Source organism: Rhodobacter sp. P2_H5 (assembly GCF_056403335.1).
Genome location: NZ_JBFUFS010000006.1, coordinates 226,969 through 339,853, shown reverse-complemented (window position 1 = coordinate 339,853; position 112,885 = coordinate 226,969). Strand labels below are relative to the sequence as shown.

The following is a 112,885-nucleotide window of genomic DNA, read 5'->3' as shown; positions in this document are numbered from 1 at the left end:
GAAGGTTTCCCCCTCGCCCAGCCGCAGATCCTGCACTTCCGCCGCAAATGACCGCTCCGCCACCCTCGCCCCCTTCCGTCAATTGCCAAAGTCCTGCGGGGTCCGGGGGGCGCACAGCCCCCCGGGTCTTAGCGCGGCACCAAAGCCAGGGCCCGGATCGGCGACCCCGTGCCGTTCTTGATCTTCAACGGCGCCGCAATCAGGATCGCCCCCTTCGGCGGCAACCGGTCCAGATTGGCGAGGCTCGCCAGACCGAAGCAGTTGTTCTTGTGCAGAAGGTTATGCGCCGGGAACGGCGGCGTCATCCCGCCCGCCTGCCCCGCATCGGTGCCGATGCACTGGCTGCCCCAGCCGGCGATGCCCTTGCCCACCAGATATTCGATCACCTCCGCCGTCGGCCCCGGCGTGTGGGGACCGGTCGCATCGGCGTTGAGAAACAGCGCCTCGTCATGCGCCCGCTTGTCCCAATCGCTGCGCAGGACCACCCATTCCCCGGCATTGATCGCACCATATTTCGCCTCCCAGGCCTTCACATGGTCGATCGTCAGCAGGAAATCCGGGTTGGCCGCGCATTCGGCGGCGAAATCCAGCACGTTGACCGGGGCCACCAGTCGCTGCACCGACAGCGTGTCAGTATAGCCGTCAGCGTAATCCTTGCCGGTGATCCAGTGGTGCGGCGCGTCGAAATGGGTGCCGGAATGCTCGCCCACCTTCAGCCAGTTCCAGGCCCAGAACGGCCCGTTCTGATCATAGTTCGAAATGGCGTGGATCTCGATCTTCGGCGTGTCCTTGGCGAATTCCGGCGGCAGCTTCAGAAGCGGCGTCTCCGGCCCCAGAACCCCGGTGCAATCGACCACCTCGACCCCACCCGAGGCCAGAAACCCGGCGAGTTCCGCCAATATTTTTGCCGATGGCATTGTTTTCTCCCCATGGCTTCAGCCTGTTTCGGGGGGATGCTAATCAGATTGAAATGGCTTTACAAATCCTGTCTGAGCCTAGGCGCCGAAAGCTGCGGCCCCCGCCGCCGCCGCGCCGATCAGGCCGGCATCGCTGCCCGCCTCGGCCACCACGACCAAAGGCTGTTCCACCCGCCGCAGCACCTTGGCCCGCACCGCCCGGTCCAGCGCCGCCACCAAGGCCCGGTCATTGGCCAGCCCGCCCCCCACCGGCACGACCGAGGCGCCGACCACGTTCAGCACCATGGCCAGTTGCCCGCTGACCAGATCCAACCACAGCTTGACGGCGGGCGAGGCCTGCCCCGACCGCCAGCGCCGGATCACCTCGACCGAGCCGATCACCTCGCCCGTCAGATGCTGGTGCAGCCTTTCGATGCCGCGCGCCGAACCGACCGTGTCCAGGCAGCCGATCTGGCCGCAGCCGCAGGCAAAGGCCGGCTCGCGGATCACCGGGCCATGGCCCCATTCGCCGGCAAAGCCGCCCGCGCCCTGCACCAGATGCCCGTCGATCACCAGACCGCCGCCGACCCCCGAGCCGAGGATCACCGCAAAGACATTGCGGTGCCCACGCGCCGCGCCCACCGAAATCTCCGCGAGGGCAAAGCAGTCGGCATCGTTCAGCACCAGAACCGGCAGACCGAAGGCCGCCTTCAGCTCTCCCGCCAGATCGCGCCCGTCGATGGCGGGGATATTCGCCACCTTGCCGCGCCCGGTGGCCGGATCGACCACCCCCGCAATCGAAATGGCAATCCCGCGCTCGTCCCCGCGCCGAAAGGCATTCAGCGCCGCGACAAAGGCCCGCAGATCCTGCACCGGGGTCGCCACTTCGCCGAGGAAAACCCCGCCCCGCGCCGCCTTGATCCGCGAACCGCCAATGTCGAATGCCAGGATCATGCCGATCTCCCTTTGCCTCTGGCTAGGATGGATCGGCGGGGAAGGGAAGTCTTGACAGCGCCCCCCCTGCCCTGCAACAGACCGCAACCCCAGGAGGCTGCCATGACAGACGCCGATATCACCAAAGATCGCCTGATCCTTGCGCTGGATGTGCCCAATATCATCCAGGGCCTCGCCATGGCCGACCAGTTGGGCGATGCGGTCAGCTTCTACAAGATCGGCCTTGGCATGCTGACCGGCGGCGGGCTGGCGCTCGCCAACGAGCTGAAGCAGGAACGCGGCAAGCGGATCTTTCTGGACATGAAGCTGTTCGACATCGGCGCCACGATCGAGGCCGCCGTGCGCGGCATCGCGCAATATGACCTCGACTTCCTCACCGTCCACGGCGACCCGCAAGTGGTGCGCGCCGCCAGTGAGGGCAAGGGCGACAGCGGGCTGAAGATCCTTGCCGTCACGGTGCTGACCTCGCTCGACCGCGCCGATCTCGATGCCAACATGATCCGCGCCGGCGATATCCATGAGATCACCATCGAACGCGCCGCCCGCGCCTTGGAGGCTGGGGCCGATGGCGTCATCGCCTCGCCGCAAGAGGCCGCGCTGATCCGCGCCCTGCCGCAGGCGGTAGGCAAGCTGATCGTCACCCCCGGCGTGCGGCCCCTGGGGTCTGAGTCCGGCGATCAGAAGCGCATCGCCACGCCCTATCAGGCGATTGCGGATGGTGCCGATCACGTCGTGGTCGGCCGCCCGATCTGGCAAGCCGCCGACCCGCGCCGCGCGGCGCTGGCCATCCAGGCCGAGCTTGCCACCGCCAAGCACCGCCCGAACCGCTAAAGCCAGCCCATTTCGCCGAAAGCCATCCGTGTGCGGTCCTGCAAGGCCGGCACCGCCTGCGGATGGGCCAGAAACTCCGCCACCGGCATCAATTGCCACAACTGGCCCTCATCGCCAAAGCGGATCGCCGCCACCTCGGACGGCGAAAGCCGCCCTGCAAAGAACCACGAGTCGCGGCGGGCATCCAGCATCCCCGGCAGGCAGCGCCGCCAGATCAGGCGGTCCGGCGGCAGCGCCAGCCCGAACTCCTCCTCCAGCTCGCGCAGGACGCAGGCTTCGGGGCTTTCCGCACCCTCGCGCCCGCCGCCGGGCAGATCCCACATCGCGGGCCAGGGGATATGGGCGAAATCGTCGCGCAGATAGGTCAGGATCATCCCGCCCGCCAGCAGGGCCAGTTTGGCGCCCAGGAAATCCCCCGCTTCCCCCTCAGCCAAAGTTGCGCCTGTAGGCATCGGCGACCTGCGGCAGGTCCCAGACCGTGCTGGCGGCGCGCCAGAGATTTGGGGTTTCCGTCTTGAACCACTCCTCCCGCGGGCGCCAATGCACCATGCAGGCCAGAAAGACATCAATCGCCGTCAACCGCGCCCCAAGGAAATGCGGCCCGCCGCGCCGGGCGCATTCATGCTCCATCACCTTCCACATGGATTTGCGGTGGTCGATGACCCTGATCTGATAGTCCGCACCGCCATTGCCCGGCACAAAGCGTTCCGGCGCATCGGAATAGGCAAAACTCGGGTAGATCGAGGCGACCAGAAAGATCAGCCAGCGCAGGAAAGCCGCCCGCTCCGCCGCACGCGGCCCGGGCACCAGCGCGTCACTGTCGGCCAGATCGGCCAGAAGCAGGGTCATGGCGGCACTTTCCGTCATCACCTCGCCATTCTCCAGCACCATGGTCGGCACCTGGATCAAGGGGTTGACCCGGCCCAGCGCCGCCCGCGCCACCGGGTCCTGATGCACATTGCCCGCCGTGATCAGCCGGTGCGGCAGGCCGTAGAAGGCCAGCTGCAACTCGACAATGGCGGAGCCCCAACCGGGGTTTTCGTAAAGCGTGATCATCGGCACCTCCTGCAAGGCCAAAGCCTAAGGGCGCAAGGTAAAGGCGAGGTTAAAGGCTAAAGGTCGTTGATGTCGTCCTTCCAGACCTTCACTTGTGTGCGCGTCACGCCCACCAGCCGGCGCAGGCCGATCCAGGCCGCCAGCGACAGGATGGCGAACAACAGCGCCAAGAGCGCCACATTGCCCGGCGCCGCTCCGACCAGAACCAGTACCCCGGTCAGCCCCGCGCCGATCGCGAAGCCAAGGAAGATGAACCCCGGCACCACGACCTCGAACACGGCGAGCACGATGCCCGCCACGACCCACACCCACCAGATCGTCCAGATCTCCATCTCAGCGCCCCTTCAACATCCCGAAGGCATTGGCGAAAGCGTCCAATGCACTGGCGGGCACGATGACCATCTGCTTGCCCTCGCCCTTGCCCACCGCGGTCAGGGCCTCGACCTGTTTCAAGGCCACCTGATACTGCGCCGCCTCGATCCCGTTCTCCTTGATCGCGACAGCAATCACCTGCGTGGCATAAGCCTCGGCATCGGCGAGGATGCGCCGCGCCTTGGCGCCCTGTTCCGCCGCATAAAGCTCGGCATCGGCGTTCAGCTCCACCGCGCGCTTGTTGCCCTCGGCCTCCATCACCTGCGCCCGCCGCGCCCGTTCGGCGTTCAGCTGCTGCATCATGGCATGGCGGGTCGCATCGTCCAGCGCCACATCCAGGATCTCGGTCCGCGTCACCTCGATCCCCCACTCATCCACCATCGCCCGCACATGGGTGCGGATCGAGGTGGTCAGCTCGTTGCGGTTGCTCTGCACATGGTCCAGCTCCATCTTGCCGATTTCCGAGCGCACGATCCCCGCCACCGTCGTCGCAATCGCCGCATCGACATCCTTGATCCGGTAGACGGTCTTCTCCGGCTCGGTGATCCGGTAGAACACGCTCGTCTCCACCTTCAAGAGCACGTTGTCCGTCGTGATCGCATCCTGATGCGCCAGGGGCAGCTGCCGCTCCAGAATGGAGATCTTGTGCGCCACCCGGTCGACAAAGGGCACCGTGAAGTTGATCCCCGGCCCCAGCACCGTGCGCAACCGGCCAAACCGCTCCACCACGAACTTCTGGCTCTGCGGCACCACCCGCACCGCCTTGAACAGCGCGATGACGATCAGCGCCGCCAGGCCAAGGAACACAATACTTCCGCCGGTCATGAAAACCTCCCTGAAATCTGCCCCCAAAATGCCCCCTTAACGCCCCGCACGCAACCGCCTCGCAGGGGCAACACCCCCGCACCCCGGTTTATCCTGCGCCAAACCCCCGGAGGACCCCATGACCATCACCCAACTCCCCCTCGAAACCATCGACGCCGAGGCCCTGCCCCGCGACCGCTTCACCCTCGACGAAGAGGCGCTCGCCACCCTGCAGCGCTCCATCCTGACCGAGGGTCTGCGCCAGCCGATCGAGGTCTTCCCCCTCGCCGGCCGCCCGCCCTGCGACTGGGGCCTGATCTCGGGCCTGCGCCGGCTCACCGTCTTCCGCAACCTGGCCCGGATCCGCGGCAACGGCGACTATGCCAGCATCCCCGTCGTCGTCCGCACCCCCGAGACCATCCCCGAGGCCATGGCCGCCATGGTCACCGAGAACGAGGTCCGCGCCGAAATCACCCCGTGGGAGAAGGCGACCCTGATCCTCGAATCCGTCCGCCTCGACTATTTCCCCACCCCCGACGCCGCCCTCCTCACCCTCTACCCCTATATCAGCCCCACCGCCCGCTCCCGCCTGCGCGCCGTGGCTGGCGTGGTGGAGGCTTTGGGCGACATCATGCTCGGCGGCCCGACCTATTCGCTGCGCCAGCTTTTGCGGATCTCCGGCGCCCTCCGCCTCGGCTTCGGCCCCCTGATCGAGGTCGCCCTGCGCGAACACCACGAGAAGACCCCCGCCGCCCAGTGGGAGCTGATCCAGAACATCCTGATCGAGGCCGAAGAGTCCCTGACCGAGCCGCAAACCCCCCAGGCCCCCGGCCGCCCCCGCCGCCTGCTCTACCCCCGCTCGAACCTGATCATCCGCCGCGAGCGCATCCCCGGCGGCTACCGCCTGATCTTCACCGGCGAGGAGGCCCGGGGCATGCTGATGGACTCGGTGCTGGACCAGATCGAGAGGCTCTATGCGCCGGTGTGAGGGGGGGGGTGATAAAGTTAAGGAAACCCAAGATCATCTACTGATCTTGGGTCGCAACTAATTAGCTTGCACTTCTTATTAATCGAGCGATAGCTTTTCAACGAATTTCCATAGGAAAGCATAATCAACTTCTTGTCTTCCGCAACGGAAATAGCTTCAAAATCCTCAACCGGCGGATTTGAACCAAAAATACCCGCACCGTAGTCTTCCATAAGGACAGTGCTCATAACAATGTTCTCTATTCCCGGCGTGACGTAGGTTCTGGTCAGTACCCTGAACGTTTCATAAACGTCCGGATATGCCGCCTTCAACTCGTCGCTGACCGATCTAAGAACAATAATCTCACCGCTCTGAATACCATCTATAATTAATGCGCGCGTGCTATTTTTAGCGCTTGTTAGAGCGCGAACGATCCCAGACAGATCGATCAGATACTTTGCTGCTGCGGCGTTTTTCGCCCGGGCCATCTAAACTAGACCCCGAAGAGCTTGTTCTGATATTTTGGTTTCAGTCCACAAAGTCTGTAGACTGATATAGCATCTAGCTTACCGAGGCTCCGCGCCTCTCGCATGGTAGCGAGCAGGAGACTTCCATATTTCGTTCGCTTTGTTACCAATGGATCAGATCGTCCCCCTCCGCCATCGGAAAGATCGCCAGGAGGAGTGATGCCATCGAATGATCTACGCCACGCCTTATACTGCCCCACACTTAACATTCCAAGTTCGACAAGGCGCAAAACCAGCGCTTCTTGGCTGATTCCTAGGTTTTTCGCACAGTTACGCACGAACACAGGATCAATAGACGCCTTGTATTTATATCTCGTCATTACGGCAGATATTGCATCATCAGGCGCAATGAGATACGCAGCAAATTTATTGCAGTATTTTTCGATTTTGTTTAACAAAGACGATGGGTTTGACGCCCCCTCTTTTCCAAGCAGAACATGTCCAAATTCATGGGCAAGCGTAAAAAGTTTGCGCGCCTTGCTGCTCTGATAGGTGTTTATAGTTATAACATGAGGGCCGGAGTCAATGCGGCTATATATTCCCGCAGTCAGGCTTGTATTGAGGCCATAATGAATTACCATTACGCCAAGACCCTCAATAAACTCTCGAAGACTGCGATATATGACGTTACTGTCCGCAGCTTCAACCTGCTCTGCTGCCGTAAAACCCCAATTCTTGCGCCATTTCTTCGCTAGAACAGTCGCGCTCTCGCGAATAAAATCTGCATCAGCATCCTTCAGTCTCACGTCAAGTTCGGGGACAAGATTGAGCGCCACCAAGGTGGACGAAAGCCTTTCAACGAACCCCATTGCTTCGACAACACCTGACTCGAGAGTTGTCGCAGAGGGGGTCGCCCTCCTAAAGTCAACTACCGGCTCAATGTCAATTGGCAAACGCGCAAACAAAGCCTGCGGCGGCACTCCGCACGCCTTCGCAATTCTTTTCGCACTGTCGATATCAATGCTGGACTCTCCAGAAATAATACGAGACAATTCCATGACATCGATTTTGGTACGTTCACTAAGCTCCGATGCGCTCAAACCCCGCGATGCAAGGATTTCTGACACAGCATGTTTGGAGACTATCACTTTCCGTCTATCCTGTTCATTTCTGCTTGTAGTAGCTCGAACACCGCAACGCTTGAGGCGTTGGAGAACCTGCAATCTGTAGGTATCGGACTCTACTTAGCGTTAGTGATTGTGCAAGCGATTTCAGCGGGTGGCGTCGGTGGTCTTCAGCGTCGAACCGCAACCTTGAGCACAGCGGTCGCCGAACTTGATCTTCAAGATGAGAAATCAGCGGTTTCGCGCGTCAAGGGTGACTTAGGAAGACTTGAGATTTCGTTACAATCGATACACAGAACTGCATTTTGGACAGTCGGCGTTTTGCTGTTTCTCGCTATCGTATTCTTCGGGGCGTCCGCACTGTGGCCAGAAACGCCGGTCAGTGCTAGTTTGATCTTTTTTTTGGTAGGTTTCGAACTTGCACTTCCCTGCTTGATCTTTCTAGTGTTTGCAAGAACCATCAGGAAGCGATGTGTCAACGTCGAGACAAAGATCCGAGCAATCGAGGGTCGCATCAAGAAGGCTTACTTTAGTTGACCATGCTCACTTCCCACACCCCCAAATCCTAACAAAACCTTAACAAATTTCCAAAACCACCACAAAATCAACCCCTTACCCAACCTTGCACGCGTGCAATCCTCCGGATTGCACGGGGGGAGGCGCCAGACTCCGCTGGCGCCGCCCTCCTATTCGAAGGCGCAGCCCTTGCGGACCCCCAGCGCCTTGAACAGCTTCGCGGCGGGGCAGAAGCCGGTGAAGGCCGACTGGATCAGGTTGGCGCCGACAAAGACGGTCAGCCAGACAAACCAGGGCGAGACCAGCCAGGTCAGAAGCACGCTCGCAAGCACCATGATGCCGGCGAACAGAAGGACGGAACGGTCGAGGGTCATCGAAGTCTCCTTGGGTTGGAACGAAGGTCAGGTCTTGAAGACGCGGTAGATCGCCGGGATCACCAGCACCGTCAGCAGGGTCGAGGAGAGCAGCCCGAACAGAAGCGAGATGGCGAGGCCCTGGAAGATCGGGTCCGACAGGATCACCACCGCGCCGATCATCGCGGCAAGGGCGGTCAGAAGGATCGGCTTGAACCGGATCGCCCCGGCCTCCAGCAGGACCTCGACCGTGACCTGCGGCCCGGAATGCCGGATGAAATCCACCAGCAGGATCGAGTTCCGCACGATGATCCCGGCGAGGGCTATGAAGCCGATCATCGAAGTGGCCGAGAAGGGCGCGCGAAAGATCCAGTGCCCCACCATGATGCCAAGGAAGGTTAGCGGGATCGGCGTCAGGATCACCAGCGGCAGCCGGAACGAGCCGAACTGCGCCACCACCAGGATATAAATCCCCAGCAGCGCCACGCCAAAGGCCGCCCCCATGTCGCGGAAGGTGACATAGGTCACCTCCCACTCGCCATCCCAGAGCAGCGTGACCTTGCTTTCATCCAGCGGCTGGCCATGCAGGCGGATCACCGGCTTGCCGTTCGGCCAGTCCTGCGCGGCGATCCGGTCGGCCACGGCGAGCATCCCATACAAAGGCGCCTCGAAAGCGCCGGCCAGTTCGGCGCTGACCATCTCGGCATCGCGGCCATTGTGGCGGAAGATCGGGTAGGAGGCGGGCTCCTCGGCCACCGTCACCACGTCGCCCAGTTCGACCACGCCCTTGGCCCCCGGCAGGACATTGGCCGGGATCGGCGTGGTCAGGAAGCGTTCGTCCATCACCCGGTCGGATTTCGCCCGCGCCACCTGCAGGGGGATCGGCAGGCGACCGGCGCCGCGATGGGAATAGCCGACCGTCTGGCCGCCGTTCAGAAGGGCGATGGTGTCGAAGACATCCTGTTCCTGCACGCCAAAGAAGTCGAGGTTGTCGTTGGAAATCGTGGCCCGCAGCCGCCGCGCCTGGGTGCCGAAACTGTCGTCGACGTCGACGACGAAGGGCACCGCCTCAAACGCCTTGCGGATCTGGGTCGCGGCAGCGCGGCGGGTGGCGGCGTCGGGGCCATAGACCTCGGCCAGGAGGGTGGCGATCACCGGCGGGCCGGGCGGCGGTTCGACCACCTTCAGGCTGGTGCCGGGCGGCAGGGCGAGGCTGGCGAGGCTTTGGCGGATCGCCAGCGCAATCGCATGGCTGGCCCGGCTGCGCGCGCCCTTGGGCAGCAGGTTGACCGCGACCTCGCCCAGCTGCGGCTCGTCGCGCAGGTAGTAGTGCCGCACCAACCCGTTGAAGTTGAAGGGCGCCGCGGTGCCGGCATGGGTCTGGACCGAGGTCACCTCGGGCATCTGCAGCACGACCCGCGCCACATCCTGCGCCACGCGGTCGGTCGCCTCGACCGAGGCGCCCTCGGGCAGGTCGATCATCACCGAGAGTTCGGATTTGTTGTCGAAGGGCAGAAGCTTGACCGTGACATCGCGGGTATAAAGCAGCGCCAGAGAGCCGAAGGACAGGGCCGCCGTCACCAGCAGAAAACCGAGGCTGCGCGCCTTGCTCTGCATCAGGGGCCGCGCGACGCGGCGATAGGCGCGGTCAAGCCAGCCGGGGCCATGGCTGGCATGGCCCGCCCCCGCCCTGCGACCGGCGATCTTGACCATCAGCCAGGGCGTGATGATCACCGCGACGAAGAAGGAAAAGATCATCGCCGCCGAGGCATTGGCCGGGATCGGGCTCATATAGGGGCCCATCAGGCCGGAGACGAAGAGCATCGGCAACAGCGCCGCCACCACGGTCAGGGTCGCCACGATGGTCGGGTTACCCACCTCGGCCACGGCGTCGATGGCGGCGGCGGCGGGGCTGCGACCGTCGCGCATCGCCCAGTGGCGGGCGATGTTCTCGATCACCACGATGGCGTCATCGACCAGGATGCCGATCGAGAAGATCAGCGCAAACAGGCTGACCCGGTTGAGCGTATAGCCCATGATCCAGGCCGCGAAGAGCGTCAGCAGGATGGTCACCGGGATCACGATGGCGACCACCGCCGCCTCGCGCGCCCCGATGGCGAGCCAGACCAGAAGGATGATCGAGACGGTGGCAAGGCCAAGGTGGAACAGAAGCTCGTTGGCCTTCTCGTTCGCCGTCTCGCCATAGTTGCGCGTCACGGTGAGGGTGACACTGTCGGGCAGGACCGAACCTTTCAGCGCCTCGACCCGGGCGAGCACCTGTTCGGACACCACCACCGCATTGGCCCCGGCGCGCTTGGCCACGGCGAGGGTTACGGCGGGGCTGCGGGTCACGGTGCCATCGGCGGCGCGGATGACATTGGCCACGATATGGTCCGAAGTGTCGGCGACATAGGCAATCGTTGCGACATCGGCCACATAGACCGGCCGCCCGTCGCGCGTGGTCAGCAGAAGGCGGGCGACCTCGGCGGGGGCGATCAGAGTCTGCCCCGCCACCAATGCAATCTGTTGCCCGCCATCGCGCAGGGGGCCAGCGGCGAGCGTGCGGTTCGCCTGGCCCACCTTCTGCGCCAGTTGTTGCAGGGTCACGCCGTACAGCGCCAGCCGGTCGGGGTCGGGCTGGATCTGGATCGCGTCCTGCGCGTCGCCCACCAGATAGGTCAGGCCGACGTTGTCCGTCTTGGCCACCTCGGTCTGCAGGGTGCGGGCGATGCGGGTCAGGTCGCCCGCAGCCACCTGTTGTCCGGGGGCGGAGGAGAGGGTCAGCGACAGGATCGCCACATCGTCGATGCCGCGCCCGATGATCAGGGGCTCGGGCACGCCAAGCGGGATGCGGTCGAGATTGGCGCGCACCTTGTCGTGGACGCGGAGCAGCGCCTCGTCGGCATTGGTGCCGACGGCAAAGCGCGCGGTGACCATGGCGGCATCGTCGCGGGTGGAGGAATAGACATGCTCCACCCCGGCGATGCCCTTGACGATAACTTCCAGCGGTTCAGTGACCAGCTTGACCGCATCCTCGGCGCGCAGGCCCTGCGCCTGGACATGGATATCGACCATCGGGACCGAGATCTGCGGCTCCTCCTCGCGCGGCAGCGCGGTGACGGCGAGCAGCCCTGCCGCCAGCGCGGCCAGGATAAACAAGGGCGTCAGGGCCGAGCCGATGAAGGCCCGCGTCAGGCGCCCGGCGATGCCGAGCCTGGCCGTTTCGGGGGCGCGTGCCGGGTCACTCATGGGCGGCCTCCGCCGGAGCGGGGTCAAGCACATGGTCGCCGACCTCCAGACCGGAGAGGATCTCGACCATCTCCACCCCGTCGAGCGTCTGGTGCTCCCCCGGCACCACGGCGCGCATCAGGGTGGCGCCGCCCGCCTCCACCGCCGCGAAATCCAGCCCGGCGACATGGCGCAGTGCGGTGGCCGGCACCATCAACGCCGACCGCGTGCCCACCGGCAGCCGCACAAGGATGCGGGCGTCGATGAAGCTGTCGGGCAGACCCGCAATCTCGACATCGGCCTGAACGCGGCCGTTCTGGATCAGCGGGTAAATCCGCGAGAGCGTGCCGGGCTGGGTGCCCGCCGCCCCCGATATCTCGATCCTGTCGCCCGCGTGCAGGCTGGCGGCGTGCCGCTCCGGGATCGAAAGGCGCAGGAAGGTGCCACCGGCGGCAATCGTCGCAATCGTCTCGCCGGGCAGGACCACGCCGCCCTTGGCGGTGGGCACCTCCAGCACCCTTCCATCGGAGGGCGCCAGAACCGTCCCCTCCTTTTCCTGCTGTGTGATCACATCGGACTGTGCATCCAGCGCCGCAATCTGGCCGTTCAGCACATCGACCTGGGTGCGCAGCGCGTCCAGCCCCTGCGCTGTGATCACACCGCGCTGCAACAGATCCTGCCCGCGTTTCAGATCGGTCTGCGCGGTGCCAAGCTGCGCCGCCAGACCGCCGCGCTGCGCCGCCAGCGCCGACAGTTGAAAGGCCAGCTTCTCATCCACGATCCGCGCGATCGACTGGCCGGCTTTCACCGCATCGCCCTCCACCACGCTCAGATCGACCAGAGTGCCGCCCAGACGCGCCCGCGCCGGGATGCGGTCGCGCGGCTCGATCTGGCCATATACGCCCTTCCATTCGGCGATCTGCCGAGGCTGCAAACCGTTAGCCTCAGCCAGAACCGCATGCGCCATCAGGGTCGACAGCGCTGCAACCAGAACGACGCCGGGCCAGGTCCGCATGATTCACTCCTCAGTCTTTCGACAACTTCATATTTGAATATATGCATTTGTACACGAAATTACCACCGGTGCTTCAGCCTGTCGCAGGCTCACGGGCAAATCATCCGGCGAATGCTGCAGTCGCGCGCCATTTGCCGCATTGCAGAAACCCGGAAAATGCGGGCGGCGCTGACCCGGCGCGAATCAGCAGGCGGAACTGCAAGCGCAGGCTGTACCGCCCGGCCCAATCACAAGATCGTGCCCAAGCCGGAAAAAATTATCCAAAAATTACAAGGCCGTGCTCTGCGCCATGCGCCGGGCGATACCCCGGACACCCCGGCCTTTTTTTGGGCAAAACGCCCAGAAAACAAACCGTTTGCATATAGTATTACTTTTGCTAGGCTTCTCTCATCGTCGGCGCAGGAGACGTCCGCGACAACATCCGTGGGAGGAAAAATGTCCATTATCAAGAAGCTCGCGCTGGCCGCGGGCACCGTTGCCCTCATGTCTTCGACCGCCATGGCGGGCGGTCTGGTGGTTGGTTTCTCGCAGATCGGCTCGGAATCGGGCTGGCGCGCGGCTGAAACCTCGGTCACCAAGCAGCAGGCAGAAAAGCACGGCATCGACCTGAAATTCGCTGATGCCCAGCAAAAGCAGGAAAACCAGATCAAGGCGATCCGCGGCTTCATCGCTCAGGGCGTTGATGCGATCCTGGTCGCCCCCGTCGTCGCCACCGGCTGGGATGCCGTTCTGGGCGAAGCCAAGGACGCCAATATTCCGGTCATCCTTCTCGACCGCGGTGTGGATGCGAGCCAGGATCTTTACCTGACCTCGATCGCCTCGGATCAGGTGCATGAGGGCGCGGTGGCCGGTCAGTTCCTCGTCGACACCGTCAAGGACAAGCCCTGCAAGGTGGTCGAGATCGAAGGTACCGTGGGTTCGACCCCGGCGATCAACCGCAAGAAGGGGTTTGACGAGACCGTCACCAAGCAGGCCAACATCACCATCGTCCGCAGCCAGACCGGGGAATTCACCCGCTCGAAAGGCAAGGAAGTGATGGAAGGCTTCATCAAGGCCGAAAACGGCGGCAAGGATATCTGCGCCGTCTACGCCCATAACGACGACATGATGGTCGGCGCGATCCAGGCGATGAAGGATGCCGGCCTGAACCCCGGCAAGGACATCATCACCATCTCGATCGACGGCGTGCCGGATATCTTCCAGGCCATGATGAACGGCGAGGCCAATGCCACGGTCGAACTGACCCCGAACATGGCCGGCCCGGCCTTCGACGCGCTGGAGGCCTTCAAGAAAGACGGCACCATGCCGGCGAAGTTCATCATCACCGAAAGCAAGCTCTACACCCCGGCAGATGATCCGAAAGGGGAATACGAGGCACGCAAAGGCCTGGGCTACTAAGCCTCCCAGCCTGGGCTGACCCCGCCGGCCAGACCCTCTGGCCGGCGGATTTATATTGCCCCGCGCGCGGGAACGGGCAACTGATCATAAAGACAATGGGGGAGGAACGGCGGATGGCGCAAAGCGCACCACCGGTGTTGCAGGGGGTCGGTCTGGGCAAGGTCTTTGGCCAGCATCAGGCGCTGCAGGGCGTTGATATCGATCTTTGGGCGGGCGAGGTTCACGCGCTTCTGGGCGAGAACGGGGCCGGCAAATCCACCCTGATCAAGATCCTGACCGGCGCCTACAGCGTTGATCAGGGCGAGGTCCGGCTGGACGGCTATCCCGTCACCTTCCACGACCCCTTGCAGGCGCAGGGCCATGGCATCGGCACCGTTTACCAGGAAGTGAACCTGGTGCCGAACCTGACCGTCGCCGAGAATCTCTTCCTTGGCCATCAACCCACCACCTGGGGCTTTGTCCGCAAGGCCGCCATCGCCACCAAGGCGCGTGAGGTTCTGGCGACCTATGGCCTTGATATCGACGTGAAGGCCGAACTTGGCAGCTATTCCGTCGCCGTCCAGCAGATCGTCGCCATCGCCCGCGCGGTGGAGCTTTCGGGCAAGGTTCTTGTCCTCGATGAACCCACCGCCAGCCTTGACCGCAACGAGGTGGACCGACTGTTCGAGGTGATCCGCACCCTGAAAGCCCGCGGTCTGGCCATTCTGTTCATCACCCATTTCCTCGATCAGGTCTTCGCCATCTCTGACCGCGTGACCATCCTGCGCAACGGCAAGCTGGTGACGACCCAGCCGCTGACCGACCTCAGCCGCACCGATGTGGTGCGCCTGATGCTGGGCAAGGATGTCGTCTTCACCCATCCCGCCACCCTCTTGGAAGAGGCCGAGGCCGGCCCTGCGCTGGTATCCTTCAAGGGCGTTGGCAAGGCGGGCAAGGTCGCGCCCTTCACGCTGGACCTGCGGCGCGGCGAGGTGGTGGGTGTCGCGGGCCTTCTGGGCTCGGGAAGGACCGAGATGGCACGGCTGATGTTCGGCGTCGATGTGCCCGACGAAGGTTCGGTCACCATGAACGACCGCCCGCTGTCCCTGCGCAATCCGGCGCAGGCGGTGGCGGCGGGCTTCGGCTTCTGCCCCGAGGATCGCAAGCTGGACGGCATCTTCGGCGAGCTTTCGGTGCGCGAAAACATCATCATCGCCCTGCAGGCCAAGCTCGGCTGGCTGAAAGCCCTGTCGCGCGACGAACAGGACGAGATCGCCGGCCGCTTTGCCGAGGCTCTGGACATCCGCGCCGCCAACCATGACATGCCGGTGCGGCTGCTGTCGGGCGGCAATCAGCAGAAGGTGATCCTCGCCCGCTGGCTGGCGATTGACCCGAGCCTTCTGATCCTTGACGAACCGACCCGCGGCATCGACGTCGGCGCCCATGCCGAGATCGTCCGCACCATCAACCGCCTGCGTGAGGACGGGCTGGCTTTGCTGGTCATCTCCTCCGAGCTTGATGAGGTCGTGGCCTATTCCAGCCGCGTCGTCGTGATGCGCGACCGCGAGATGGTGGCCGAACTGACCGGCGCCGATATCTCCCCCGCCGTCATCGTGCAGGCGATTGCGGCGCAAGCCGATGCCTCAAAAGCCCATACCTCGCAGGAAGGTGCCGCATGAAGCTGCAAGCCTCGCGTCTTGTCACCCCGCAAACCGTGGCGCTGGTGGCGGTTCTGGCCTTCAACTGGCTGCTCTTCCCCGGGTTTTTCAATGTGATCTGGCAGGATGGCCGGTTTTTCGGCAGCCTGATCGACGTCTTGAACCGTGGCGCACCCGTGGCGATCCTTGCCGTCGGCATGACGGCGGTGATTGCGACCAAGGGCGTTGACCTGTCGGTCGGCGCCGTGATGGCAATTGCTGGTGCTGTCGCCGCCAGCACCGTCGTCGCGGGCTATTCGGTCTGGGTGGCTGTACCCGCCGCCCTTGCCACCGGCCTGATCTGCGGGTTGTGGAACGGCATTCTTGTGACGGTCTTGGAGATCCAGCCGATCATCGCCACCCTCGTCATAATGGTGGCCGGGCGCGGTGTGGCGCAGCTGATCACCAAGGGCTCTATCGTCACCTTCTCGGACCCACATCTCATCTTCCTCGGCACCGGCACCTTCCTCGGCTTCCCGATGCCGGTGGTGATTGCCCTCTGCCTGATGCTGCTGGCCACCTTGGCCGTGCGGCGCACCGCCCTTGGCCTTCTGATCGAGGCGGTCGGCGTTAACCGCTCTGCCGCGCGCTTTGCCGGCATCTCCTCCACCATCCTGCTGCTGATCGTCTATGCCTTCTCGGGCTTTTGTGCCGCGATCTCGGGCATCATCGTCGCCGCCGACATTCGCGGCGCCGATGCCAACAATGCCGGCCTCTGGCTGGAGCTGGACGCCATCCTCGCCGTCGTCATCGGCGGCACCTCCCTGCTGGGCGGGCGGTTCTCGATTGCCATGTCGGTGGTGGGGGCCCTGATCATTCAGGCGATGAACACCGGCATCCTCGTCTCGGGCTTCCGGCCCGAATTCAACCTGATCGTCAAGGCCGGGGTGATCATCATCATCCTGATCCTGCAATCCCCGCTTGCCGCCGGCATGTTCCTGAAGAAAGGCGCAAAATGAACCGCTCCCTGCGCCCCCTGGCGGCCACTGCCGTCATCTTCCTGCTGGCCTATTTCGCCGCGGCCTTTCAGTTTCATGGCATCCTGTCGACCCGCGTGCTCGGCAACTTCCTGACCGACAATGCCTTTCTGGGCATCACGGCGGTGGGGATGACCTTTGTCATCCTCTCCGGCGGGATCGACCTGTCGGTTGGCGCGGTGATCGGCTTTACCGGGGTCTTCGTCGCCGTCCTGATCTCCTGGTACGGCGTCCATCCGCTGGCGGCCTTCGCGCTGGCGCTGATCGTCTCGGCGCTGTTTGGCGCGGCGATGGGGGCAGCGATCCATTACCTTGCAGTGCCCAGTTTCATCGTCACCCTGGCGGGGATGTTCCTGGCACGCGGGGCGGCTTCGGTCATGTCGCCGGATTCCATCGCCATCACCCACGAATTCTACACCACCGTCGCCAATGCCTACTACAAACTGCCCGGCGGCGGCCGGATCAGCCTGATCGGCGGCATCATGGTGGCGGTTTTCGTGGTCGGCGCGCTGATCGCCCACCGCACGCGGTTCGGCTCTTATGTCTACGCTTTGGGCGGCAATGCCACTTCGGCGGCGCTGATGGGGGTGCCGGTGGCACGGACCACGATCCTGATCTACACGCTGTCCTCCACGCTGGCCGGCCTCGCCGGGATCATCTTCTCGCTTTACACCTCGGCCGGCTATTCGCTGGCGGCGGTCGGGGTCGAGCTTGATGCCATCGGCGCGGTCGTCATCGGCGGCACGCTTCTGACCGGGGGTTACGGCTTTGTCGCGGGCACTTTCATCGGCGTCATGCTGATGGGGCTGGTGCAGACCTACATCATCTTCGACGGCACCCTGTCCAGCTGGTGGACAAAAATCGTCATCGGGGTGCTTCTCTTTATGTTCATCCTGCTGCAACGTCTGGTATTCCGGGCCTCGTCCAAGCGCAAATAAGGCCGAAGAAACAACATGAGTGAGCCCGGCCTTCTGATCCGTTCGCTATCCGGGCGGCAATCGGCCAGGAATTTCCATTCCTTTGTCATCAACGAAATTGGCCTTGGCGTCGCCTCGGGCAGTTTCGCGCTCGGCTCCATCCTGCCCAACGATGCCGAGATGATGGACCGCTACGGCGTCTCGCGCACCGTGCTGCGCGAGGCCTTGAAAACGCTGGAGGCCAAGGGTCTGGTCGAGGCCCGCGCCAAGGTCGGCACCCGCGTCCAGCCGCGCAGCCGCTGGAACCTGTTCGACCGTCAGGTGCTGTTCTGGATCTTTCACGCAACACCCGAGCCCGGCTTTCTTGACGCGCTGATCGAACTGCGCGCCCCCTTGGAAACCCAGGCCGCCGAGCTTGCCGCCAAACGCCGCAATGCCGAACATGTCCGGATGATGCGCTACTGGCTGCAGCAATACGACATCTCCTCCACCATGCCGGAACCCAACGGCCTTGCGGCCTATGAAATCCACCGTCTCGTCTTCGAGGCCTCGCACAACCCGCTTCTGCGCAGTGCCACCGGCCTGGTCGAATTTGCCATCGCCAGCACCCTGCGCCGGATGATGGAGGCCGGGGCGACCGAGTTTGCCGCCCGCAACGCCGAACTTTATGCCGCCCTTGTCCATGCGATCGAGGACGGCAACCCGGCCGAGGCGGTCGCCGGCATGAACCGCCTGTTGCGGCTCGATGCGGAAACCCTGCGCGCGGTCTGAACCGCAGCACCTTGTGATCGGCCCCACCGCAAAACAATTTCTCTTTCGCAGCCCCGGCCTGTAACACTGCCCCCGATCAGGCGAAGTGCAGAGGGATATGCAGCAGACCGAGGACCCTTGGGCCACGCTGCTTATGGCGGCAAATGCGGGGGACGGGCAGGCCTATGCCCGGTTCCTGCACGCCGTCACACCCGTAATCCGGGGGATCGTCCGCGCCCGCGGGCGCGCCCTTCCGCCTGATCAGCATGAGGATATTGTGCAGGACGTGCTCTTGGGACTTCACCTCAAACGCCAGACCTGGCGGCCGGATGCGCCGGTGCGGCCCTGGGTCTATGCCATCGCCCGCTACAAGGTGATCGACGCCTTCCGCCGCCGTGGCGCCACCATTCACCTGCCGATCGAGGATTACGCCGATATCCTGCCCGCCGAGGCCGAGCCTGACCTGTCCAGCGCCGCCGACGACAAGCGCGAGGTCGAACGCCTGATCAGCCAGCTTGACCCCCGCTCGGCCGAGGTGGTCCGCGCCGTCTCGCTGCGCGAGGAAGACCAGTCGGCGGTCAGCGAAAGGCTGCACATGACCCCGGTGCATCTGCGCGTCACCCTGCACCGCGCCATGCGCAAACTGGCCGCTCTGGGGCGGAAGGACCAGCGATGAAGACCGATGACCTGATTGCCCGCCTCGCCACCGAGGCCCCGCCCGCACCCCTGCGCGACGGGCGTCTGGCGCTATGGATCGGCCTGTCGATTGCTGCCGCCGTTGTGGTTTTCCTGACCCTTCTGGGCACCCGGCCGAACCTCGGCCTCGCTTGGGAAAACCCCGTCGTGCCGGTCAAGACCTTCCTGCCGCTGGCGCTTTGCCTGCTGTCCGGCGCGCTTCTTCTGCACATGGCCCGGCCCGAGGCGCGGATCGGCCGGCTTCTGTGGCTTTACGCCATCCCGGGCGGCATCGCCCTGGTGATGTGGGTCACGACCTTCCTCATGCGTCCCCCCGCCGAGCGTTTTGCCGAACTTGGGATGTTCTCGCTGTCCGAATGCCTGGGCCTGATCCCGTTGATCTCGATCGTGCCGACCATCCTGGTGCTGCGCCTGATGCGGCAGGGGGCCAGCGCCTCGCCCCGGCTTTCGGCCACACTGGCCGGGCTTACGGCGGCATCGGGGTCGGCAGCGGGCTATTCCTTCTTCTGCACCCGCGACAACCCGTTGTTTTTCCTGACCTGGTACGGCGTGGCCATCCTCGTCGTCACCCTCGCCGCCACCTGGTTCGGCAGGCGCATCCTCGCCTGGTAGGCTAGCGCGCCGGGCTGATCTGGTCGAGGAAGGCGCTGATCCGGTCCGAAGCCCCCACAGGCTCGCTCCCCGCCATGACGCTGACCGCAAAGCCGATGGCCGAGGAGACGGCATTGTGGCTGCCCCCGGCCCGCAGGCTCATCACCAGCGTCGGGCAGCAGAACAGCGCGGCGCGCAGCGTTGCCCGCCAGTCGTCGGGCAAGAACCCCCGCTCGCGCAGCGTGGCGAGCATCGGGCGCCAGTATTCCTCGGCCTTCACCTGCAACAGCGCGTCGCGGATGCGGCTCGGCTGGTAATCGGTCGTGATCTCCAAGACCGCGCCATCATATAGCACCTCGGCGTGGAAATGCGCCGCCGCCAGCGCCGGGTCATAAAGCCAGAACGGATGGGCCAGGATGTTGTGAAACGTCGCCTTCACCTCGGCCAGAAGTGCGGGCACATTCTCGCCCGCAAAGGCCGGATCGAAGAAGACCAGCTCCGGCCCCGCCTGATACCAGACATTGGCGTTATGGGCATCGCCATGCGCCACCACGCCACCGAACCGAGCCAAAGCCTCTGGCCGCAGCAGATCGGCCGAACGGTCGAACAGGGCGCCGATGCTGTCGGCATAATCCACGCCATTGACCCGGACCCGCGCCGTGGAAACCTGGTCCCAATCGAGACTAACCCCGGGAAATTCGAAGCTTTGCCCGACGTAGAACGACTTCAACCGCCCGCCCGGATAGGTTCGCCCCGGCAAATCAACCAGACGTTCGGAAAACAGCCGGTGGATCGGCTCCGCCGCACTTTCCTCCGCCGTGATCGCATGCAGGCTCGCCCGGCTGACCTGCAACAGCTTGCGGTTCAGTCCCACCTCCGCCGCCACAGCCAAAGCCTCCGCCGCCGCATCGGGCGCCAGATCCAGGGCCCGCAGCACATCCGAAAAGCGCGGGTCGCTGCGGCGGCGATAGATCAGGATCTGCTCGCCCGGCTCACTCGACCGATACAAGGGCATGTCCACCGGCAGACCCGCTGCCTCCAGAATCTCGGCGCGGTAATATTCGCCGCTCATCGCCTCTTCGCCCTCTTCCTGATGGAATTTGAAGAAGAACGCGCCCTCATCCGTGGCGAAAAACCCGTTGAGCGAGTTGAGGCTGTACTGATCCCGGTTGATCGCTACCTCCCGCGCCTGCAGCCCGAAACTCGCCGCCAGAAGGTCCGCCAGCTTGGCCAGCGCCGCAGGCTCATCCCTCTGCGCCAAGGCGCGGATTTCGGCGGTGCGGCTCATGTCTTGGCCCCCAGGGCGGCGGGATGATAGCGGCTGCCCAGCGAATAGCGCCGCCCGGCATAGGTGAAGTTGTTGACCGTCGCCACCGCCTGCCCGCTCCACGTCCTGCGGTGGAGCAGAAGGCAAGGCTCGCCCAGATGCAGGTTCAGATGCTGCGCCATCTCCGGGTCGGCGGGGATGGCCGAGATGACATGCTCCACCTCCGACAGCGGCATCTGCGCCTGAAGATAGTCGAACGTCGTCATCTTCGTGAAATCCTGCTGGTCATAGGCGGGGACCAAAGCCGTGTTCACATAACGCTCCTCGACCTGCACCGGCACGTTGTTCTCGAAATGAAGGACGATGGAATGCCCCACCCGCTGCGGCCCGCGAAATTCAAAAGCGGCGGCAAGGTCGGGGGAGGCGGTCAGCATCTCCAGCCGGATCACCTCGGCCCGATGCACGCTGCCCCGCGCCCGGATCTCGACCGAGATATCGTTGATCTCGATCAGCGCCGACAATGGCTTGCGCGGGGCCACAAAGGTGCCAACCCCCTGGATACGGAGCAGATACCCGGCCGAGGTCAGCTCCCTCAGCGCCCGGTTCACCGTCATCCGCGAAATCCCCAGATGCGCCACCAGTTCATTTTCCGACGGCAGGCGATGGTCGGTCAACCACTCGCCACTGGCGATCCGCTCCAGCACATAGGCCTTGACCCTTTCATAAAGCGGCCCCGCCAGGCCCGGGTTGAGGTTCATCCCGCCACCCCGGGCAGGATGATGGTTTTCAGACCCTGTGCCTGCCCTTTCAGCAAGCGCTCGTAAGCCTCCGGCACCGCTGCAAGGCCAATGCGCCGGTCGATGAACCGTTCCAACTGCGGCGCCAGTGCGGTCAGCAACTCCACCGCCTCCGGCAATTCCGCCCCAAAGGCATGGCAGCCGATCAGCGCAATCTCGCGCTCCACCAGCCGGTTCGGGTCCAAGGCCAGCGTCCCATGCGAGATGCCGACCAAGGCAATCCCGCCGCCCGGGTCCAGCCGGTCCAGCAAAGCCTCTACCACGGCGACCTGCCCCGTCGCCTCGATGGCATGGCGCAGGTCCTTCGGCGCATCCTCCAGCGTCACCACACGCGCCCCCGTCACCTCGGCCACCTTTTCGGCCCGAGCCTGGTTGCGGTCGCTGACCAGAACCTCCCCCCGATGCAGATGTGACAAAAGCAAGGCCGCCAACCCGCCAATCGGTCCACACCCCATGACCAGCACCGGCGCCCCCTGCGGCGCGTTCAACCGCCGCACGGCGTGCAGCGCCACCGCCAAAGGCTCGGCAAAGGCGGCAATCGCGGGGTCAAGCCCGGGCGCATGGCGCAGCACCAAGCGCGCCGGAAGCATGGTTTCCTCGGCAAAGCCGCCGTCGCACACCTCGCCCACAAAGCCCAAAGTCTCACAAACCTGCGCCAACCCCCGCTGGCAAGCGGCACAGGTCCCGCACCAGAACCGGCTGTCGGCCACCACCCTGTCGCCCAGGGCCAGCCCTGTCACACCCTCGCCCAAGGCCACGACTTCAGCGGCAAATTCATGCCCCGCAACCGAAGGGCTGCGCGAGATCCACTGCCCAGTGCGGAAGTTGTGCAGATCCGACCCGCAGATCCCCGCTGCCGTCACCCTCAAGCCCACCCAGCCCGGCGGCGGCGGGCCGGGCCGGGTCACGGCGTCCACCCGCAGATCGCCCGCCGCGTAAAGCCGGACCGCGGTCATCGCCATGCTCACGCCTCCGGCAGATACTGGTCGCGCACCGGCCCCACCGCCAGCTCATGCGAGGAGAAGCCTTCATACCGCGCCAGAATCCCGGCGTTCCTGGCAAACTCCGGATAGGCGCTGGCGGTGACATAGCCGATCGAGGACCGCTTGACGAAATCATGCACCGACAAGGGCCCCCAGGTCCGCGCCCAACGGCTGGTCGGCAGCACGGCATTGGGGCCGAGGCCGAAGTTGCCGATGGACACCGGCGTATGCGGCCCCATCAGGATCTCCGCCGCCTCGGTGATCCGCCCCAGATGCGCGAAGGGATCGGTGGAGAGGATCTCCAGATGCTCCGGCGCGTAATCGTTCACGAAGTCGATGCTTTGCGCCAGGCTCTCGGTCAGGATCACCCCGCCATAAGGCCCGCTCAGCACCGCTTTCGAGAATTCCACCCGCTGCGCCGTCATCTGCGCCCAGTGCTGCGGCAAAGCCTCCAAAGCCTGTTCGGCGACCTTGGCCGAATGCGTCACCAGATAGGCCGAGGAATCCGGCCCATGCTCCGCCTCGATCAGCAGGTCCAGCGCCGCGAGCCCGCCATGCACCGTGCCATCGGCGAAAATCAGCGATTCCGACGGCCCCGCCGGCAGGCCGGGGTCGATCACGCCCGACAGAAACCTTTTGGCCGCCACGACCCACGGACTGCCGGGGCCGACGATCTTCAGCGCCTTCTTGACCGTCTCGGTCCCGTAAGCCACCGCCGCCACCGCCTGCGCGCCGCCGCATTTGTAAACCGTCTCTACACCAGCCAAACGGGCCGCAACCAGCGTCGCCGCATCGACGCTGCCATCCGGCGCGGGCGGCGTGATGATCGCCAGATCCGGCACCCCCGCCACCACGGCAGGCACCGCCGTCATCATGGTGACCGAGGGAAAAGCCCCCTTCCCCCGCGGCACATAAAGCGCCACCGAGCGGATCGGCGTATAGCGGTCGCCGGCAAAGGCGCCCGGCCGCATCTCCTTCAGCCACATCGCCTCGGGCTTCTGCTCCTCGTGAAAACGGCGGATATTGTCGATGCCGAAGCGGATGGCGCCGATCACCTCTTCATCGACCAGCTTGAAGGCGGCGTCGAACTCCGCCTCCGACACCTTCAGGCTCCCCAGCGTCACCGCCGCCTTGTCCAGCGTCTGGCCAAAGCGGACCAGCGCCGCGTCGCCCTCGACCCGCACCGCCTCGATGATCGGCGCGACCTTCTCGATGAAGCCCGACAGGTCCGCTTCCGAGCGTTTCAACAGCGCCGCGCGCCCCGGGGCATCCAGCGAACCGTAGCGGTGAAAAGAGACTGTCATGGCGTTTTCCTGTCGCGTCACTTGGATTTGAGAAAGATGTCGAGCCCGACCAGCCGGTCCAAAGCCAGGATCGCCACCGAGGCGCAGGCGATGAAGACGACCGAAATCGCGGCAAGGTCCGGCGTGATGATCGACCGGATTGAGTTGTAGATCTGCACCGGCAGCGTGACGATCCGGGCATCGACCAGCAGCAGGCTGACCAGAAACTCGTTCAGCGCCAGGATGAACATCAAAAGCGCCCCGGTGATGATGCCCGGCGTCACCGCAGGCAGCGTCACATAAAGGAAGGTCTGCACCGGCGGTGCCCCGCAATTGGCGGCGGCAAGCTCCAGATCAGGGTCAAGGCTCCCCGCCGAAGAGGTCACCGCCCAGATCATGAAGGGCAGGTTGATGACACAGCAGGCCAGCCCCACCGGCCAGAGCTGCCCCAATATCCCCACCTGCCCGAACAGCAGCATCAATCCGATGCCCGAGCCGATCAGCGGGATGGTGAACGGCAACAGAAGGTAGATCTGCACTGCGGTCGCAAACCTCAAGCGGTATTTCGACAGCGCAATCCCCGCCAGCGTGCCGACCGGAACCGCCACCAAAGTGCAGATCAGTGACACATAAAGCGATCTATAAAAGGCCCCGCGCAGGTCCGCCGCGGTGGAAATCTTGGCATACCATTTCAGCGAAAGCCCCTCCGGCGGGAAGGTGATGATGTTGCCCGCCGTGAAGGACGCCCCCAGCACCACCAGCGTCGGCGCCGAAAGGATCACCAGCGCGAACCCCACCAGCAGCCACAGCGTCACCGTCTTGGAGCGCGCCCCGATCATTCCCTGCGCCCCATCGCCAGCGTCCCCGCCCCGAACAGCGCGAAGACCACCCCCACCAGCACCGACCCCGCCGCCACCAAGAGCAAGGCCAGCGTCGCCCCCATCCCGGAGTCGGAGGTGCGGAAGAACTGGTCATAGATCGCATTGGCAATGAAATCCTGCGAGCCGCCGCCCAGCATCGCGGGAATGGCAAAATCGGTCAGCGACAGGGTCAGCACGACGATCCCCGCGCCCACGAAACCCGGCCGCGCCATCGGCAGCACCACATGCCAGAAGGTGCGCACCCAATTGGCCCCGAGCGAGCCCGCCGCGGCCTCGATCTCCTCCGGGATCGCGGTCAGCGCCGGGGCCAGCATCAGCACGGCAAAGGGCAGCATGTACTGCACCAGCCCGAAGATCACGGCGTAATAGTTGAACAAAAGCCGCACCGGCGCCACGCCCACCAGCCCCAAAGCCTCGTTCACCATGCCCTGATTGCCAAGGATGATCAGCCAGCCATAGGCCCGCACCACCTGCCCGATGAAGAAGGGCAGAAACAGCGCGATCAGCAGGAACTTCCGCAGGCCCGCGCGCGGCGTGCGCACCATCAGGTAAGCATAGGGAAAGGCCAGGATCAGCGTCAAAACAGTCACTATGACGGCGGCAATCAGGCTGCGGCTCGCCACAATGAAGAAAAGCTTCTCGGTCAGCGCCCGCTTGTAATTGGCCAGCGTATAAGTGTCCGACATCAGGAACGTGGTGGTGTCGAGCGTGCGCAGGCTGGTATCGCCCATCTGCACCATACCAATCACCAGAAGTCCGATCAGCAACACGGCGGGCAACAGCATCAGCCAAGGCAGGGCGGCGCTGGCCCGGCGCGGCCAGAGCGTCGCCGCTACAGCCTCCACCGCGTCCATCACCCGCCACGAGATCGGGTATTCCCGCCCTGCCTTGCGCATCACCTGCTCCTCATGCGGGCCTTAACCCTGCATGATTTCCTTGAACTTCGCGAACCACTCGCTTTCGTGCTCCGCCTGCGCCTTGGCCGAAACGCGGATCAGGTGTTTGAACTCCGCCTCCGTGGTCGGATAGGACGGATCGCCCACCAGATCGGCCGGCGGCTTGACCCCCGGCACCACGCCCGGCAGGCCCAGACCGTCCAGCCAGACCTGCTGCGCGTCCTTGGTGATCGCGAAGTTCACATATTGCTTGGCCCAATACAGCTCGTTTTCCGGCAGGCCCTTGGGCACCCAAAGCCCGTCGGTGTCATAGGTCGCCCCCTCCTCCGGGATCACCCAGGCGAGGTTGATGCCGTTCTTCTTGGCCTCCCGCGCGTTGGTGGAGATGGTGCAGGCCGCGTCGATCTCGCCCTTCTGGAACCAGCTGGTGAAATCCGGGTCCTCGCCCAGCAGCGGGGCCTGCGCCTTCAGCTTGGTCATGAAATCCCAGGCGGCGGCCATGTTGTCGGGGATATCTTCCAGCTTACCGCCGCCCGCAACCTGCGCCGGGAAGTGCAACCCGATCCCGTCATTATAGAGACCAATCCGGCCTTTCAGCTTCGGATCCAGCAGATCCTTCCACGATTTCGGCGCGCCATCCGGGAAGGCTTCGGGGCGGTAGGCCAGCACATAGACATAGCCATAGGTGTTGACGATCGGGAAGCCATCCAGACCCACCGGCTTGGCCAGTTCGTTGGCGCCGGCCAGGTTGGACAGATCCGACAGATCCTCGGTCACGCCGCGCAGGGCGGATTTGGTGGCATTGACCGTGGTGTCCCAGTTCACATGGATCGGCGGCACCCGCTTTTGCGCGACGGCGGCCCAAAGCTTGGGTTGGATCTCGTTATCCTCGGTCAGGTCATGGCGGATCGCGATGCCGGTGGCGGCGGTGAAAGGGTCGGACACCCCGGCCTTCAGCGCATCGACCCAGGAGCCGCCCCAGGCCCGCACGATCAGTTCGGCGGGTTTGGCGGGTTCATCGGCCAAAGCCATCCGCGGGAAAGCCGACAGCCCGGCGAGGGCCGCCGAGCCTTGCATGAAGCGACGACGATTGAAGGTGGTCATGAACTCTCTCCTGTTGGTTTTAGGGGTTTCAGACGAAAATCATCACATCCCGGGCATTCCAGCCCAGATGCACGTGTTGGCCGATTTCAAACTGCGTGTGGTGCAGCGGGTCGTGGTCAAAGACCCGCAGATGATGCCCTTCGGGCCGGATCAGAGCCACATCATAGACGATCCGCTCGCCCTCGAAGATCACATCCAGCACCCGGCCTTCCAGCCGGGTATCCAGCGCCGCCAGCGCCGCAGCCTCGCCCGCGATGCGCACCTGTTCGGCCCTGAGCGCGCCGTTGACGGTCTGGCCCACCTGCGGCGCCTCGCGCATCGCCACTCCCATGAGCGCCACGCCGTCGCAGTCATAACCGACAACCTCACCCACCGAAGTCACCTGACCGGGCAGGAAATTGGTCACGCCAATGAAGTTCGCCACGAACTGGTTGCCCGGGTTGCGATAGGTCTCTGCCGGCCGCGCCTTCTGCTGGATCGCGCCGCCGTCCATTACGATGATCTCGTCCGAGACCACCAAAGCCTCGCGCTGGTCATGAGTCACGTTGATCGTGGTCACGCCCAGCGCATGCTGAATCCGGCGAAACTCCAGCTGCATCTCCTCGCGCAGCTTGCGGTCAAGCGCGGCGAGGGGTTCGTCCAGCAGCAGCAAATCCGGCTCGAACACCAAGGCCCGCGCAATCGCCACGCGCTGCTGCTGGCCGCCAGAAAGCTCATGGATCCGCCGCTTGCCGTAGCCTCCCAATCGCACCAGATCCAGGAACTGATCCACCTTCGCCGGGATCGTCCGCGCATCGTGGCGGCGCATCCGCAGGGGAAAGGCCACGTTGTCTTCCGCACTCAAATGCGGGAACAGAGCCAGTTTCTGAAACACCATCCCGATCGAGCGCGCATGCGGCGGCACCGCGCCCACCGCTTTCCCGGCAATGAAGATCTCGCCGCTCGTCGGCTGCTGAAAGCCCGCGATCATCCGCAGAAGCGTGGTCTTGCCGGAGCCAGACGGCCCGAGGATCGTCAGAAACTTGCCCTTCTCCAGCGTGAAGGAGGCCGCCTTCACCGCAGGCTTGCCCTGATAGATCATCGAGACATCGCGGACGTCGACGGCGCTCGGCTCAGATGCTGGCAAGATAGCCTCCGTCGATCGGCAGGCACTGCCCGGTGATATAGGCCGCAGCGTCGGAGGCCAGAAACACCACCGCCCCGCCGACATCCTCTGCCCGGCCGAAGCGGCCCTGCGGGATTTTCGCCAGCATGGCCTGCTGCCAGTCCGCATCCTGATAGAACACCTCGGTCATCGCGGTGCGGAAATAGCCCGGCGCAATCGCATTGACCCGGATGCCGCGCCCGGCCCATTCCGCCGCCAGGGCCCGCGTCATCCCCAAAAGCCCGGATTTCGAGGCGCCATAGGCCACCGCCGTCGGCACCCCAACATAGCTCGTCAGCGAGCACAGGTTCACGATCGCCCCGCCCTTCATCTGCGAGGCCGCCGCCTGCGCGCAAAAGAAGGCGCCCTTCAGGTTGGTGTCAACAATCCGGTCCCACAACGCCGCATCCACCGCGGAGGACTCGCGCACTTCCTCATAGCCCGCGTTGTTGACCAGAATATCAAGGCCGCCCAAAGCAGCGGCAGCTTCGGCGAAAACCGGCTCTATACTGGCGGTTTCGGTCACATCCAGCGCCAACGTCACCACCTTGCGGCCAAACCCCCGCACCAAGGCGGCGGTTTCGGCCAGGCTCTCCACCTGCCGTGCCGTCAGGACCAGATCGCAACCCGCCTCGGCCAGATCCCGCGCAATCGCCTGGCCCAGACCACGGCTTGCCCCGGTCACCACAGCCCTTTTTCCCGAAAGATCGAACTTCCCCGCCAAACCCCGCCCCTTCGCTTTGGCCCAAGAGAAACACGGAAAAATCAGGTTGTCTATACCACCATATACAAACCCCGACTCCGCCCCTCCCGCTGCCCGATCTTCAGGCAAGCGCCTCCCCCTGTCACCAAACATTCACCGACCTGAGGCGGCAACGTCACAAAGCAGCGCTACGCCCCGCCGAGTGAAACCGGAGATATGCCCCGTGCTGCAATTCAAGGACGTCACCCGCAAATTCGGCGACAAGGCCGCCGTCGACCGGGCGAGCTTTGTGGTCGACAAGCCGGCCTTCGTCGGCGTCATCGGGCGTTCCGGTGCCGGGAAATCGACACTTTTGCGGATGATGAACCGCCTGACCGATGCCACTTCGGGCGAGATCATCTTTGAAGGGCGCGAGATCCTTACCCTGCAGGGCGCCGCCAAACGCGCCTGGCAAAGCCAATGCGCGATGATCTTCCAGCAGTTCAATCTGGTGCCGCGGATGGATGTGGCCTCCAACGTGCTGCACGGCATCCTGAACCGCCGTTCCACCCTTTCCACAATGTTCAACCTCTGGCCCGAGGCCGATATCCGCCGCGCCCTCGCGATCCTCGACCGTCTGGGCATTTCCGAACAGGCCCCGAAACGGGCCGAGGCCCTGTCGGGCGGCCAGCAACAGCGCGTCGCCATCGCCCGCGCCCTGATGCAGGACCCCCGCATCATCCTGGCCGATGAACCCATCGCCTCGCTCGACCCGATGAACGCCCAACTCGTCATGGACAGCCTGCGCCGCATCCATGAAGAGGATGGCCGCACCGTCATCGCCAACCTCCACACGCTCGACACCGCCCGGCGCTACTGCGACCGCGTGGTGGGGATGCGCGACGGCCGCATCGTGTTCGACGGCACGCCGCAACAGCTGACCCAAGGGGTCGCGCGCGACATCTACGGCGCCGATGACAGCTTCAACGAAAGCGCCACTTCCACCGCCATTTCGGCCCCCGACCGCGATTATGCCGCGGCGATGCTGGCCTGAAATTCCCCGATTTTCCCGCGACTTTTCCCGGCCCCAAGGGGCCAAATAACCGGAGACGACCATGAAAAAGCTGCTCGCCCTTCTTACCGCTTCGACCCTGCTGGCGGGCGCCGCACAGGCGCAAGAGATCAAGCAATTCAACCTCGGCATCCTCGGCGGCGAGAATGCCCAGGACCGTCTGGCCTCGAACGAATGCTACCGCGCCGCGCTGGAAAAAGAGCTGGGCGTGCCGGTCAAGGTCTTCACCCCCGCCGACTATGACGGCGTGATCCAGGGCCTGCTCGGCGGTACGCTCGACATGGCCTGGATGGGCGCTTCGGGTTTCGCCAAGATCTACCTGACCGACCCGAAAGCCGTGGAAGTCAAGCTGACCACCCAGCATCTCGACGGCACCACGGGTTATTACTCCATCGGCTTCACCCGGAAAGACACCGGCATCAAGTCGATGGACGAGGCCAAGGGCCATTCCTTCGCCTTCGGCGAGCCGAACTCGACCTCGGGCTATCTGGTCCCCGGTTCCGAGCTGATCGCGAAATACGGCAAGCTGGAGGATTACTTCTCTTCGGTGAAGTTCTCGGGCGGGCATGAGCAGACCATCGTCGGCGTCGCCAACGGCACCTTCGATGCCGGCGTGTCGTGGGCCGATGGCCAGGGCAACTGGGAAGACGGCTACAACTCCGGCGCCTTCCGCAAGGCGGTGGATTCGGGTCTGGTCGACATGAACAACCTGGTCGAGATCTGGCGGTCCAAGCTGATCCCGGAAGGCCCGATGGTGGTGCGTTCGGCCCTGCCGCAGGACGTGAAGGACAAGGTCACCGCCCTGACCGCCGCCCTGCCGCAGACCGACAAGACCTGCGCTTACGGTGTGGCTTCGGGCGAGGTCAAAGGCTTCGTTCCGGTGACGCTGGACGCCTATGCCGGCATCATCGAAGCCCGCAAGCTGCAAGACAAGAAGTAAGGCTTTCCCTCCTGTCGCCGGGTCCCGTCATCGGGGCCCGGCTCTTTCATTCGGGTTCCCCATGGTTGACCTCGCCTTCGGACCAGAGCAGGGCCCGCGCCCCGATCCTTTGGACAAAAGCCACGCCTATCTGCAGATGGTCCGGCGCAAGCGGCTCTATGGCACCATTTTGCTGGTGCTGATGGTGGCGCTGCTGGCTTCCGGTTTCCGCATGGCCGAAAGCCGCAATGCCGGCGGGTTCCTGAACGGGTTGCCGATGCTGGGCGCCTTTCCGTCCGAGGTGCTTTCCGAAGGCTGGCGCGACCGCGCCAATCTGCCGGGGTTGATGGCGCATTTCCTGCCCTCGCTGATCGAGACCTTGAACATCGCCGCCGTCTCCACCCTGATCGGCGGCCTCTGCGCCGCCATCCTCGCCTGCCTGTCCACCCGCGGCCTCGCCCCCTGGCCGCGCCTGACGCCCCTGTTCCGCCGCACCATGGACGCCCTGCGCGCCCTGCCCGATGTGGTGATCGCCCTCGTCCTGATCTTCGTCCTCGGCGGCGGGCCGATCCCCGCCGTGGTCGCCATCGCCCTGCACACCGCAGGCGCCTTGGGAAAACTCTTCTCTGAGGCTGCCGAAAACGCCGATCTGAAACCGGTGGAGGGGCTGACCTCGGTCGGCGCCACCTGGGGCCAGCGGATCTGGCTTGGCATCATCCCGCAGGTCGCCCCGAACTGGATGTCCTACGGCCTCATGCGGTTCGAAATCAACGTCCGCGCCTCGGCCATCCTCGGCTTCGTCGGCCAAGGCGGCATCGGCTATGACCTCAAACTGGCCATGCAATGGGGCCAGGGCCGCTACGATCAGGTCGTGGCGATCTTCATCATCCTCTTCCTGACCATCGTCGCCATCGACCGCTTTTCCGACGCCATGCGCCAGCGGCTGACCAAAGGAGCGCGCCATGGTTGACGCCAGCCTCTTCGCCTCGGTCGAACAGAGCTTCACCCGCCGCCGCCGCTTTGCCCTGGCGGTACCGGCGCTGATCCTCGCCTATCTCATCTATGCCGCCGTGGCCTTCGACCTGCCCGGCGTCGCCTCTCGGGCGCGGATGGACAATGCCGCGATCCTCCTGTCGGATTTTGTCAGCTACAAGGTCAACGTCACCCGCGACAACCGTACCGGGGCGGTCACCTCCTCGCTCGACGGCGACAACCGTTATGAGTTTTCCCCGGATTGGGTGAAAACCGCCGGAACAGTGACACAAATCGACCTCGGCCACGGCAATCTGATCACCTACGACGACAAGGGCGCGCGCTATGTCGTCCCCGGCTATGGCACGATCGAGATCACCCCCAAGGACGGCGCCTTGAGCCTGTCCGCCCCCCAGCCCCTGCCCAACTGGATCAACGCCTCCGACAACCGGATCGCCGTCACCACCCCCGCCGGCCGTTTCACCTACACCCGCTCCAAGGTGGAAACCTTCCGGTATTTCCCGGGGTGGGAGCTGTTCTTCTTCACCTTCGACAGCCCCTTTTACGGCAAATCCGCAGGCCAACTGATCGCCTCCGCCCTGTGGGAGCCGCGGGTGGACCCCGCCCAATCCAACCTGGCCCATATGGCCTCGGATTTCTGGACCAACCGGATGTGGCACCACGCAGACGTGTTTTACGCCATGTTCGAGACGATTCTGATGGCCTTCCTCGGCACCTTCACCGCCGCGCTGATCGCCCTCCCCCTCAGCTTCCTTGCCGCATCCGACATGATGCCGATCCGCCTGCTGCGCTTTGCCATGCGCCGGGTCTTCGACTTCGTCCGTGGCGTCGATGCCCTGATCTGGACCATCATCCTGGCCCGCGCTTTTGGCCCCGGCCCGATGACCGGCGCATTCGCCATCCTGATGACCGACACCGGCGCCTTCGGCAAAACCTTCTCGGAGGCTCTCGAAAACATCGACGAAAAACAGGTCGAGGGCATCCGCTCCACCGGCGCCAATGCCGTGCAACGCGCCCGCTTCGGCGTCCTCCCGCAGGTCATGCCGGTCCTGATGAGCCAGGTCCTTTATGCCTTCGAATCCAACACCCGCAGCGCCACCGTGATCGGCGCCATCGTCGGCGGCGGCATCGGGCTCCTCCTCACCCAAGCCATCCAGACCCAGAAGGATTGGGAGGATGTCGCCTATTACCTCGTCCTCATCGTCCTCATGGTGATGATCCTCGACGGGCTTTCGGGCCTGATCCGCCGCAAATTGATCAAGGGCTGATGATGCCAAAACTCTCCGCGACCGAACCGCTGATCCATCCCGGCTGCACCATAGTCGACAGCCATTTCGGCGCCTGGTGCGAGGTGGGCGAGGGCTCGCGCGTCCTCCATTCCACCTTCGAGGATTACGCCTATTGCGACCGCCTGTCGGATATCGCCAATACGACAGTGGGCAAATTCGCCAATATCGCCGCGATGACCCGGATCGGCCCGACCGACCATCCCTATCAGAACGCCTCTTTGCACCATTTCCTCTACCGTTCGGCGTCCTATTGGGACGACGTGGCCGATGACGAGGCCTTCTTCGCCCATCGCAAATCCCGCCGCACCGTGATCGGCCCGGATACTTGGCTCGGCCACGGCGTGATCGTGAAACCCGAGGTGACGATCGGCGCCGGCGCCATCCTGGCCTCCGGTGCCGTGGTGACCAAGGACGTGCCGCCCTACATGATCTACGCCGGCGTCCCCGCCATGCCGCTGCGCCCGCGCTTCACCCCGCAAGTGGCCGAGCGGATGCAAGCCCTCGCCTGGTGGGATTGGAGCCATGCGGCCCTGCGGAGCGCCCTGCCCGATTTCCGCACCCTGCCCGCCGAGGCCTTCCTGGAGAAATACGAGGGTCAGACCCTCTCGGCTTAGATCAGCTTAGCCAGCCGCACGATAAAGCCGCCGCGGAACGGCTCCGGCGGGTCAGCCACAAAGCCGAGCGACTGGTAAAAGCCGACATTCCCCGCCATCGCTGCATTGGTCAGCAGGCGCAGCTCCGCGAGGCCCGCGGTGCGCGCCTGATCCTCCGCCATGGCGAGCAGCCTTTGCCCAAGGCCGCGACCCTGCAGGTCGGGCCGGACCGCGATGTTCTCGACCCAAAGATAGCCCGGCTCCGCCGAGGTTTCGATCAGCCCGGCCAGACCCACGCCGTCAAAGGCGAGCAGGAAGTCATGGTTTTGCAGCGCCAGGCCGTAATCCACCGTCATCGGCAAAGGCTCCCGCCCCATCAGCGGCACCCATTTGGCGTAACAGCTGCGCACCAGGTCGCGGATCGGGTCGGCATCGGCGGGCAGGCCGGGGCGGAAGGTCAGGCTTTCCATGACGCGGCCTTTGCAGCTGTGCGGGGTGGGCGGTGTGAAAGCCCGGGTTAATCAAAGATTAAGATAGAAAATATAACCCCGTAAAGTCAATAGGTTATGGAGGATTGCACGCGTGCAATCCTACTCCGCCGCGGCCATTTCAGGCTCTGACAGCGCGGAAATCACCCGCGGCTGCGCCATGAACCGCCGCCCGGCCTCCCCGGCCAGATAGGTCAGGCGACCGTTGCAAATCGTCGCCTCGATCCGGCGCGAGGCGGCCTCGACCACCACCAGATCGGCCCGGCGACTCGGCTCCAGCCGGCCCCGGTCGGTCATCCGCAAGATCTCCGCCGGGGCGGAGGAAATCAGGGCCCAGGCCTTGGGCAGGCTCAGGATCCCCCGATCGACCAGCGCCCAAACCGCCAGAGGCAGCGCAGGCAGGTGATAGTCCGAAACCAGGGCATCACAAAGCCCCGCCGCAATCAGATCCGAGGCCGAGGCATTGCCAGCCTGGCTCTGCCCCCGCACCACATTGGGCGCCCCCATGATCACCGGGCTGAACATCGCATGGGCAGCGGCGGCGGCCCGGTGGGTCAAGGGAAACTCCGCCACCTGGGCGCCGATCATGCGGAACTTCTCCCGCGTCTCGCCATCGGGGTCGTCATGACTGCCATAGACGACACCCATCGCATCGAAAGCCTCGGCCAGGCGACACAGGCTGCGGGCGACCTCGCCCCGCGCATCACGGGCGATCTGGATCGCCTCGGCCAGCTCGTCGGGCGTCTTGCCGACCTTGCGCGCCCAATGGGCAAAGGCGGCGGGGGCGACGCGCGACATCTGGAAACCCTCCTCCAGATGATCGTTGAAGACGACGTAGCCGACCTCGTGCCGCCGGACGACCTCGATCAGGCGCTGGGTTTCGCCGACCAGATGCGTCTCGGCCCGGATCTGCAGGCGCAGATCGGTCAGGGCCTGCGGGCGGTAGGATTTCAGCGCCATCAGCACCGCCTCGGCATGGTCGGGGCTGCGCGGCCCACCCTCCCAGCTCCAGCTTTGGGCGAGATAGGCGGTCGTCACCCCATGACTCGCCGCCTCCCGGTCGAACGAGGCGAGGCCGGTTTCCAGCGGCAAGGGCGCCGAGGGGCGCGGCGCCATGTGATGTTCAAACCCGTCTCCATGCAGGTCGATGATGCCGGGCATGATGTAGAAGCCGGTCAGATCGACCTCGGGCAGCGGGCCGCGTTCCAGCCGCCCATCGGCAAGCCCAAGCGAACGTAACTGCATCTCGCCGTCCCGCAGGACATGGGCGCCGATCAGGCGCAAGGGGGGCAGGAAATCGGTCATGGCAGGATCCATCGGGCTGAATGGACTGGGAGATACCCCAGCCGCGCAACGGGATCGTGACAGTTACTCGGGAATCACCGTCAAAGTGACGCGGTCGCCGACAAACCAGGTGGTGCCAAACTCCAACGGCTGGCCCGCGGCATCGACGTTGACGGTGATCGAACGCATCAGCGGCGCGCCTTGCGCCACCTGAAGGTGCAGGGCCTGCACCGCATCGGCCTGCCGCGCCGTCAGCCTCGTCAGCGCGCGGGTGTAATCGACCACGCCCGCGCGGGCCAAAGAGGCCGTGATAGAGCCTGTTTCGGCCATCGCCGCCAGAAAATCCGGAAAGTTTTCCGCCGGCAGGACCGAGCGGAACAGAGCCATCGGCAACCCGTCGGCAAGCGAGATGCCCTCGATCAGATGCACGCTTTGCCCCGGCGCCAGAGCCAAAGCCTCGGCCTCGGGCGGGCTGGCGGGCCGCGTCTCCATCCGCAGGAACCGGCGCGAGGGGGTGCGGCCCGAGGCCAGCACATTCTGGTGGAACCGCACCCGCCGCCCCAGAGGGTAGTCGGTCGGCGTCGCGGTCACGAAAACCCCCGCCCCGCGGCGCGACTGCACCAGCCCCTCCTCGGCCAAAGCGGCCAGCGCGTGCCGCACCGTGTGCCGGTTGACCCCGAACCTTTGCGCCAGCTGCGCCTCGGTCGGCAGTTTCGCGCCGGGCCCATAGCTGCCCCCGGCGATTTCCGCCTTCAAAGCCGCAAGGATCGAGGACCAGACCGGGCTGCGCGCCATTGTTACAGAACTTTCACGTGCATTCCCTGCCCGACGCGGGTAAGAGTTGTCTAGTTGTATAGTAAACTAGACAACTTGGCAAGATGTCGGATGGGCGATGAGAGACACAACAGCAAACCCGAAAGAGCGTCAGGACTGGATGGGCCTTCTCGCCCGCGCCGCACCTGAGAAACTGTCTCTGTTATTGCCGGAATTGCCCCAGCATGACCTCCTGCGCGGGCCGGAGGTCGGCGCAGTGATGGTGCGGGGACGGATGGGCGGCAATGGTCAGCCCTTCAATCTGGGCGAGATGACGGTGACCCGCTGCTCGGTGCGCCTGGTGTCGGGCGAGGTCGGCCATGCCCATGTGCAAGGGCGCGACAAGACCCATGCCAGGCAGGCCGCCGTGCTGGACGCGATGCTGCAGACCGACAGGGCCGAGGCTCTGGCGACCCGCGTCCTGACCCCGCTGCGCCAAGCCGAGCGTGCCGCGCAAGAGCTTCGCGCCGCCAAGGCGGCGGCGACGCGGGTCGAATTCTTCACCCTGCAGCGCGGAGAGGACAAATGACCCCAGACACGCTTTCCGGCGGCTTTGGTGACGCATCCAGCCAATCCGCCCGCGCCTTTCGCGCCGCAATGGAGGCGATGGCCCGCCCCGGCACAAGGCACCACGTCGAGGGCGCCAGCCCGCCGCGCCCACTGTCCGTGGCGGCCGGCGTCCTGATCCTGACCTTGTGCGACGGAACCACCCCGGTCTACCTGGCCCCTGCGCTGGACCTGGCCGAGGTACGCGCCTGGATCACCTTCCACACCGGCGCCCCCTTCGTTGCCGCCGAGGACGCCGCCTTCGCGATCGGCGCCTGGGAGGACCTGATGCCGGTTACCCGTTTTGCCATCGGCACGCCGGAATACCCCGACCGCTCCGCCACGCTGATCGTCGAAACGGCGGCACTGACCCCGACAGCCTGCCGCCTGACCGGGCCGGGGATCGCGTCCCATGTGGCTCTATCCTTGCCTGAACTGGCCGCCTTCCGCGCCAACCGGGCGCTTTTCCCGCAGGGGTTCGACACCTACCTGACTTGTGGAACCCAGCTCGCCGGCCTGCCGCGCAGCACCATTGTGGAGGCGCTCTGATGTATGTCGCTGTCAAAGGCGGTGAGCGGGCGATCGACGCCGCGCATGACTGGCTCGCCGACGAAAGGCGCGGCGACCGCGATATCGCCGCACTTTCGGTGCCGCAGATCCGTGAGCAACTGGCGCTGGCGGTCAACCGGGTGATGGCCGAGGGGTCGCTTTACGATGCCGACCTCGCCGCGCTGGCGATCAAGCAGGCGCGCGGCGATCTGATCGAGGCGATCTTCCTGATCCGCGCTTACCGCACCACCTTGCCGCGCCTGGGCGCCTCTCTGCCGGTGGAAACCACGAATATGGCCGTGTCGAGACGTATTTCCGCGACCTTCAAGGACCTGCCCGGCGGGCAGATCCTCGGGCCGACCTTCGATTACACCCACCGTCTGCTCGATTTCAAACTGGCCGCCGAGGGCGAGGTGCCGGAGGCGCCGACCGCCTCCGCCTCCGCCGATGCGGTACCGCATGTGATGGAGCTTTTGAACCGCGACGGGCTGATCCAGACCGAGGCGCAGGGCGATGCCGCCCCGCCCGACCTGACCCGCGCACCGATGGAGCTTCCCGCCAGCCGGCCCTTGCGGCTGCAGGCCCTGACCCGGGCGGATGAGGGGTTTCTGCTGTCGCTCGCCTATTCGACCCAACGTGGCTATGGCCGCACCCATGCCTTTGTCGGCGAGCTTCGCATCGGCGCCGTGCCGGTCGAGGTCGAGATTCCGGAACTGGGCTTTGCCGTGCAAATCGGCACGGTCGAGCTGACCGAATGCGAGACGGTCAACCAGTTCAAAGGCTCCAAGACCGAGCCGCCGCAGTTCACCCGCGGCTATGGGCTGGTGTTTGGCCAGACCGAACGCAAGGCCATCGCGATGAGCCTGGTGGACCGCGCCCTGCGCTGGAAAGAACTCGGCGAGGACTTCACCGGCGCCCCGGCGCAGGATGAGGAATTTGTCCTGATGCACAGCGACAATATCCAGGCCACCGGCTTTCTGGAGCATATCAAACTGCCCCACTACGTTGATTTTCAAGCGGAACTTGAACTGGTGCGCCGCTTGCGGGCCGAGGCCGCGGCCCGGCAGGAGGCCGAGGAATGACCGATTACAACTTCGCCTATCTGGATGAGCAAACCAAGCGGATGATCCGCCGGGCCATCCTCAAGGCGCTCGCCATCCCCGGCTATCAGGTGCCCTTCGCCAGCCGCGAAATGCCGATGCCCTACGGCTGGGGCACCGGCGGCGTGCAGGTGACCGCGGCTTGCCTTGTGCCGGAAGACCGGCTGAAGGTCATCGACCAAGGGGCCGATGACACGACCAATGCCGTCTCGATCCGCCGGTTTTTCCAGCGCACGGCAGGGGTGGCGGTGACCGAGGCGACGGCCGAGGCGACCGTGATCCAGACCCGCCACCGCATCCCGGAAACCCCGCTGACCGAAGGCCAGATCCTAGTCTATCAGGTGCCGATCCCGGAACCCCTGCGCTTTCTGGAACCGCGTGAGACCGAGACGCGCAAGATGCACGAGCTGGAGGAATACGGCCTGATGCATGTGAAACTCTATGAGGATATCGCGCGCCACGGGCAGATCGCGACCTCCTATGACTATCCGGTCAAGGTCGAGGGGCGCTATGTCATGTCGCCCTCGCCGATCCCGAAGTTCGATAACCCCAAGCTCGGCGGCAACCCTGCGATCCAGCTGTTCGGCGCGGGACGCGAGCAGAGGATCTATGCGCTGCCACCCTATACACAGGCGGTCTCGCTGGACTTTGAAGACCACCCGTTTGAGGCCAGCAAGGCCGACCACGACTGCGATCTGTGCGGCGCCGGGGCGAGCTATCTGGACGAGGTGATCCTGGATGATGCGGGCGGGCGGATGTTTGTCTGTTCGGACACCGATTTTTGCCTAAGCCGGCGGAAGGCCGGGCATCTGGGGCGGCTCGGCGTCGCAGAGGGGGATTTGTGATGGACCTTGGCAATGTGACGCCGCTTCTGTCGGTGCGGGGAATATCGAAGTCCTACGGCGGCCGAATGGGCTGTAACAGAGTCGATTTCGACCTGTTTCCGGGCGAGGTTCTGGGCATTGTCGGCGAAAGCGGCTCGGGGAAATCGACGCTGCTGTCCTGCCTCGCCGGACATCTGGCGCCCGACCGGGGCGAGGTGATCTTTGCCACGGCAGAGGGCCCGCGCGACACCGTCCGGATGGACGAGGCGGCGCGGCGCAGGCTGGCGCGGACCGACTGGGCCTATGTCCACCAAAACCCGCGCGACGGGCTGCGGATGGGGGTTTCTGCTGGCGGCAATGTCGGCGAAAGGCTGATGGCGGTCGGCGCGCGCAATTATGGTCAGATCCGCGAGACGGCCTTGGACTGGCTTGGACGGGTCGAGATTGCGGAAGACCGGGTGGACGACCGACCCTCGGGCTTTTCGGGCGGCATGCAGCAAAGATTGCAGATCGCGCGCAATCTGGTGACCGGGCCGCGGCTGGTGTTCATGGACGAGCCGACCGGCGGGCTTGATGTCTCGGTCCAAGCGCGGCTGTTGGATTTGTTGCGCGGGCTGGTTCGGGAAATGGGGCTTTCGGCCATTATCGTGACGCATGATCTTGCAGTCGTCCGGCTTTTGGCGGATCGGTTGATGGTGATGAAGGGCGGGAATGTCGTCGAACAGGGTCTGACCGATCAGGTGCTGGATGACCCGCAACACGAATATACGCAGCTTTTGGTCTCTTCGGTCTTGCAGGTGTAGAATGATCAGCGTCAGCAATCTTTCCAAAAGCTTCACCCTGCACAACCAGGGCGCCGCCGTCATTCCGGTGATGGAGAGGGCGAACCTGCAGGTGAACCCGGGCGAATGTCTGGGTCTGGTGGGCGCCTCCGGCTCGGGAAAATCGACCCTGATGCGGATGATCTGGGGGAATTACCTCGCGGCCTCAGGCTCGATCATGGTCGGCGATGTCGATGTGGCGCATGCCGAACCGCGGCAGATCATCGCCCTGCGGCGGGCGACGTTGGGCTATGTCAGCCAGTTCCTCCGCGTGGTGCCGCGGGTGTCGACGCTGGATGTGGTGGCCGAACCCCTGCTGGTTCTGGGTGTGTCCAAGCAGGACGCACGGGCGCAGGCGGCACGCCTTCTGGCGCGGCTCAACATCCCCGCGCGGCTGTGGTCCCTGTCGCCCACCACCTTCTCGGGCGGCGAGCAGCAAAGGGTGAACATCGCGCGCGGCTTCATCCATCCCTATCCCGCGCTTCTGCTGGACGAGCCGACCGCGAGCCTTGATGCCACCAACCGCGAGGTGGTGCTGAGTCTGGTCGAGGCCGCCAAGGCGCGGGGAGCGGCGATCATCGGCATCTTTCACGACGAAGGCGCGCGGGAAAGGCTTTGCGACCGGCTGGTCGATGTGACGGGCTTCACCCCGGGGGCCGTGGCATGACGGGGCGGGTTTACGCGGTTGTGGGGCCGTCGGGCGCGGGCAAGGACACCTTGCTGGCCGGCGCGGTTGCGGCTTCGCCCCGGCTGCACTGGGCGCGCCGCACCATCACAAGGCCCGAAACCGCAGGCGGAGAGCCTTATGAGGGCGTGACCCCGGCCCAGTTTGACGCCCTGAGCGACGCGGGCGCCTTTTGCCTGCAATGGCCGGCGCATGGCTTGCGCTATGGCATCCGCAAGGGTGAGTTTGCCGGACTTGCGCAGGGGACCCATGTAATGTTCAACGGCTCACGCGCGGCGCTGCCACTGGCCCTGGCGCAGTTTCCCGACCTGATCGTGCTGCGGATCACCGCGCCGTCGAAGGTGCTGGCCGAACGCCTGGCCGCACGGGGCCGCGAGACGGCGACCGAGATCGAAGGCCGTCTCGCCCGCGCGTCCTATGAGGTGCCCGAGGGCCTGCCCGTCATCGATGTGGCCAATGACGCCAGCCGCGATCTGGGAATCTCTCGCCTTCTGTCCGCGCTTCAGGACAGAGGATAGCGATGAAGCAGGTGAAAGCTGCCGCCCTCAGCCTCGCCAAACAGGCACAGCGCCGCGATCCGGAAGGGGCGCGGCAGGTGCGGGGCGAAATATGTCTCTGCAAGGCCGGTCAGAGCCTGTTTTTGCGCGGCGTCCAGCGGACCGGAGAGGGTCAGGTGGAAGCGGAACTCCTCCATCACGAAGGGGTATCCGTAGCGGTCCAGCAGGTCCCGCTGGCGCGGGCTGAGGCGTTCGGGGCGGCGGCGGGCGATCTCGGCCTCGGTCAGGGGCGCGCGGAGCGGGTCGAGGTCTTCGACAACCCTTGCCGCCAGATCCTGCAGGGCGCGGGTGTCGCCCGCGGGGGTCAGGGCCAGAAAGCGTTCGAGGAAATGCAGATCAAGGCCGGGCATCTCGATCGGCCGCAGGCTGGCGGCGAGACGGGACACGGCGGCATCAAGCCTCGCGAAATCAACGCCTTGGGCCAGCCGGAAGGGCGGCTTGATCGTGCCGTGAAAGCCGTATTTGCGCGGCTCTTCGGTGACGGCGGCCAGATCAAGGCCAAGCTCGGGCTGGGCCACCGTCTGGCCCGTCACCGGGTCCCAACCGAGCCAGCTTGCCGCCGCATCGGCAAAGGCGCCAGCTTCGGGCGCGTAGTAGATCGCGTAACGTTTCATCTTTTCCATAGCGTCCTGCCTAGCCGCGTTCTGTCACGCCTCTGTGACGCTTTGGCAGCACGATCCCACCCAAACTTCAAGGCCCTCGCATGACCGATACCATCCTTGCCAATGCCATGCTTGTCCTGCCGGGCGAGATCATCACCGGCGCGCTGCACCTGTCCGATGGGGTGATCCGGTCGATCGACCCCGGCACTTCGGTTCCTAAAGGCGCCGTGGATTGCGGCGGCGATCTGGTGCTGCCCGGCCTGATCGAGCTGCACACCGACAACCTGGAACGCCATATCGAGCCGCGCCCCAAGGTGCCCTTCCCCCATGCCGGTGCCATCCTGGCCCATGATGGCGAGCTGGCCTCGACCGGGATCACCACGGTGTTCGATGCGCTGCGGGTGGGGTCCATCGTCTCGAAAGACAAGGCGGCTTACGGCGAATATGCGCGGCTGCTGGCGGATGAGATCATGGCCCTGCGCGACCAGAAGGCGCTCCGGATCAACCACCTCCTCCACCTGCGCGCCGAGGTCTGCTCCGAGACGCTGATCGCCGAATTGGCCAAGTTCGGGCCTGAAGACGGCATCGGCATCGTCTCTCTGATGGACCACACGCCGGGCCAGCGCCAGTTCCGCGACCTGACCCAGCTGCGCAATTATGTGCGCGGCAAACATGGGCTGAGCGAGGAAGATTTCCTGCTTCACGTCTCCAACCAGCAGGCCCTGTCGGAACGGCTGGGCGCCGCGCATGAGGCAGCCGCCGTGGCCGAGGCGCGGCGCTTTGGCGCGGCTTTGGCCAGCCATGATGACACCAGCGCCGAGCAGGTCGCGACCTCGGCCCGGCATGGTGTCCGCTTTGCCGAGTTTCCGACGACGATGGAAGCCGCCCGCGCCTGCCGGGCCCATGGCATCCATGTGATGATGGGGGCGCCCAATGTCATAAGGGGCGGCTCGCATTCCGGCAATATCGCGGCCCTGGCGCTGGCGGAGGCGGATCTGCTGGATATCCTGTCGTCGGATTATGTGCCTTCGGCCCTGCTGACGGCTGCCCTGATGCTGGGCGATGTCTGGGGCGACCTGCCGCGCGCCGTGGCCACGGTCACGGCGACCCCGGCGCGGGCCACCGGGCTGGCCGACCGGGGCCGGCTGGTTCCGGGTCTGCGGGCCGATGTGGTACGGATCGCACGGTTTGGCCGTGCGGCGGCGGTGCGGGGCGTCTGGGTCGGCGCAAGGCGGGTCGGCTAGGCCCGGTGCTCAGGCATCCTCGCCGAAATCGAGCGCGCCAGTCTCGGCCAGCCGCTCCGCCAGCATGTTGACCTTGCGGTAGCGCGCCTGACCGGTGACCTCCTCACCCAGCCAAACGGGCAGGGGAAGATCGGTGGCCTCGTCGGGCAGTTCGACCTCGGCCAGAATGATGCCGCTCAGCGGGGCGTCATAGACATCGACCTCCCACACGAAGCCCTGATGCGGGACTTCGTGGCGGGTCTTGGACAGAACCCGGCCCTCGCAATGCACGGCGATCAGATGGCGGGCATCCTCCAGCGGGATCGAATATTCGAACTCGTCCCGGGCCAGACCCTCGCGCGCGCCCTTGTAGGCGATGGTGGCCTGATCGTCGCGGATGCGGACGCGGACCTTGCGCTCCCCCGTGTTCAGAAGAAGCCCATCGGTGATCTGCCAACGGCGGATCTCACCCGCCTGCCAACCATCGGTCTGTACCAGAAACTTGCGTTCGATCTCTCGGGCCAAGCTGTCCTCGCTGCCTTCTCACACTTCTGATTTTCCCAAGGCCCCGCCCCTGTCAAGCCCTTCTCGCCCCCGGGATTTCCCAAAGGCCGGACGGTAGGATGGGCAATTTGCCCATCTTCGGGGGCCCGGGGTCAGATCTTCGCCAGAATGGTCAGGATCTGCGCCCGCTCGCGCTGGGTCATCGCCTTGGCGGTCTTGGCCGAAACCTCAAGCGCCAGCGGCAGGGTCGCGGCCACGAAAGCCTCGCCCTCCGGCGTCAGCGACACATCCAGCCGCCGCAGGTCCGAGGTCGAGGCTTCGGTCTTGACCAACCCCTTCTTGCGCAGCCGGTCCACCACGCCATTGGTCGTGGCCGCATCCATTGCAACCAGCCGGCCCAGATGGTTCTGCGACAACACGCCAAATTCCTTCAGCTTGACCAGAGTGGCGAACTGGGTCGGGGTCACATCGGGGATGGTGGCCGAGAAAATCTCCAGATGGCGCTGGTTGGCAAGGCGCAGCCGGAAGCCGATCTGATCCTCCAGCACATAGCCCTCAACTCCGGGTTGCTTTTCTGTCACCGTCCGCCTCCAAAACTTTGGCAATTCCTTTCACGGAATCGGGCCAAGGTCCATAACGCAGCAGCAGGTTCCTCAGGTCGGCGCGGGCCGGTCGAAGGCCGCCTGCATCTCGGCCTCGCTCAGGTTTTCCCCGATATACCAGCTGAGCGTGTCGTAAAGGCTCATGAACGAGCCCTTGCTGCGCGCAATCAGCGCGGCGCTTTCGACCGCTGACAGGCCAAGCTGGCGCTCCAGCAGGTCCTGCACCAGCGCCGCCGCCCGCGGATCGGCCAGCGCGAGGTTCGCGGCCGTCGTGGTGCGCAGGGCAAGCGGTGGCGGCGGCGTGTGATGGCCCGCCAGTTCCGCCGTAGCCCGGATATCCCGGCTGGAGGCTGCGGCCTCGACCACAAAGCCTGCGCCACGCAGCACGAAACGACCCTCCGCCGGGTCGAAATGGCTGAAGTCGCGTGGCGTCAGGCTGAAGGTCAGGCTTCCCGTCTCGCCCGGGTCGAGGGCGATCTTGCCGAAGGCCTTCAGCTCGCGCAGCGGGCGGGGCAGGTCCGGGGTAAGGGGGCGGATGTAGATCTGGACGATCTCCTGCCCCGCGCGGGGGCCGGTGTTGGTCAGGGTCACCGTCACTGCGATATTGCCCTCGGGCGTGACCACATCGGCGGAAAGCACCAGCGCGTCATAGCGAAAGGTCGTGTAGCTGAGGCCGTGACCGAAGGGGAACAGCGGCACCGCCCCGCGCCGGTCATAGCCGCGGTAGCCGACAAAGATCCCCTCGCCATAGACATGATGCCCGGCCTCGCCCGGATAGGTCAGATAGCCCGGAATATCGCCGATCTTTTCGGGAAAGGTCACCGTCAGCTTGCCCGAGGGGTTGGTGTCGCCGAACAGGACCTGTGCCAACGCCGCCCCGCCGCCCTGCCCCGGAAAGAAGCAGCAGAGGATCGCCGCGACCTCCTCCGCCCAGGGCATTTCCACGGCGTCGGGCGTGGTCAGGGTCACAATCACCGGTTTTCCCGCCCGCGCCAGGGCGCTGATCGCGGCGTCCTGCCCGGGGGCCAGGCGCAGGCTGTCACGGTCAGCCCCTTCACCCTCGCGGGCGCGGTGGTGGCTGGCGAAGATCAGCACCGCATCGGCATCTTGCGCAGCGACCGCAACCGCAGCCTCCGCCGCGGCATCCTGCGGGAAGGGCAGATACCGGGCGGTGGAGTTGGCGGCCAGCAGGCGGGCAATCTCATCCAGCGGCACATCGACCCGCGTCGGGTTGGTCGTGGCCGAGCCCGAACCTTGGATGACGGGCCGCACCGCGCCATCGCCCACCACCAAAAGCCGCAGCCCGGCCTTCGGCAGGGGCAAAGCCGCGCCCTCGTTCTTCAACAGCACGATGGAGGCGGCGGCGATCCTTTGGGCCAGGGCATGATGCGCCTCTGCATCCATCACCGGCGTGAGCGTGGCCGCCCCAGCCTCGGCCCGGCGCACCAGACGCAGCATCCGCAGGCAGGCCGCGTCCAGCGCCGCCTCGGGCACCTCTCCGGCTTCGACCGCCGCAGAAAGCTGCGCCCGGCGCCGCGCGCTGCCCGGCATGTCAAGGTCGGTCCCCGCCACAAGCGAGGCCGGCCGGTGCTTGACCGCGTGCCAATCCGACACCACCAACCCGTCATAGCCCCAGTCCTGCCGCAGCACCTGGGTCAAAAGCCACGGGTGTTCCGCCGCCTGGATGCCGTTGATCGGGTTATAGGCGCTCATCACCGTCCAGGGGTCAGACTTGGCAATCGCCCGTTCAAAGCCTGCAAGGTAGATCTCGCGCAAGGCCCGCTCGCTGACGTCGGAGCTGACATTGGTCCGGTCAATCTCGGAATTGTTGCAGGCGAAGTGCTTGAGCGAGGCGCCAACCCCTTGACCCTGCAATCCGTTGATCAGCCCCGCCGCCATCTCGCCGCTGATCACCGGGTCTTCCGCGTAGTACTCGAACGCCCGCCCGGCCAAGGGGGTGCGGCGGATGTTGATCCCCGGGCCCAGCAGAAGATGCACGCCAAAGGTTCGGCATTCGGCCCCCAAAGCCGCGCCCATCTGCCGGGCCAGATCGACGTCCCAGCTGCAGGCCGAAAGGTTGGCGTTGGGAAAGCAGGTCGCAGGCCGCGTGGTGCCGAACATCGTGGTGTCATCCTCGCGCGCATTGGCGACGGCGAGGAACTGTTGCAGGCTTTCCCCGGCATCCACCCCGGCGTCGATCTGCGTGGTGGAATAGCGCACGCCATAGGCGCCATCCGTCATCACGAGCGAGGGGATGCCCAGGCGCTCCACCGCCAAGCTGCGCCACAACCCATGACCGTTGAGAAAGCCGATCTTCTCCGCCGTGGTCATGGCGGCGATCAGGGCGGCATCGTCGCTCATTTGGTCCAGGCGCGGATGATCTGGTCGGTGGTGGCGAGTTCAACCTGATCGGGCAGGCGGCGGGCGAGGATCTCCAGCATGGCCTCATGCGCCTCAAGGTCGCCGCTGGTCACGGCGTCCCTGGCCACGATGACCCGCAGGCCCATGTCCACCGCGAAAATGAGGCTGGCATAGACGCAGGCATCGGTCTCGGCCCCCGAAAAGACCACGGTATCCGTCTGCCTCTGCGCCAGGTGGTCCAGAAAGGCCGGCACGGCGAAAAGGGAATAGGTGGTCTTGTCAAAGACCGTGGCCTCTGCCGCCAGCCCTTCCAGTTCCGGCACCAGATCCATCACGTCGGCCGGCAATCCCGTGACCTGCGGAAACCGCTGGTACAGAGCCTGCCAACGCCCGATGGCCGCTTCCGGCCGGTCGGGGGTCAGGAAGCGCGACAAGACCGTGCGCGCGCCGCTGGTCTGGCAAAGGCGCAGGACATTGGGCAGGATCGCCCCGACCTGATCGACCTGCCAGCCATGCGGCTCGGCAAAGAGACGCTGCATGTCGATGACAAGATGCAGGGTCTGCGGCGAAAGCGGCTGCAACAGCATGGCTCAGCCCGACACGGGGATGGTGTGCTCGGGCGCCCAACCGAGGGTGATCGTTGCACCTTCTTGCAAGACGGTGCCGTCGCGGTTGGCGACGAACAGCTTCAGCTTGGTGCCGTCGGCGGTCTCCAGAAGGTAGGACAGCACCGGCCCTGCATAGATCACCGTCATGATGCGCGCCGACAGGCGGTTGGTCGCGCCCTCGGTCCCCAGGGGCGACATCTTCTCGGGCCGCACGGCGAGCGTGACCGTGGTGCCCTCAGCGGGCAGCGCCATCGAGGTTTGCACCACTGTGCCATCGGCCAGACGCACCGCGCCATGCGTGACCGTACCGGTCAGGAAGTTGGAATCACCCAGGAATTCGGCGGCAAAGCGGGTCTGCGGGCGCTCGTAGATCTCGGCCGGGGCGCCGGTTTGCACGATACGGCCCTTGTCGAGGATGGCGATGCGGTCCGACAGGGTCAGCGCCTCTTCCTGGTCATGGGTCACGAAGATCGTCGTCAGGCCGGTCTCGCGCTGGATGCGCAGAAGTTCAACCTGCATTTCCTGCCGCAGACGCCGGTCGAGCGCGGACAGGGGTTCGTCCAGCAACAGGACCGAGGGCTTGATCACCATGGCCCGCGCCAGGGCCACCCGCTGTTGCTGGCCGCCCGACAGGTTCTTCGGCATCCGGTCGCCAAAGCCGGTCAGATGGACCATCTCCAGCGCCTCGGCGACGGCCTTGGCGGCCTCGGTCCCCTTGATGCCGCGGCGTTCCAGACCGAAGGCCACGTTGCGGGCGACGGTCATGTGCGGGAAGAGCGCATAGGACTGGAACATCATCCCGATGTTGCGATCCCAGACCGGGACGCTGGTCACATCGCGGTCGCCGATCATCACCACGCCCTCATCCGGTGCCACAAAACCTGCGACGATGCGCAGAAGCGTGGTCTTGCCGGACCCCGAGGGCCCCAGAAGGCTGGTGAAGGTGCCCTTTTCGAAGGTGGTGGAAATGTCGCTCAGCACCGGGACGGACCCGAACTTTTTGGCGACGGCTTGGACGGTGACTGTGGTCACTTGGGCGCTCCGGGTTTGGCGAAACGGGCGAAGATCAGGATGACGGTCATCGAGCCGAGCAGAAGCAGGGTCGAAATCGCGTTGATCTCGGGCGTGAAGCCCTTGCGGATCGCGGAATAGATCTGCACCGGCAGCGTGGTATAGCCGGGCGAGGAGAGGAAGTAGCTGACCACGAACTGGTCCAGCGACACGGCGAAGGCAAAAAGCGCGGCGCCCATGATGCTGGGAAACAGCAGCGGCAGCGTGATGGCGAAAAACGCGTGGATCGGGGTGGAGCCAAGGCTCATCGCCGCCTCTTCGAGGTCACTCCGAACGGTTTTGAGGCCGGTGCCGACGACCAGCACGACGTAAGGCACGGCAAGGGCGACGTGGCCGATGATCAGCGCATGCAAGCCGCGGCCGATCCCGGTCCAGAAGAAGAAGATCAGCATGGCGGTGCCAGTGATCAGCCACGGGATGGCGATCGGCGGCAGGAGCAGCAGCTGCAGCAGGCTGCGCCCGCGGAACTGCCGGCGCGACAGGGCCAGCGCGGCGATGGTGCCGATGGCGGTGGCGACGACCGCGGTGATCAGCGCGAGGACGAGCGAGTTGAAGGAGGAGGTCAAGAGCTCCTGATTGCCCATCAGCGCCTCGTACCAGCGGGTGGAGAAGCGGAAGGGCAGCTCGTACAGCGGGGATTCGTTGAACCCCATCGCCATCAGCACGAGGATCGGCGTGTAGAGGAAGATCAGGATCAGGGCGAGGAAGACATGGCCAAGACGTGTCATGCCGCACCTGCCGTGCCCCGGCGCAGGACACCGGAAAAGGTTGCAAAGATTGCCAGCACCACGGCGAGCAGCGTGAAGGACAGCGAAGCCCCGAGCGGCCAGTTGAAGGCCTGGGTGAACTGATCCTCGATCACCGTGCCCAGGGTCACGCCGACCTTGCCGCCCAGAACCCGCGGCTCCATGAACGACCCGATCACCGGCACGAAGGTCAGCACGGCGCCCGAGACAAGGCCGGGCGCGGCAAGCGGAATCAGGATCTTGGTCAGGACCACCCACCAGCGCGCGCCAAGGCTTTGGGCGGCTTCAATCACCGCGTCGTCGATGGTCACAAGCGCGATGTAGCAGGTCAGGATCATATAGGGCAGATAGCCGTGGACGAGGCCGAGCACGATGGCCTGGCGGGAGTAAAGGAAAGCGACAGATCCGGCCCCGGGGGCGATCATGTGCCAAAGATTGTCGAGGAATCCGTTCTCGCGCAGGACCATGGTCCAGGAGAACACCCGCACCAGACCGTTGGTCCAGAAGGGCAGAAGGATCAGCACCAGCAGGGTCTCCCGCGTGCGGCCGAAGGTGGTGCGCGACAGGGCGAGGGCGGCGAGGAAGCCAAGGACGGCGCAGGTGAGCGTGGTCCAGAAGCCCATGAGCAGCGTGTTGTAAGCGATGCGGACCAGATAGGGCTGGTCGATGAAGGCGCGGTAGTGGCGCATGGTGAAGATGACGGGCGCTTTGCCCAAGGGTGTCTTGTCCATGAAGCTGAAGACGAACATCGTCAGAAGCGGCAGGAACACCGCCAGCGTCAGCCAGCCGTAAGCCGGCAAAAGCAGGGCCGCCGTCGCCACCCAGGAGGGCAGGATGCGGCGTTTGCGCGGGCCCTCCGGCCCGCGCGGTGACCCGATGGTGTGGGTCTCATTCGGCATAGAAAGCCTTCACTTCTTCCCAGGCGTTGTTGAAGGCTTCGCGGCGGTCGTCCGGCAAGGCCGACATCACGTTGGCGCTCTTCATGTATTCGGGCTTGTGGACCAGAGCCGTCAGATCGTCAGCCGGAAGGGCCGCAAGCGCCTTGGTGTTGGACGAGGCGGGCGCGCCGACCTTGGTGGCCCATTCGACATAGAACTTGGGGTCGATCATCCAGTTGATGAAGGCGGCGGCGCCCTCGGGGTTCGGCGCGCCGGCGGCCACGGTCAGGCCATCGACCCAGACGATAGCGCCTTCCTTCGGCACCACGAATTCGACCGGCAGCTTGGAGTTGCGCTTGGAGCGCACGGCCCCGCCCGACCAGAAGATCGAGGCGTCGAACTCGTTGGCGGCAAAGGACTTGTTCCACTGATCTTCCGACGACCACATCATCTTGATATTGGGCTTCAGCGATTTCAGCGCGGTCTTGACCGCATCCATGTCCTTGGGATCGTTCATGTCCTGCCCGGTCATCAGGGCGCCCATGGCGATTGCCACCGTGGCATCGTCGTCCATCGCGAAGCGGCCCTTGTAGTCCGCCGCCGCCAGGTCGTTGTAGCTTTCCGGCTTCTTGGTGCCTTCCCGGATCGCGGCGGCGGTCATGCCCCAGACCCACGGAACGGCATAGCCCTTGCCGTCGATGGTGAAGTTCGGGTTGGCCAGAAGATCGGGGTTCACATCCGCCGAGTTGGCGATCTTGGACAGATCCGCCGGAACGATCAGCCCTTCGTTGGCCGCGGTCGAGACGCGGGCCGAGTTCAGGAGCACCACATCATAAGCGCCCGGATTGGTGCGCAGCTTGGTCAGTTCCTCGGCTTCGGAGGAGAAGTAGTCATGCACCACTTCGATGCCGGTGGCCTCCGTGAAGGCCTTCACTGCCCAGGCCTCGTCGGTGCCGTAGCCTTTCCAGTTCAGCACCGTGATCTTGCCGCCGGCGGCACGGGCCGGCAGCGCGAAACCGGCCGTGCTGGCCGCCAGCGCCGCCGTCAGCATCCGCAGTGTATCGCGTCTAGAGAAATTCGACATGTCAGACCTCCTGTGAAACTTTGTTTTCATGAGCCGTCGATGGCTTACGGCATAACATAGCGGTCCGAGAATGCCATGACGACATGCTCGGGCATGGGGGCGCCGGGCCGCAGGCGGCACCGGACTTTGCCGGTCTACCCAGCAAATCCTTTTATTATCAGGCTATTATCACCCTGAACCCTTGCGGGGGTCTTCCCCGTCACGCCCGTGCCGAAGCACATTTCCTTCTGCGGCACGCCGTTCTTACGACAGCATTATTTGTTGGTGTACATACTATTATTTTCGGTTTGATTTCTGTCAAACCCTTTTTTCACGGCCAGGCCCCCAGCCGTGAAAATTCACGAAAACCGCACGTCCAGACGGCTTCCAGGCGCGGAATCCGCAAGATCGAAGGCGAATCCGCCGGAAACCGGCAGGGCGCGAATCGCCTGACCATCCAGAGAGAGCAGAAGCGGTGCCTCCGAAGCCGGACGGTGCAAGGTCAGGCGGGCCGGTGCCGTGGCCAACCGGGCGCTGAAACGGTCAGGGCGGAGAATCACTTCCTCCAGCCGCCCGCCGCCCTCCAGCGTCAGGGCAGGTGCTGTGTCCAGTGTCAGATGCAGGGCGCCCCCCTTGACCGTGACGGCTAGCGCGCCATGGGGCGACAGCATCGGACCGACCTCTGCCGCGGCGCCAGTATTGGTCAGGGTCAGCCCGCGCCAGGGGTCGAAATCCACCACTTCGGACACCGCCATCAAGGGCAGAAGCCCGGCCCAGATGTAGAAAGGATCGGTGTCGCCCTGATCCATCGCCTCGCCCGTCACGGCGTTGTAATTCTCCGCCGCGATCCGGCTGCCGCGCCAGGATTTGAGGAACAAATTCAGGCTCTGTTCGGCCAGTTGGCTCGCTTCTTTCCCAAATCCTGCATGGCGCAGGCCCAACCAGACAAGGTAATTCACATTGGGCCATATCCGCCCGCGCCAATAAACATTGTCGGCAAAGGCCGGGTCGTCGCGGGTCGCGTTGGGCAGGACCCAATCTCCGGCGAAGCTTGCCGGATCGGCGAGATGGCGAAGCAGATGGGCAGATTGCTCGGGGCTCGCGGCACCGCAAAGCCAAGGATAAAAGCTGGTCGGCGAGAGCGAGCGGACAAAGCCGCCGCCGCGCTGGCGGTTCGCGAAGATCTTGCGCTCGTCATCCCAAAGCCGGGTCTGGATCAGCGCCCGGTGCCTTGCGGCATCGGCGGCAAAACCCGCAGCCTCATCGGTCAGCCCCAAGGCCCCGGCGATAAGCGCCAGCATCTCGGCATCCAAGGCCACGACGCAGTTCAGCCCCAGATCCCAGGTCGAAAGGCTGCGGGTTTCGGGATCGTAGACCGCCTCGTCATGGGTGGCGGAATTGTCCATCCCGGTCTCGTTCCGGGCGCCAAAGGCGGTGCCCTTGTACAAGGCCTCGCCCACGTCGGAGCTGCCGCAGGAGATGAGGCCAGAACCGTCAGGGTCGCGCATCTGCCGCCACCAGCGTTGGTTGCGGGCCATGGCGGGGTAGCATTGCTCCAGAATCGAACGCTCGCCGCTGCGCAGATAGATCTGCCAGGCGATCAGGCTGCCCAGAGGCGGCTGGCTGCGGTCCACCCAGGTATCGCGCGAGGTGGCGATACAGGCGAAATTGCCCTGCGGCGTGGCGGCGGACAAAGCCACGGCGAGGTTTTCGCGCGCCAGAGTGGCATCGAAGACCCCGGCGAGAAGGGCGGCATAGGTCTGGTCATTGTGCCAGACCGCCCAGGTGCCCAGGTTCCAGATCCGTGTCACGGCGGTATAGGGCCGGTGGTTGGTGGCATCCCAGATCGTGTTCCAGCCGACGATATCGCGGACGGCGGACAAAGCCTCTGCCGCAGCCCCCTCATTTTCGGCCGCGGGCGCGGGCGCCGCCAAAGCCGCCCTGGCCCCGGCCATCGCCAAGGCCGCGCTGTCGGCCACGGCAGCGGCATAAGCGCCCTGCCGCATCATCTCCAGATTGAAACGCAGGGCCAGAAGCGGCGCCTTGTCAGCCCGGCTGTCGCGGTAAAAGTAGCCATGCGTCTCGAAGTCGGCGCAAAGCGCATCAAGGTCAGCATGGCCGGTCACCTGCACCGGGGCTTCAGCCGTGGCCACTGCCACGAACCGATCCCCCAGCCTCAGCAGCGCCATGCCCGCGGCCGCGTCGTAAGTCACCTCGGTGCCGTCCTCGGCGGAGATCGCCAGCGTCACCCAGAACCTCAGACCCCATTCGGCGCTGGTCGTGGCGGCCCAGCTGCCGCGAAAGGCGAAGGGGTCGGGCTTGGTGGTGGCAAAGGCCAGCGTGGTGCCGGCCAGATCGGCCTCAAACTCGATCACAGACCCGTCCAGCGCGTGGCGCCCCAGCCGCATCACATCGCTCCGCGGCTCCATCCGCGCGCATTTGCGAGTGCGCGAGGAATACAGAACAGGCGTCACCCGCACGCCCAAAGGCAGGAAGACCATCTCTCCTGGCCGGTCGGACCAGGAGTTCCAGGCGCGGGTGAGGGGGACGGTCGTGTGTTTCAGCATGGATGGGCCTTTCGCGGACCGAATCAGGTTAGTGGCCGCCGCCTTCAACCGCCATGGGCTGCTTGAGGATCTTCGGGATCCGCCAGGCCGGCGGGGTGTTGCGGCTGCGCTGGCTGCGCACCACGCCGTCGATGATCGTCATGCCGACGCCGGGCAGGTTACCCTGCTGCACCGACTCCAGCATCGTCTTGCCGGGCGAGTTCTGCGCCTGATCCATCAGGACGAAATCGGCGCAAAGGCCCTTCTCGATCATCCCCGTATCCAGGTTGCGCTGCCGCGTGGTGTTGCCGGTGCCAAAGCAGAAGGCGAGTTCGGCGGGCATGTTGCCCAGGCTCGACAGCATCGCGATCATCCGCAGGATGCCCAGGGGCTGCACGCCCGAGCCTGCCGGACCATCGGTGCCGAGGATGATCTGGTCCATCTTCTTCAGCTCGCGCGCGGTGTTCAGCGTCAGCAGGGCGGCGCGTTCGTTGCCGTTATGGACGATCTCCAGCCCCTTGGTGCAGTTTTCGCAGATGCAGATGATCTGGTCATCGGGGAGCGCGGTATGACCGCCGTTGATATGCCCCACGACATCCGTGCCCGCCTCCAGCACCATGGCCGCATCAATCAGGCCGGAACCGGGGATCGAGGGGCCGCCGGTGTGGATCGTGCTCTGGATGCCGTATTTGCGCGCCCAGTCGACCATCTGCTTGGCGGTCTTGCCATCCTTGACCGAGCCGAGGCCCACTTCGCCCAGAAGCTTCACCCCGGCATCGGCCAGATCCTTAAAGTCCTGCTCGACCATGCCATGCTCGATCACCGGCGCCCCCGCCATGACCTTGACGCCCGAGGGGCGGAAGTTTTCGTACCAGCGCTGCGCCGCGATCGCCATCGCCTTGAGGCCGACGATATCCTTCGGACGGCCCGGCATATGGACCTCTCCGGCGGAGATCAGGGTTGTCACACCACCATGCAGCGTCGAATCGATCCAGTTCAGCTGGCTCTGGCGCGGGGTATAGTCGCCGACCACCGGATGGATATGGCTGTCGATCAGCCCGGGGGCGAGGGTGGAGCCATTGGCGTCGATCTCGGTCGTGGCGCCTTCGGTATCCATGTCGGCGGCGCGGCCCCAGGCGGTGATCTTGCCGTCGATGGCGATCAGGCAATCGGCATCGAGAATCGGCTCTTCCATCTTGCCCGACAGCATCAGGCCGATGTTGCGGATCACCAGTTTCTTCACATCTTCGGCCATGGGGCACCTCCGGTTATTATTAGTAGGCTAACATGTTTCGATCTTCGATCAAGCCGCTTCAAGGGGCAAGGTCCGCCAAAATTGCAGGCAGCAGTCTGCCTCCGATCCGGTCGGGTTGCCAGCGCAGACGCCGCCCGCCACGATTGCATTTGACAGAAGCCCCGGCGCGGTTTCTTATTTGCATGCTAACAAGTTTTGGAGGCGCTGACTCGCCATGGCCTATCATGCACCCACCTCGCTGGACGCGGCCTTTGCGGCGCTGGACGGCGGCAATGTCTCTGTGATTGCAGGGGGAACCGACTGGTTCCCGCAGGCGGGGGAGCGTTTGCCGACGGTCTCCCTCCTGGATGTGACCGGGTTGCCGGGCTTTCGCGGTATCACCCGGACGGCGGACGGCTGGCGAATCGGCGGGGCGACCCGCTGGGCCGATGTCACCGCCGCCGACCTGCCGCCGGCCTTCGACGGGCTGAAGGCTGCAGCACGCGAGGTCGGCTCGATCCAGATCCAGAACGCGGGCACGCTGGCGGGCAATATCTGCAACGCCTCGCCCGCCGCCGATGGCGTGCCGCCCCTGCTGACTTTGGGGGCGGGGGTGGAGCTGGTCTCAGCCTCCGGCACCCGTCTGGTGCCGCTGGAAGATTTCATCACCGGCGTCCGCCGCACCACGCGCCTGCCCGGGGAACTCGTCTCGGCGCTGCATATCCCGCAGATGGCTGACGGCACAGTCTCGGGCTTTTCCAAGCTTGGGGCACGGCGTTATCTCGTGATCAGCATTGCGATGGTGGCGGCCTCCCTGCGCGTCGTTGATGGCCGCATCGCCGGAGCGCGGGTGGCAGTGGGCGCCTGCTCGCCCGTCGCCCGGCGCTTGCCCGTGCTGGAATCGCGGCTGGAGGGGCTTTCGGTGACAAGCCCCCTGCCCGTCGATGCCGCGGCGCTGGAGGGTCTGGCGCCGATCAGCGACGTGCGCGCCTCGGGCGACTATCGCCACGAAGCGGTGGCCGAACTTGTCACCCGGCTTTTGACGGATCTTGTTGCCAAAGGGGCGCGGGCGGATGGATAACCTTGCGATGCAATCGGACGTGGGCTTTGTTCTGAACGGAACCGCGGTGCGCACCACCCCCGCGCCGGGCGAGCGCCTGTCGGTGACCCTGCGCGAAGGCCTGGGCGCGAAAGAGGTCAAGATCGGCTGCAACGCGGGCGATTGCGGCGCCTGTTCGGTGCTGGTCGATGGCGCGGTGGTCTGTGCCTGCCTCATGCCCACCCATCAGGCGGCGGGAAAGACCGTTGAGACGGTCCGGGGCCTCGTCGCCGCCGACCCCGCCGCCAGGGCACTGGTGCAAAGCTTTCAGGACCATCAGGCCGCACAATGCGGGATCTGCACGCCGGGGATGATGGTCTCTGCCGTGGCGCTCTTGCGCGAAGTGCCGCAGCCTGATGCGGGGCAGGTACAAGATGCCCTGGGTGGCGTTCTTTGCCGCTGCACGGGCTATCGCAAGATCATCGACGCGGTGGTCGCCGCGGGCACCAGGGCGGCGCCGCTTCTGGCGCAGGGCGGCGTCGGCACCGCGATGCGGCGGCTGGATGGGCTTGACCGGATCGAGGGGCGCACCGCTTTCGGCGATGACGTGGCCCCGGCAGATGCCCTGGTGGTCAAGGTGATCCGCTCCCCCCACCCCCGCGCCGCCTTCCACTTTGGCGATCTCGACGGCTGGCTTGCCGCCCGCCCCGACCTCGCCTGCGTGCTGACCGCCAGGGACGTGCCCGGCCGCAACGCCTTTGGCGTCATCCCGGCTTTCGTCGATCAACCCGTCTTCGCCGAGACCGAGGCCCGCTTCCGCGGCGAGGCCGTGGCCGCAGTCGTGGGCACAGCCGAGGCGATGACCGCCTTTGACGCGGCGAGCTTTCCGGTGACTTGGACCGCGCTACCCGGTGTCGAGACGGTTGCTGCCGCCTTGGCCGAGGGGGCGCCCCTGCTCCACGCCGATCGTGCCTGCAACATCATGTGCGGCGGGTTTGTGAAGCATGGCGATGCCGAGGCCGCGCTGGACCGCGCCGATGTGGTGGTCGAAGGCGATTTCGAATCCGGCTTCGTCGAACATGCCTATATCGAGCCGGAGGCGGGCTTTGCCCAGGTGGTGGACGGCAGGCTGGAGATCCACGCCTGCACCCAGGCCCCGGTGATGGATCTGGACTCGATGGCCGAGGTTCTGGCGATGGACCGCAGCCAGATCCGCATCGTGCCGACCGCCGTCGGTGGCGGGTTCGGCTCGAAACTCGATATTTCGCTGCAGCCCTATGTGGCTCTGGGCGCGCTGAAGACGGGCAAGCCGGTGCGGATGACCTATTCGCGCATGGAATCGATGCAATCGACCACCAAGCGCCACCCTTCCGCCATCCATCTGCGGATTGGAGCGACGAAGGACGGCAAGCTGTCGGGCATGCACTTCGCCGGCGATTTCAACACCGGGGCCTATGCCTCCTGGGGGCCGACCGTGGCGAACCGGGTGCCGGTCCATGCCTCGGGTCCCTACCGCGTGGCGGATTATCTGGCGCAGTCGCGGGCGATCCATACCAACTGCCCCTCCTCCGGCGCCTTCCGGGGCTTTGGCGTGCCGCAATCGGCGATTGCTCAGGAAAGCCTGTTTGACGAACTGGCGGGCAAGCTCGGGATGGATGCACTCGACTTCCGCCTGCTGAATGCTTTGGAGAATGGCCAGCCCACCGTCTGCGGGCAGGTCTTTGCCCAAGGCGTCGGGATCAAGACTTGCCTGACCGCGCTTCGCCCGGCTTGGGAGGCCGCCAAGGCGGAGATTGCCGCCTTCAACGCCTCGAACGCCATTCTGAAGCGGGGCGTGGGGCTGGCGGGCGGCTGGTACGGCTGCGGCAACACCTCCTTGCCCAACCCTTCCACCATCAAATCCGGCCTGCGCGCTGATGGCACCGTCGTGCTGCATCAGGGCGCCATGGATATCGGGCAGGGGGCGAATACCGTCATCGCCCAGATCTTCGCCACCGCCTTGGGCGCCCCTGTGGAGGCGCTGCACCTCGTCAGCCCCGATACCGATGTGACACCCGATGCCGGCAAGACCTCGGCCTCGCGCCAGACCTTCGTGTCGGGCAATGCGGCGCGGCTGAGCGGTCTTGCCCTGCGCCAGATGATCCTGCAGCGCTGCAATGCTGCCCCGGAGGCCACGCCGACCTTCACCAAGGGCGCGGTGCTGGTGACGGATGCTGCAGGCAGCCACAAGGTCGACCTGACCCAGCTTGCGCCCGATGCCGAAGGCTATGTCCTGCGCGCCGAGGAAAGCTATGACCCGCCGACAAGGCCGCTCGACGCCAATGGCCAGGGCGAGCCCTATGCCCAGTTCGGCTATGCCGCGCATCTGGTGGTGGTCGAGGTCGATCTGAAACTTGGCCTCGTCCGCCCGCTGCGCTTTACCGCCGCCCATGACGTGGGGAAGGCGATCAATCCCCTGCTCGTCGAAGGTCAGGTGCAGGGCGGCATCGCGCAAGGCCTCGGCATGGCGCTCTTGGAGGAATACCTGCCCGGACGGACCGAGAACCTGCACGATTACCTGATCCCCACCATCGGGGATATCCCGCCGATCGACACGTTGATCATCGAGGAAGCCGACGCCCATGGCCCCTATGGTGCGAAGGGCTTGGGCGAGCATGTGCTGATCCCCACCGCTCCCGCCATCCTGAACGCGATCCGCCATGCGACTGGCGTTGCCATGCACCGCGTTCCCGTCACCCCTGCCCGGCTGCGCGCCGCATTGAAGGAAGCTGGCCATGAATGAAGCCTCCACCCCCGAAATTGCCGCCGAAAAGATCCGCTGCGATGCCTGCCCGGTCATGTGCTATATCGCCGAGGGCCGCGCCGGGGCCTGTGACCGCTATGCCAATCACGAGGGCCTGCTGGTCCGGCTCGACCCCCTGACCGTGCTGCAATCGGGCGGTTCTGCGGTGCCCTTCCTCGAGGGCGAGCCCGAGGACTGGGACGGCGATCTGATCAAGGGCAACCGCACCTTCATCACCGCCGTGGGCGCCGGCACCACCTATCCCGATTACAAACCCGCCCCCTTCATCGTCAGCCAGAAGGTCGAGGGCGTGGATATGGTCACAGTCGTGACCGAGGGGATCTTCAGCTATTGCGGCGTCAAGGTGAAGATCGACACCGACCGCCACCTTGGCGCCGAGCGCGCGCTGGTTCGGGTCGATGGCGAGGCGATTGGCCATGTGATGACCGGCGAATATGGCTCTGCCATGCTGTCTTTGGGCGGCGTGTTGCACCTGACCGGCGGCTCCAAGAAAGAGGGTCGGGTGACCTGCGAGGCCTTGATGAAGCTTTGCAACCGCGAGGCTGTGGAGGTCACGATTGACGACGGCGCTACCGTTGTCATTCAGGCCGGGCAGCCTCCCATCGTCAACGGCGTGCCGGAAAAGCTGATGCGGGTCGGTTGCGGCTCGGCCACCATTGGCATGTTCGCCAAGCAATGGGTCGGCCATGTCGATGAGGTGGTGGTGGTCGATGACCATATCACCGGCGTCCTGTCCGAACATCAGGCGGGCAAACTTCTGGACGTGCCGCCGACCGGCATCAAGATGAACGGCCGCCGCTCCACCCCCGGGCGTTACTTTCAGGTGGCCCATCCCGGCACCGGCTGGGGCGGCACCGATGTCGAAGACCCGCTGACCATCCTCAAACCCTTTGACGCCAAGGTGGCCTGGCCGGGGCTGAAGATGCTCATGGTCTCGACCACGGGCGAGCAATGGGCCTATTACGAGCTGGACGCCGACCTGAAACCCGTGCCGGTGGAGGCCCCGCCCGAGGTTCGCGCCTCTGCCGAAAGGATCGCCGAGAATTGCGAACCTTCGGTCTGTTCGGTGATCTTCATGGGCGGCGCGGGGGGATCGCTGCGCGCCGGGGTCACCTCCAACCCGGTCCGCCTGACGCAATCGGTCAAGGCGGCGCTGACCAAAGTCTCCTGTGGCGGCGCCTCGGCCTATGTCTGGCCGGGCGGCGGGATCACGGTGATGGCGGATGTGATGCAGATGCCACTCAATTCCTTCGGCTATGTGCCGACGCCCGCACTGGTGGCGCCGATCGAGTTCACCCTGCGCCTGTCGGATTATGCCGATCTGGGCGGGCATATCGACCATGTGCAGCCGGTCGCCTCGGTCCTGACCCCCGCGATCCGCCGGGTAAGCCATGGCGAGGACGGCGACCCGCAGGACAAGCGCAACTTCCCCTGGGGCCGGTCGTGAACGGCGCCACGGCCCATCTTTTGCCCGATGGCGAAAGGCTGCATCTGCAGCACGGGCCGATTGACCTGATCATCGGGGCAGAGGGTGACCGCGAGGCTGCCTTCCGCGCCGCTTTCGCCCGGTTCAGGACGGTGCTGCAGGAACTGGTGGCCGAACTCCCCCTGCTGCGTCAGGAGGTGGGCGTGATGCCGCAAGGCACCACGGCCCGCCGCATGACCCGCGCCGCCCTGCCCCATGCGCCGGTGTTTGTGACACCGATGGCTGCCGTCGCAGGCTCGGTCGCCGAAGAGGTGCTGGCGGCGATGACCGGGGCCACCAAACTCCGCCGCGCTTACGTGAACAACGGCGGCGATATCGCCTTTCATCTGGCCGAGGGGGAGCGCTTCCGCATGGCCATCGCCGGGCTGGACGGTGCCGCCTTGGGCCGGGTCGATGTGGGCCACGCCGATGCCGCACGCGGCATCGCCACCAGTGGTCAGGGCGGGCGCAGCCTGTCCTTCGGAATCGCCGATGCGGTGACGGTTCTGGCCCGCTCGGCCGCCGAGGCGGATGTGGCGGCCACAATGATCGCCAATGCCGTGGACCTTCCCGACCATCCCGCCATCACCCGCGCCGCCGCCAACAGCCTGCAGCCCGACAGCGACCTGGGTGCGCGACTGGTCGTGACCCACGTCGCCCGGCTTTCTCCTGGAGAAGCCGCCTCAGCGCTGGACCGCGGCGAGGCCGCCGCCTGTTCCATCGTCACGCGCGGCCTTGCCCTCTCTGCCGCGCTTTTCCTTCACGGCCAGTCGCGCCTTTGCGGCCAGAGCCAGACCCTTTCCCTCGACAGGAGCCCTGCCCATGCCTGATGTCATCATCCGCAAGATCGCCACGGCGGTCGAGGAGATCTTTCACGAGGGCGGCCCCGTTGCCGCCACCCCGCTGCGGCGGGGCGCCATCATGGCCGTCATCGCCAACCCTTTCGCGGGCCGCTATGTCGAGGATATCCAGCCCTTCATGGAGGACCTCAAACCGCTCGGCCTGATGATGGCCAAGCGGCTGCTCGCCGTGCTCGGCGGCGATCCCGCGGCGATCGAGGGTTATGGCAAGGGCATCATCGTGGGCGCCAATGGCGAGCTGGAACATGGCGCGCTCTGGCACGCGCCGGGCGGCTATGCGATGCGCGAGATCCTTGGCGATGCCAAGGCCATCGTGCCCTCGGCCAAGAAGGTCGGCGGCGTGGGTGCACGGCTGGATGTGCCGGTGACCCATGTCAACGCCTCCTATGTCCGCGGCCATTTCGATTCGATGGAAGTGGGCATGAACGATTCCCCCCGCGCCGATGAAATGATGGTGGTGCTGGTGATGACCACGGGGCCGCGGGTGCATTCGCGCTCGGGCGGGCTGGAAGCGAAAGATGTCAAAGGGCTGGATGGATTGAGATGAGCGCCAATATCCGCAAGATCGCTGTCTGGGTTGAAGAGACCCTGCAAGAGGCCGGGCGCCCGGTGACCCCGCCGACCCGCAAGGCGGTGGCCGTGGCCGTCATAGCCAACCCCTTTGCCGGGAAATATGTCGAGGATCTGACGCCCCTGATGGACATCGGCGAGGAGCTCGGCGCGCTTCTGGGCCAGCACTGTGTCGCGGCCCTGGGGATCGAGCCGGCGCAGGCGCAAAGCTACGGCAAGGCCGCCATGGTCGGCGAGGCGGGCGAGCTGGAACATGCCGCCGCCATCCTGCACCCGAAGCTCGGCGCGCCCTTGCGGGCGGCGGTCGGCGGCGGGGCGGCGCTGGTCGCCTCGTCAAAGAAGATGGGCGGGCCGGGGCAGGTGCTGGACGTGCCCTTGGGCCACAAGGACGCGGCCTATGTCCGCAGCCATTTCGACGGGATCGAAGTGCGGCTGAACGATTCCCCCCGTGCGGGCGAGATCATGGTGGCGGTCGCCGTCACCGACAGCGGCCGCCCCCTGCCCCGCGTCGGCGGGCTGACCCATGAGGCGGCGATCGGCAAGGACGGCTTGCGGTAACGCACTCCCCCCTTGCCGCAAAGGCGCTCTGGCCCCATGCTGACCGGCGTCCGCCCGAAAGGGCGGCTGTCGTTCAGCCCGGGGGGGAGACCGGAGGGGAGGGGCAATGCAGGACCGCGACCATCTGGCGGAGATCGACAAGGTCCTGAACGGGGCCTCGACCGGGCGTGACGGGCTGGTCCAGCAATCCTGGCGGCGCTGTGTGGAGGCTTATGGCCTTGACCCCTCGCGCCCGAGCCCCGCCCATATCGTGCCCGACACCCAGCTGCGCGAACATCGCGAGCAATCCGAACGCCTGATCGCCATCGCCCGCAGCGGGCTGGAGGGGCTGTTCCGCCAAGTCGCCGGGCAGAACTATGTCCTGCTTCTGGCCGATGCCAAGGGCATCACGGTGGATTTCTTCGGTGACATGCGGTTCGAGGATGAACTGCGCCGGGCGGGCCTGCATCTGGGCTCGGACTGGTCGGAACATCTGGCCGGCACCTGCGGCGTGGGGTCGTGTCTGGTGACGCAGGAGCCGGTGACGATCCACCAGACCGACCATTTCGACCTGACCCATACGCCGCTCTCCTGCACCGCAGCGCCGATTTTCGACACGAGCGGCGTGCTGACCGCGGTGCTGGATATCTCGCTCCTGCGCTCGCCCACGCCGAAGCTGTCTCAGACGCTGGCCTTGAACCTCGTCCGCGCCTCGGCCCGGCGGATCGAGATGGCGAATTTGATGGCGCTCAGCCGGGGCGATTGGGTTTTGCGCTTCTCTCCCCTGCCGGAGTTTCTGGATGTCGACCCTGAAGCTGCCGTGGCTTTGGATGGCGCGGGGCGGCTGGTCGGCATGACCCATGCCGCTGAACGCACCCTGCGGCAGGTCGGCGGTCTGAAGGGCTCGCTTCTCGGCCAGCGGATCGACGCTTTCTTTGACCTGACCATCGACGACATGCCCGAACTGATGCGCGGCCGCCCGACCGAGGACCGCGTGATCCGCCTGCGCGATGGCCGCGCGCTTTATGGTCATGCGATTGCCCCCCATACCGGGCCGGTGTTGCGCCCGGCGCAGGCGCCCAGCCTGCCCGCCGTCCTGCAAAGCTTCAGCGGCAACGACCCGACGCTGCGCCGCCTGCTCAGCGATGCCGCCCGGCTGGCGCCGACCGGGGTGCCCCTGCTCATCCAGGGCGAGACGGGGACCGGCAAGGAAAGGCTGGCCCGTGCGATCCACACCGCCACGCCGGGCAACCGGCCCTTCGTGTCGCTCACCTGCGCCGCGCTCTCGGAAGCCGGGCTGGACGAGGCCCTGCTGGGCAAAAGAGCCGAGGCCCTGGCGGAGGGCGGCACGCTGTTCCTTGACGAGGTCGGCGATCTGTCCCCGCCGGTTCAGGGCCACCTTCTGCGCCTTTTGACCGAGGGTGAGGGCCTGCCCACCGGGGCCGGGCGCCTGCGGCTGCGGCTGATCGCCTCCAGCCAGCAGGATCTGGCCGAAAGGGTGCGGCAGGGCCTGTTCCGACGCGATCTGTTCTTCCGGCTGGCGGGGGCGACGCTGTCGCTGCCTCCGCTCCGGCTGCGGCAGGATTTCGACTGGCTTCTCGACCGGCTTTTGCGCCAGCGCACCCATGGCCGGGCCGAGAGCTACCGGATCAGCCCCGCCGCCAAGGCCGATCTGCAGGCCCGCAGCTGGCCCGGCAATATCCGCGAGCTGATGCATGTGCTGGATGTGACCGTGGCCCTGGCCGAATCCCCCGTCATCGACCTGCCCGACCTGCCGCCGCCCTCCCTGCCCGAAAAGGCAGCCCCGCAGGACGAGGGCGCCTCGCTTCAAGCGATCCTCGCGGCTTGCGGCTGGAACATGGCTTTGGCGGCGCGGCGGCTGGGGGTGGACCGTTCGACCATCCTGCGCCGTGTCCAGCGGCTGGGCCTGATGCGCCCCAACTGACCTGTTGCCGCCCGTTGCGCGCCGTTGCGCCGCGCAACACGCCCGCCGCCTTTCGCGGCCCTCCCGGCTAAATCCCGCATTTTCCCTGCAACCCTGTAACGAAACGTTGCAGTCTGTCTTTGGGAGAACTTGAGGGAGGAAACCCATGCTTGATGCAACGACGACCGATCAGGTCGCAGCGTTCCTGGAGGAATTCGGCGCAGCCCTGTCCGCTGGCGACATCGCCCGCGCCACGGATATGTTTCAGGACGACTGCTATTGGCGCGATCTGGTCACCTTCACCTGGAACCTGAAAACCGTCGAAGGCAAGGATCAGGTGGCCGACATGCTGCGCCACCAGCTTGCCACGACCAAACCGTCGAACTGGCGCGTGGCCGAGGGGGAGACGGCCAACGAGGACGGCGGCATCACCACCGCCTGGATCAGCTTTGAAACCGAAGTGGCGCGCGGCTATGGCCTGATCCGGCTGAAGGCTGGCAAGATCTGGACGCTGCTGACCACGATGGTGGAACTGAAGGGCTTCGAGGAACCGCTCGGCTATGACCGCCCGCTGGGGGCCAAGCACGGCGCCGGCAAGCACCGGATGTCCTGGGCCGAAGAGCGCGAGGCCGAGGCGCGCGAGCTTGGCTATACCAAGCAGCCCTATGTCCTGATCATCGGCGGCGGCCAGGGCGGCATCGCCCTTGGCGCACGGCTGCGGCAATTGGGCGTGCCCACGATCATCATCGAGAAGAACCCACGCGCCGGGGACAGCTGGCGCAACCGCTACAAGTCGCTCTGCCTGCACGACCCGGTCTGGTACGACCACCTGCCCTATCTGCCCTTCCCGCCCAACTGGCCGGTCTTTGCCCCCAAGGACAAGATCGGCGACTGGCTGGAGATGTACACCAAGATCATGGAGCTGAACTACTGGGCGAAAACCACCTGCAAATCCGCCCATTTCGACGAGGCGACCAAGGAATGGACCGTGGTGGTCGACCGCGATGGCGCCGAGGTCACGCTGAAGCCCAAGCAACTGGTGCTGGCCACCGGCATGTCGGGCAAGGCCAATTTGCCGAAATATCCCGGGATGGAGAAGTTCAAGGGCGACCAGCACCACTCCTCCAAACACCCGGGGCCGGATGCCTACCGGGGCAAGAAAGCCGTGGTGATCGGGTCCAACAACTCGGCCCACGATATCTGCGCGGCGCTGTGGGAAAATGACGTCGATGTCACCATGGTGCAGCGGTCCTCCACCCATATCGTCAAGTCCGACACGCTGATGGATATCGGCATGGGCGCGCTTTATTCGGAAAAGGCGGTGCAGGGCGGCATGACCACCAACAAGGCCGACATGATCTTCGCCAGCCTGCCCTACAAGATCCTGCATGAATTCCAGATCCCGCTTTATAACCAGATGCGGGAAAGGGATGCGGCCTTCTATGCCGGGCTGGAGAAGGCCGGCTTCTGGCTCGACTGGGGCGACGACGGCTCGGGTCTGTTCATGAAGTACCTGCGGCGCGGCTCGGGCTATTACATCGACGTCGGCGCCAGCCAGCTGATCATCGACGGCAAGGTGAAACTCGCCCATGGCAATGTGAAAGAGATCACCGAGGATGCGGTGATCCTGGACGACGGCACGCGCCTGCCGGCCGATGTGATCGTCTATGCTACGGGCTACGGCTCGATGAACGGCTGGGCGGCGGATCTGATCGGCAAGGATGTCGCCGACAAGGTGGGCAAGTGTTGGGGTCTTGGGTCGGGCACCACCAAGGACCCGGGCCCCTGGGTCGGCGAGCAGCGCAACATGTGGAAACCCACCCAGCAAGAGGCGCTGTGGTTCCAGGGCGGCAACCTGCACCAGTCGCGCCATTACTCGCAGTTCCTGTCGCTGCAGCTGAAAGCCCGGATGGAAGGGATCGACACCCCGGTCTACGGATTGCCGGAAACCGTGCTGCTCGGCTGAGCAAACCCCGCCCCGGCTTAAACCTGCCGGGGCGGATCGCCCATCATTTGCGCTTTCTATAGGGTATATGATTACTATTTAATCATTCTCCTGCCGCCCCACCGCCATTCCGCATCCGAATCTTGCCGCAGCGCAGCAATCGCGGTGCACAGGGATATGGCAAAGGGTCTCTCCATCGTTGTGGTCGAAAAAGACCGGGAACGCGCGCTGATGATCGTCGAGGGCCTGCGCGAAGCGGGTGAGCTTGACGTGTTTGTCATCTCCGAAGACATCGGCCTTGCCCGCCGGATTGCCGAGCGCAACCCCGACCTCGTGCTGATCGACGCCGGCAACCCCTCGCGCGATGTGCTGGAGGATCTGACCCTCGCCTCCGCCCCGATGGAACGCCCGGTCGCGATGTTCGTCGACAATTCCGACAGCACCCTGACCAAGGCCGCGATCGAGGCCGGGGTTTCGGCTTATGTCGTCGACGGCCTGCGCGGTGAACGGATCAAGCCGATCCTCGACGCCGCCATCGCCCGCTTTCATATGGTCCAAAAAATGCGGGTCGAGCTGGCCGAAACCCGTCGCGCCTTGGAGGAACGCAAGGTCATCGACCGCGCCAAGGGCATCCTGATGCGGGCGCGCGGCATCGGCGAGGAAGAGGCCTATGCGTTGCTCCGCAAGGGGGCGATGGATCAGGGCAAGAAGCTGGTGGACATGGCGCAGGCGCTGGTCATGGCGACGGAGCTTCTGAAATGAGCGTCACGCGCCTGTCCCTCGCCTATCTGCCGCTGGTCGATGCGGCCCCCCTGTTCGTGGCAGATGCCTTGGGCTTTGCCGCCGAAGAGGGGCTGGAACTTGACCTGAAGCCCGCCCCCAGCTGGGCCACCCTGCGCGACATGCTGGCCCTGGGTCAGGTCGATGCGGCGCACATGCTCTCGCCCCTGCCGGTGGCCAGCGCCATCGGCCTCGGCGGCAGTGCCGCCAAGTTCGAGGCGCTGATGGTGCTGAACATCAACGGCGACGCCATCGGGGTTTCGGCGGCACTGGCGGCGCGGATGCAGGCCTCGGGCTACACTTTCGACTTCACGGATGCACGGGCAGCGGGGCTGGCGCTGCTGGCTTCCGCCGGGGAGAGATTGCGGATCGGCGTGCCCTTCCCCTTCTCGATGCATGCCGAACTGATCCACTATTGGCTGGCCGGTCTGGGCCAACCCCTGCCCGAGGGCCTGCACATCAGCACCGTCGCCCCGCCCCGCATGGCCGAGGCGCTGGCGGCGGGCGAGATCGACGCCTTTTGTGTGGGCGAGCCGCGCGGTTCGGTCGCGGTGGACAGCGGCGCCGGGATGCTTCTGTTGCCCGGCTCGGCGATCTGGGCCTTTGCGCCGGAAAAGGTGCTGGCGGCGCGCGCCGGATGGGCCGAGGCCGAACCGGGTCTGGCTGGCGGTTTGATGCGGGCGATCTGGCGCGCCGGGCGCTGGCTGGGTCAGGCCGACAACTTCAGCGTGGCTTCTGACCTGCTGGCCGCACCGGGCCGTCTGGCCCTGCCCTCCGAGGTCATCGAACGCGTGCTGACGGGCCGCCTGCTGATCTCCGCCGACGGGCAGGAACGCCGAGTACCGGGCTTCATCGAATTTCACGCCGGAGCCGCCAATTTCCCCTGGCGCAGTCAGGCGAGCTGGATCGGCGCAAGGCTCGCCCTCCGTCACGGCCTTGACCCCGAACCCGCCATCGCGGCCGCCCGCGCCGTCTTCCGCAGCGACCTTTACCGCCAACACCTGCGCTTTGCCGGCGCCGCCCTGCCCAGCGCATCGGACAAGCTGGAGGGCGCCTTGGCCGTCCCAACCGCAGCCCCCTCGGCCCAGGGCAGACTGATTCTGCCCCCCGACCGTTTCTTTGATGCCAAGGTTTTCGACCCGACCGATCCACTCAGCTGAAGATTTGTGCAGGAGGGCCAAAGCATGAAGCTTTACGACCCCGGACCCCACACAATCGTTGACGCCGCACTGCGGCACATGTCATCTGAACCTAACGCAAGGGGCAACGATGTCCCACCGCGTTCCCCCAAAGCTGAGGGAAAGCCGAGCAACGCCGCTTGGAACCGTGCCTGTCAAGGCAGCGGATCCATGCGGCTTTTTCCATTTCATCGCCCCGCTTAGGGGCCATCCGGGAAGTTGATCCATGCGTCTCGCCCATATTCTGACCCTGACCACCTGCCTCGCCTCCCCCATCTTCGCATCGGCCGCCTTCGCCGAAACCGCCGGCATCGAGAAAGACCAGCTGACGCTCGGCTTCATCAAGCTGACCGACATGGCCCCCCTCGCCATCGCCAAGGAAAAGGGTTTCTTCGAGGATGAGGGCCTGACTGTCACGCTGGAAGCGCAATCCAACTGGAAGGTGCTTCTGGACCGCGTGCTGGATGGCGAACTGGACGGCGCGCATATGCTGGCGGGGCAACCCATCGCCTCGACCATCGGGTACGGCACCAAGGGCCATCTGGTCACCGCCTTTTCGATGGACATGAACGGCAACGCGATCACCGTGTCGAACGCGGTCTGGGACGCGATGAAGCCGGGCCTGAAGATGGGCGCCGATGGCAAGCCGGAACATCCGATCTCTGCCGCAGCGCTGAAGCCGGTGCTCGACGAATATGCCGCAGCCGGCAAGCCCTTCAACATGGGCATGGTTTTCCCGGTTTCGACCCACAATTACGAACTGCGCTACTGGCTGGCGGCCGGCGGCATCAACCCCGGCTACTACCAGCCCGGCGACGTGGCCGGCCAGACCGAGGCGCAGGTCCTGATCTCGGTCACCCCGCCGCCGCAGATGCCCGCCACGATGGAAGCCGGCACGATCGACGGTTACGCCGTGGGCGAGCCGTGGAACCAAGCTGCTGTGGCCAAGGGCATCGGCGTGCCGGTCGTCACCGACAACGACATCTGGAAGAACAACCCGGAAAAGGTCTTCGGCGTCACCGCCGAATTCGCCGAAGCCAACCCCCACACGATGATCGCCCTGACCAAGGCGCTGATCCGCGCCGGCATGTGGCTGGACGAGAACAACAACGCCAACCGCGCCGAAGCGGTCGAGATCCTCAGCCGCAAGGAATATGTCGGCGCCGACAAGGCCGTCATCGCCAATTCGATGACCGGCACCTTCGAATTCGAAAAGGGCGACAAGCGCGCCGAGCCCGATTTCAACGTCTTCTTCCGCTACAACGCGACCTTCCCCTATTACTCCGACGCGGTCTGGTACCTGACCCAGATGCGCCGCTGGGGCCAGATCGCCGAAGCGCATCCCGACAGCTGGTACGACGAGACCGCCAAGTCGGTCTACAAGCCCGCGATCTATGAAGAAGCCGCCAAGGAACTGATCGCCGAAGGCAAGGCCAAGGACAGCGACTTCGACTTCGACGCCGATGGCTACAAGGCCCCGAGCAGCGATTTCATCGACCATGTGACCTACGACGGCACCAAACCTAACGCCTACATCGACAGCCTGACCATCGGTCTGAAAGACGGCCAGACCGTCGCCGATGGCGCTGTGCAGAACTGAGGGGCATGACATGACCGCTCTGGACCCCGCAGAAATGCCGAAAGACGGCGCCGTGAAGACGGCAAGCAACCTCGACAAGCTGCGGCGGTTCATCAATCGCTGCGACCCCTGGTTCAAGATCCTTGGGCTGGCCTGGATCACGCCGATATGGCGGGTTCTGGCCGGCGACAACCCGCGCGGCCAGGTCAAGGAGATCTGGCGCCTGGCCGTGGTGCCGGTGCTGGCCATCGCCGGTTTCCTTCTGCTCTGGGGCGTGCTTGCCCCCACCGTGCAAACCTCGCTCGGCGCTATTCCCGGCCCGGTGCAGGTCTGGGAACAGGTCGGCGTGTTGCGCGCCGATGCCGTGGTCGAGGCGCAGAAAGAGGCCGATTTCTACGCCAAGCAGGCCGAAAAGAACGCCGCCCTGATCGCCGAGGGCAAGCCGGAGGAGGTCAAGAACCGCACCTACGCCGGCAAGCCGACCTTTCCGGGCCAGATCCTGACCTCGATCAAGACCGTCTTCCTGGGCTTCCTGATCGGCACGCTGATCGCGGTGCCGCTGGGTATCCTCTCGGGCCTTTCACCCACCGCCAATGCTGCGCTGAACCCGCTAGTACAGATCTTCAAGCCGGTCTCGCCGCTGGCCTGGCTGCCGATCGTCACCATGGTGATCTCGGCCACCTACGCGGGCACGATGCCGAAAAGCTTCCTGGTTTCCGCGGTCACAGTGACGCTTTGCTCGATGTGGCCGACGCTGATCAATACCGCGCTTGGCGTGGCTTCGATCGACAAGGACCTGGTCAACGTCGGCCGGGTGCTGAAGCTGAGCCTCTGGACCCGCATCACCAAGCTGGTCCTGCCCTCGGCCCTGCCGCTGATCTTCACCGGGCTGCGCCTGTCTTTGGGCGTGGGTTGGATGGTGCTGATCGCGGCGGAAATGCTGGCGCAGAACCCCGGCCTTGGCAAATTCGTCTGGGACGAGTTCCAGAACGGCTCTGCCGACAGCCTGGCCCGCATCATGGTCGCCGTGCTGACCATTGGCATCATCGGCTTTGCCCTCGACCGGGTGATGTTCGCGCTGCAATCGCTCTTCACCTTCACGAACAACCGGTGACATGATGGGCATTCTTGAATTCTCGCATGTCTCCAAGGGGTTCGGCGAAACGCCGGTCCTGAAGGACCTGACGCTTTCCATCGAGGATGGCGAGTTTCTGGTCATCCTCGGCTTTTCCGGTTCGGGCAAGACCACGCTGATGAACCTGATGGCCGGGCTGACCCTGCCGGATGCCGGGCAGATCCTGTTCAAGGGCGCCCCGGTGACTGGCCCGGGGCCCGAACGTGGGCTGGTCTTCCAGTCCTACGCGTTGATGCCCTGGCTGACCGTGGCCGGTAATATCCAGCTGGCGGTCGATGCCACCCACAAGGGCACCAAGGCCGAACGCGAGGCCGAGGTGAAGCGCTATATCCAGATGGTCGGCCTCTCCCACGCCGCTGAACGTCGCCCGGCGGAACTTTCTGGCGGGATGCGCCAGCGCGTCGCCGTGGCCCGCGCTTTGGCGATGAAACCCGAAGTTCTGCTGATGGACGAACCGCTTTCGGCGCTGGATGCCCTGACCCGGGCCAATGTGGCCTCCGAGATCGAGGCGATCTGGCGCGCCGACCGCCGCACCGCCGTGATGATCACCAATGACGTGGACGAGGCGTTGATCCTTGCCGACCGGATCATTTGTCTCAACCCCGATGGCACGCTGGGCGAAAGCTTTGCGGTCGATCTGCCGCGCCCCCGCGACCGCGCCGCGCTGGACCACGGGCTGTTTAAGGAACTGCGCTCTGCCGTGACCGCTTACCTCATGGATGTCGGCATCGCCTCCAAACTGCCCGAGACCCGGCTTTTGCCCGCCGTCACCCCGCGCCACGCGATCCCCGGCGCCTACAAACGCGCCGCCGCCTCGCCGCTTGAAGCGCGCTATCTGCATTATTCGCAACTCCACAAGGTCTACGAGACGCCGAAAGGCCCGCTGACCGTGGTCGAGGATTTCAACCTGACCCTGAAGCGCGGCGAGTTCGTCAGCCTGATCGGCCATTCCGGCTGCGGCAAGTCCACCGTTCTGTCGATGACGGCAGGGCTGAACCCGATCTCGCTTGGCGCCATCACGCTGGATGGTTTCCACGTCGAAGGGGCCGATCCCGAACGCGCCGTGGTCTTCCAGTCGCCGAACCTCTTCCCCTGGCTGACCGCCAAGCAGAACGTCGCGATCGGGGTGGACAAGGTCTATCCCAAGGCCACGCAAGCCGAGCGTCAGGAGGTGGTCGAATACTACCTTGAACGCGTGGGTCTGGCCGATTCCATGGACCGCGTGGCCTCCGATATGTCGAACGGCATGCGCCAGCGCGTCGGCATCGCCCGGGCCTTTGCCCTCAGCCCCAAGCTTCTGCTGCTGGATGAGCCCTTCGGCATGCTCGACAGCCTCACGAGGTGGGAGTTGCAGGAGGTGCTGATGGAGGTCTGGTCCCGCACCAAGGTCACCGCCGTTTGCGTCACGCATGACGTGGACGAGGCGATCCTGCTGGCCGACCGGGTGGTGATGATGACCAACGGCCCCCGCGCCACCATCGGCAAGATCACCGAGGTCAACCTGCCGCGCCCGCGCAGCCGCCGCGCCCTGCTCGATCACCCCGATTATTACACCTATCGCGCTGAAATCATGGGATTCCTTGAGGAATACGAACATGGCCGCGACAAGAAGAAGGACGCGGCATGATGGATGTGATGCTGGAAACCACCCCCACCTTCATCGAGGTGGCCGAGGTCTGGGTGCCGGAAAACGGCAAGCTGATCCTTCACGCCGGCAATTACGGCGCGCATGAGGGATTTGCCGAGGCCTCTGGCCGCGAAAGCTTCGCCAAGGGCGAAGGCCTGCCCGGCAAGGCCTGGGCCGAGGCGCGTCCTGTTGTTCTGAAAGGCTTCGACGGCACCTATTTCCGCCGGGCCGAGGCGGCCAAGGCCGCCGGCCTGACCGCCGCCGTCGCCATGCCGGTCTTTGCCGGTGACCTGCTGAAAGCCGTGCTGGTGATCTTCTGCGCCGATGGCGGCGACCGGATCGGCGCCTTGGAGGTCTGGGTCGAAAAGGCCGGCACCCTGACGCTGGACGACGGCTATTTCGGTATGGCCAAGGAGTTCGAGTTCGTCACCCAGCACACCGCCTTTGCGCGGGGTCAGGGCCTGCCGGGCGGCGTCTGGTCCGCCAACACGCCGATGCTGATGCGCGATCTGGGCGCGGGTTACGGCTTTGTCCGCGCCGAAAGCGCTGGCAAGGCGGGGCTTTCGACCGGGCTTGGCCTGCCGGTTCCGGTGCCAGGCGGGGCGACCTATGTGCTGGCTCTTCTGTCAGCCAAGGGCACGCCCATCGCCCGCCGGTTCGAGATCTGGGACGCCCGCGCCGCCAAGGTCGGCAAGACCGGCGACGCGGTGCTGATCGATGGCATCTGCGACCGTGAAGGCCCCCTGTGGGATGAAGACAACCCGCGCCGCGTCTCGTCCTGGAAGGGGCAGATCGGCATGGTCCTGGCCACCGGCCTTCCCGTCATCGAAAGCAATTCCTCGGGCCTGGCTGCGGGTTACACCGCAATGCTCGCCCTTCCCATTCACCGCGGCAGCGAACTTTCGTTCGTCGTCGCCTGGTATCTCTGAGAGGTCGCCGTGGAAAAGAAATCGACTGAAAAACTGGTCGTCATCGGCGCTGGCATGGCCTCGGGCCGCATGTTGGAAAACCTGCTGGTCCTGGCAAAGGGGGCTTACGAGATCACCCTCTTCGGCGCGGAACCGCGGGGCAATTACAACCGCATCATGCTGTCGCCCGTCCTGTCGGGCGAAAAGACCTATGAGGAGATCGTCACCCACGACGCCGCCTGGTACGAAGCCCACGGCATCACCTGCCGCTTTGGCGAGGCGGTCACCGGCATCGACCGTGCCGCCAAGACCATCCACACCGCCAAGGGCGAGACGCCCTATGACAAGCTGGTGATCGCCACCGGCTCGGCCCCCTTCATCGTGCCGGTGCAGGGCAAGGACCTGCCGCAGGTCACCGCCTACCGCGACCTCGACGACACCTACAAGATGATCGCAGCCTGCGGCAAAGCCGAGGCCAAGGCCGTGGTGATCGGTGGCGGCCTTCTGGGGCTGGAAGCCGCCGCCGGCCTGCGCCTGCGCGGGATGGAGGTCACCGTCATCCACCTCGCCGGCCATCTGATGGAACGCCAACTCGACCCGGCGGCGGGCTATCTTTTGCAAAAGGACCTCGAACGCCGCGGCATCAAGGTGCATTGCAAAGGCTCGACCAAGGCCATTCTCGGCCATGAGGCGGTCGAGGCGGTGCTCTTGGAAGACGGCACGATCTATCCCGCCGATCTGGTCTGCATGGCCGTGGGCATCCGCCCCGAGGTGCGTCTGGCCAATGACGCGCATCTGGAGGTGGGCCGTGGCATCGTGGTCGACGACCAGATGCGCACCTCTGACCCTGCGATCTTCGCCGTTGGCGAATGCGTCGAACACAACAAGCAGCTCTTCGGCCTCGTGGCCCCGCTGTACGACCAGGCCAAGGTGCTGGCCCAGACCCTGGCGGGCGAGGCTGCGACCTTCCGTCCGGTGCAGACCGCCACCAAGCTGAAGGTGACCGGCGTCGACCTCTTCTCTGCCGGCGATTTCGCCGAAGGGCCGGGGCGTGAGGATATCGTGTTCCGCGATCCCGGTCGCGGCATCTACAAGCGGCTGGTCATCGAGGGCGACAAACTCCTCGGCGCCGTCATGTATGGCGACACCGCGGATGGCAGCTGGTTCTTCGGCCTGATCAAGGATGGCACCGACATCTCGGCCATGCGCGACACGCTGATCTTTGGGCCGGCCTTCCAGGGGGGTGCCACATCGGACCCTCTGGCGGCCGTTGCAGCCTTGCCGCCTGAGGCGGAGATTTGCGGCTGCAACGGCGTCTGCAAGGGCAAGATTGTAACGGCCATCCAGGGCGGCGCCACCACGCTGGACCTCGTGCGGGCGCAGACCAAGGCAAGCTCCTCCTGCGGCACCTGCACTGGCCTCGTGGAACAGGTCATGGCGCTGACGCTCGGCGACAGCTTCAAAGCCAATGCCAATCCGCCGATGTGCAAATGCACCGACCACACGCATGAAGATGTGCGGCGCTATATCAAGTCGCAAAGCCTGAAATCCATTCCGGCGGTGATGCAGGAATTGGGCTGGAAGACGGTCGGCGGCTGCGCCTCCTGCAGGCCGGCGCTGAACTATTACCTTCTGTCGGACTGGCCGCTGGACTATCAGGACGACCGCCAGAGCCGCTTTGTCAACGAGCGCAACCACGCCAACATCCAGAAGGACGGCACCTATTCCGTCGTGCCGCGGATGTGGGGCGGGGTGACCACGCCGGACGAGTTGCGCGCGATTGCCGATGCCGCCGACAAGTACAAGGTGCCGATGGTCAAGGTCACCGGCGGTCAGCGCATCGACCTTCTGGGCGTGAAGAAAGAGGATCTTCCGGCGATCTGGGCTGATCTGAACGATGCAGGCATGGTCTCTGGCCACGCTTATTCCAAGGGTCTGCGGACGGTGAAAACCTGCGTCGGTTCCGACTTCTGCCGCTTTGGCACGCAGGACTCGACCGGCCTTGGCATCAAGCTGGAAAAGATGCTCTGGGGCTCCTGGACACCGGCCAAGGTGAAACTTGGCGTCTCGGGCTGCCCGAGGAACTGCGCCGAGGCGACCTGCAAGGATGTCGGCATCGTCTGTGTGGATAGCGGCTACGAGATCAGCGTTGCCGGTGCCGCCGGGATGGACGTGCGCGAGACCATCCCGCTTTGCAAGGCCACGACCGAGGCCGAGGTGATGGAGGTCGTCGCAGCCTTCGTCCAGCTCTACCGCGAAAACGCCCGCTACCTGCACCGCATCTACAAATGGGTCGACAAGGTCGGGCTGGAATGGTGCCAGGAACAGGTTGCCGACACGGAGAACCGCAAGGCCCTCTACGACCGCTTCATGGTCAGCCAGTCGATCTACCAAGTCGATCCCTGGGCCGAACATGCCAAACCTGCCGAGCGGGCCAAATGGGCCGCTCTCACCGACCTGTCACTGGAGGCTGCGGAATGAGCTGGCTGGATATTGGGGCGCTGGACGACATTCCACGCCAGGGCGCACGGGTGGTGAAGACGGCGGCGGGCTGCGTGGCGGTGTTCCGCACCGCCGCGGATGAGGTCTTTGCCATCGACGACACCTGCCCCCACAAGGGCGGGCCGCTGTCGGAGGGCATCGTGCATGGCACTTCCGTCACCTGCCCGCTGCATTCCTGGGTCTTCTCGCTGGAAACCGGGATGGCGCAGGGCGCCGACGAGGGCGAGGTTGCGACCTACCCGCTGAAGGTCGAGGCCGGGCGCCTGATGCTCGACACCGCCCGTCTGGCGAAACGGGTGGCCGCATGACGCCCGGCACCCCGATCAAGACGACCTGCCCCTATTGCGGCGTCGGCTGCGGGGTGCTGGCAACACCAGACGGCAAGGGCGGGCTCGCCATCAAGGGCGACCCCGACCATCCGGCCAACAAGGGGCGTCTCTGCTCCAAGGGCACGGCTTTGGGCGAGACGCTCGGCCTGGACGACCGCCTTCTGACCCCGCGCGTCTACGGCCGCGAGGCGGGCTGGGACGAGGCTTTGACCCTGGTGGCGAGCCAGTTTCAGAAGGTGATCGCGGACCATGGGCCGGAATCGGTGGCGCTTTACGTCTCGGGCCAGTTGCTGACCGAAGATTACTATGTCGCCAACAAGCTGATGAAGGGCTTCATCGGGACGGCCAATATCGACACCAACTCGCGGCTTTGCATGGCCTCTTCGGTGGCGGGGCACCGCCGCGCCTTCGGCACCGACACCGTGCCGGGGCTTTACGAAGATCTGGAACTGGCCGATCTGGTGGTGCTGACAGGCTCTAACCTCGCCTGGTGCCATCCGGTCCTGTATCAGCGCTTGGCCGCAGCCAAGGCGGCGCGGCCCCAAATGAAGGTCGTGGTGATCGACCCGCGCCGGACCGCGACCTGCGACATCGCAGACCTGCACCTGGCGATTGCCCCCGGCGCGGATGCCGCCCTTTTCAACGCCCTGCTGCTGGCGATTGCCGACGCCGGGGCGGTCAACCCCGATTTCTTGCCCCATGTCACCGGGCTGGAGGACGCGATCACGGCCGCCCTCGCCACCGACCCCACGATGACCGGCCTCGCCCCCGCCGACCTCGCCCTGTTCTGCCAGATGTGGGTGGAGACGGAGAAGGTCGTCACCGTCTATTCCCAGGGCATCAACCAGTCCGCCTCGGGCACCGACAAGGTCAATGCGATCCTGAACTGCCACCTCGCCACCGGGCGGATCGGGCGGCCCGGCATGGGGCCCTTCTCGGTCACCGGCCAGCCCAATGCGATGGGCGGGCGCGAGGTCGGCGGCATGGCCAACATGCTCGCCTGCCACCTGGAGATCGAGAATCCCGCCCACCGTGCTGCCGTGCAGGGCTTCTGGGCCAGCCCGGCGATGGCGGACAAGCCCGGGCTGAAGGCCGTGGACATGTTCCGCGCCGTGGCGCAGGGCAAGATCAAGGCGATCTGGATCATCCACACCAACCCCGTCGTCTCGATGCCCGATGCCGATGCGGTGGCCGCAGCCCTGCGCGCCTGTCCCTTCGTCGTGGTGCAGGATGTGACGGCGGCAACCGATACCGCGCGCCTGGCCCATGTGCTTTTGCCCGCCACCGCCTGGGGCGAGAAAGAGGGCACCGTCACCAATTCCGACCGCACGATCAGCCGCCAGCGCCGGACCCTGCCCGCCCCCGGTCAGACGCGTGACGACTGGCGCATCCTGGCCGAGGTCGGGCGCCGCATGGGCTGGAAAACGGCCTTCTCCTGGCCGGACGCCGCCGCGATCTTCGCCGAATATGCCGCCCTGTCGGGCGTGGCCGGTGGCCTTGGCAGCGACTTCGACATCTCGGATCTGAGCGGGCTGAATGCCTCCGGTTATGCGGTGTTAGAGCCTTTTACCTGGCCGCAAAACGCCCGGAAAAAGGGCGGGCGTTTCTTCGGTGCGGGCAAGTTCCACACCGCCGACGGCCGCGCCCGGATGCTGCCGATCACGCCGCGCCTGCCCGGGGCCCTGCCCGCCGCAGCACCCTTTCGGCTCAACACCGGGCGCATCCGCGACCAGTGGCACACGATGACCCGCACGGCGAAATCGCCGCGTCTGGGCCAGCACCTTGCCGAACCCTTTGTCGAGCTGCACCCCAGTGATGCCGCCCGCCTCGGCATCGCGCCGGCCGATCTGGTGCGGGTCTCGAATGCCCATGGCACGGCGATCCTGCGCGCGCTTGTCACCGACAAGGCCGCCCCGGGCGAAGTCTTCGCGCCCATGCATTGGACGGGAGAGTTGGCATCGCAGGCCCGGATTGACACGCTGGTGCCCGGTCTGGTCGACCCGATCTCTGGCCAGCCGGAAAGCAAGGCGGCGGCGGTCAACGTCAGCCGCTACGACGCCGCCTGGTATGGCTTTGCCGTCAGCGCCGGCGCGTTGGAGCCTGAAGCCGAATACTGGGCCAAAACCCGGATCGCCGGCGGCTGGCGGGTGGAACTGGCCGGACTGCAGACCCCTTCCAACTGGATCGCCCATGCCAAGGCTCTGTTCGGCCTGCCCGAGGTTGAACCTTCGATGGTCGAAGACCGCGCCAAGGGGCTGATCCGACTGGCCTTTCATGACGGCGACCGCCTGATTGCCGCGCTGTTCGCTGGGCCCGCCCCGGTGGCCTTGTCGCGCGACCATCTGGCCGCCCAGATTGCGGCCAAGGCGCCCAAGCAGGTGCTGGCCGGTGCGCCGGGCGCCGATCAGCCCGATCCGGGCCCGATCGTCTGCGCCTGCCTTTCTGTCGGGCGGAACACGATTTTGGCGGCGATAGGCTCTGGTGAGGCCCGCTCGGTCGCCGAAATCGGCACGCTGCTGGGGGCCGGCACCTCCTGCGGGTCGTGCCGCCCGGAACTGAGCGCCCTGCTCGTCCCATCCCGTCTTAAGGAGGCCGCCGAATGATCCGCACCGCTCCTGCTCCCGTCCTTGGCCTGCTGACCGCCTTTCGCCAGTGGTGCGAAGAGTTGATCCTGCCCGCCCTGCCGCAGCGCAAGGCGCGGGCGGACCGGGCGCAGGGCAAGGTCACCCTGCTCGGCGCCGGACCGGGCTCGGCTGATCTGATCACCCTGCGCGGGATGCGGGCGCTGTCTGCGGCGGATGTGATCTTTTACGACCGACTTGCCGATCGAGAACTGCTGAAACATGCCAAACATGGCGCAAAATGCGTCTCGGTCGGCAAGGCGCCGGGGCATCACAGCGTCCCGCAGGACAGGATCAACGCGGCCTTGGTCGAGGCCGCCTTGGCCGGGCAAAAGGTCGTGCGCCTGAAATGCGGCGATCCCGGGATCTTTGGCCGTGGCGCCGAAGAGGCCGAGGCGCTGACCGCAGCGGGCATTCCCTGGGATATCGTGCCCGGCGTCACCGCGGCCTGCGCCGCCGCCGCCGCTGCCGACAGTTTCCTGACCGAACGCGGCGTGACCGAGCGCGTGGTTTTCGCCACCGGCCACCGGCGTGAGGGCGATGTGACCGATTGGAGCGCCTGTGCCGCGCCGGGCACCACGCTCGCCTGTTACATGGGTGTGGCGGGGGCTGCCGCGATGCAGAAGGGCATGATGGAAGCGGGCTGGCCCGCCGATTGCCTGGTCGAGGTGATCTCGCACGCGCAGACACCGCAGCAGCGCGTGCTGCGCAGCCATTTGCAGGGTCTGGGTGCGCTGTGTGCCGGGCAGACCAACCTGAACCCGGCCATCCTGCTGATCCGCTGGCCGATGGAAACCGGCTCTGTCATGGCCGAAACCGAGGTTTACGCGCGCGCCTAGCGGCCCGCCAGCTTGGCCTTGACCGCGTCGCAGGCCTGCTCCCAGGCCTGCAGGGCGCCGGCCTCCCGCAGGGTGATCAGGCCGCGCTCTGTGATCCCGCCGGGGGTGACGAGTTCGGAAAGCAGCACCTCCATGCTCAAGGGGCTGTCGGCGACGTTGCGGCCCGCGGCGACCGTGGTCAGGGCGGCAAGCTGGCGGGCGGTTTCATGCGGCAAGCCCTGGGAGGCCGACCAATCGGCGGTCAGCTGCACCAGCTTTTGCACCCAGCCGTAGACGGCCGCCGAAACCGTAGCAGTCTCGAACTCGGCCTCAGACCGCAAGGGGAGAACCGGGCCGAAGGCCGCGAGCAGGCTTGCCACTTCAGCATCGGCGGGGAACAGCGTGGTGGGGCTGGCCGCTTGCGCGGCGGCGGTCAGGGGCATCACCCGGTGGACGGCCACCCCCGGCGGCAGGACGGCGGCAAGTTGCCCGACCAGAACCCCGGCGCAGACCGAGACCAGCTTTTGCCCGGCGCGCCACAGCAGACCAGTGATCGCGCCCACCGCATCCTTGGGCCGCACCGCCAAAATGACCAGATCCGCCTGCGCCACCACTGAAGCGTTGTCCTCGCCAAGCGTCAGCCCGTGGTGCTGGGCCAGATCAGCGGCCTTGCCACGCGGCGACAGAAGCAGGCTCTCCGGTGCATGTCCGGCGGCCAGAAGCGCCTCGACCATGATCTTGCCCAAGTGACCCACGCCGATGATGCCTGTGACCATGGTAACCTCCTGACATGCTTGCGCAGGAAAGCCGGGCGGAGCTAGGCTGTCCAGAGGCATTGCGAGCCTTGAAGGTGCAAGATGTACGACCTGCCAGATCTGCCCTCCCTCGTTCCTGCGCGCCTGCGCCCCGCTGCGGCGCTTCTGTCCGAGGGGCGGGCACTGGCCCGCGACTGGCCCCTGGGCCGCAGCGCCTTCATGGCGGCGAGCGGTTTCGCCTCGGAAACGGCGTACAAGGCCAGTGTCACGGGCCGCGTGATGCAGCACGCCCATATCGGCTTTCGCAGTGTGGACCGGACGCTGGAGGCGATCCGCGAGGTGCATGGCACCTGTGCGGCGCGCGGGGTCACGGTGGACCGGTTCGGCATCACGCTGGATTGGTCGATGGGCTATCCGCAGGCGATGCGCGCCGCGGCGTCACGCGCCACCGGGATTGTGCTGTCAGGGCCCGAGGATTTCGCACGCATCACCGGCGCCGTGCCCGCCGCGATGCATTTTGGCGACTTCATGCTGGGCCTGCCCGGTGCTTTGGATAACACCAAGGCCGCGATTGCCGCCGGGGCGACCGCGCTGGGCAACCTCGGGCAATATTTCACCTTCCGCTTGCCCGGCTGGGATGACGACGTGGCCACGACCGAGGCGACGGTGACGGCGCTTGGCCTGATCGCCGCACAGGGGGGCGCGGTTCTGGTGCATTCCAACCTGGATGACGGCTTTGCCGGGCTGTTTCAGGACATGTGCTGCAGCCTGGGCATGGTGCTGATCGAGAAACACATCGTCGAGGGGCTGATCGGTGCCCCCCTGGCGCATTGCTACGGCCACCACTTCTCGGACCCTTTGTCGCGGATGGCCTTTCATGCGGCGCTGGCCTCGGTCAGCACCACGCCGGGGACGATGATCTTCGGCAATACCGTCAGCTACCAGTCGAGCGAGGCGGGGAATTACGCGAGCCTCGCAAGCTATCTTCTGCCCGACATGATGGCCTTGGGGCGCTGGCCCACCGGGCATGCAGTCAACCCGGTGCCGGTGACCGAGAACCAGCGCATCCCCGATGTGGACGAAATCATCGACGCCCAGACCTTCGCCCATAGGCTGGGCCAGCACGCACCGATGCATGGCGCCCTGGTCGATTGGCCGGTGGTCGAGGCCATGGCGGCGCGAATGGTGGCCGGCGGGCGGCGCTTTGCGGAGACGGTTCTGGCGGGATTGGGCGGGCTTGGGGTCGATACGACGGACGCCGCGCAGCTGATGCTCGCGATCCGCCGGATGGGCCCGCGCCGACTGGAAGCGGCCTTTGGCCCCGGCCCGATGGTCGAGCTGCGGCGCAGCCCCGAGATCCTGGCCGAATGGGCGCGCGAGCTGGATCATATGGCCAAGGATTGGGTCGCGGCCCGGCCTACCGATACCGCCGGCATCGCGCCTGCGGGGCTGAAGGTCTGTGTCGGCACGTCTGATGTGCACGAGCATGGCAAATATCTGGTCGAACGCGCCCTGACCGGGCTCGGGGTCACGGTGCTGGACGGTGGCGTTTCGGTCGATGCCGAGGTTCTGGTGGACCGCGCCCTGGCGTCGGGGGCCGACGCGCTGGCGGTTTCGACCTACAATGGCGTCGCACGCCGCTATGCGCGGGCGGTGCTCGCGGCCTTGCAGGCGCGGGGTGTGGAGATGCCGGTGCTGATCGGCGGCAAGCTGAACGAGGTTCCGGCAGAATCCAACACCGGCCTGCCGGTCGATGTCTCGGCCGAGATCGCGGCGCTGGGGGCGCTGCCTTGCGCCGGGTTGGACGACATGCTGGCGACGCTGCAGGCGCTGGCGCAAAAGAGAGGGGCCGCCAGCAGAAGCTGACGGCCCTTTTGGTAGGCGGGGACAAAGATCCGCCTGATGGCTTACTTCAGACCGTCAACCACGGCCTTGGCGAAAGCCTGAATCATCGCCTTGTAATACACGTCGCTGGAAGCTTTCAGCGTCGTCATGTCGACGTCGGCGGGGAAGTAGGTCTTGGCCTGGTTGACGTCGACCTTCAGCCCGTAGGTTTCCAGGTTGGCGCTGTCATTGGCATTGGCCACGTTGACGGTGCCTTCCAGACGGGTGTCGGCTGCGCCAGTCGCCTCGGTGTAGGAATTGCTCAGCTGAGCCTCGTTCAGGTCGATCTTGATCTTTTCACCCTCTTTGTCGATCCGGCCAACCAGAAGGGCGGTGATCGCATTGGTCAGGTCGTCGGCGATATGGGTGTAGCGCAGGCCGGCTGCCGGGTTGGTGATCGCGGCCATGTCGATATTGACTTCGACAGTGGACACCTTGGCCTCTTCGGCGAAGGCGGGCGCGGCAAGCAGCATGCTGGCAAAAGCGGTGGTCAGAAGAAAACGGGACATGCAAAAATCCTCCAAATGGCCGTAGCCACAATGGCGCGGCGGTACTGACAAACGAATGCCACCCGAATTGGGTTCCTCCCGATTTTCAGCCGAATGAGGCGGGGCGGCGGATCCCCGCCATCGACCCGGCGGAAGCCCGCCGTGCCCGATAAAATCGTGATGCGGCCCCGTAGCCCTTTGGAATTCGCGCGCTAGCTGTTGACATGAGGCCCAAATGAGGGCCCTTCAGTTGGAGAACCAGCATGGACAAGGATCGCGTCGCCGGAGCGGCCAAAGTCGCCACCGGGAAGATCAAGGAAACCGTCGGGAAGGTCGTTGGCGATGCCAAGCTGACCACCGAGGGCAAGGCCCAGCAAATCGAAGGCAAGGTTCAGAACGCCATCGGCGGTCTGAAGGACTCGCTGAAGGAAAAGTGACAGGGCCGCGCTCTTCGCGCAGCCTTTTGCACAGCGCCGCACAGGCGCAATACCTGGCAGGGCGCGCAAGCCCTGCCAGGTGACGATCGGCCCGGGCATCGTTGCGGTGTCTGGTTTCATTAAGGAAATCAATACTATGTCCATCGGCACAATTCTGATTATCTTGCTTGTGATCTTTCTGGCGGGCGGCTTCAGCGGCCGTTTCGGCGGTTACGGCTATGGCTTTGGCCACAGCGGCATCGGTGTTCTGGGTGTCATCCTGATCATCATCGTCGTCTTGATGCTGACTGGCCGGATGTAACCAGCCTCAGGTCGCCGGAAACCCTGCGACAGCGGGGCCGCTTGGCCCCCGACAAGCCAGCTCTCCCGGGCTGGCTCCCTTTTCATTTCAGGAGATCCAACCAATGGACCACTCTAGCAACGTCGTGATTGATGCGATTGATTTTGTTCCCGAAACCCTGGTCGGCGCCGAGATCCACGACGCCGAGGACGCGACCATCGGCAAGGTCAGCCATGTGCATGGCATGGGTCCGGACAGCAAGATCGTCTTCGAGGTCGGCGGCTTTCTTGGCATCGGCGCGAAATCCGTCATGCTGCCGGTCACCGGCATGGTCTTCATGCGCGACGACGACGGCGCGGTCCATGGGCGGACGCGCCTGACCAAGGCCGAAGTCAAGGCCCTGCCCGAGCATGGCCACTAACTCTCCTCTTCTGCGGCAGGCGGTGGCGGTGAACCCGCCGCCGCCGCTGCCCTATCCAGGATAATTCCATGGCCAAATCGGCAAAGACCAAGCCCGCTCGCCCTTCGGGGACTGCGGGAAAGGCGGCGGGAACCAAACCCGCAGCACCCGCCGTCGGCGGTTTCCACCCGACCGGGACGAGACCTGTGGATGCGGGTTTCTCCTCGGCCAAGATGGGCGGGAAAAGCGCCAGCAACGGCAAGGGCCGCTGAGACCGGGCGATCGTCTCCGGCCCCGGCAGATCAATCGGCAGAGGGCCTGCCCCAGATTGCCTTCGCCCGTCTGGCGCGGGGCGCGAATTCGGCGTAAACCCCCGCTGCACCGCGAAAGCCGCGCTTTCGCCTGCCTTTGCAACGGACCGGGACCCTGACCATGCCGATCGTAACCCTACTGACCCATCCCGATCATCCGGTGCTGGAGCGTGTGACGGTGGAAAGCCTGCGCAACGCCTGGGGTGGCAGCGATGCGCGCTGGCTCGACCCCGGTGTGGCCGCCGAATTCGCCATCGAATCTATGCCGGAAAACCGCTGGGACGTCTGGCAGGCGATGCAGGACCTGGGCGTCGACCTGGTGATCCAGCCCGAAGAGGGCCGCAGGAAGCGGATGCTGATTGCCGACATGGATTCCACCATGATCGAGCAGGAATGCATCGACGAACTGGCCGACGAGGCCGGCGTGGGCGCCCATGTCGCCGCCATCACCGCCCGTGCGATGAACGGCGAACTGGATTTCGAGGCCGCGCTGAAAGAGCGGGTCGGCTTGCTGAAAGGTCTTTCCGCCAGCGTGATCGACCTCGTGATCCGCGACCGCATCACACTGATGTCGGGCGGCCCGGCGCTTCTGGCCACGATGAAAGCGCATGGCGCCTATTGCGCGCTCGTCTCGGGCGGCTTCACCGCCTTCACTGCCAAGATCGCCGCGGTTCTGGGCTTTGACGAAAGCCGCGCCAACACGCTGCTGATTGCCGATGGTCAGCTGACCGGTGCTGTCGCCATGCCGATCCTAGGCAAGCAGGCCAAGGTCGAGGCGCTGGAGCAGATCACCGCCCGCCTGGGTCTTTCCGTGTCCGAGGCGATTGCCGTGGGCGACGGGGCCAATGATCTGGGCATGCTCGGGCTGGCCGGCACCGGGGTGGCGCTGCATGCCAAGCCCTCTGTCGCGGCCCAATGCGAGGTGCGGATCAACCACGGCGATCTGACGGCGCTTTTGTATCTGCAAGGCTATGCCCGGGAAGACTTCGCCGCATGATCTTCCGCCCCGCGACGCCGGCAGATGCCACGGCGATGACCGATATCCTGAACGAGATCATCAGGATCGGCGGCACCACCGCGCATGAGACGCAAAAGACCGCCGCCACCGTGCAAGAGCATTACATCGACGGGCCCGATGTCATCACCTCGATCGTGGCCGAAGAGGCGGGTCAGGTCATCGGCTGGCAATCCATCGGCCTCTGGCAGGGCGAGGCGCATGTCGGCACCTTCGTCAAACCGGGCATTCAGGCCAAGGGCGTCGGCGGCGGCCTTTTCGATCTGACGCGCGAGATGGCGCGGCAGGCCGGTGTGACCGCCATCATCGCCAGCATCCGCGCCGACAACGTGCCGGGTCTGGCCTATTACGCCCGCATCGGCTTTGTCGAATACGGCCATGAGCCGGAGTTTGCCCTGCAGAACGGCCAGGTCGTGGGGCGTCGGCATCGGCGGTTTGACCTTGTTTGAGGTCGTGCCGCATCTGGCGCTGATCCTGATCGGCGTGGGCTTTCTGGCCGGCTTTGTCGATTCGATCGCCGGGGGCGGCGGTCTTCTCAGCGTACCGGCACTGCTTCTGGCGGGTGCTTCGCCGCTGCAGGCCCTGGCCACCAACAAGCTGCAAGGCATGGTCGGCGCGGGCACCGCGGTGTGGCATTACACAAGAGCCGGTCAGGTCCGCCCGCAAGAGCAGCTGGGCATGGCTCTGGTCAGCCTCGTCTTCGGTGCGGCGGGCGCGCTAATCGCGGGCCTGATGCCCGCCGGGGTCTTGCGGCTGATCATGCCGCCGATCCTGATTGCGATCGCGCTGTTCTTTGCCTTCAAGCCCGGCCTGACCGACCTGACCCGTCCGGCGCGGTTGACGGCCTTGGCCTTTGCCCTGACCGCGGTGCCGCTGATCGCGGCCTATGACGGGTTCTTCGGCCCCGGTACCGGGTCTTTCCTGATGCTGGCGCTGGTCTTGCTGCAAGGTTACGGCGTGTTGAAGGCGACGGCGCATACCAAGATGCTGAACCTCGCCTCCAATGTCGGGTCGTTTCTGGTGTTCTCGCTGTCGGGCGCCACCTGGTGGTGGATCGGCTTCGCGATGGCACTGGCGCAGATCGCCGGCGCCTCACTGGGCGCGCGGCTGGCCGTGCGGATCGGGGCGCGGCTGATCAAGCCGCTTCTGGTGCTGACCTCGGCGGGCATGGCGATCAAGCTGTTGTGGCAGGCCCTCGCGCCGAGCTGAGGGCCTGACCTGCTTTTAGGTCCGCATGAAGGCGCCAATCGCGGTCAGTTCTTCCTGCCGGACATCATGGCCCCCCTCGTGCAGCACCAGATCGACCTTGGCGCCCTGCGCTTTCAGAAAACGCGCCAGCGTTTCGGTCAGCGGCAAGGGGCAGATCGGGTCGCGCTTGCCCGCGGTGATCAGCACCTGCACATCCTTCAGGCCCGGGTTCGCCTCGGGCGACCACGGCACCAGCGGGTGCATCAGAACCGCGCGGTCAAACAGGCCCGGTTCGGACAACAGCACCGAGGCGAGGATATTCGCGCCGTTGGAATAGCCCAGCGCATAGACCGGTGCGCCGGGATGGGCCGCCTTGTGGGCGCGGATGAAGGTCGCCATCTTTTCGGTGCGGACGGCCAGATCCTTCATGTCGTAAACGCCTTCGCTGGTGCGGCGGAAGAAGCGGTTGGCGCCATGTTCGGACACGTCGCCGCGGGGCGACACGATGCCGGCCTCAGGCAGGATCTGTTCGATCAGGCCGAAGAACTGGTGTTCATCGCCACCGGTGCCGTGGAAGGCGAAAACCAGAGGTTCGCCCTTGCCGGGGTCTTTGGCGAGATGGGGATAAAGGGTCGAGGACATCGGAAATGCTCCTGTGCGGCGGCCTGCCGGTCGCTCCGGCAGGCCTTGAGGGAAGGATGGGTTCAGTCGACGATCGGCTGCAGGACGCTTTCCAGCTGACCGCGCAGATGGGCGTGCTGGGTCGGCAGTTTCAGCGCCTGGCCGAGGTGGGCGGTATCCTCGTCACGGTCAAAGCCGGGCTCGTTGGTCGCCACTTCGAACAGAACCCCGCCCGGCGTCCGGAAGTAGATCGCCCAGAAGTAATCGCGATCGATCACCGGGGTGACATGGTAGCCGGTATCCAGCAGGGCCTTGCGGACCTCCAGCTGGGCGGCGCGGTTTTCCACCGCAAAGGCGATGTGGTGGACCGAGCCAGCACCTTGCCGCGCCGGGGCGGCGCCGGGCAGCACCTCCAGATCAATGAAATCCGCGCCATTGCCCTTGATGCCATAGCGGGTCACGTCGCCCTGTTTGTCGATCTTGTCATAGCCCATGAACTGCAGCAGCTCGCCCGTGGCCCCGCCATCGCGCAGCCGCATCGTGGCCGAGTGGAAGCCGTGCACACCTTCGGCCGAGGGCACCGGGCCACCGGCATAGGCGGCACGCGTGTCATCGGCCACCTCGGTCAGCTCGAACCCGTCACCGTCCGGACCAAAGAAGCGCAGGCGCTTTTCACCAAAGCTCTCGCCCTCTTTCAGACCGGCGACGCCCTTGCCTTCAAGACGCTCTTTCCAATAGCCGAGCGAGCCCTTCGGCACTGAGAACACCGTCTCGGCCACTTCGCCAGCGCCACGGCGGCCTTTGACGATATGGGGGAAGGGGAAATAGGTCATCACCGAACCGGGGGTCCCAACCTCGTCGCCATAGTAAAGGTGGTAGACATCGGGCGCGTCAAAGTTCACCGTCTTTTTCACCCGGCGCAGGCCGAGGGTCTTGGTGAAGAAATCGTTGTTTTGTTGTGCATCAGCCGCCATCGAGGTGACATGGTGCAGGCCTTTGATCTGGGTCAGCATGGCTTGGTTCCTTTTGCTCTGTGGCGGGCCCTTGGCCCTGTCGCGTTCTCTGCATCCGAAAATGGGGCAAGCCGACCTAAAACAGAATGAGCATAATCTTGCATATATTATTGCACTGGAGGTAATGATTCAGAATGGGAGAGCTTGAATCGATCCGCACCTTTCTGGCCGTGGCCGAGCAGCGCAGCTTTTCCGGCGCGGCGCGGCTTTTGTCGATGACCCCGGCCGCCGTCACCCGCACCATCGCGGCGCTGGAGGATCGGCTGGGCGTGCAACTTCTGCTGCGGACCACGCGTCAGGTCTCGCTGACCTCGGCCGGGGCGGTCTATGCAGCGCGGGTGGCGCCGCTTGCGCGCGGGCTGGCCGATGCGGCGAGCGATACGCAGGAACAGCACGGCCTGACCTCCGGCCTCATCCGGATCTCGGCGCCGATGTCGCTGGGGATCAAGGTCCTGCCCGCCGTCCTGTCGCAGTTTGCCGCCCTGCATCCGCAGACGCGGGTGGCGCTGACCCTGTCGGACGGCTTTGTGGATATCGTGGAAGAGGATTACGACCTGGCGATCCGCATCTCAGGCCCGCCGTCGGACAAATCCACCGTCTGGCGCAAAATCTGCAAGGTGCCACGGGTGCTGGTCGCCTCACCGGCCTATCTGCTCCGCCACGGCACGCCGGCGAGCCCGGATGACCTGCCCGATTACCCCTGCCTGTCCTATGGCTCCGAAGCGCGGGAAGAGACATGGGAGCTGTCGAAGGGCGCCAGCCAACGCCGCCACACCGCGAAAGGTGGCTTCAGCGCCAACAACGGCGATCTTCTGGCCAAGCTGGCCGAGCAGGACGAGGGCATCACCCTGCTGCCGCGCTTCATCGTCGAGGAGGCGCTGAACGCGGGCCGGCTGGTGCAAATCTTGCCCGACTGGGCCGCGCCGGACATCTGGTTGACGCTTTATTATCCGCCCTATGACCATCTGCCCCTGCGGGTTGCAACATTCTCTGACTTTTTCGAGATTCATGTCAAAGATACGCATCCGTTGTGACTCCGGGCCAGTATTGGCTTCGGAATGGATGCTCAAGTCATATTGACAAAAGTGTCATTATGGCATCAAAGGCCGAAACTGCTGCTTCTCAGGTGTCGAAAAGGGACTCCCCATGCTTCAGCCCGTGCTTTCCTGTGCCGCAGGTCTTGCCCTGATCGCGACCGCCGCCCTGGCCGAACCGCTGCCGGTGCATATCGTCACCGCCGAGCTCTCTCCCGTGAAAGCCGAAGCCGTGCTGACCGGCACCCTGCAGGCGATCGAGGAATTTCCGGTCTCTTTCCCGCAAGGCGGCCGGGTCCTGTCGGTCGAGGTGCGCGAAGGTGACCACATCACCAAGGGGCAGGAACTGGCCCGCGTCGATCCGACCCAGACCGAGGCCGGTCTGCGCGCCGCGCTGGCCGGGCTCGACGGCGCCGAGGCCGCCCTGCGCGAGGCGCAACAGGCCAGCGACCGCGCCAACGGGCTTCTTCAAAGCGGGGTGGGGACGCGGGCCGATCTGGACAACGCGACCAATGCCCTGCTCGCCGCGCAGTCCAGCCGCGATCAGGCCCAGGCGCAGCTGAGCAAGGCGCGCACCGCGCAGGACAACACCGTGCTGCGCGCGCCGCAGGATGGCATCGTTACCGCGCGCGGGGCCGAGCCGGGTCAGGTCGTGAACCCCGGGCAAAAGGTGGTCTCGATGGCGACGGATGGCGGGCTGGAGGCGGTCTTCAACGCGCCCGATGGCGTCGATCTGGATCCTTTCCTGGGCGACCGGGTGGATCTGACGCCGATCGACCAGCCCGATCTCAGCTTTGCCGCGACGATCTCGGAAATCTCGCCCTTGGTCGATGCCGCTACCGGGTCTGTCACCGTCAAAGCCAGGCTCAATGCCTCAGCCCCCGCCAGCGTGGTCTTTGGCACGCCGGTCATTGGCCGGCTGAGCCTGCCCGAACCCGATGCGATCAGCCTGCCCTGGACGGCGCTGACCGCATTGGGCGGCAGTCCCGCGGTCTGGACCGTCGATCCCGCCACCATGGTCGTGCATCAGACGCCGGTCACCGTCTCGGCCTATGGCGCTGCGACCTTCCGGCTGGCGGAGGGCATTGCGCCCGGCACGCTGGTCGTGACCGATGGCGCGCAGCTTTTGTACCCCGACCGCACCGTGGTCGCCGTGAAGGAGGGTCAGTGATGCGCGGCGCTCTTCTGCTTGTGATGCTTCTCGCCCAACCGCTGCGGGCCGAGACCGCCGCAGCCCCCGAAATCGCCCGGCCGGTGGTGTCGGAAGTCGTCACCCCCGGCCCGATCCAGGCCCGCGCCTTCACCGGCACGATCGAGGCCGAGGTGACCGCCGACCTCGCCTTCCAGACGCTGGGCCGAGTGGCCACGCTGAATGTCGCGGCGGGCGACCGGGTCAAGGCGGGCGATGTGCTGGCCACGCTGGATCAGGTCACCCTGAACGAGGATCTGGCCGCAGCCCAGGCCGCGCTGCAGGGCGCCCAGGCCCGCGCCGCCTTTGCCCAGCAAAGCCTGGACCGGATGCAGCAGCTGGTGTCGCGCAATGTCGCCAGCAGCGCCCAGCTGGAAAGCGCGCAGGCGAGCCGCGACACCGCCGTTTCGGGCGTGACCGCCGCCGAGGCCGACTTGGCCCAGGCCCGCGACGCTGCGGGTTACAGCGAGCTTCACGCGCCGCGCGACGGCATCGTCACCAAGACCGCCGTTGAAACCGGCACCGTGGTGGCGGTGGGCACCCCGATCCTGACGCTGGCCGACCTCACCGGGCGTGAGGCGGTGCTGGATGTGCCGAGCGAGTTTCTGGCCCTGTTGAAGATCGGCGACGCCTTTATCGTCGAGGGGCGCGGCAGCCCGCCGGTGACCGGCACCTTGCGGATCATCGAACCGTCGGCCGGGACCGGCACCCGCAGCCGCCGGTTGAGGCTCACGCTGGTCGATGCGCCCTCCTCCTACCGGCTGGGCAGCCTGATCTCGGCCCGGCTGGCCGGCACCACCGCCCCGGTCGTCACCCTGCCGCACAGCGCCATCGCGGGCTCCCCCGAGGCGCCGCAGGTCTGGCGCGTTGGCGCCGGGCGCAAGGTGTCGCTGGTGCCGGTGACCCTGGGCCAGGACCTTGGCCCCCGCGTCGTGGTCAATGGCCTTCAGGCCGGAGACGAGATCGTCGTCAGGGGCGTCCATTCCCTGACCGCAGACCAGACCGTTGGCGAAGGAATCCAATGATGCGCTTCAACCTTTCTGACTGGGCGCTGCACCACCGCTCCTTTGTCTGGTATCTGATCCTCGTCTCGCTTCTGGCCGGCGCCATCGGCTATTCCTCGCTCGGGCGCGAGGAAGACCCGGCCTTCACCATCAAGACCATGATCATTCAGGCCGCCCTGCCCGGCGCCACGGCTGAGGAGACGCTGACCCAGGTCACCGAACGCATCGAGAAGAAGCTGCAAGAGCTGGAGAACCTCAAGGACACCCGTTCCGAAACAAGGCCCGGCCGTGCCACGGTCTATGTCGAGCTGACCGACAGCACCAAGGCCCCCGCCGTCGCCGCCACCTGGGCCCGCATCCGCAACATGATGGCGGATATCAGGGGCGAATTCCCCAAGGAATTCGCGGGCTTCGGCTTCAACGACAGCTTTGGCGACGTCTATGGCAATATCTATGCCTTCACCTATGACGGCTATACCCCCGCCGAGGCCAAGAAATGGGCCGAAACGGTCGAGAATGCCGTGCGCCAGATGCCCGATGCCGGCAAGGTCGATCTGATCGGCACGCAGGACCCGGTGGTCTATATCGAATTTTCGGCCCGCCGGCTGGCGGCGCTGGGGCTGGATGCGACAACGGTGCTGGACACGCTGGCCAAGCAGAATGCCATCGTCCCCTCGGGCGTGATCCGCACGGCGGAGGAGAAGGTGATGGTCCGCGTCTCGGGCTCTTTCACCGGGGCGGATGAGCTGGCCGCCACCACCCTGCGGGTGGGTGACACATTCTTTGTCCTGTCGGATGTGGCCACCGTGACGGCGGGCTACAGCGACCCGCCCTCCTCCTTGTTCCGCTATGACGGCAAGCCGGCCATCGGCCTGATCATCGGTTTGCGGACCGGCGCCAATATCCAGACCTTCGGCGCCGCCCTCGACAAGGAGATGGAGCGTCTGGCCCCGACCCTGCCCATCGGGATCGAGGTGCACCGCGTCGCCGATCAGCCCCATGTGGTGGAGGAATCGGTCAACCACTTCCTGCGCGCTTTGGTTGAGGCGGTGGTGATCGTGCTGGGCGTCAGCTTCGTCTCGCTCGGCATGCGGGCCGGGCTGGTGGTGACACTGGCGATTCCTCTGGTGCTGGCGCTGACCTTCGTCGTCCTCGACATCATGGGGATCACGCTGCAGCGCATCTCGCTCGGCGCCTTGATCATCGCGCTGGGGCTTCTGGTCGATGACGCGATGATCTCGATCGAGACGATGATCTCGCGGCTGGAGGTGGGGGAGAGCCTTGAAAAGGCGGCCTCGGCGGCCTGGTCCTCGATCGCCTTTCCGATGCTGACCGGCACGCTGATCACCATGGCGGGCTTCATCCCGATCGGGCTGAACTCCTCGGCGGCGGGGGAATATACCATCTCGCTGTTCTATGTGATCGTGATCTCGCTTTTGCTGTCCTGGATCGTGGCGGTGCTCTTCGCGCCGATCCTCGGCATGGCCTTCCTGCCCAAGGCGATGAAGCACCACTCGGCCGAGCCGGGGCGGCTGCGGCGGGCCTTTCATGGCGTGTTGCGGCTGGTCATGCGCGCCAAATGGCTGACCGTGGGTGTGACGGTCGTGATCTTTGCCGTCTCGCTTTACGGGATGAAGTTTGTCGAGCAGCAGTTCTTCCCGACCTCGGACCGGCCGGAGCTGGTGATCGACGTGAACCTGCGGCAGAACGCCTCCTTCAACGCGACGAACACGGCGATGGCCGATCTGGACGCCTGGCTGGCCAAGCGCGAGGAGCCGACCTTCTGGTCGACCTATGTCGGCCAGTCCGCCCCGCGGTTCATCCTGGCCTATGATGCGCTGACCCCTGCGGACAATCTGGGCCAGATCGTGGTGATGACCGCCGACCTTGCCGCGCGCGACGCGCTGCGCAAGGCGGTGCAGGACTATGCAGCGTCAGTGCCCGGCGTCGATATTTTCCCGAAATATCTGGAACTTGGGCCGCCGGTCGGCAAGCCGGTGCAATACCGGTTGTCCGGCCCCGATGCCGACAAGGTCTCGGATCTGGGGCGCGCGCTGGCCGCCGTTCTGGCCACCGACAAGCGGCTGCAGACCATCACCGAGAACTTCAACGAGCCGGCCCGCGTTGCCCGTGTCGTGCTGGACCAGAACAAGCTGCGCCAGCTGGGCCTGACGCAGACCGATGTGGCCAACGCGCTGTATAGCCTGTTTGACGGTGTGACGGTGACGGAACTCCGCGACGGCAAGACCCTGATCGACGTGGTGGCGCGCGGCAGCGATGCCGACCGGTCGAGCGTGCTGAGCCTGCAGAACCTTCAGCTGGGCAATTCGGCGGGCCAGCCCATTCCGCTGAACTCTTTCGCGACGCTGGAATGGACCCTGGAGCAGCCGATCATTCAGCAAAGGAACCGCGTGCCCACCGTGACCGTCAAGGCCGCTGTGGCGACCAAGGACCAGCCCGCCACCATCGTCAATGACCTGACCCCGGCGATTGCCGCCTTCTCCGACACGCTGCCCCCGGGCTACCACATCGAGATCGGTGGCTCGGTCGAAAGCAGCGGCGAAAGCCAGTCGCCGATTGCCGCCGTGGTGCCGGTGATGCTTCTGATCATGGTCACGCTGGTCATGGTGCAGATGCAAAGCTTCCGCCGCGCCTTTGTCGTGCTGGCGGTCGCGCCCCTCGGCCTGATCGGCGTGGTGGCGGCGCTGCTCGCCTCCGGCGCGCCGCTGGGCTTTGTCGCGATCCTGGGCGTGCTGGCGCTGGTCGGCATCCTGATCCGCAACTCGATCATCCTGGTGCATGAGATCGAGGAGCTGCAACATCGCGGCCTGGAACGCTGGCAGGCGGTGTTCGATGCCACCGACAGCCGCGCCCGCCCGATCCTTCTGACGGCGGCGGCGGCGAGCCTCGCGCTGATCCCGATCTCGCGGCAGGTGTTCTGGGGGCCGATGGCCTATGCGATGATGGGGGGCATCATCGTGGGCACCCTGCTGACGCTGTTGTTCGTGCCGGCGCTGTACTGTCTGGTCTTCCGGGTCCGGCCACCGGCCGCGGCATGACCGGGGCGAAGTCAGACCACCGCCCCGCCGTCGCCGCCCAGCGCCGCGAAAAGATGCGGGCGCGGCTGGTCGAGGCGGGGCTTCTGGTCATCGCCGCCAAAGGCCATGACCAGACGGTGATCGAGGATGTCATCGCAAAGGCCGGCGTGGCGCGCGGCACCTTCTACAACCACTTCGCCTCGGTCGAAGATCTGGCCGAGGCGGCGCGCGATGCCCTGGTGGACGAGCTGTTGCAGCTTTCGCTGGACGCCGTCCAGACGATCGAAGACCCGGCGGAGGCCTGCGCCAAAAGCCTGCGCCTCGCCTTGAGCCTGGCCGCGACCTACCCGCTTCTGGCGCGGTTTTCGGTGCAGTTGAGCATCAACATGGTGCAGTGCGACAATCTTCTGACCCATCTTCTGCCGCCCCTGCTGCTGAAAGGAATGGAGAAGCAGAGGTTTTGCCAGATGCCGGCGAATCTCGCGGTGGACAATATCTCGGCCCTGGCCATCGTAGCGCTGCAATGGCAGGCGGCCGGCATAACGCCCGACATCACGCAGGTGACCGCCTCGGCCCTGCGCATGCTGGGCATGAGCCCGGCAGAGGCGCTGTCCCTCGCGATGATGCAGGCCCCCGAGGTCACCCCCGATCCGCAGGGCCTGATCGTGCAATCCGATATCGCGATGCGCGGGCAGGCCTAAGCCGCCTCAACCCCGCGCAGGAATTCCGCCACCGTGGCCGCATAGGCCTCTGCCTCTTCGATATGGGCGACATGGGCGGAGTGTTCGAAGACCACCGTTCTGGCCCCCTTGATCGCGGCTTGCATCGGTGCGGCACAGGCGGTGCCCAATTCGTCATAGCGCCCGCAGGTGATCAGCACCGGCAAATCAAGGCTGGCAAGCTCCGCCGTCCGGTCCCAATAGCGCAGGTTGCCGATCACGGTGAACTCGTTCGGGCCATTGATCGTCTCGTAGACCTGATTGCCAGTCAGGTTCTGAACCGTGCGCATCATGCAATCGGGCCATTCCGGCAGGCGGCAGACGTGGCGGGCGTAGAACTCGTTGGCCGCCGCCTGATAATCCGGGTGGTCATAGGCGCCCTGCATCCCGTAGGTCGCGAGCGCCTGTTGATGCGCCGGACTCATCTCGCCGATCAGCCGGGCGCATTCGGCGCGGAACAAGGGGATCGAGGCCGAAGTAGAGGCGAGGGTCATGCTGACCAGTCCCGCCGGCCTTTTCAGCATGTATTCCACCCCCAGCCAGCCGCCCCAGCTTTGCCCGAGGATATGGCAGCGTGTCAGGCCCAAGGCCGCGCGCACTTCGTCCACTTCCTCGGCAAAACGCTCGATGGTCCAGAGGGCGGGCACATCGGGCTTGTCCGACCTGCCGCAACCCAGCTGGTCATAAAAGATCACCGGGCGGTCGGCGGAAAGCGCCGCCAAAGGCTCCAGATAATCGTGCCCCGCCCCCGGCCCGCCGTGCAGCAGAAGAAGGGGCAGGCCCGGCCCGCCTTCGACCCGGTTGGTCCAAAGCCTGTGGCCATTGGCCAGCTTCACCCAGCGTTCACCCATCCCCAGCCCTTTCGCGACTTTGGGCTGCAAAGCAGCACCTTTCCCGCGCCCCGGCAAGGTCTTATGCCGCCGAACGCGCCCGATCCTGCCGCATCATCCGCAAGGCTGCTGCAACGATATCATCCGCTCCCGGCATGGTTGCGGCATAGGCGGGTCCGGTGGCGATGAAACTGTCCTCAGCCGTCAGCCGCGTCACGGGCAGATCGGTCGCCTCATGGAACAGCGCCATCAACGCCTCGGCCACGCCCCCGCTGCGGCGGGTTTCATCGACGATCAGGATGCGTTTCGCGCCGGAGACCGCCTTGACCAAGGCCTCTGTCGGCAGGGGCGACAGCCAGCGCGTGTCGATCACCCGGGCGGCGATGCCCTGCTCGGCCAGTCGGCGCTGCGCCTGCAGGGACAGGTAGGTGCCATTGCCGAAGGTCACGATGGCCAGATCCTCACCCGCGCCATGCAGGCCGACCTCGCCCTGGGTAATCACCTCGGAAGGGTCAGGATAAAGCCCCATCCAGCCGCCATCCTTCTCTTCATGCAGATCGCGCATCGGGTAAAGTGCTATTGGCTCCAGGAAGACCACGACGCGCTGCTCTTCCCGCGCGAGGCGCACGCATTCCCGCAGCATTCGCACCGCGTCCGGCCCGTTCGACGGGCAGGCGAGGATCAGCCCCGGAATGTCGCGCAGCACCGCGACCGAATTATCATTGTGGAAATGCCCGCCAAAGCCCTTCTGATAGCCCAGACCCGCGATCCGCAGCACCATCGGGTTGGAAAACTGCCCGTTGGAGAAGAAGGGCAAAGTCGCAGCCTCACCCCTGATCTGGTCCTCGGCATTGTGCAGGTAGGCGAGGAACTGGATCTCGGGCATCGGCAGAAAGCCGTTCTGCCCCATTCCGATGGCAAGGCCAAGGATCGCCTGTTCATCCAGCAGCGTGTCGATCATCCGCTCGGCTCCGAAGCGGGCCTGCAGCTTTTGCGTCACGCCATAGACGCCCCCCTTGCGCCCGATATCCTCGCCCATCATCACGATTTCGCGGTGGGACAGCATCAGATCGGTCAGCGCCCAGTTGATCAGGCGCGACATGATCTGCGGTTCGGCCATCTGCTTGATGTCGCCGCCGAAAGCCTGCGCACGCGCCTCGGGCGAGGGGCCGTTGCCGGGGCGGCAGGCGCGTTTCGGCGGGATGATTGCGGCCATCACATCGGCTGCCGTTTGCAGACGCGGGCGGGTCACGGCAATGGCGGCAAGGCGGGCGACTTCGGCGGCGGTGTCGGTGTAGATTTGCAAGGCCTCGGTAGGGCGCACTACCCCGGCTTCGTCCAGCAGGCGAACGGTGTGGAGCAGCGGGTCCTGCGCCTCTTCCGCCTCCACCTCTTCGCGGGGCAGATAGGTGGTCGGCACATCGGCGCCGGCATGGCCGTAAAGCCTGATGGTGCGGATATGCAGGAAGGCGGGCTTGCGGCGGGTGCGGACGAAATGGGCGGCCTCCGCCGCGACGCGGTAGGTGTCGAAGATGTCGAGGCCGTCGCAGGCGAAATAGGTCATTCCGGGGCGGGCCGCGAAGCTGGCCGCGATCCAGCCCTTCGGGGTCTTGGTCGAAATCCCGATGCCGTTATCCTCGCAGACGAACAACAAGGGCAGCGGCAGGCCCTGATAGGCCGTCCATTGCGCGGTGTTGAAGGCCCCCTGCGCGGTGGAATGGTTGGCCGAGGCATCGCCAAAGCTGCAGCAGATCACCGCATCCTCGGGCAGGGTCGCATGTTCGGGCCGGTGGCGCTTGGCCGCGCCGATAGCATAGGCGGCGCCGACCGCCTTGGGCAGATGGCTCGCGATGGTCGAGGTTTGCGGCGGGATATTCAGCGCCTTCGATCCCAGAACCTTGTGGCGCCCGCCGGAAATCGGGTCTTCGGAGGAGGCGGCGAAGGACAAAAGCATGTCCCAGGCCGGGTCCTGCCCCGGCACCTGCATCGCCCTTGCGATCTGAAACGCCGCGTCGCGGTAGTGCAGGAAGGCCATGTCGGTCGGGCGCAGTGCCATCGAGACCGCCGCCATCCCCTCATGCCCCGAGGAGCCGATGGTGTAGAACCCCTGCCCCGCCCTCTGCATCTCGCGGCTTTGGCGGTCAAGCGCACGGGTCAGACAGGCAGCGCGGTAGATCGTGGCGGCTTGATCCGGTGTCAGGGGGCCGGCGGGCGCACGGCCCTGCGGCAGGTCGCCCGCGGCCACCCGGCGCAGGAAATTTTCGTGGACGATGACGGAACGGCCCATGTCTCAGCCCTCGATATCGAAGCTGACACCCTGGGCCAGCGGCAGGGCGGTGGAATAGTTGATCGTGTTGGTCGCCCGCCGCATATAGGCGCGCCAGGCGTCCGAACCGCTTTCGCGCCCGCCGCCGGTTTCCTTCTCGCCACCGAAAGCCCCGCCGATCTCGGCACCCGAGGTGCCGATGTTCACATTGGCAATCCCGCAATCCGACCCGGCGGAGGAGAGGAAGGTCTCCATCTCGCGCAGATCGGTGGTGAAGATGGCCGAGGACAGACCGGCGCCCACGGCATTATGTGCCTCTATCGCCGCGGAAAGATCGGTGTAGCGCATGATGTAGAGGATCGGTGCGAAGGTCTCCTCCATGACCGGGCCGGCCTGGGTCGGCATCTCCACCAAGGCGGGACGGACGTAATAGCCTTCAAAGCCAATCCGCTCGCCGCCCTGCACGGTGCCGCCTGCGGCATTGGCCGCCTCCAGCGCCCTGGTCATGCCGGCATAGGCGTCGGCGTCGATCAAGGGGCCGACGAGGGCCTGCGTCTCCAGCGGGTTGCCGACCGACACGCTGGCATAGGCCTTCTTCAGCCGCGGCACCAGCTGGTCATAGACCGAGGCATGCACGAACAGCCGCCGCAACGTGGTGCATCGCTGGCCCGCCGTGCCTATGGCGCCAAAGGCGATGGCGCGCAGGGTCATGTCCAGATCGGCCGAGGGGCAGACGATCCCCGCATTGTTGCCGCCGAGTTCAAGGATCGTCCGGCCAAAGCGCGCCGCGACCTTGGGCCCGACGATCCGCCCCATCCGCGTCGACCCGGTGGCCGAGATCAGGGCCACATCCGGGCTTTCCACCAAAGCCGCACCGATGTCGCCCTTGCCGATCACCAGCTGCGCCAGCCCCTCGGGCGCCTCGCCAAAGCGGGCGATGGCCTTCTCAAGGATCGCCTGCGCCGCCAGCCCGCAGAGCGGGGTCTTCTCCGACGGTTTCCAGATCACCGCATCGCCACAGACCAGCGCCAGCGCGGTGTTCCAGGCCCAGACCGCCACAGGGAAGTTGAAGGCGGAAATCACCCCGACCACACCCAGAGGATGCCAGGTTTCCATCATCCTATGGCCCGGGCGTTCAGTGGCGATGGTCAGACCGTACAACTGCCGCGACAGGCCAAGGGCAAAGTCGCAGATGTCGATCATCTCCTGCACCTCGCCCTGGCCTTCGGACAGGCTCTTGCCCGCCTCGATCGAGACGAGACGGCCCAAATCGGCCTTGTGGGTGCGCAATTCCTCGCCAAACAGCCGGACCAGCTCACCCCGGCGGGGGGCGGGGACGGAGCGCCACACCTTGAACGCTTCCCTGGCGCGGGCAATCGCGGCCGCGACCGTGGCCGCGTCGTCCATCACCACCTTGGCCGTCACCTCGCCGGTCAGAGGCGAATGGCAGGTCAGGCTGCCGCCGGTGTAGCGGGCAGGATCCACGCCGAGCGTTTCCAGAATGCGGGTGGCCTCTGCGGCATAGGATGTCATGGCTGTTCTCTCATGTCTTGGGGGAGCGGGCGTCGATCAGGTGACTGACCTGCGCGCCCATTTCGTAGAAAATCTCGCGCGGACCGCGCAGGGCGATGGGCTGCATCGGCGTGACGGGCAAGGGCATGTCGGCTTCGGCGGCCTCGCCCAGCACCAGGGCAGAGAGGCACTGGCCAAAGACCGTGCCGGGGGCGATGCCCCGGCCATTATAGCCCGAAAAGCTGTAGGCCTGCGGCCCCAGACGGTGCATGCGCGGCAGGCTGTCGGCGGTCATGCCGATGCGGCCATACCAGGCATGTTCAAAATCAAGCCCCTTCAGCTGCGGGAAAAGCCGGGTCATGGCGCGGCGTGCCCAGGCCTCGTGCACCGCCCGCCCGGTGCCGCGCAAAGCCCCGACCGAGCCGAAGACCAGCCGCCCCGCCGCATCGCGCCGGAAGGAGGTGAGGATCTGCCGCGTGTCCCAGGCCCCCTCCAGCCCCGGCAGGACGCTGGCCTGTTGGGCGGGGCTCATCGGCTGGGTGGCAAAGTTGAAATAGGGCAGCAGGATCTGTTCCTGCCGAATCTCGCGGTGGATATGGGCGGTGTAGGCATCGGTGGCGACGAATAGCCAGCCGGCCTTGACCTGCCCTTGCAGCGTCTGCGCCCGCCATTCGGCGGCGTGGCGCAGTGACAGGACCGGGCTTTGGGTATAGATCCTGACTCCCTGCGCGAGTGCCGCCTGCGCCAGCCCCCGCGCATAGGCCAGCGGCTGGATCGTGCCCGCCCGATGGTCCAGCAAAGACCCGGCATAGGCCGCGGTGCCAACCCGCTGCGCCGTCTCGCCCGCGCCCAGCAGTTCGACCGCCGCACCAAGCCGCTGCCACTGGCGGGCGCGCTCCTGCAACTCGGTCAGACCCTCGGGGCCAACGCCCAGATGCAGCGTGCCCAGAGGGACCGCCTCACAGGCGATGCCCAGACGCGCCACCAGATCGAAAACCTGGCGCGGCCCTTTGCCCAGAAGGTCAATCAGCCGATGCCCATGGTCGCCCAGCCGCGCCACCAGCGCCTCGGGTTGCACCCACATGCCGGCATTCACGAGACCAACATTGCGCCCCGCCCCGCCAAAGCCCACCTGATACGCCTCCAGCACCACGACCGAACGGCCCGCCTCGGCCAAGTGCAGGGCTGCCGAAAGGCCGGTGTAGCCGGCGCCGACAATCACCACATCGGCCAGAACCTCGCCCACCAGCGCGCCGGTGACAGGCGCAGGCCCCGCCGTCCGGCCCCAGAGGCCATGGGTCATGTCATTCATCTGCGGCATGGGCGGCTGCGGCATTGCGGACTCTCTTTCGGAGGTGAGGCATTATCACTTGCCAAATCCGCCACGGCTAACGAGGAATGGCAATGACTTCATTCCACAGGGTAATGACATGCGCACACCCCGACGCTTTTTGCCCGGCCTGCACTTTCTCGCGGCCTTCGAGACGGCAGCCCGTACCGAAAGCGTCACGGCAGCGGCGCAGGAACTGGACCTGACGCAGGGCGCAGTCTCGCGCCAGATCCGCGCGCTGGAGGATCTGCTGGGGGTCGAGCTGTTCAATCGCCAGCGCCAGACCATCAGGCTGAACCACGCCGGCAAGGCCTATGCGCGCGATATTCGAGACGCTTTGCAGAAGATCAGCACGGCGTCCCTGAACCTGCGCGCCAATCCCGCCGGTGGCTCGCTGACCCTCGCCATCCTGCCGACCTTCGGCACCCGCTGGCTCGCCCCGCGCCTGCCGGGCTTTCTGTCGGCCCATACCGGCATCACGCTGAACCTGGTGACCCAGCTGCGCCCCTTCGACTTCGCCAACGAGACGATCGACGCCGCGATCCACTTCGGCGATGCCGACTGGCCGGGCGGGCATTGCGCTTTTCTGATGGAGGAGGACGTGATCCCCGCCTGCGCCCCCGCCCTGCGGGACAGTCTGGCCCTGACCCGCCCTGAGGACATGCGCCGCGCGCCGCTGTTGCACCTGACCTCGCGCCCCGATGCCTGGGAACAATGGTTCGCCCATCAGAAGGTCGAGGCCTCCAACGTCCACGGCATGTTGTTCGACCAGTTCGCCACCCTGGCGCAAGCGGCGGTCGCGGGCCTTGGCGTGGCCCTTCTGCCGCGCTTTCTGTTCGAGGAGGAGCTGGCGCTTGGCAAGCTCGTTCCCGCGCTGGAGGCGCCGATGCGCAGCCCCTCCAGCTATTACCTCTGCTGGCCCGAGGAACGCGCCGATTACCCGCCGCTGCAGGCCTTTCGCGGCTGGCTGGAGGCCGAGGCAAAAGCCTGAAACGTCAGGCGATCTGACGCAGGAAGGCCGCCAGTTCCTCCGCCTTCATCTTCACCACATGGCGATCCTCGGGATAAGCGCCCGACGCGACATCGGCGATGAACTCGCGGTAGGCGGCGACACGTTCGCGTTGCAACCGGTCGAATTCGGCGGCGAAGTTGCGATAAACCTTGGCATGGCGCGGCATGTGGCCCCGGTTCATGCCGAGAATATCTTCGGAGAAAAGGTACTGCACGTCACAGCCCGGCCCCGCCCCCATCGACCAGAGCAGGATCTTGACCCGCTTGCTGATCTCGGTTGCGACCTCCACCGGCACCACCTCAATCTCGACCGCGAAGGCGCCAGCCGCTTCATAGGCGCGGACTTCCTCCAGCATCGCGGCGGCGGTGTCGGCAGTCTTGCCCACCGCCTTGAATCCGCCGGTAAACGTGTTGCGTGAGGGGACGAGGCCGACATGCCCCACCACCGGGATATGCTCGTCCGCGAGGAATTTCACCGTGGCGAGGCTGCCCGAGCAATACATCGCATCGGCCCCCGCCATCAGCATCTTGCCGGAAAAGCGCAGGTAATCGTCCCGCGTTCCGGTGCTGCGGTGGTCGTAGCCGGTCATCGAAAACAGGCCCGGCGCGACCTTGCGATATTCGGGATCTGTGACCAATTCCGGCGGAACAGAGACGATATCTATCCCTGCCTCCTCGGCCGCCGCGGCCTCCTCCAGGGTGAAGACGCGCAGCATCGTCAGTTGCCCCTGACCCTTCTTGCCCCTCAGATCGGCGACGGTGGGTTTTTGCCGCGCCATCACGCCACCTCGATTTCAACAGCGTCGCCAACAACACGGGCGGGATAGGTGGCAAGGTTCACGCAGACCGGGGCGCGAAGGGCGGCGCCGGTCTTGTAGTTGAAACGACCATTGTGCTTGGGGCATTCGATCTGATCGCCCATCACCAGCCCATCGCAGAGATGGACCTTCTCATGGCTGCACAAGCCATCGGTGGCGAAAAACGCGCCCTTGGGGTCGCGGTAGATCGCATAGGTTTTGGCCCCATGATCAAACCGCAGCACGTCTTCAGGGTCGATGTCATCCACATCGCAGGCTTTGATCCAGGGCATCTCAGGACTCCATTCCCGAACGGTCGGGCACTTCTTGGTGAAACTCTTCGCGGTAGGGGCGGGCCGTGGCGGGCAGCACCTTGCGCAGGTAATAGCCCTTCTGCCGACGCTGACGGATCACCGCAGGGACCATTTCCCGATAGGCCGCCCAGATCGAGGGGCAGGGTGCGGGCAGGTCGTGCTTGATGAGAGCATGCAGGCGCGGCAGGGCGTGATAGGGCACCATCGGGAACATGTGATGTTCGACATGGTAGTTCATGTTCCAGTAGATCCAGCGGCTTACCGGGTTCATGTAGCAGGTGCGCGAGTTCAGGCGGTGGTCGGTCACATCCTCGGCCAGGCCGCCATGCTGGATCAGGCCGGTCATGTACATATGCCAGCAGCCGTAAAGCCGGGGCAGACCGATCAGCATGAAGGGCAGGATCGACCGCATCCAAAGCGCGGTCACCAGCGTGGCCAGATAGATCGCCATATGCACCCGCGCCCAGAAGATCGCCTTCGGGATCTCGGAGGCCGGGATATAATCCCGCTCGTCCGCGCTCATGTTCCCCATTGCGTTGCGGGCGATGACCTTGAGCGACTGGTAGGCGTCAATCGGGCTGAGAAAAGCCTGAATCTTCATCCAGATATTGGTCGGGTGCATGAAGCCGATCTCGGCATCCCTTCCAACGATGATCGTGTCGGTGTGGTGCCGCGCATGGCTCCAGCGCCAGTTCACCGGGTTGCGCATCACCATGAAGCTGGCGATGTGATAGACCACATCGTTCATCCAGGAGGTCTTGAAGGCCGTGCCATGCCCCGCCTCGTGCCAGCGGCTGTCGCAGCAAGACCCGTACAGCACGCCATAGACAAAGAAAAACGGCACGCAGGCCCAGGTGCCCCAGTAATAGACCCCGCCAATCCCGGTCAGCACCAAAAGCCCCAGCCAGATGACCGTATCGCGCAGCGCCGGTTGATCCGACCGCGCCATCAGTTCCTTCATCACCTTGCGCGGGATTTCGGAGTGATACCATTCGGCCGAAGCCAGCCCAAGGTCGATGGCGCGCTGCGCATTCGGCCCGGTCAGCGAATAATCGCGTTGTTCCACAAGGGGTTGATCGTAGGGCATGGTCTTCCTCTATTTCTGCCCGCGCCCGGTCAAAGGCCGGAACTGGCCCGAGGGTGTGGGGTAATCTTCTTGCGGCTGGCGGGCGATGGCGGTGATCTTCGCCTCGGAGGCGGCGATCTCCTCCGCCCCGTCCAGAATGCGAAAACTGCTGTCATAGAGCCGGTTTTCTTGCGGCCCGAGCCAGATCATCTCCCCCCGCTCGCGCGCGGCCAGGTCGCCCAGAACGTGGTGGGTGGAGGGTTCGATGCCAAGGGCATAGCCCCCGGCCTGAAAGTGCTGCCATTCGTACAGGCAGGGCAGCTGGTCCTTGCGGGTCGTCACTTCGATCCCGAGCGCAAGCCGGTCGTTGATCAAGGCAACGGGGACCTCTTGGGCCGCATTAGAGCCACATTCGTGCTGCCAGACCTGTTCGGCGAAATTGTCCATCGGCGCGGGCAGGCGGCGGTAGCCCACGCCTTGAACCCTATAGCGCTCGGTGTGCGCGGCCCAGACTACATCGGTGATCGGGGCGACATAGCGTGCCCCTTCGGCCAGCAAGGGGGCGCCGATGTTGATGTGGTAGAAGAACATATGCGGCGTGGGCAGGAAGCCGGTGTTCTGCACGCGGTCGCTGAGGCGGATCTCGTTGGAACCCAGATCGACTTCGATCCGCCGGAACAGGGTCAGATTCTCGCCAAAGGTGGCGGCTTGGCGCACCCGGCCTTCGGCCCAGAGAATGCAGCGATCCCCCTCCCATCGCTCGCCATAGCCGGTCAGCTTAGCGGGGATGGTGGAGATGCGGCCGTGCAGGCCGTGCGTGTTGGTCTTGATGCCGGGGTAGTTGTAGTTTTCGGCCGGAACCTCGGCTGGCCCGAGGGTGTGATCCAGCCCGCAGGTCACCAGAAAGCCCGAGAAGCTGCGGCCCCAGGAAAACCCGCCCTCGCTGTCATATTCATGCAGGCCGGGGTGACGGACGCCGGAAGGCCCGTACCAGCCGATCGACTGGCCCTTGTATTCGACCTCGCACATGTCAAACGCCCGATCGACCAGCACGGTAAAGCGCAACCCGGTGCCGGTGCGGAACTCCAGCATCCGGATGCCGCGCTCCAGACCGTCCGACAATTCCATCAGCCGCACACCGCCATAGGCCCCGAGGCTGCCGGAGCGGCGGGCGATTTCAAGCGGGGTCAGGTCTTCTCCGAACAGTCTGGGCATGTCTCACCTTTGGTTGGGGCGGCGGATGTCGCCGCCCGTCTTGTCACACTCCGTTGGCGACGAACTTGCCGTCAAGGAAGGCTTTGGAGCGCGGCACATCGGCCTCGTCCAGGTGTTCGATAATCACCGGGATATTGGGGTTCTTCTCAGCCAGGCGCTGCAGATAGAGGTCATAGTTCAAGACCCCCATCCCCGGCGCATCCAGCGCAATCGCACCCACGCCGCGGAAGGTGTGGCTGGCCAAAGCGTCATCATCGCCAATGTCGGCATGCTTTTCGGACGTATCCTTGGCGCGGGCGACGTCCTTGGCATGGGCGATCTTCACCTTGTCGGCCAGCGTGTCGAAGACCTGGTTCAGAACCTTGTCCATCGAGTCGATATTGTGATCCTCGAAATAGTTGGTCGGGTCCATCAGCAGGCCAAGACCCGGGTGATCGACCTGCGCGAACATCTTGACGGTTTCCTCGACGCTGCCCACCACGTTGTTCACATAGGTTTCCAGCAGGAACTGGGCGCCGTGGTCATAGGCGACCTGAGACAGTTCCGCGATGACCTTGCGGCACATCTCGAAGCCCTCTTCGGACTTGTTCTTCGGGTCCGACATCCATTCGGACTCCGTGTTATAGGTCCCCGTTTCCGAGATGACATAGGGCGTGCCGAAGCTGCGGGCGTTGCGGAGCAGTTCCTTCAACCGGTCCACATTGGCTTTGCGATGCGCAAGGTCAGGATGGATGATGTTGGTATAGCCGGAAATGCAGCAGATCGGCAGGTCATGGGCGCGGAACGTGTCGCGCACCTGTTTGGCCTTGGCGCCGGTGATCTGGCCCGCCGACAGGTCGATGTCCTTGAAATGCAGGTCCAGCTGCACGGTGTTGAAGCCGTGGCTGCGGATGCGCTTGGCGGTCTCCTCCAGCCCGTAGGGGAAATAGCCGGTGAAAATCCCGGATTGCATCATGGTGAGTTCCTCCCTCAGTTCGTTGATATTTCGGACAGTTTGACCGTGCGGCCCTCGGCTATGGACTTGTAGCCCGCCTCGATCAGCGCCACGGTTTTGACGTTGTCGGCGACCGACAGGGCCGGGGCGGTCCCGGTCGTGACGGCATGTTGCAGCTGTTCCATCACGCCGATGAAGGCGTGCGGGAACCACATCGTGTCCCAAGTTGGCGTGACCCATTTGCCGCCGGTGGTTTTCTGTGAGGCATAGGTCAGCGTGCTCGCCGCTCCGGTCGGCCAGCCAATCGCGCCCTTGGCGACACCTTCGGTACCCTCCACCCGGAAGGTAATCGACTGGTCGTTGTCGTAACCCTCGGCACGCGGGCCAGACCAGACGTCTTCAAGGCTGACGGCAAGAACGCCGGACTCGAAGCGCAGGGTTGAAACGGTGATGCCATCCGAATGGTCAAAGGTGGTGCGGGGGTCCTTGCGGGTCAGGGTGGTGATCTCCACCGGCTCGCCAAACAGGAAGCGCAGCACGTCGAGGTGGTGGACGGACATGTTGGCCAGGGTCAGACGGTCGTAGCCTTCGAGGAAACCCTGCCAATGCGGGATGGCGTGCATGTCGATCTGGGCGAAAACAATGTCACCAAGCTCGCCTTTTTCAAGGATCTGCTTCAGGACCCGCATCGACTGGTCATAGCGCATGTTCTGATTGACGCTGAGCACCTTGCCCGCCTTGGCCGCCGCATCGCGCAGCGCAATCGCATCGGCGAGGGTCAGGGCGAGCGGCTTTTGCGCCAGGATCGCCTTGATATGCGGCTGCTTCAGTGCCGCATAGATCAGCGCGGGCTGCTGGTCCGGTGGATAGGCGATGTCGAGCACCTCGATCGACGGGTCGGCGATCAGCGCCTCGGGGGTGTCGTGCACCTTGGGGATGCCCCAGCGGGTGGCCACGGCCTCGGCCTTGGCTTTGGTGCGGCTGGCGATGGCGCCGACGGTGAAGCCGGCCTCTTTATAGGCGGCCAGATGGCATTCGGCCATGATCATGCCGGCACCGATGCAGCCAATGGTCAGGCCTTTGCTCCGCACCGGCGGATCGGGTTGAAAGCCCAAAGCGTCACTCATGTTCTCGCTCCTCCCAAGCGGGGGAGGGCCTGTCCGCCCGCCCCAAACCAGATCACCTTGGCCGCATCGCAGGACAAAGCCACCTGCGCGCCTACCCGCATGTCGGGCTGACCGCGCAGCATGGCGCGCAAAGGCTGCGCACCGGCCTGCAGCGTCACTACGGTATAGCCGCCCAAAGGCTCCACCTCGGCCACAGTGGCGGGTTGCCCGGCCCCGGCATAGGGCGAAACGCGCAGATCCTCCGGCCGCAGGCCAAGTTCGGCCACGCCGACCAGCGCATCCGGGGCTCCCACAAGGATCGCGCCCGAGGCCGCCTCGAACGCCGCCCCGATCCGCCGGGCGGGCAGGATGTTCATCACGGGAGAGCCCAGAAACCGCGCCACATAGGTCGTGGCCGGGTTGTCGTAAATCTCCACCGGCGAACCCACCTGCCGGATCGCGCCATGTTCCAGAATGGCCATGCGGTCGGCGACCGACATCGCCTCTTCCTGATCGTGGGTGACATAGATCAGCGTCCGCCCGGCCTCGCGCTGGATGCGCTTCAACTCCACCCGGGTCTCCTCGCGCAACCTTGCGTCGAGGGCGGAAATCGGGTCGTCCATCAGATAGGCCGCAGGATCACGCACCAAAGCGCGGGCAATGGCGACGCGCTGGCGTTCGCCACCGGAGAGCTGGCCCGGCATCTTGTGCAGGATATGCCCGATATGCAGCTTTTCCGCCGCATCTTTCAACCGCGCTTCGATCTTGGCCGGAGCTTCGTGCCGCTCGATCAAAGGGAAGCGGATGTTGTCGGCGGCCGTCATATGCGGGAACAGAGCCAGATTCTGGAACACCATCGCGATGTTGCGCGCGGCGGGAGAGACGGTGTTGACGACCTTGCCGTCGATCAGGATCTCGCCGGAGTCGGGTTTCTCCAGCCCGAGGATCAGCCGCAGGATCGTGCTTTTGCCCGACAGCGGCGGGCCGAAGAAGCAGAAGAACTCGTTGTCGGCGACGGTAAAGCTCGCCTCATCGACGGCGAGGATGTCCTTGTAGCGTTTGGTCACGTTGCGAAAGGCGATTTCAGCCATGTCAGAGACCTTTCAGGGCTGCGCCAGTGGCGGCATCAAACAACCGGACCGAAGCGGCGAGCGGGGCGAAATGCAACAGCTGGCCCACGGCAAATCCGGCGTCATTCTCCAGCACCACCTTGGCGGCAGAGGCGCCCTGCCCCAGATGCAGAATGGTCCGCGCGCCGATCCGTTCGACGAAGGTGATCGGCAAGGCCATGCCCTGACCCTCGGCCACGAGGGCCACCTGTTCGGGGCGAAAGCCATAAACCACATCGACCCGCGCCTGCCGCAAAGCTGCGGCCTGCGCCGGGGCCAGCGCGGGCGTCATGCCAATCGGCCCAAGGTCCAGGACCAGACCCGAAGGCGTTTCCACTGCCCTGCCCTGCAGCAGGTTCATCCCCGGCGACCCGATGAAGCGCGCGACGAACAGGTTGGCGGGGTTGTTGTAGATCTCCAGCGGGGTGCCGACCTGTTGCAGCACCCCATGGTCCATCACAGCGATGCGGTCGGCCATCGTCATCGCCTCCAGCTGGTCGTGGGTCACATAGACCATGGTTTGCCGGAAATTGCGCTGAAGCTGCTTGAGCTCGGTCCGCATCACGGCGCGGAAGGCGGCGTCCACGTTGGACAGGGGCTCGTCCAGCAGGAAAATAGCAGGCTCCATCACCGCACTTCGGCCAATCGCCACCCGTTGCAGGATGTTGACCGAGAGGCCCGCCGCCGGACGATCCAGCATCGGGGTCAGTTGCAACAGTTCGGCCATGGCCCCCACGCGGCGGGCGACCTCTTCGGCCGGGCGGTGGGTGGATTTCAGGCCATAGGCCAGGTTCTGCCGCACCGTCATATGCGTAAAGATCGCATAGTTCTGAAAGACGAAGCCCACGCCGCGCTGCCCCATCGGCACGCCGGCCATGTCACGGTCACCAAACAGGATGCGCCCTTCCGAGGGCCGTTCCATCCCCGCGATCATGTTCATCGTGGTGGACTTGCCGCAGCCGGAGGGCCCGAGCAGAGCCACAAACTCGCCATCCGCGATGGTCAGATCCATGGTCTTCAGCGCCGTGAAGGGGCCAAAGCGTTTGACGAGGCGATCAAGGTGAATAGCGCTCATTGGCGGCTCATCCGTTTGAGGGCCCAGACACAGGCGATGGAAAGGACGATCAGGATCGCCAGCGCGATGGCCGCGACATAGCCCCAGATCAGATCCTGGGTGGCGATCTTGTAGATGTAGACGCTGATGGTTTCGGTCGCCACACCAGGGCCACCGCCGGTCATGATGAAGAGCGTGTCGAAGATCTTGAAACACTCGATGACGCGGATCGCCAGTGCGATGCCGATGATCGTCTTCATCCGCGGCAGAACGATGGTGCGGAAGCGTTGCACCGGCCCGGCGCCCAGAAGCGTTGCGGCACGGATCTGATCCTCGGGGACGCCGACCATGCCCGCCAGCAGGATCAGGAACATCAGCGGGGTCCATTGCCAGATATCGGCACTCATCACCGCGAAAAGGGCGAGGTTAGGGTCTGATAGCCAGGCGAGCGTGACCGGGTGGCCGACGAAATGGGCCAGGATGTCATTCACCGGCCCGCCCGACTGGAAGAGCATGAAGAACATGTAGCCGGCCACGGCAGGCACCACCATCATCGGCATGATCAGGATCGAATAGGCGATCCTCTTGCCGGGGAAATCGTCCATGAACAGGGTGGCGAGGCCGAGGCCCAGGAGAAACTCCACCGGCACGCAGACCAGCATGACAAGGGCGGTGCGGCCCAGCGCGGCCCAGAGCCGGCTGTCGTGCAGCAGGTCGGTGTAATTGGCAAAGCTGTTCCACATCGACCAGGCTTGCGTCCAGGACAGGCCCGACAGCGGCGACCAATCGGTCAACGAAATGTAAAGCTGCATCAGCAGCGGGAAGACCGAGATGAACAGGACCAGCACCTGCGCCGGCAGGGTCAGGCGGAAGCCGAGCTTGGCGGATTCGTCTCTCATTGCTTCAGCGCTCCAAACGTCAGCCCGCGCACCAGGTGTTTCTGGATCAGGACCCCCATCACCACCGGCGGGACGGCGGCAATCAGGCCCAAAGCGGCCTTGGCCCCGTAAAGCTGCCCGGTCATCGAGGAGGAAAGCGAGGCCATATAGACCGGGATCGTCACCCATTCCCGCGTCGTCAGCAGCAGCGCGATCAGATAATCCGACCAGTTCAGGATGAAGACAAACAGCGCGGCCGAGGCGAGGGGCGCCCGCATCATCGGCAGGGTGATGCGCCAAAATACTCGGGCGCGGCTGCAGCCTTCGACCAAAGCCGCCTCCTCGATCTCTTTCGGCATGTCGTCGAAGAAGGTTTTCATCAGCCAGAAGGCGAAGGGCAGCGTGACGATGCCGTAAACCAGCGCCAGCCCCCACCAGCTGTCAGTGAAGTTCAGGAAGGCCCACATGATCATCACCGGCGTCATCACCGCCATCGGCGGGAAGAGCCGCAGTTGCACCAGCGCCAGCGGCAGGTTGGCCCCGCTGCCGAACCGAGACAGCCCGTAAGCCGCCGCCGTGCCCGCCGTCATCGCAATAACTGTCCCTATTCCAGCGGAAAGGAACGATGCGAAGATCGGTTTCAACGCCGTCTTGTCCAGCGTGGCGATCAGGTCATTGGTGCTTTGGCCAAAGATATAGCGAAAGTTGTCCAGCGTCGGCGCGCGCGGGATCCAGGTCAGGTTGGCCCCGGTGGCCTGCCACTCCGGGATCGGCTTGAAGGCCATCGAGGCCATCCACAGGATCGGGATCAGCGCCACGGCGATGGCCAGCAGGATGGCGAAATAGCGAAAGGCCGTGAAGGCCAGCGAGCGGGTCATGGGGATTCCGGGCAATGATGGGTGGCCGGCGCGTGGTCCGCGCGCCGGCCCTTGGTCGGCCCGTCGTCCTGGGAACGACAACGGGCCGGCTTCTTTCACATCGGGTCAAGAACCGTAGGCCAGGCGGCCTTGTTGGCCTTGATCGCCTCGATGATCTTCTCTTGTCCGGTGCGGCGGGTGATCTTCTTCCACTCGGTCTCGGTATCGGCCATGGCCTGCGCCGCCGTCTTGGCCCCGGTGAGCGAGGCCATGAGGTTTTCGTCCAGCGCGTTGTGGAAGGCGGTCGCCCCCGGGTAGTTGATGGTCGGCACCGTGCGGGCCACCGTCTCGCGCACCACATCCATGTGGTAGGCATGGTAGGTCTCGCGCACCAAAGGATCGGCAAAGTCGTTGAGGCTGAAGGGATCGAAATAGCCACCCGGATTGGCGGTCATCCAGCTGTAAATCCGCGCCGAGCCCAGCCATTGCAGCAGCAGATAGGCGACCTCGGGGTATTGCGACTGGGCCGAAACCATGCCGGTGAGGCTGAACCACAGGACCGAACGGCTGACGATCCTGCCGTCGATCTCGTTGCCCGGCGGCAGCATCGAGCCGATCTTGCCGGTGACTTTCGACCCGGTGTTGCCCGCATTGTCGAGAAACTTCGGCAGGTTGGAAAAGGCGCAGGTCATCGCGGCGCCACCAGCGGCGAAGTTGCCGTATTGCTCCGGCCAGCCCCAGCTGATCGCGTCGGGCGAGTGGTGCGAAAGGCTGTCGACATAGGCCTGGGTCGCGGCAACCCCTTGATCGGAATTGATCAGCGGTGCGCCGTCGTCGCCAAAAAGGTACATGTTGGGCGCTGCAGTCGAGACATAGCGCTGATACCAGTTGGTATAGCCCCAGCCCTGATTGCGCAGGTCGGTCGAGCCGAACAGGCCCTTGTCCGGCCGCTGGAAGAAGGCCGCGATATCGGAATGCTGCTTCCAGGTCTTCGGCGGGGCGAGGTCGTAGCCGTATTTGTCCTTGAAGGCCTTTTGCTCGGCCGCATCGCCAAACAGGTCGGTGCGGTAGACCCAGGTCTGGAAATCGCCGTCCAGCGAGACGCCATAGGTGCTGCCGCGATACTGGTTCAGCAAAGCGACACCCTGCGCGCCGTTCACATAGCCGGTCTTGGGGTCATCCCACTGCGGCTTGTGCTGGGCCACATAGTCATCGAGCTTGGCAATCCCGCCCGATTCCGCCAGATCGCCCAAGCGGTTCCACTCGGTCGAATAGATGTCATAGGCCCCACCCTTGGTGGAGATATCCTGCATCGTCTTGGTGAATTCCTGGCCATTGGGCAAGCCGACGATCTCCAACGGGATGCCGGTTTCCTTCTCCCACAGATCCTTGATCGAGGGCGCGCCTGCCGGGAAGGGCTTGGTGAGCTGCCCGATCGAGCCGTCCGACAGGCCGATCACGATCTTGGCCGGGGCCTTGCCCGCGCCCTTCAGCGTCTTGACCGCCTCGATCGCCCGGCCCTCGGGCGTGTCGGCACCATATTGGTAACGCTCGGCCCCGTCGAACCCGGTCGGTCCGCCAATCATGCCGGGGGCCAATGCGTCACTGGCGCCAGCCCGGGCCGGGCGGATGAAACGCGGGGCAAGCCCGAGGGCGGCCCCGTAGACAGCGAATTTCCCCCCGGTCGTCAACAAGCTGCGCCGCGATATGCGGGTCTGTTGGTCCATTGCTTTCCCTCCCAAGACAGCAGAGCGCATGCGTTGATGCCCTCAAGGTGATGATTAATGATGATTCAACACATCAAGTCAACATCATAAAATTGCACATCCCGTATCTGACATGCCAGTTTTGGGTGAAATCACCTCACGAATGTTCAAAATATCGAGGAAATCCGCCCACTTCCGGATATTGGCAGGGTCAGAATACCTCAATCTCATATTGAGAACATCAAAATACATCATTTACAGCCTGCCGATTCGATGGCACACCGAAGGCAGGCCAAGCCCGGCCAAAG

109 protein-coding genes (1 of these 109 cut by a window edge) are annotated in these 112,885 nt (G+C 65.2%); 55 read left to right on the top strand and 54 right to left on the bottom strand.

The window, feature by feature from the left end; all coding sequences use genetic code 11:
* From AC1DVR_RS11225 to AC1DVR_RS11215, 3 genes are all read right to left on the bottom strand, one after another.
* Positions 1-63: the 5' end (the start) of a thiamine pyrophosphate-dependent enzyme gene (locus AC1DVR_RS11225; RefSeq protein ID WP_478000653.1), read on the bottom strand. It extends 2,085 nt beyond the left edge of the window; 63 of the gene's 2,148 nt are visible here — the first part of the coding sequence; it begins with the start codon at positions 61-63; the stop codon falls past the left edge of the window.
* A 65-nt stretch (positions 64-128) separates the two neighbouring features.
* The gene (locus AC1DVR_RS11220) at positions 129-917 is read right to left on the bottom strand and encodes a cyclase family protein (protein ID WP_478000652.1); all 789 of its coding nucleotides are present in this window, start codon (positions 915-917) and stop codon (positions 129-131) included.
* A gap of 78 nt (positions 918-995) precedes the next feature.
* Positions 996-1,850: an ROK family protein gene (locus tag AC1DVR_RS11215; protein WP_478000651.1), complete on the bottom strand. Its 855-nt coding sequence runs from the start codon at positions 1,848-1,850 to the stop codon at positions 996-998.
* Positions 1,851-1,952: 102 nt separating this feature from the next.
* Here AC1DVR_RS11215 and pyrF point away from each other — a divergent pair, with 102 nt between their 5' ends.
* Positions 1,953-2,681, top strand: coding sequence for an orotidine-5'-phosphate decarboxylase (gene pyrF, locus AC1DVR_RS11210; protein WP_478000650.1), 729 nt, complete (start codon positions 1,953-1,955; stop codon positions 2,679-2,681).
* On the opposite strand, the gene AC1DVR_RS11205 is transcribed toward pyrF, so the two are convergent.
* From AC1DVR_RS11205 to AC1DVR_RS11190, 4 genes are read right to left on the bottom strand one after another with little or no spacing between them, the layout of a single operon-like run.
* Positions 2,678-3,115 (bottom strand): NUDIX hydrolase, encoded by a 438-nt coding sequence (locus AC1DVR_RS11205; RefSeq protein WP_478000649.1) that lies wholly within the window; start codon positions 3,113-3,115, stop codon positions 2,678-2,680. The genes pyrF and AC1DVR_RS11205 overlap by 4 nt on opposite strands.
* Positions 3,108-3,737 (bottom strand): glutathione S-transferase family protein, encoded by a 630-nt coding sequence (locus AC1DVR_RS11200; RefSeq protein WP_478000648.1) that lies wholly within the window; start codon positions 3,735-3,737, stop codon positions 3,108-3,110. The genes AC1DVR_RS11205 and AC1DVR_RS11200 overlap by 8 nt, the downstream gene beginning before the upstream one ends.
* Positions 3,738-3,793: 56 nt before the next feature.
* Positions 3,794-4,069 (bottom strand): NfeD family protein, encoded by a 276-nt coding sequence (locus AC1DVR_RS11195; RefSeq protein ID WP_478000647.1) that lies wholly within the window; start codon positions 4,067-4,069, stop codon positions 3,794-3,796.
* 1 nt (position 4,070) lies between these two features.
* Entirely contained in the window at positions 4,071-4,934 is an 864-nt protein-coding gene (locus AC1DVR_RS11190; RefSeq protein ID WP_478000646.1) for an SPFH domain-containing protein, read from the bottom strand.
* A gap of 118 nt (positions 4,935-5,052) precedes the next feature.
* Here AC1DVR_RS11190 and AC1DVR_RS11185 point away from each other — a divergent pair, with 118 nt between their 5' ends.
* On the top strand, positions 5,053-5,901 hold the full coding sequence (locus tag AC1DVR_RS11185) for a ParB/RepB/Spo0J family partition protein (protein WP_478000645.1): 849 nt from the start codon (positions 5,053-5,055) through the stop codon (positions 5,899-5,901).
* A gap of 17 nt (positions 5,902-5,918) precedes the next feature.
* On the opposite strand, the gene AC1DVR_RS11180 is transcribed toward AC1DVR_RS11185, so the two are convergent.
* Positions 5,919-6,368, bottom strand: coding sequence for a hypothetical protein (locus tag AC1DVR_RS11180; RefSeq protein WP_478000644.1), 450 nt, complete (start codon positions 6,366-6,368; stop codon positions 5,919-5,921).
* 5 nt (positions 6,369-6,373) lie between these two features.
* On the bottom strand, positions 6,374-7,495 hold the full coding sequence (locus AC1DVR_RS11175) for an ImmA/IrrE family metallo-endopeptidase (RefSeq protein WP_478000643.1): 1,122 nt from the start codon (positions 7,493-7,495) through the stop codon (positions 6,374-6,376).
* Between AC1DVR_RS11175 and AC1DVR_RS11170 the strand changes: the two genes are divergently transcribed.
* Positions 7,478-8,008 carry a hypothetical protein gene (locus AC1DVR_RS11170; RefSeq protein WP_478000642.1) on the top strand — a complete coding sequence of 177 codons (531 nt, stop codon included), beginning with the start codon at positions 7,478-7,480 and terminating at the stop codon, positions 8,006-8,008. The two genes, AC1DVR_RS11175 and AC1DVR_RS11170, sit on opposite strands and share 18 nt — an antisense overlap.
* Before the next feature lie 149 nt (positions 8,009-8,157).
* On the opposite strand, the gene AC1DVR_RS11165 is transcribed toward AC1DVR_RS11170, so the two are convergent.
* From AC1DVR_RS11165 to AC1DVR_RS11155, 3 genes are read right to left on the bottom strand one after another with little or no spacing between them, the layout of a single operon-like run.
* Positions 8,158-8,361: a YgaP family membrane protein gene (locus AC1DVR_RS11165; protein ID WP_478000641.1), complete on the bottom strand. Its 204-nt coding sequence runs from the start codon at positions 8,359-8,361 to the stop codon at positions 8,158-8,160.
* Positions 8,362-8,388: 27 nt separating this feature from the next.
* Positions 8,389-11,589 (bottom strand): efflux RND transporter permease subunit, encoded by a 3,201-nt coding sequence (locus AC1DVR_RS11160; RefSeq protein ID WP_478000640.1) that lies wholly within the window; start codon positions 11,587-11,589, stop codon positions 8,389-8,391.
* A complete protein-coding gene (locus AC1DVR_RS11155) occupies positions 11,582-12,583 on the bottom strand; it encodes an efflux RND transporter periplasmic adaptor subunit (RefSeq protein ID WP_478000639.1) in 1,002 nt (333 codons plus the stop codon). The genes AC1DVR_RS11160 and AC1DVR_RS11155 overlap by 8 nt, the downstream gene beginning before the upstream one ends.
* Positions 12,584-13,018: 435 nt before the next feature.
* On the opposite strand from AC1DVR_RS11155, the gene ytfQ reads away from it, so the two are divergent.
* The 7 genes from ytfQ to AC1DVR_RS11120 all read left to right on the top strand — a co-directional run bounded on the left by ytfQ (position 13,019) and on the right by AC1DVR_RS11120 (position 19,609).
* On the top strand, positions 13,019-13,981 hold the full coding sequence (gene ytfQ, locus AC1DVR_RS11150; RefSeq protein WP_478000638.1) for a galactofuranose ABC transporter, galactofuranose-binding protein YtfQ: 963 nt from the start codon (positions 13,019-13,021) through the stop codon (positions 13,979-13,981).
* A 113-nt stretch (positions 13,982-14,094) separates the two neighbouring features.
* Entirely contained in the window at positions 14,095-15,639 is a 1,545-nt protein-coding gene (locus AC1DVR_RS11145) for a sugar ABC transporter ATP-binding protein (RefSeq protein ID WP_478000637.1), read from the top strand.
* Complete coding sequence (locus tag AC1DVR_RS11140; RefSeq protein ID WP_478000636.1) at positions 15,636-16,616, top strand: ABC transporter permease; 981 nt, start codon at positions 15,636-15,638, stop codon at positions 16,614-16,616. Before AC1DVR_RS11145 ends, AC1DVR_RS11140 begins: the two co-directional genes overlap by 4 nt.
* Entirely contained in the window at positions 16,613-17,572 is a 960-nt protein-coding gene (gene yjfF / locus AC1DVR_RS11135) for a galactofuranose ABC transporter, permease protein YjfF (RefSeq protein ID WP_478000635.1), read from the top strand. The genes AC1DVR_RS11140 and yjfF overlap by 4 nt, the downstream gene beginning before the upstream one ends.
* Positions 17,573-17,587: 15 nt before the next feature.
* Positions 17,588-18,322, top strand: a complete 735-nt coding sequence (locus tag AC1DVR_RS11130) for a FadR/GntR family transcriptional regulator (RefSeq protein ID WP_478000634.1) — start codon at positions 17,588-17,590, stop codon at positions 18,320-18,322.
* Between the two features lie 97 nt (positions 18,323-18,419).
* Positions 18,420-18,977 carry a sigma-70 family RNA polymerase sigma factor gene (locus tag AC1DVR_RS11125; RefSeq protein WP_478000633.1) on the top strand — a complete coding sequence of 186 codons (558 nt, stop codon included), beginning with the start codon at positions 18,420-18,422 and terminating at the stop codon, positions 18,975-18,977.
* The gene (locus AC1DVR_RS11120; RefSeq protein WP_478000632.1) at positions 18,974-19,609 is read left to right on the top strand and encodes an NrsF family protein; all 636 of its coding nucleotides are present in this window, start codon (positions 18,974-18,976) and stop codon (positions 19,607-19,609) included. The genes AC1DVR_RS11125 and AC1DVR_RS11120 overlap by 4 nt, the downstream gene beginning before the upstream one ends.
* Before the next feature lies 1 nt (position 19,610).
* Here the strand turns inward: AC1DVR_RS11120 and AC1DVR_RS11115 are convergent, their stop codons facing one another.
* The 9 genes from AC1DVR_RS11115 to AC1DVR_RS11075 are packed head-to-tail and all read right to left on the bottom strand — an operon-like array spanning position 19,611 to position 28,628.
* Positions 19,611-20,876: a hypothetical protein gene (locus tag AC1DVR_RS11115; protein WP_478000631.1), complete on the bottom strand. Its 1,266-nt coding sequence runs from the start codon at positions 20,874-20,876 to the stop codon at positions 19,611-19,613.
* Complete coding sequence (hutC, locus tag AC1DVR_RS11110; RefSeq protein WP_478000630.1) at positions 20,873-21,613, bottom strand: histidine utilization repressor; 741 nt, start codon at positions 21,611-21,613, stop codon at positions 20,873-20,875. Before hutC ends, AC1DVR_RS11115 begins: the two co-directional genes overlap by 4 nt.
* Positions 21,610-22,614: a zinc-dependent alcohol dehydrogenase gene (locus AC1DVR_RS11105; protein WP_478000629.1), complete on the bottom strand. Its 1,005-nt coding sequence runs from the start codon at positions 22,612-22,614 to the stop codon at positions 21,610-21,612. Before AC1DVR_RS11105 ends, hutC begins: the two co-directional genes overlap by 4 nt.
* 2 nt (positions 22,615-22,616) lie before the next feature.
* The gene (gene hisD, locus AC1DVR_RS11100) at positions 22,617-23,939 is read right to left on the bottom strand and encodes a histidinol dehydrogenase (RefSeq protein WP_478000628.1); all 1,323 of its coding nucleotides are present in this window, start codon (positions 23,937-23,939) and stop codon (positions 22,617-22,619) included.
* A gap of 17 nt (positions 23,940-23,956) precedes the next feature.
* Positions 23,957-24,757: an ABC transporter permease gene (locus tag AC1DVR_RS11095; protein ID WP_478000627.1), complete on the bottom strand. Its 801-nt coding sequence runs from the start codon at positions 24,755-24,757 to the stop codon at positions 23,957-23,959.
* Complete coding sequence (locus AC1DVR_RS11090) at positions 24,754-25,695, bottom strand: ABC transporter permease (RefSeq protein WP_478000626.1); 942 nt, start codon at positions 25,693-25,695, stop codon at positions 24,754-24,756. Before AC1DVR_RS11090 ends, AC1DVR_RS11095 begins: the two co-directional genes overlap by 4 nt.
* Before the next feature lie 21 nt (positions 25,696-25,716).
* The gene (locus AC1DVR_RS11085) at positions 25,717-26,799 is read right to left on the bottom strand and encodes an ABC transporter substrate-binding protein (RefSeq protein WP_478000625.1); all 1,083 of its coding nucleotides are present in this window, start codon (positions 26,797-26,799) and stop codon (positions 25,717-25,719) included.
* Positions 26,800-26,827: 28 nt separating this feature from the next.
* A complete protein-coding gene (locus AC1DVR_RS11080; RefSeq protein ID WP_478000624.1) occupies positions 26,828-27,925 on the bottom strand; it encodes an ABC transporter ATP-binding protein in 1,098 nt (365 codons plus the stop codon).
* The gene (locus tag AC1DVR_RS11075; protein ID WP_478000623.1) at positions 27,912-28,628 is read right to left on the bottom strand and encodes an SDR family NAD(P)-dependent oxidoreductase; all 717 of its coding nucleotides are present in this window, start codon (positions 28,626-28,628) and stop codon (positions 27,912-27,914) included. Before AC1DVR_RS11075 ends, AC1DVR_RS11080 begins: the two co-directional genes overlap by 14 nt.
* A gap of 241 nt (positions 28,629-28,869) precedes the next feature.
* Between AC1DVR_RS11075 and phnC the strand changes: the two genes are divergently transcribed.
* The 5 genes from phnC (at position 28,870) to AC1DVR_RS11050 (ending at position 33,512) form a co-directional block, all read left to right on the top strand.
* Positions 28,870-29,679: a phosphonate ABC transporter ATP-binding protein gene (phnC, locus tag AC1DVR_RS11070; RefSeq protein ID WP_478000622.1), complete on the top strand. Its 810-nt coding sequence runs from the start codon at positions 28,870-28,872 to the stop codon at positions 29,677-29,679.
* A 61-nt stretch (positions 29,680-29,740) separates the two neighbouring features.
* Entirely contained in the window at positions 29,741-30,637 is an 897-nt protein-coding gene (gene phnD / locus AC1DVR_RS11065) for a phosphonate ABC transporter substrate-binding protein (protein ID WP_478000621.1), read from the top strand.
* 136 nt (positions 30,638-30,773) lie between these two features.
* Positions 30,774-31,586 carry a phosphonate ABC transporter, permease protein PhnE gene (gene phnE / locus AC1DVR_RS11060; RefSeq protein WP_478000669.1) on the top strand — a complete coding sequence of 271 codons (813 nt, stop codon included), beginning with the start codon at positions 30,774-30,776 and terminating at the stop codon, positions 31,584-31,586.
* Entirely contained in the window at positions 31,579-32,877 is a 1,299-nt protein-coding gene (phnE, locus tag AC1DVR_RS11055; protein ID WP_478000620.1) for a phosphonate ABC transporter, permease protein PhnE, read from the top strand. The genes phnE (AC1DVR_RS11060) and phnE (AC1DVR_RS11055) overlap by 8 nt, the downstream gene beginning before the upstream one ends.
* A 2-nt stretch (positions 32,878-32,879) precedes the next feature.
* Entirely contained in the window at positions 32,880-33,512 is a 633-nt protein-coding gene (locus AC1DVR_RS11050; RefSeq protein WP_478000619.1) for an LbetaH domain-containing protein, read from the top strand.
* On the opposite strand, the gene AC1DVR_RS11045 is transcribed toward AC1DVR_RS11050, so the two are convergent.
* From AC1DVR_RS11045 to phnF, 3 genes are all read right to left on the bottom strand, one after another.
* Complete coding sequence (locus tag AC1DVR_RS11045) at positions 33,509-33,961, bottom strand: GNAT family N-acetyltransferase (protein WP_478000618.1); 453 nt, start codon at positions 33,959-33,961, stop codon at positions 33,509-33,511. The two genes, AC1DVR_RS11050 and AC1DVR_RS11045, sit on opposite strands and share 4 nt — an antisense overlap.
* Positions 33,962-34,081: 120 nt before the next feature.
* Positions 34,082-35,284: an alpha-D-ribose 1-methylphosphonate 5-triphosphate diphosphatase gene (locus AC1DVR_RS11040; protein WP_478000617.1), complete on the bottom strand. Its 1,203-nt coding sequence runs from the start codon at positions 35,282-35,284 to the stop codon at positions 34,082-34,084.
* 63 nt (positions 35,285-35,347) lie between these two features.
* Positions 35,348-36,058 carry a phosphonate metabolism transcriptional regulator PhnF gene (phnF, locus tag AC1DVR_RS11035; protein WP_478000616.1) on the bottom strand — a complete coding sequence of 237 codons (711 nt, stop codon included), beginning with the start codon at positions 36,056-36,058 and terminating at the stop codon, positions 35,348-35,350.
* Between the two features lie 97 nt (positions 36,059-36,155).
* Between phnF and phnG the strand changes: the two genes are divergently transcribed.
* From phnG to phnN, 7 genes are read left to right on the top strand one after another with little or no spacing between them, the layout of a single operon-like run.
* The gene (gene phnG / locus AC1DVR_RS11030; protein WP_478000615.1) at positions 36,156-36,605 is read left to right on the top strand and encodes a phosphonate C-P lyase system protein PhnG; all 450 of its coding nucleotides are present in this window, start codon (positions 36,156-36,158) and stop codon (positions 36,603-36,605) included.
* A complete protein-coding gene (phnH, locus tag AC1DVR_RS11025; protein ID WP_478000614.1) occupies positions 36,602-37,171 on the top strand; it encodes a phosphonate C-P lyase system protein PhnH in 570 nt (189 codons plus the stop codon). The genes phnG and phnH overlap by 4 nt, the downstream gene beginning before the upstream one ends.
* Entirely contained in the window at positions 37,171-38,253 is a 1,083-nt protein-coding gene (locus AC1DVR_RS11020) for a carbon-phosphorus lyase complex subunit (protein WP_478000613.1), read from the top strand. The genes phnH and AC1DVR_RS11020 overlap by 1 nt, the downstream gene beginning before the upstream one ends.
* Positions 38,250-39,116: an alpha-D-ribose 1-methylphosphonate 5-phosphate C-P-lyase PhnJ gene (locus tag AC1DVR_RS11015; RefSeq protein ID WP_478000612.1), complete on the top strand. Its 867-nt coding sequence runs from the start codon at positions 38,250-38,252 to the stop codon at positions 39,114-39,116. The genes AC1DVR_RS11020 and AC1DVR_RS11015 overlap by 4 nt, the downstream gene beginning before the upstream one ends.
* Positions 39,117-39,130: 14 nt before the next feature.
* A complete protein-coding gene (phnK, locus tag AC1DVR_RS11010; RefSeq protein WP_478000668.1) occupies positions 39,131-39,898 on the top strand; it encodes a phosphonate C-P lyase system protein PhnK in 768 nt (255 codons plus the stop codon).
* Position 39,899: 1 nt separating this feature from the next.
* Positions 39,900-40,583, top strand: a complete 684-nt coding sequence (gene phnL / locus AC1DVR_RS11005; RefSeq protein WP_478000611.1) for a phosphonate C-P lyase system protein PhnL — start codon at positions 39,900-39,902, stop codon at positions 40,581-40,583.
* Entirely contained in the window at positions 40,580-41,119 is a 540-nt protein-coding gene (gene phnN / locus AC1DVR_RS11000; RefSeq protein ID WP_478000610.1) for a phosphonate metabolism protein/1,5-bisphosphokinase (PRPP-forming) PhnN, read from the top strand. The genes phnL and phnN overlap by 4 nt, the downstream gene beginning before the upstream one ends.
* Here the strand turns inward: phnN and AC1DVR_RS10995 are convergent.
* A complete protein-coding gene (locus AC1DVR_RS10995; RefSeq protein ID WP_478000609.1) occupies positions 41,104-41,772 on the bottom strand; it encodes a DUF1045 domain-containing protein in 669 nt (222 codons plus the stop codon). The two genes, phnN and AC1DVR_RS10995, sit on opposite strands and share 16 nt — an antisense overlap.
* Positions 41,773-41,861: 89 nt before the next feature.
* Here AC1DVR_RS10995 and AC1DVR_RS10990 point away from each other — a divergent pair, with 89 nt between their 5' ends.
* Positions 41,862-43,004: an alpha-D-ribose 1-methylphosphonate 5-triphosphate diphosphatase gene (locus AC1DVR_RS10990; protein WP_478000608.1), complete on the top strand. Its 1,143-nt coding sequence runs from the start codon at positions 41,862-41,864 to the stop codon at positions 43,002-43,004.
* A gap of 9 nt (positions 43,005-43,013) precedes the next feature.
* On the opposite strand, the gene AC1DVR_RS10985 is transcribed toward AC1DVR_RS10990, so the two are convergent.
* From AC1DVR_RS10985 to AC1DVR_RS10940, 10 genes are all read right to left on the bottom strand, one after another.
* On the bottom strand, positions 43,014-43,508 hold the full coding sequence (locus AC1DVR_RS10985) for a CYTH domain-containing protein (protein WP_478000607.1): 495 nt from the start codon (positions 43,506-43,508) through the stop codon (positions 43,014-43,016).
* A 131-nt stretch (positions 43,509-43,639) separates the two neighbouring features.
* Complete coding sequence (locus AC1DVR_RS10980) at positions 43,640-44,068, bottom strand: MarR family winged helix-turn-helix transcriptional regulator (protein WP_478000606.1); 429 nt, start codon at positions 44,066-44,068, stop codon at positions 43,640-43,642.
* Positions 44,069-44,140: 72 nt separating this feature from the next.
* Positions 44,141-46,450 carry a beta-glucosidase gene (locus AC1DVR_RS10975; RefSeq protein WP_478000605.1) on the bottom strand — a complete coding sequence of 770 codons (2,310 nt, stop codon included), beginning with the start codon at positions 46,448-46,450 and terminating at the stop codon, positions 44,141-44,143.
* Positions 46,447-47,037, bottom strand: coding sequence for a cysteine hydrolase family protein (locus tag AC1DVR_RS10970; RefSeq protein WP_478000604.1), 591 nt, complete (start codon positions 47,035-47,037; stop codon positions 46,447-46,449). Before AC1DVR_RS10970 ends, AC1DVR_RS10975 begins: the two co-directional genes overlap by 4 nt.
* A 3-nt stretch (positions 47,038-47,040) precedes the next feature.
* Positions 47,041-48,090, bottom strand: coding sequence for an ABC transporter ATP-binding protein (locus AC1DVR_RS10965; protein WP_478000603.1), 1,050 nt, complete (start codon positions 48,088-48,090; stop codon positions 47,041-47,043).
* Positions 48,087-48,857 carry an ABC transporter permease gene (locus tag AC1DVR_RS10960; RefSeq protein ID WP_478000602.1) on the bottom strand — a complete coding sequence of 257 codons (771 nt, stop codon included), beginning with the start codon at positions 48,855-48,857 and terminating at the stop codon, positions 48,087-48,089. Before AC1DVR_RS10960 ends, AC1DVR_RS10965 begins: the two co-directional genes overlap by 4 nt.
* The gene (locus AC1DVR_RS10955) at positions 48,854-49,774 is read right to left on the bottom strand and encodes an ABC transporter permease (protein WP_478000601.1); all 921 of its coding nucleotides are present in this window, start codon (positions 49,772-49,774) and stop codon (positions 48,854-48,856) included. The genes AC1DVR_RS10960 and AC1DVR_RS10955 overlap by 4 nt, the downstream gene beginning before the upstream one ends.
* On the bottom strand, positions 49,764-50,837 hold the full coding sequence (locus tag AC1DVR_RS10950; RefSeq protein ID WP_478000600.1) for an ABC transporter substrate-binding protein: 1,074 nt from the start codon (positions 50,835-50,837) through the stop codon (positions 49,764-49,766). Before AC1DVR_RS10950 ends, AC1DVR_RS10955 begins: the two co-directional genes overlap by 11 nt.
* A 338-nt stretch (positions 50,838-51,175) precedes the next feature.
* Positions 51,176-53,383 carry an MGH1-like glycoside hydrolase domain-containing protein gene (locus tag AC1DVR_RS10945; protein ID WP_478000599.1) on the bottom strand — a complete coding sequence of 736 codons (2,208 nt, stop codon included), beginning with the start codon at positions 53,381-53,383 and terminating at the stop codon, positions 51,176-51,178.
* A 28-nt stretch (positions 53,384-53,411) separates the two neighbouring features.
* The gene (locus tag AC1DVR_RS10940; RefSeq protein ID WP_478000598.1) at positions 53,412-54,617 is read right to left on the bottom strand and encodes an amidohydrolase family protein; all 1,206 of its coding nucleotides are present in this window, start codon (positions 54,615-54,617) and stop codon (positions 53,412-53,414) included.
* Positions 54,618-54,831: 214 nt separating this feature from the next.
* Here AC1DVR_RS10940 and AC1DVR_RS10935 point away from each other — a divergent pair, with 214 nt between their 5' ends.
* From AC1DVR_RS10935 to cobA, 18 genes are all read left to right on the top strand, one after another.
* Positions 54,832-55,677 carry an FAD binding domain-containing protein gene (locus AC1DVR_RS10935; protein WP_478000597.1) on the top strand — a complete coding sequence of 282 codons (846 nt, stop codon included), beginning with the start codon at positions 54,832-54,834 and terminating at the stop codon, positions 55,675-55,677.
* On the top strand, positions 55,670-58,417 hold the full coding sequence (locus AC1DVR_RS10930; protein WP_478000596.1) for a molybdopterin-dependent oxidoreductase: 2,748 nt from the start codon (positions 55,670-55,672) through the stop codon (positions 58,415-58,417). Before AC1DVR_RS10935 ends, AC1DVR_RS10930 begins: the two co-directional genes overlap by 8 nt.
* Positions 58,410-59,885, top strand: coding sequence for a 6-hydroxynicotinate reductase (locus AC1DVR_RS10925; RefSeq protein WP_478000595.1), 1,476 nt, complete (start codon positions 58,410-58,412; stop codon positions 59,883-59,885). The genes AC1DVR_RS10930 and AC1DVR_RS10925 overlap by 8 nt, the downstream gene beginning before the upstream one ends.
* The gene (locus tag AC1DVR_RS10920; RefSeq protein WP_478000594.1) at positions 59,882-60,733 is read left to right on the top strand and encodes a UPF0280 family protein; all 852 of its coding nucleotides are present in this window, start codon (positions 59,882-59,884) and stop codon (positions 60,731-60,733) included. Before AC1DVR_RS10925 ends, AC1DVR_RS10920 begins: the two co-directional genes overlap by 4 nt.
* The gene (locus AC1DVR_RS10915; RefSeq protein WP_478000593.1) at positions 60,726-61,310 is read left to right on the top strand and encodes an amino acid synthesis family protein; all 585 of its coding nucleotides are present in this window, start codon (positions 60,726-60,728) and stop codon (positions 61,308-61,310) included. The genes AC1DVR_RS10920 and AC1DVR_RS10915 overlap by 8 nt, the downstream gene beginning before the upstream one ends.
* Positions 61,307-61,891, top strand: coding sequence for an amino acid synthesis family protein (locus AC1DVR_RS10910; protein ID WP_478000592.1), 585 nt, complete (start codon positions 61,307-61,309; stop codon positions 61,889-61,891). The genes AC1DVR_RS10915 and AC1DVR_RS10910 overlap by 4 nt, the downstream gene beginning before the upstream one ends.
* A gap of 106 nt (positions 61,892-61,997) precedes the next feature.
* Positions 61,998-63,815 (top strand): sigma-54-dependent Fis family transcriptional regulator, encoded by a 1,818-nt coding sequence (locus tag AC1DVR_RS10905; protein ID WP_478000591.1) that lies wholly within the window; start codon positions 61,998-62,000, stop codon positions 63,813-63,815.
* Between the two features lie 145 nt (positions 63,816-63,960).
* Positions 63,961-65,760, top strand: a complete 1,800-nt coding sequence (locus AC1DVR_RS10900; protein WP_478000590.1) for an NAD(P)-binding domain-containing protein — start codon at positions 63,961-63,963, stop codon at positions 65,758-65,760.
* Positions 65,761-65,916: 156 nt separating this feature from the next.
* Positions 65,917-66,501: an ANTAR domain-containing response regulator gene (locus tag AC1DVR_RS10895; RefSeq protein WP_478000589.1), complete on the top strand. Its 585-nt coding sequence runs from the start codon at positions 65,917-65,919 to the stop codon at positions 66,499-66,501.
* Positions 66,498-67,679 (top strand): ABC transporter substrate-binding protein, encoded by a 1,182-nt coding sequence (locus AC1DVR_RS10890; RefSeq protein ID WP_478000588.1) that lies wholly within the window; start codon positions 66,498-66,500, stop codon positions 67,677-67,679. Before AC1DVR_RS10895 ends, AC1DVR_RS10890 begins: the two co-directional genes overlap by 4 nt.
* Before the next feature lie 244 nt (positions 67,680-67,923).
* Positions 67,924-69,297 (top strand): CmpA/NrtA family ABC transporter substrate-binding protein, encoded by a 1,374-nt coding sequence (locus AC1DVR_RS10885; protein ID WP_478000587.1) that lies wholly within the window; start codon positions 67,924-67,926, stop codon positions 69,295-69,297.
* 10 nt (positions 69,298-69,307) lie between these two features.
* Positions 69,308-70,390 (top strand): ABC transporter permease, encoded by a 1,083-nt coding sequence (locus AC1DVR_RS10880; protein ID WP_478000586.1) that lies wholly within the window; start codon positions 69,308-69,310, stop codon positions 70,388-70,390.
* 4 nt (positions 70,391-70,394) lie between these two features.
* On the top strand, positions 70,395-72,038 hold the full coding sequence (locus AC1DVR_RS10875) for an ABC transporter ATP-binding protein (protein WP_478000585.1): 1,644 nt from the start codon (positions 70,395-70,397) through the stop codon (positions 72,036-72,038).
* Positions 72,035-72,967, top strand: a complete 933-nt coding sequence (locus AC1DVR_RS10870; protein WP_478000584.1) for a GAF domain-containing protein — start codon at positions 72,035-72,037, stop codon at positions 72,965-72,967. Before AC1DVR_RS10875 ends, AC1DVR_RS10870 begins: the two co-directional genes overlap by 4 nt.
* Positions 72,968-72,976: 9 nt before the next feature.
* Positions 72,977-75,427 (top strand): nitrite reductase large subunit NirB, encoded by a 2,451-nt coding sequence (nirB, locus tag AC1DVR_RS10865; protein WP_478000583.1) that lies wholly within the window; start codon positions 72,977-72,979, stop codon positions 75,425-75,427.
* Entirely contained in the window at positions 75,424-75,756 is a 333-nt protein-coding gene (gene nirD, locus AC1DVR_RS10860; protein WP_478000582.1) for a nitrite reductase small subunit NirD, read from the top strand. The genes nirB and nirD overlap by 4 nt, the downstream gene beginning before the upstream one ends.
* Complete coding sequence (locus tag AC1DVR_RS10855; protein WP_478000581.1) at positions 75,753-78,380, top strand: molybdopterin-dependent oxidoreductase; 2,628 nt, start codon at positions 75,753-75,755, stop codon at positions 78,378-78,380. The genes nirD and AC1DVR_RS10855 overlap by 4 nt, the downstream gene beginning before the upstream one ends.
* A complete protein-coding gene (cobA, locus tag AC1DVR_RS10850) occupies positions 78,377-79,237 on the top strand; it encodes a uroporphyrinogen-III C-methyltransferase (protein ID WP_478000580.1) in 861 nt (286 codons plus the stop codon). The genes AC1DVR_RS10855 and cobA overlap by 4 nt, the downstream gene beginning before the upstream one ends.
* Here the strand turns inward: cobA and AC1DVR_RS10845 are convergent.
* Positions 79,234-79,992, bottom strand: a complete 759-nt coding sequence (locus tag AC1DVR_RS10845) for a pyrroline-5-carboxylate reductase family protein (RefSeq protein ID WP_478000579.1) — start codon at positions 79,990-79,992, stop codon at positions 79,234-79,236. The genes cobA and AC1DVR_RS10845 overlap by 4 nt on opposite strands.
* Positions 79,993-80,073: 81 nt before the next feature.
* Between AC1DVR_RS10845 and AC1DVR_RS10840 the strand changes: the two genes are divergently transcribed.
* On the top strand, positions 80,074-81,837 hold the full coding sequence (locus AC1DVR_RS10840) for a hypothetical protein (protein WP_478000578.1): 1,764 nt from the start codon (positions 80,074-80,076) through the stop codon (positions 81,835-81,837).
* A gap of 41 nt (positions 81,838-81,878) precedes the next feature.
* On the opposite strand, the gene AC1DVR_RS10835 is transcribed toward AC1DVR_RS10840, so the two are convergent.
* Positions 81,879-82,364, bottom strand: a complete 486-nt coding sequence (locus AC1DVR_RS10835) for a hypothetical protein (protein WP_478000577.1) — start codon at positions 82,362-82,364, stop codon at positions 81,879-81,881.
* Between the two features lie 242 nt (positions 82,365-82,606).
* Between AC1DVR_RS10835 and AC1DVR_RS10830 the strand changes: the two genes are divergently transcribed.
* The 7 genes from AC1DVR_RS10830 to AC1DVR_RS10800 all read left to right on the top strand — a co-directional run bounded on the left by AC1DVR_RS10830 (position 82,607) and on the right by AC1DVR_RS10800 (position 85,995).
* Positions 82,607-82,780 (top strand): CsbD family protein, encoded by a 174-nt coding sequence (locus AC1DVR_RS10830; RefSeq protein WP_478000576.1) that lies wholly within the window; start codon positions 82,607-82,609, stop codon positions 82,778-82,780.
* Positions 82,781-82,916: 136 nt separating this feature from the next.
* Positions 82,917-83,081 carry a DUF3309 family protein gene (locus AC1DVR_RS10825; protein ID WP_478000575.1) on the top strand — a complete coding sequence of 55 codons (165 nt, stop codon included), beginning with the start codon at positions 82,917-82,919 and terminating at the stop codon, positions 83,079-83,081.
* Between the two features lie 103 nt (positions 83,082-83,184).
* Complete coding sequence (locus AC1DVR_RS10820) at positions 83,185-83,481, top strand: PRC-barrel domain containing protein (RefSeq protein WP_478000574.1); 297 nt, start codon at positions 83,185-83,187, stop codon at positions 83,479-83,481.
* A gap of 68 nt (positions 83,482-83,549) precedes the next feature.
* On the top strand, positions 83,550-83,732 hold the full coding sequence (locus AC1DVR_RS10815; RefSeq protein WP_478000573.1) for a hypothetical protein: 183 nt from the start codon (positions 83,550-83,552) through the stop codon (positions 83,730-83,732).
* Between the two features lie 160 nt (positions 83,733-83,892).
* On the top strand, positions 83,893-84,768 hold the full coding sequence (serB, locus tag AC1DVR_RS10810; protein ID WP_478000572.1) for a phosphoserine phosphatase SerB: 876 nt from the start codon (positions 83,893-83,895) through the stop codon (positions 84,766-84,768).
* On the top strand, positions 84,765-85,235 hold the full coding sequence (locus AC1DVR_RS10805; protein WP_478000571.1) for an N-acetyltransferase family protein: 471 nt from the start codon (positions 84,765-84,767) through the stop codon (positions 85,233-85,235). The genes serB and AC1DVR_RS10805 overlap by 4 nt, the downstream gene beginning before the upstream one ends.
* Positions 85,228-85,995 (top strand): TSUP family transporter, encoded by a 768-nt coding sequence (locus AC1DVR_RS10800; RefSeq protein ID WP_478000667.1) that lies wholly within the window; start codon positions 85,228-85,230, stop codon positions 85,993-85,995. Before AC1DVR_RS10805 ends, AC1DVR_RS10800 begins: the two co-directional genes overlap by 8 nt.
* 15 nt (positions 85,996-86,010) lie before the next feature.
* On the opposite strand, the gene AC1DVR_RS10795 is transcribed toward AC1DVR_RS10800, so the two are convergent.
* Positions 86,011-86,616: an alpha/beta hydrolase gene (locus tag AC1DVR_RS10795; RefSeq protein ID WP_478000570.1), complete on the bottom strand. Its 606-nt coding sequence runs from the start codon at positions 86,614-86,616 to the stop codon at positions 86,011-86,013.
* A 62-nt stretch (positions 86,617-86,678) separates the two neighbouring features.
* Entirely contained in the window at positions 86,679-87,608 is a 930-nt protein-coding gene (locus tag AC1DVR_RS10790) for a VOC family protein (RefSeq protein WP_478000569.1), read from the bottom strand.
* 134 nt (positions 87,609-87,742) lie between these two features.
* On the opposite strand from AC1DVR_RS10790, the gene AC1DVR_RS10785 reads away from it, so the two are divergent.
* From AC1DVR_RS10785 to AC1DVR_RS10765, 5 genes are all read left to right on the top strand, one after another.
* A complete protein-coding gene (locus AC1DVR_RS10785; RefSeq protein ID WP_478000568.1) occupies positions 87,743-88,642 on the top strand; it encodes a LysR family transcriptional regulator in 900 nt (299 codons plus the stop codon).
* Positions 88,643-88,754: 112 nt separating this feature from the next.
* Positions 88,755-89,813 carry an efflux RND transporter periplasmic adaptor subunit gene (locus tag AC1DVR_RS10780; RefSeq protein WP_478000567.1) on the top strand — a complete coding sequence of 353 codons (1,059 nt, stop codon included), beginning with the start codon at positions 88,755-88,757 and terminating at the stop codon, positions 89,811-89,813.
* On the top strand, positions 89,813-90,856 hold the full coding sequence (locus AC1DVR_RS10775; RefSeq protein ID WP_478000566.1) for an efflux RND transporter periplasmic adaptor subunit: 1,044 nt from the start codon (positions 89,813-89,815) through the stop codon (positions 90,854-90,856). The genes AC1DVR_RS10780 and AC1DVR_RS10775 overlap by 1 nt, the downstream gene beginning before the upstream one ends.
* Entirely contained in the window at positions 90,856-93,894 is a 3,039-nt protein-coding gene (locus AC1DVR_RS10770; RefSeq protein ID WP_478000565.1) for an efflux RND transporter permease subunit, read from the top strand. Before AC1DVR_RS10775 ends, AC1DVR_RS10770 begins: the two co-directional genes overlap by 1 nt.
* Complete coding sequence (locus tag AC1DVR_RS10765; RefSeq protein ID WP_478000564.1) at positions 93,891-94,574, top strand: TetR/AcrR family transcriptional regulator; 684 nt, start codon at positions 93,891-93,893, stop codon at positions 94,572-94,574. The genes AC1DVR_RS10770 and AC1DVR_RS10765 overlap by 4 nt, the downstream gene beginning before the upstream one ends.
* On the opposite strand, the gene AC1DVR_RS10760 is transcribed toward AC1DVR_RS10765, so the two are convergent.
* The 4 genes from AC1DVR_RS10760 to AC1DVR_RS10745 all read right to left on the bottom strand — a co-directional run bounded on the left by AC1DVR_RS10760 (position 94,571) and on the right by AC1DVR_RS10745 (position 100,536).
* A complete protein-coding gene (locus tag AC1DVR_RS10760; protein ID WP_478000563.1) occupies positions 94,571-95,443 on the bottom strand; it encodes a proline iminopeptidase-family hydrolase in 873 nt (290 codons plus the stop codon). The two genes, AC1DVR_RS10765 and AC1DVR_RS10760, sit on opposite strands and share 4 nt — an antisense overlap.
* A gap of 61 nt (positions 95,444-95,504) precedes the next feature.
* Positions 95,505-97,709: a dehydrogenase E1 component subunit alpha/beta gene (locus tag AC1DVR_RS10755; protein ID WP_478000562.1), complete on the bottom strand. Its 2,205-nt coding sequence runs from the start codon at positions 97,707-97,709 to the stop codon at positions 95,505-95,507.
* Positions 97,710-97,712: 3 nt separating this feature from the next.
* Positions 97,713-99,221, bottom strand: coding sequence for an L-piperidine-6-carboxylate dehydrogenase (gene amaB, locus AC1DVR_RS10750; RefSeq protein ID WP_478000561.1), 1,509 nt, complete (start codon positions 99,219-99,221; stop codon positions 97,713-97,715).
* A 10-nt stretch (positions 99,222-99,231) separates the two neighbouring features.
* Positions 99,232-100,536, bottom strand: coding sequence for an NAD(P)/FAD-dependent oxidoreductase (locus AC1DVR_RS10745; RefSeq protein WP_478000560.1), 1,305 nt, complete (start codon positions 100,534-100,536; stop codon positions 99,232-99,234).
* Positions 100,537-100,630: 94 nt separating this feature from the next.
* Here AC1DVR_RS10745 and AC1DVR_RS10740 point away from each other — a divergent pair, with 94 nt between their 5' ends.
* On the top strand, positions 100,631-101,521 hold the full coding sequence (locus AC1DVR_RS10740; RefSeq protein WP_478000559.1) for a LysR family transcriptional regulator: 891 nt from the start codon (positions 100,631-100,633) through the stop codon (positions 101,519-101,521).
* Between the two features lie 4 nt (positions 101,522-101,525).
* On the opposite strand, the gene AC1DVR_RS10735 is transcribed toward AC1DVR_RS10740, so the two are convergent.
* From AC1DVR_RS10735 to AC1DVR_RS10685, 11 genes are all read right to left on the bottom strand, one after another.
* Entirely contained in the window at positions 101,526-102,320 is a 795-nt protein-coding gene (locus AC1DVR_RS10735) for a 3-methyl-2-oxobutanoate hydroxymethyltransferase (RefSeq protein WP_478000558.1), read from the bottom strand.
* Positions 102,320-102,631, bottom strand: coding sequence for a MocE family 2Fe-2S type ferredoxin (locus tag AC1DVR_RS10730; protein ID WP_478000557.1), 312 nt, complete (start codon positions 102,629-102,631; stop codon positions 102,320-102,322). The genes AC1DVR_RS10735 and AC1DVR_RS10730 overlap by 1 nt, the downstream gene beginning before the upstream one ends.
* Position 102,632: 1 nt before the next feature.
* Complete coding sequence (locus tag AC1DVR_RS10725) at positions 102,633-103,739, bottom strand: fatty acid desaturase family protein (protein ID WP_478000556.1); 1,107 nt, start codon at positions 103,737-103,739, stop codon at positions 102,633-102,635.
* 9 nt (positions 103,740-103,748) lie between these two features.
* Positions 103,749-104,933, bottom strand: coding sequence for an aldose 1-epimerase family protein (locus AC1DVR_RS10720; protein WP_478000555.1), 1,185 nt, complete (start codon positions 104,931-104,933; stop codon positions 103,749-103,751).
* A gap of 43 nt (positions 104,934-104,976) precedes the next feature.
* Positions 104,977-105,888: a sugar phosphate isomerase/epimerase family protein gene (locus AC1DVR_RS10715; protein ID WP_478000554.1), complete on the bottom strand. Its 912-nt coding sequence runs from the start codon at positions 105,886-105,888 to the stop codon at positions 104,977-104,979.
* Positions 105,889-105,902: 14 nt separating this feature from the next.
* Positions 105,903-106,994, bottom strand: a complete 1,092-nt coding sequence (locus AC1DVR_RS10710) for a Gfo/Idh/MocA family protein (RefSeq protein ID WP_478000553.1) — start codon at positions 106,992-106,994, stop codon at positions 105,903-105,905.
* Positions 106,991-108,064 (bottom strand): ABC transporter ATP-binding protein, encoded by a 1,074-nt coding sequence (locus AC1DVR_RS10705; RefSeq protein WP_478000552.1) that lies wholly within the window; start codon positions 108,062-108,064, stop codon positions 106,991-106,993. Before AC1DVR_RS10705 ends, AC1DVR_RS10710 begins: the two co-directional genes overlap by 4 nt.
* A 1-nt stretch (position 108,065) precedes the next feature.
* Complete coding sequence (locus AC1DVR_RS10700; RefSeq protein WP_478000551.1) at positions 108,066-109,157, bottom strand: ABC transporter ATP-binding protein; 1,092 nt, start codon at positions 109,155-109,157, stop codon at positions 108,066-108,068.
* Entirely contained in the window at positions 109,154-110,035 is an 882-nt protein-coding gene (locus tag AC1DVR_RS10695) for a carbohydrate ABC transporter permease (protein WP_478000550.1), read from the bottom strand. Before AC1DVR_RS10695 ends, AC1DVR_RS10700 begins: the two co-directional genes overlap by 4 nt.
* Positions 110,032-110,892, bottom strand: coding sequence for a carbohydrate ABC transporter permease (locus AC1DVR_RS10690; protein WP_478000549.1), 861 nt, complete (start codon positions 110,890-110,892; stop codon positions 110,032-110,034). The genes AC1DVR_RS10695 and AC1DVR_RS10690 overlap by 4 nt, the downstream gene beginning before the upstream one ends.
* Positions 110,893-110,987: 95 nt before the next feature.
* Positions 110,988-112,598 (bottom strand): extracellular solute-binding protein, encoded by a 1,611-nt coding sequence (locus AC1DVR_RS10685; protein ID WP_478000548.1) that lies wholly within the window; start codon positions 112,596-112,598, stop codon positions 110,988-110,990.
* Between the last annotated feature and the right edge of the window lie 287 nt (positions 112,599-112,885).

Coding starts and splice junctions, on each gene's coding strand:
- AC1DVR_RS10785 (WP_478000568.1), top strand. CDS start 87,743: ATGGGAGAGCTTGAATCGATCCGCACCTTTCTGGCCGTGGCCGAGCAG.
- AC1DVR_RS10855 (WP_478000581.1), top strand. CDS start 75,753: ATGACGCCCGGCACCCCGATCAAGACGACCTGCCCCTATTGCGGCGTC.
- phnE (WP_478000620.1), top strand. CDS start 31,579: ATGGTTGACGCCAGCCTCTTCGCCTCGGTCGAACAGAGCTTCACCCGC.
- AC1DVR_RS10915 (WP_478000593.1), top strand. CDS start 60,726: ATGCCTGATGTCATCATCCGCAAGATCGCCACGGCGGTCGAGGAGATC.
- ytfQ (WP_478000638.1), top strand. CDS start 13,019: ATGTCCATTATCAAGAAGCTCGCGCTGGCCGCGGGCACCGTTGCCCTC.
- hutC (WP_478000630.1), bottom strand. CDS start 21,613: ATGAACCTCAACCCGGGCCTGGCGGGGCCGCTTTATGAAAGGGTCAAG.
- yjfF (WP_478000635.1), top strand. CDS start 16,613: ATGAACCGCTCCCTGCGCCCCCTGGCGGCCACTGCCGTCATCTTCCTG.
- AC1DVR_RS10970 (WP_478000604.1), bottom strand. CDS start 47,037: ATGCTGTTGCAGCCGCTTTCGCCGCAGACCCTGCATCTTGTCATCGAC.
- amaB (WP_478000561.1), bottom strand. CDS start 99,221: ATGACATCCTATGCCGCAGAGGCCACCCGCATTCTGGAAACGCTCGGC.
- AC1DVR_RS10935 (WP_478000597.1), top strand. CDS start 54,832: ATGGCCTATCATGCACCCACCTCGCTGGACGCGGCCTTTGCGGCGCTG.
- AC1DVR_RS10790 (WP_478000569.1), bottom strand. CDS start 87,608: ATGCTGACCCAGATCAAAGGCCTGCACCATGTCACCTCGATGGCGGCT.
- AC1DVR_RS11095 (WP_478000627.1), bottom strand. CDS start 24,757: ATGATCGGGGCGCGCTCCAAGACGGTGACGCTGTGGCTGCTGGTGGGG.
- AC1DVR_RS11155 (WP_478000639.1), bottom strand. CDS start 12,583: ATGCGGACCTGGCCCGGCGTCGTTCTGGTTGCAGCGCTGTCGACCCTG.
- AC1DVR_RS10710 (WP_478000553.1), bottom strand. CDS start 106,994: ATGAGTGACGCTTTGGGCTTTCAACCCGATCCGCCGGTGCGGAGCAAA.
- AC1DVR_RS11050 (WP_478000619.1), top strand. CDS start 32,880: ATGCCAAAACTCTCCGCGACCGAACCGCTGATCCATCCCGGCTGCACC.
- AC1DVR_RS10765 (WP_478000564.1), top strand. CDS start 93,891: ATGACCGGGGCGAAGTCAGACCACCGCCCCGCCGTCGCCGCCCAGCGC.
- AC1DVR_RS11115 (WP_478000631.1), bottom strand. CDS start 20,876: ATGAGCCGCACCGCCGAAATCCGCGCCTTGGCGCAGAGGGATGAGCCT.
- AC1DVR_RS10955 (WP_478000601.1), bottom strand. CDS start 49,774: ATGCCGAATGAGACCCACACCATCGGGTCACCGCGCGGGCCGGAGGGC.
- AC1DVR_RS10780 (WP_478000567.1), top strand. CDS start 88,755: ATGCTTCAGCCCGTGCTTTCCTGTGCCGCAGGTCTTGCCCTGATCGCG.
- AC1DVR_RS10830 (WP_478000576.1), top strand. CDS start 82,607: ATGGACAAGGATCGCGTCGCCGGAGCGGCCAAAGTCGCCACCGGGAAG.
- AC1DVR_RS10725 (WP_478000556.1), bottom strand. CDS start 103,739: ATGCCCTACGATCAACCCCTTGTGGAACAACGCGATTATTCGCTGACC.
- AC1DVR_RS11145 (WP_478000637.1), top strand. CDS start 14,095: ATGGCGCAAAGCGCACCACCGGTGTTGCAGGGGGTCGGTCTGGGCAAG.
- AC1DVR_RS10795 (WP_478000570.1), bottom strand. CDS start 86,616: ATGTCCTCGACCCTTTATCCCCATCTCGCCAAAGACCCCGGCAAGGGC.
- nirD (WP_478000582.1), top strand. CDS start 75,424: ATGAGCTGGCTGGATATTGGGGCGCTGGACGACATTCCACGCCAGGGC.
- AC1DVR_RS10945 (WP_478000599.1), bottom strand. CDS start 53,383: ATGCTGAAACACACGACCGTCCCCCTCACCCGCGCCTGGAACTCCTGG.
- AC1DVR_RS10715 (WP_478000554.1), bottom strand. CDS start 105,888: ATGATGCAATCCGGGATTTTCACCGGCTATTTCCCCTACGGGCTGGAG.
- AC1DVR_RS11015 (WP_478000612.1), top strand. CDS start 38,250: ATGACCGATTACAACTTCGCCTATCTGGATGAGCAAACCAAGCGGATG.
- AC1DVR_RS11140 (WP_478000636.1), top strand. CDS start 15,636: ATGAAGCTGCAAGCCTCGCGTCTTGTCACCCCGCAAACCGTGGCGCTG.
- AC1DVR_RS10820 (WP_478000574.1), top strand. CDS start 83,185: ATGGACCACTCTAGCAACGTCGTGATTGATGCGATTGATTTTGTTCCC.
- phnG (WP_478000615.1), top strand. CDS start 36,156: ATGAGAGACACAACAGCAAACCCGAAAGAGCGTCAGGACTGGATGGGC.
- cobA (WP_478000580.1), top strand. CDS start 78,377: ATGATCCGCACCGCTCCTGCTCCCGTCCTTGGCCTGCTGACCGCCTTT.
- phnL (WP_478000611.1), top strand. CDS start 39,900: ATGATCAGCGTCAGCAATCTTTCCAAAAGCTTCACCCTGCACAACCAG.
- AC1DVR_RS10905 (WP_478000591.1), top strand. CDS start 61,998: ATGCAGGACCGCGACCATCTGGCGGAGATCGACAAGGTCCTGAACGGG.
- AC1DVR_RS10740 (WP_478000559.1), top strand. CDS start 100,631: ATGCGCACACCCCGACGCTTTTTGCCCGGCCTGCACTTTCTCGCGGCC.
- AC1DVR_RS11220 (WP_478000652.1), bottom strand. CDS start 917: ATGCCATCGGCAAAAATATTGGCGGAACTCGCCGGGTTTCTGGCCTCG.
- AC1DVR_RS10720 (WP_478000555.1), bottom strand. CDS start 104,933: ATGCCCAGACTGTTCGGAGAAGACCTGACCCCGCTTGAAATCGCCCGC.
- AC1DVR_RS10700 (WP_478000551.1), bottom strand. CDS start 109,157: ATGAGCGCTATTCACCTTGATCGCCTCGTCAAACGCTTTGGCCCCTTC.
- AC1DVR_RS10805 (WP_478000571.1), top strand. CDS start 84,765: ATGATCTTCCGCCCCGCGACGCCGGCAGATGCCACGGCGATGACCGAT.
- AC1DVR_RS11180 (WP_478000644.1), bottom strand. CDS start 6,368: ATGGCCCGGGCGAAAAACGCCGCAGCAGCAAAGTATCTGATCGATCTG.
- AC1DVR_RS11190 (WP_478000646.1), bottom strand. CDS start 4,934: ATGACCGGCGGAAGTATTGTGTTCCTTGGCCTGGCGGCGCTGATCGTC.
- AC1DVR_RS10735 (WP_478000558.1), bottom strand. CDS start 102,320: ATGGCGCGGCAAAAACCCACCGTCGCCGATCTGAGGGGCAAGAAGGGT.
- phnE (WP_478000669.1), top strand. CDS start 30,774: ATGGTCCGGCGCAAGCGGCTCTATGGCACCATTTTGCTGGTGCTGATG.
- AC1DVR_RS11170 (WP_478000642.1), top strand. CDS start 7,478: ATGTTTGGAGACTATCACTTTCCGTCTATCCTGTTCATTTCTGCTTGT.
- AC1DVR_RS10950 (WP_478000600.1), bottom strand. CDS start 50,837: ATGTCGAATTTCTCTAGACGCGATACACTGCGGATGCTGACGGCGGCG.
- AC1DVR_RS11105 (WP_478000629.1), bottom strand. CDS start 22,614: ATGGCGATGACCGCGGTCCGGCTTTACGCGGCGGGCGATCTGCGGGTG.
- AC1DVR_RS10695 (WP_478000550.1), bottom strand. CDS start 110,035: ATGAGAGACGAATCCGCCAAGCTCGGCTTCCGCCTGACCCTGCCGGCG.
- AC1DVR_RS10910 (WP_478000592.1), top strand. CDS start 61,307: ATGAGCGCCAATATCCGCAAGATCGCTGTCTGGGTTGAAGAGACCCTG.
- AC1DVR_RS11185 (WP_478000645.1), top strand. CDS start 5,053: ATGACCATCACCCAACTCCCCCTCGAAACCATCGACGCCGAGGCCCTG.
- AC1DVR_RS10875 (WP_478000585.1), top strand. CDS start 70,395: ATGGGCATTCTTGAATTCTCGCATGTCTCCAAGGGGTTCGGCGAAACG.
- AC1DVR_RS11160 (WP_478000640.1), bottom strand. CDS start 11,589: ATGAGTGACCCGGCACGCGCCCCCGAAACGGCCAGGCTCGGCATCGCC.
- AC1DVR_RS11165 (WP_478000641.1), bottom strand. CDS start 8,361: ATGACCCTCGACCGTTCCGTCCTTCTGTTCGCCGGCATCATGGTGCTT.
- AC1DVR_RS11020 (WP_478000613.1), top strand. CDS start 37,171: ATGTATGTCGCTGTCAAAGGCGGTGAGCGGGCGATCGACGCCGCGCAT.
- AC1DVR_RS10990 (WP_478000608.1), top strand. CDS start 41,862: ATGACCGATACCATCCTTGCCAATGCCATGCTTGTCCTGCCGGGCGAG.
- AC1DVR_RS11045 (WP_478000618.1), bottom strand. CDS start 33,961: ATGGAAAGCCTGACCTTCCGCCCCGGCCTGCCCGCCGATGCCGACCCG.
- AC1DVR_RS10890 (WP_478000588.1), top strand. CDS start 66,498: ATGAGCGTCACGCGCCTGTCCCTCGCCTATCTGCCGCTGGTCGATGCG.
- AC1DVR_RS11195 (WP_478000647.1), bottom strand. CDS start 4,069: ATGGAGATCTGGACGATCTGGTGGGTGTGGGTCGTGGCGGGCATCGTG.
- phnN (WP_478000610.1), top strand. CDS start 40,580: ATGACGGGGCGGGTTTACGCGGTTGTGGGGCCGTCGGGCGCGGGCAAG.
- phnF (WP_478000616.1), bottom strand. CDS start 36,058: ATGGCGCGCAGCCCGGTCTGGTCCTCGATCCTTGCGGCTTTGAAGGCG.
- AC1DVR_RS10995 (WP_478000609.1), bottom strand. CDS start 41,772: ATGAAACGTTACGCGATCTACTACGCGCCCGAAGCTGGCGCCTTTGCC.
- AC1DVR_RS11090 (WP_478000626.1), bottom strand. CDS start 25,695: ATGCGCAAGGCAGGGCGGGAATACCCGATCTCGTGGCGGGTGATGGAC.
- AC1DVR_RS10940 (WP_478000598.1), bottom strand. CDS start 54,617: ATGGCCGAAGATGTGAAGAAACTGGTGATCCGCAACATCGGCCTGATG.
- AC1DVR_RS10845 (WP_478000579.1), bottom strand. CDS start 79,992: ATGGTCACAGGCATCATCGGCGTGGGTCACTTGGGCAAGATCATGGTC.
- phnH (WP_478000614.1), top strand. CDS start 36,602: ATGACCCCAGACACGCTTTCCGGCGGCTTTGGTGACGCATCCAGCCAA.
- AC1DVR_RS10685 (WP_478000548.1), bottom strand. CDS start 112,598: ATGGACCAACAGACCCGCATATCGCGGCGCAGCTTGTTGACGACCGGG.
- AC1DVR_RS10825 (WP_478000575.1), top strand. CDS start 82,917: ATGTCCATCGGCACAATTCTGATTATCTTGCTTGTGATCTTTCTGGCG.
- AC1DVR_RS10900 (WP_478000590.1), top strand. CDS start 63,961: ATGCTTGATGCAACGACGACCGATCAGGTCGCAGCGTTCCTGGAGGAA.
- AC1DVR_RS11215 (WP_478000651.1), bottom strand. CDS start 1,850: ATGATCCTGGCATTCGACATTGGCGGTTCGCGGATCAAGGCGGCGCGG.
- hisD (WP_478000628.1), bottom strand. CDS start 23,939: ATGACAGTCTCTTTTCACCGCTACGGTTCGCTGGATGCCCCGGGGCGC.
- AC1DVR_RS10870 (WP_478000584.1), top strand. CDS start 72,035: ATGATGGATGTGATGCTGGAAACCACCCCCACCTTCATCGAGGTGGCC.
- AC1DVR_RS11040 (WP_478000617.1), bottom strand. CDS start 35,284: ATGACCGATTTCCTGCCCCCCTTGCGCCTGATCGGCGCCCATGTCCTG.
- AC1DVR_RS10730 (WP_478000557.1), bottom strand. CDS start 102,631: ATGCCCTGGATCAAAGCCTGCGATGTGGATGACATCGACCCTGAAGAC.
- AC1DVR_RS10840 (WP_478000578.1), top strand. CDS start 80,074: ATGTACGACCTGCCAGATCTGCCCTCCCTCGTTCCTGCGCGCCTGCGC.
- AC1DVR_RS10705 (WP_478000552.1), bottom strand. CDS start 108,064: ATGGCTGAAATCGCCTTTCGCAACGTGACCAAACGCTACAAGGACATC.
- AC1DVR_RS10835 (WP_478000577.1), bottom strand. CDS start 82,364: ATGTCCCGTTTTCTTCTGACCACCGCTTTTGCCAGCATGCTGCTTGCC.
- AC1DVR_RS10960 (WP_478000602.1), bottom strand. CDS start 48,857: ATGACACGTCTTGGCCATGTCTTCCTCGCCCTGATCCTGATCTTCCTC.
- AC1DVR_RS11200 (WP_478000648.1), bottom strand. CDS start 3,737: ATGATCACGCTTTACGAAAACCCCGGTTGGGGCTCCGCCATTGTCGAG.
- AC1DVR_RS10775 (WP_478000566.1), top strand. CDS start 89,813: ATGCGCGGCGCTCTTCTGCTTGTGATGCTTCTCGCCCAACCGCTGCGG.
- phnD (WP_478000621.1), top strand. CDS start 29,741: ATGAAAAAGCTGCTCGCCCTTCTTACCGCTTCGACCCTGCTGGCGGGC.
- AC1DVR_RS11125 (WP_478000633.1), top strand. CDS start 18,420: ATGCAGCAGACCGAGGACCCTTGGGCCACGCTGCTTATGGCGGCAAAT.
- AC1DVR_RS10755 (WP_478000562.1), bottom strand. CDS start 97,709: ATGGGCCGTTCCGTCATCGTCCACGAAAATTTCCTGCGCCGGGTGGCC.
- AC1DVR_RS10925 (WP_478000595.1), top strand. CDS start 58,410: ATGAATGAAGCCTCCACCCCCGAAATTGCCGCCGAAAAGATCCGCTGC.
- AC1DVR_RS10760 (WP_478000563.1), bottom strand. CDS start 95,443: ATGGGTGAACGCTGGGTGAAGCTGGCCAATGGCCACAGGCTTTGGACC.
- AC1DVR_RS10885 (WP_478000587.1), top strand. CDS start 67,924: ATGCGTCTCGCCCATATTCTGACCCTGACCACCTGCCTCGCCTCCCCC.
- AC1DVR_RS10745 (WP_478000560.1), bottom strand. CDS start 100,536: ATGCCGCAGCCGCCCATGCCGCAGATGAATGACATGACCCATGGCCTC.
- serB (WP_478000572.1), top strand. CDS start 83,893: ATGCCGATCGTAACCCTACTGACCCATCCCGATCATCCGGTGCTGGAG.
- AC1DVR_RS11130 (WP_478000634.1), top strand. CDS start 17,588: ATGAGTGAGCCCGGCCTTCTGATCCGTTCGCTATCCGGGCGGCAATCG.
- AC1DVR_RS10815 (WP_478000573.1), top strand. CDS start 83,550: ATGGCCAAATCGGCAAAGACCAAGCCCGCTCGCCCTTCGGGGACTGCG.
- AC1DVR_RS11120 (WP_478000632.1), top strand. CDS start 18,974: ATGAAGACCGATGACCTGATTGCCCGCCTCGCCACCGAGGCCCCGCCC.
- pyrF (WP_478000650.1), top strand. CDS start 1,953: ATGACAGACGCCGATATCACCAAAGATCGCCTGATCCTTGCGCTGGAT.
- AC1DVR_RS10895 (WP_478000589.1), top strand. CDS start 65,917: ATGGCAAAGGGTCTCTCCATCGTTGTGGTCGAAAAAGACCGGGAACGC.
- AC1DVR_RS10880 (WP_478000586.1), top strand. CDS start 69,308: ATGACCGCTCTGGACCCCGCAGAAATGCCGAAAGACGGCGCCGTGAAG.
- AC1DVR_RS10690 (WP_478000549.1), bottom strand. CDS start 110,892: ATGACCCGCTCGCTGGCCTTCACGGCCTTTCGCTATTTCGCCATCCTG.
- AC1DVR_RS10930 (WP_478000596.1), top strand. CDS start 55,670: ATGGATAACCTTGCGATGCAATCGGACGTGGGCTTTGTTCTGAACGGA.
- AC1DVR_RS10770 (WP_478000565.1), top strand. CDS start 90,856: ATGCGCTTCAACCTTTCTGACTGGGCGCTGCACCACCGCTCCTTTGTC.
- AC1DVR_RS11085 (WP_478000625.1), bottom strand. CDS start 26,799: ATGACCACCTTCAATCGTCGTCGCTTCATGCAAGGCTCGGCGGCCCTC.
- AC1DVR_RS10975 (WP_478000605.1), bottom strand. CDS start 46,450: ATGAGCGACGATGCCGCCCTGATCGCCGCCATGACCACGGCGGAGAAG.